The 114,193-nt window shown below is 71.0% G+C and carries 103 protein-coding genes and 2 riboswitches (2 of these 105 only partly in view); of the genes, 43 read left to right on the top strand and 60 right to left on the bottom strand.

All coding sequences use genetic code 11. The annotated features are described in order from the left end of the window. Together REH65_RS06435 and REH65_RS06430 are read left to right on the top strand one after the other, a co-directional pair. A protein-coding gene (locus tag REH65_RS06435; RefSeq protein WP_406691702.1) for a GtrA family protein crosses the window boundary here: on the top strand, positions 1-1,028 show its end. Its footprint begins 1,402 nt before the window's first position; 1,028 of the gene's 2,430 nt are visible here — the last part of the coding sequence; the start codon falls outside the window, past its left edge; it ends in the stop codon at positions 1,026-1,028. Continuing rightward, positions 1,025-2,683: a PIG-L family deacetylase gene (locus tag REH65_RS06430; protein WP_406691701.1), complete on the top strand. Its 1,659-nt coding sequence runs from the start codon at positions 1,025-1,027 to the stop codon at positions 2,681-2,683. Before REH65_RS06435 ends, REH65_RS06430 begins: the two co-directional genes overlap by 4 nt. Here REH65_RS06430 and REH65_RS06425 read toward each other — a convergent pair. Further along, positions 2,680-4,023, bottom strand: coding sequence for an RbtT/DalT/CsbX family MFS transporter (locus REH65_RS06425; RefSeq protein ID WP_281455718.1), 1,344 nt, complete (start codon positions 4,021-4,023; stop codon positions 2,680-2,682). The two genes, REH65_RS06430 and REH65_RS06425, sit on opposite strands and share 4 nt — an antisense overlap. A 202-nt stretch (positions 4,024-4,225) precedes the next feature. After that, complete coding sequence (locus tag REH65_RS06420) at positions 4,226-5,014, bottom strand: DeoR/GlpR family DNA-binding transcription regulator (RefSeq protein ID WP_406691700.1); 789 nt, start codon at positions 5,012-5,014, stop codon at positions 4,226-4,228. Positions 5,015-5,136: 122 nt separating this feature from the next. On the opposite strand from REH65_RS06420, the gene REH65_RS06415 reads away from it, so the two are divergent. From REH65_RS06415 to REH65_RS06385, 7 genes are all read left to right on the top strand, one after another. Then, the gene (locus REH65_RS06415; RefSeq protein ID WP_406691699.1) at positions 5,137-5,832 is read left to right on the top strand and encodes an HAD family hydrolase; all 696 of its coding nucleotides are present in this window, start codon (positions 5,137-5,139) and stop codon (positions 5,830-5,832) included. Between the two features lie 71 nt (positions 5,833-5,903). Beyond that, a complete protein-coding gene (locus REH65_RS06410; protein WP_406691698.1) occupies positions 5,904-6,959 on the top strand; it encodes a 2-hydroxyacid dehydrogenase in 1,056 nt (351 codons plus the stop codon). After that, positions 6,956-8,416, top strand: coding sequence for an FGGY family carbohydrate kinase (locus REH65_RS06405; RefSeq protein ID WP_406691697.1), 1,461 nt, complete (start codon positions 6,956-6,958; stop codon positions 8,414-8,416). The genes REH65_RS06410 and REH65_RS06405 overlap by 4 nt, the downstream gene beginning before the upstream one ends. A gap of 1 nt (position 8,417) precedes the next feature. Then, the gene (locus tag REH65_RS06400; RefSeq protein ID WP_406691696.1) at positions 8,418-10,163 is read left to right on the top strand and encodes a dihydroxyacetone kinase family protein; all 1,746 of its coding nucleotides are present in this window, start codon (positions 8,418-8,420) and stop codon (positions 10,161-10,163) included. Beyond that, entirely contained in the window at positions 10,160-10,645 is a 486-nt protein-coding gene (locus REH65_RS06395) for a ribose-5-phosphate isomerase (protein ID WP_406691695.1), read from the top strand. The genes REH65_RS06400 and REH65_RS06395 overlap by 4 nt, the downstream gene beginning before the upstream one ends. A 28-nt stretch (positions 10,646-10,673) precedes the next feature. Further along, positions 10,674-11,321 (top strand): class II aldolase/adducin family protein, encoded by a 648-nt coding sequence (locus REH65_RS06390; protein WP_406691694.1) that lies wholly within the window; start codon positions 10,674-10,676, stop codon positions 11,319-11,321. Between the two features lie 119 nt (positions 11,322-11,440). Further along, positions 11,441-12,793: a GNAT family N-acetyltransferase gene (locus REH65_RS06385; RefSeq protein WP_406691693.1), complete on the top strand. Its 1,353-nt coding sequence runs from the start codon at positions 11,441-11,443 to the stop codon at positions 12,791-12,793. 69 nt (positions 12,794-12,862) lie between these two features. Here REH65_RS06385 and idi read toward each other — a convergent pair whose 3' ends face one another. Then, complete coding sequence (idi, locus tag REH65_RS06380) at positions 12,863-13,441, bottom strand: isopentenyl-diphosphate Delta-isomerase (RefSeq protein WP_406691692.1); 579 nt, start codon at positions 13,439-13,441, stop codon at positions 12,863-12,865. Between the two features lie 404 nt (positions 13,442-13,845). Here idi and REH65_RS06375 point away from each other — a divergent pair, with 404 nt between their 5' ends. The 3 genes from REH65_RS06375 (at position 13,846) to REH65_RS06365 (ending at position 16,637) form a co-directional block, all read left to right on the top strand. Beyond that, on the top strand, positions 13,846-14,835 hold the full coding sequence (locus REH65_RS06375) for a M28 family metallopeptidase (protein WP_281455708.1): 990 nt from the start codon (positions 13,846-13,848) through the stop codon (positions 14,833-14,835). 216 nt (positions 14,836-15,051) lie between these two features. Next, a complete protein-coding gene (locus REH65_RS06370; protein WP_406691691.1) occupies positions 15,052-15,375 on the top strand; it encodes a (2Fe-2S)-binding protein in 324 nt (107 codons plus the stop codon). Further along, entirely contained in the window at positions 15,372-16,637 is a 1,266-nt protein-coding gene (locus tag REH65_RS06365) for an FAD-dependent oxidoreductase (protein ID WP_406691690.1), read from the top strand. Before REH65_RS06370 ends, REH65_RS06365 begins: the two co-directional genes overlap by 4 nt. A 94-nt stretch (positions 16,638-16,731) precedes the next feature. On the opposite strand, the gene REH65_RS06360 is transcribed toward REH65_RS06365, so the two are convergent. Then, complete coding sequence (locus tag REH65_RS06360; protein ID WP_406691689.1) at positions 16,732-18,291, bottom strand: aldehyde dehydrogenase family protein; 1,560 nt, start codon at positions 18,289-18,291, stop codon at positions 16,732-16,734. A gap of 330 nt (positions 18,292-18,621) precedes the next feature. On the opposite strand from REH65_RS06360, the gene REH65_RS06355 reads away from it, so the two are divergent. Next, on the top strand, positions 18,622-19,452 hold the full coding sequence (locus REH65_RS06355) for an SGNH/GDSL hydrolase family protein (protein WP_281455704.1): 831 nt from the start codon (positions 18,622-18,624) through the stop codon (positions 19,450-19,452). 93 nt (positions 19,453-19,545) lie between these two features. Here the strand turns inward: REH65_RS06355 and REH65_RS06350 are convergent, their stop codons facing one another. After that, positions 19,546-20,319 carry an SDR family oxidoreductase gene (locus REH65_RS06350; protein WP_406691688.1) on the bottom strand — a complete coding sequence of 258 codons (774 nt, stop codon included), beginning with the start codon at positions 20,317-20,319 and terminating at the stop codon, positions 19,546-19,548. After that, the gene (locus REH65_RS06345; RefSeq protein WP_406691687.1) at positions 20,320-21,225 is read right to left on the bottom strand and encodes a dihydrodipicolinate synthase family protein; all 906 of its coding nucleotides are present in this window, start codon (positions 21,223-21,225) and stop codon (positions 20,320-20,322) included. 537 nt (positions 21,226-21,762) lie between these two features. On the opposite strand from REH65_RS06345, the gene REH65_RS06340 reads away from it, so the two are divergent. The 4 genes from REH65_RS06340 (at position 21,763) to REH65_RS06325 (ending at position 24,591) form a co-directional block, all read left to right on the top strand. Continuing rightward, entirely contained in the window at positions 21,763-22,863 is a 1,101-nt protein-coding gene (locus REH65_RS06340) for a J domain-containing protein (protein ID WP_406691686.1), read from the top strand. A gap of 110 nt (positions 22,864-22,973) precedes the next feature. Beyond that, positions 22,974-23,378, top strand: coding sequence for a DoxX family protein (locus REH65_RS06335; protein ID WP_406691685.1), 405 nt, complete (start codon positions 22,974-22,976; stop codon positions 23,376-23,378). A gap of 49 nt (positions 23,379-23,427) precedes the next feature. Beyond that, a complete protein-coding gene (locus REH65_RS06330; RefSeq protein ID WP_406691684.1) occupies positions 23,428-23,820 on the top strand; it encodes a VOC family protein in 393 nt (130 codons plus the stop codon). Between the two features lie 87 nt (positions 23,821-23,907). Continuing rightward, the gene (locus tag REH65_RS06325; protein WP_406691683.1) at positions 23,908-24,591 is read left to right on the top strand and encodes a dienelactone hydrolase family protein; all 684 of its coding nucleotides are present in this window, start codon (positions 23,908-23,910) and stop codon (positions 24,589-24,591) included. Between the two features lie 370 nt (positions 24,592-24,961). On the opposite strand, the gene REH65_RS06320 is transcribed toward REH65_RS06325, so the two are convergent. The 4 genes from REH65_RS06320 to REH65_RS06305 form a co-directional block, all read right to left on the bottom strand. Beyond that, positions 24,962-26,131: an NAD(P)/FAD-dependent oxidoreductase gene (locus REH65_RS06320; protein WP_406691682.1), complete on the bottom strand. Its 1,170-nt coding sequence runs from the start codon at positions 26,129-26,131 to the stop codon at positions 24,962-24,964. Next, positions 26,128-27,558: a sodium:solute symporter family protein gene (locus REH65_RS06315; RefSeq protein ID WP_406691681.1), complete on the bottom strand. Its 1,431-nt coding sequence runs from the start codon at positions 27,556-27,558 to the stop codon at positions 26,128-26,130. The genes REH65_RS06320 and REH65_RS06315 overlap by 4 nt, the downstream gene beginning before the upstream one ends. Positions 27,559-27,604: 46 nt before the next feature. Next, complete coding sequence (solA, locus tag REH65_RS06310; protein WP_406691680.1) at positions 27,605-28,732, bottom strand: N-methyl-L-tryptophan oxidase; 1,128 nt, start codon at positions 28,730-28,732, stop codon at positions 27,605-27,607. Between the two features lie 76 nt (positions 28,733-28,808). Continuing rightward, on the bottom strand, positions 28,809-29,531 hold the full coding sequence (locus REH65_RS06305; RefSeq protein ID WP_406691679.1) for a GntR family transcriptional regulator: 723 nt from the start codon (positions 29,529-29,531) through the stop codon (positions 28,809-28,811). 132 nt (positions 29,532-29,663) lie between these two features. Between REH65_RS06305 and REH65_RS06300 the strand changes: the two genes are divergently transcribed. Further along, positions 29,664-30,806, top strand: a complete 1,143-nt coding sequence (locus REH65_RS06300; protein ID WP_406691678.1) for a CaiB/BaiF CoA transferase family protein — start codon at positions 29,664-29,666, stop codon at positions 30,804-30,806. Between the two features lie 77 nt (positions 30,807-30,883). On the opposite strand, the gene REH65_RS06295 is transcribed toward REH65_RS06300, so the two are convergent. Beyond that, positions 30,884-31,624 (bottom strand): SDR family oxidoreductase, encoded by a 741-nt coding sequence (locus REH65_RS06295; RefSeq protein ID WP_406691677.1) that lies wholly within the window; start codon positions 31,622-31,624, stop codon positions 30,884-30,886. Between the two features lie 88 nt (positions 31,625-31,712). Here REH65_RS06295 and REH65_RS06290 point away from each other — a divergent pair, with 88 nt between their 5' ends. Further along, positions 31,713-32,273 (top strand): TetR/AcrR family transcriptional regulator, encoded by a 561-nt coding sequence (locus REH65_RS06290; RefSeq protein WP_406691676.1) that lies wholly within the window; start codon positions 31,713-31,715, stop codon positions 32,271-32,273. 83 nt (positions 32,274-32,356) lie between these two features. On the opposite strand, the gene REH65_RS06285 is transcribed toward REH65_RS06290, so the two are convergent. Together REH65_RS06285 and REH65_RS06280 are read right to left on the bottom strand one after the other, a co-directional pair. Beyond that, on the bottom strand, positions 32,357-32,575 hold the full coding sequence (locus tag REH65_RS06285; protein ID WP_406691675.1) for a hypothetical protein: 219 nt from the start codon (positions 32,573-32,575) through the stop codon (positions 32,357-32,359). 136 nt (positions 32,576-32,711) lie between these two features. Then, a complete protein-coding gene (locus REH65_RS06280; RefSeq protein ID WP_406691674.1) occupies positions 32,712-34,814 on the bottom strand; it encodes an acetate--CoA ligase family protein in 2,103 nt (700 codons plus the stop codon). 254 nt (positions 34,815-35,068) lie between these two features. Here REH65_RS06280 and REH65_RS06275 point away from each other — a divergent pair, with 254 nt between their 5' ends. Next, complete coding sequence (locus REH65_RS06275) at positions 35,069-36,388, top strand: MFS transporter (protein WP_406691673.1); 1,320 nt, start codon at positions 35,069-35,071, stop codon at positions 36,386-36,388. 62 nt (positions 36,389-36,450) lie between these two features. Here the strand turns inward: REH65_RS06275 and REH65_RS06270 are convergent, their stop codons facing one another. After that, positions 36,451-37,983, bottom strand: coding sequence for a UxaA family hydrolase (locus REH65_RS06270; protein ID WP_406691672.1), 1,533 nt, complete (start codon positions 37,981-37,983; stop codon positions 36,451-36,453). Between the two features lie 273 nt (positions 37,984-38,256). Between REH65_RS06270 and REH65_RS06265 the strand changes: the two genes are divergently transcribed. Further along, positions 38,257-39,549 (top strand): MFS transporter, encoded by a 1,293-nt coding sequence (locus REH65_RS06265; RefSeq protein WP_406691671.1) that lies wholly within the window; start codon positions 38,257-38,259, stop codon positions 39,547-39,549. A gap of 86 nt (positions 39,550-39,635) precedes the next feature. Here REH65_RS06265 and REH65_RS06260 read toward each other — a convergent pair whose 3' ends face one another. The 13 genes from REH65_RS06260 to rhaI form a co-directional block, all read right to left on the bottom strand. Continuing rightward, on the bottom strand, positions 39,636-41,243 hold the full coding sequence (locus tag REH65_RS06260; protein ID WP_406691670.1) for a GMC family oxidoreductase: 1,608 nt from the start codon (positions 41,241-41,243) through the stop codon (positions 39,636-39,638). A gap of 49 nt (positions 41,244-41,292) precedes the next feature. Further along, the gene (locus REH65_RS06255) at positions 41,293-42,015 is read right to left on the bottom strand and encodes an acetoacetate decarboxylase family protein (protein WP_406691669.1); all 723 of its coding nucleotides are present in this window, start codon (positions 42,013-42,015) and stop codon (positions 41,293-41,295) included. 106 nt (positions 42,016-42,121) lie between these two features. Next, positions 42,122-43,030 carry a GlxA family transcriptional regulator gene (locus tag REH65_RS06250; protein WP_406691668.1) on the bottom strand — a complete coding sequence of 303 codons (909 nt, stop codon included), beginning with the start codon at positions 43,028-43,030 and terminating at the stop codon, positions 42,122-42,124. Between the two features lie 7 nt (positions 43,031-43,037). Beyond that, positions 43,038-43,625 carry a cysteine hydrolase family protein gene (locus REH65_RS06245; RefSeq protein ID WP_406691667.1) on the bottom strand — a complete coding sequence of 196 codons (588 nt, stop codon included), beginning with the start codon at positions 43,623-43,625 and terminating at the stop codon, positions 43,038-43,040. A 69-nt stretch (positions 43,626-43,694) separates the two neighbouring features. Then, on the bottom strand, positions 43,695-43,790 hold the full coding sequence (locus tag REH65_RS06240) for an Imm1 family immunity protein (RefSeq protein WP_406691666.1): 96 nt from the start codon (positions 43,788-43,790) through the stop codon (positions 43,695-43,697). Positions 43,791-43,812: 22 nt separating this feature from the next. Next, positions 43,813-44,616, bottom strand: a complete 804-nt coding sequence (locus REH65_RS06235; protein WP_406691665.1) for an acyl-CoA thioesterase domain-containing protein — start codon at positions 44,614-44,616, stop codon at positions 43,813-43,815. 125 nt (positions 44,617-44,741) lie between these two features. After that, positions 44,742-45,230 (bottom strand): SixA phosphatase family protein, encoded by a 489-nt coding sequence (locus REH65_RS06230; protein WP_406691664.1) that lies wholly within the window; start codon positions 45,228-45,230, stop codon positions 44,742-44,744. A 197-nt stretch (positions 45,231-45,427) separates the two neighbouring features. Continuing rightward, positions 45,428-46,981, bottom strand: coding sequence for an alkaline phosphatase D family protein (locus REH65_RS06225; RefSeq protein WP_406691663.1), 1,554 nt, complete (start codon positions 46,979-46,981; stop codon positions 45,428-45,430). A 205-nt stretch (positions 46,982-47,186) separates the two neighbouring features. Next, positions 47,187-47,687: a cyanase gene (gene cynS / locus REH65_RS06220; RefSeq protein WP_406691662.1), complete on the bottom strand. Its 501-nt coding sequence runs from the start codon at positions 47,685-47,687 to the stop codon at positions 47,187-47,189. An 85-nt stretch (positions 47,688-47,772) separates the two neighbouring features. Continuing rightward, positions 47,773-48,063 carry a hypothetical protein gene (locus REH65_RS06215; protein ID WP_406691661.1) on the bottom strand — a complete coding sequence of 97 codons (291 nt, stop codon included), beginning with the start codon at positions 48,061-48,063 and terminating at the stop codon, positions 47,773-47,775. 371 nt (positions 48,064-48,434) lie between these two features. Beyond that, positions 48,435-49,877: a rhamnulokinase family protein gene (locus tag REH65_RS06210; protein ID WP_406691660.1), complete on the bottom strand. Its 1,443-nt coding sequence runs from the start codon at positions 49,875-49,877 to the stop codon at positions 48,435-48,437. A gap of 10 nt (positions 49,878-49,887) precedes the next feature. Then, complete coding sequence (locus tag REH65_RS06205; RefSeq protein ID WP_406691659.1) at positions 49,888-51,930, bottom strand: bifunctional aldolase/short-chain dehydrogenase; 2,043 nt, start codon at positions 51,928-51,930, stop codon at positions 49,888-49,890. Between the two features lie 216 nt (positions 51,931-52,146). Next, positions 52,147-53,313, bottom strand: a complete 1,167-nt coding sequence (gene rhaI, locus REH65_RS06200; protein WP_406691658.1) for an L-rhamnose isomerase — start codon at positions 53,311-53,313, stop codon at positions 52,147-52,149. Positions 53,314-53,443: 130 nt separating this feature from the next. Here rhaI and REH65_RS06195 point away from each other — a divergent pair, with 130 nt between their 5' ends. The 3 genes from REH65_RS06195 to REH65_RS06185 all read left to right on the top strand — a co-directional run bounded on the left by REH65_RS06195 (position 53,444) and on the right by REH65_RS06185 (position 56,164). Continuing rightward, entirely contained in the window at positions 53,444-54,436 is a 993-nt protein-coding gene (locus REH65_RS06195; protein ID WP_406691657.1) for a LacI family DNA-binding transcriptional regulator, read from the top strand. Positions 54,437-54,644: 208 nt separating this feature from the next. Then, positions 54,645-55,850, top strand: coding sequence for an MFS transporter (locus tag REH65_RS06190; RefSeq protein ID WP_406691656.1), 1,206 nt, complete (start codon positions 54,645-54,647; stop codon positions 55,848-55,850). Further along, entirely contained in the window at positions 55,847-56,164 is a 318-nt protein-coding gene (locus tag REH65_RS06185; RefSeq protein ID WP_281455758.1) for an L-rhamnose mutarotase, read from the top strand. Before REH65_RS06190 ends, REH65_RS06185 begins: the two co-directional genes overlap by 4 nt. A gap of 6 nt (positions 56,165-56,170) precedes the next feature. Here the strand turns inward: REH65_RS06185 and REH65_RS06180 are convergent, their stop codons facing one another. Further along, positions 56,171-56,974, bottom strand: coding sequence for a maleylpyruvate isomerase family mycothiol-dependent enzyme (locus REH65_RS06180; protein ID WP_406691655.1), 804 nt, complete (start codon positions 56,972-56,974; stop codon positions 56,171-56,173). 63 nt (positions 56,975-57,037) lie between these two features. Here REH65_RS06180 and REH65_RS06175 point away from each other — a divergent pair, with 63 nt between their 5' ends. Together REH65_RS06175 and REH65_RS06170 are read left to right on the top strand one after the other, a co-directional pair. Further along, the gene (locus tag REH65_RS06175) at positions 57,038-58,270 is read left to right on the top strand and encodes an MFS transporter (protein ID WP_406691654.1); all 1,233 of its coding nucleotides are present in this window, start codon (positions 57,038-57,040) and stop codon (positions 58,268-58,270) included. Then, complete coding sequence (locus REH65_RS06170; protein WP_281455669.1) at positions 58,270-58,707, top strand: MaoC family dehydratase; 438 nt, start codon at positions 58,270-58,272, stop codon at positions 58,705-58,707. Before REH65_RS06175 ends, REH65_RS06170 begins: the two co-directional genes overlap by 1 nt. Before the next feature lie 217 nt (positions 58,708-58,924). Here the strand turns inward: REH65_RS06170 and REH65_RS06165 are convergent, their stop codons facing one another. Continuing rightward, positions 58,925-59,119, bottom strand: coding sequence for a ferredoxin (locus tag REH65_RS06165; RefSeq protein ID WP_406691653.1), 195 nt, complete (start codon positions 59,117-59,119; stop codon positions 58,925-58,927). Between the two features lie 33 nt (positions 59,120-59,152). Further along, complete coding sequence (locus REH65_RS06160) at positions 59,153-60,376, bottom strand: cytochrome P450 (protein WP_406691652.1); 1,224 nt, start codon at positions 60,374-60,376, stop codon at positions 59,153-59,155. A gap of 181 nt (positions 60,377-60,557) precedes the next feature. On the opposite strand from REH65_RS06160, the gene REH65_RS06155 reads away from it, so the two are divergent. Then, positions 60,558-61,955 (top strand): MFS transporter, encoded by a 1,398-nt coding sequence (locus tag REH65_RS06155; protein ID WP_406693100.1) that lies wholly within the window; start codon positions 60,558-60,560, stop codon positions 61,953-61,955. 94 nt (positions 61,956-62,049) lie between these two features. Further along, complete coding sequence (locus tag REH65_RS06150; RefSeq protein ID WP_406691651.1) at positions 62,050-63,006, top strand: alpha/beta hydrolase; 957 nt, start codon at positions 62,050-62,052, stop codon at positions 63,004-63,006. A 323-nt stretch (positions 63,007-63,329) separates the two neighbouring features. On the opposite strand, the gene REH65_RS06145 is transcribed toward REH65_RS06150, so the two are convergent. The 9 genes from REH65_RS06145 to REH65_RS06105 form a co-directional block, all read right to left on the bottom strand. Further along, positions 63,330-64,298, bottom strand: coding sequence for a M14 family zinc carboxypeptidase (locus REH65_RS06145; protein ID WP_406691650.1), 969 nt, complete (start codon positions 64,296-64,298; stop codon positions 63,330-63,332). A 55-nt stretch (positions 64,299-64,353) separates the two neighbouring features. Continuing rightward, on the bottom strand, positions 64,354-64,854 hold the full coding sequence (locus REH65_RS06140) for a GNAT family N-acetyltransferase (protein ID WP_406693099.1): 501 nt from the start codon (positions 64,852-64,854) through the stop codon (positions 64,354-64,356). A gap of 62 nt (positions 64,855-64,916) precedes the next feature. Further along, positions 64,917-65,882, bottom strand: a complete 966-nt coding sequence (locus tag REH65_RS06135; protein ID WP_406691649.1) for a PfkB family carbohydrate kinase — start codon at positions 65,880-65,882, stop codon at positions 64,917-64,919. Further along, positions 65,879-67,306 carry a purine-cytosine permease family protein gene (locus tag REH65_RS06130; RefSeq protein ID WP_406691648.1) on the bottom strand — a complete coding sequence of 476 codons (1,428 nt, stop codon included), beginning with the start codon at positions 67,304-67,306 and terminating at the stop codon, positions 65,879-65,881. The genes REH65_RS06135 and REH65_RS06130 overlap by 4 nt, the downstream gene beginning before the upstream one ends. 11 nt (positions 67,307-67,317) lie before the next feature. Then, a complete protein-coding gene (locus REH65_RS06125; protein ID WP_406691647.1) occupies positions 67,318-68,316 on the bottom strand; it encodes an ADP-ribosylglycohydrolase family protein in 999 nt (332 codons plus the stop codon). Next, the gene (locus tag REH65_RS06120; RefSeq protein ID WP_406691646.1) at positions 68,313-69,029 is read right to left on the bottom strand and encodes a GntR family transcriptional regulator; all 717 of its coding nucleotides are present in this window, start codon (positions 69,027-69,029) and stop codon (positions 68,313-68,315) included. The genes REH65_RS06125 and REH65_RS06120 overlap by 4 nt, the downstream gene beginning before the upstream one ends. A 91-nt stretch (positions 69,030-69,120) precedes the next feature. Continuing rightward, a complete protein-coding gene (locus REH65_RS06115; protein WP_281455659.1) occupies positions 69,121-69,345 on the bottom strand; it encodes a hypothetical protein in 225 nt (74 codons plus the stop codon). Positions 69,346-69,436: 91 nt separating this feature from the next. After that, on the bottom strand, positions 69,437-71,260 hold the full coding sequence (locus REH65_RS06110) for an AMP-dependent synthetase/ligase (protein ID WP_406691645.1): 1,824 nt from the start codon (positions 71,258-71,260) through the stop codon (positions 69,437-69,439). Between the two features lie 188 nt (positions 71,261-71,448). Beyond that, complete coding sequence (locus REH65_RS06105) at positions 71,449-71,706, bottom strand: hypothetical protein (RefSeq protein WP_281455657.1); 258 nt, start codon at positions 71,704-71,706, stop codon at positions 71,449-71,451. Between the two features lie 368 nt (positions 71,707-72,074). Here REH65_RS06105 and REH65_RS06100 point away from each other — a divergent pair, with 368 nt between their 5' ends. From REH65_RS06100 to metE, 4 genes are all read left to right on the top strand, one after another. Continuing rightward, positions 72,075-73,079: a helix-turn-helix domain-containing protein gene (locus REH65_RS06100; RefSeq protein WP_406691644.1), complete on the top strand. Its 1,005-nt coding sequence runs from the start codon at positions 72,075-72,077 to the stop codon at positions 73,077-73,079. Between the two features lie 11 nt (positions 73,080-73,090). After that, entirely contained in the window at positions 73,091-74,086 is a 996-nt protein-coding gene (locus tag REH65_RS06095; protein WP_406691643.1) for a helix-turn-helix domain-containing protein, read from the top strand. Between the two features lie 68 nt (positions 74,087-74,154). Continuing rightward, entirely contained in the window at positions 74,155-74,925 is a 771-nt protein-coding gene (locus REH65_RS06090) for a VOC family protein (RefSeq protein ID WP_406691642.1), read from the top strand. A 155-nt stretch (positions 74,926-75,080) separates the two neighbouring features. Next, a riboswitch (cobalamin riboswitch) is annotated at positions 75,081-75,279 on the top strand. 145 nt (positions 75,280-75,424) lie between these two features. Next, the gene (metE, locus tag REH65_RS06085; protein ID WP_406691641.1) at positions 75,425-77,695 is read left to right on the top strand and encodes a 5-methyltetrahydropteroyltriglutamate--homocysteine S-methyltransferase; all 2,271 of its coding nucleotides are present in this window, start codon (positions 75,425-75,427) and stop codon (positions 77,693-77,695) included. 185 nt (positions 77,696-77,880) lie between these two features. Here metE and REH65_RS06080 read toward each other — a convergent pair whose 3' ends face one another. From REH65_RS06080 to REH65_RS06065, 4 genes are all read right to left on the bottom strand, one after another. Continuing rightward, positions 77,881-78,939 (bottom strand): ribonucleotide-diphosphate reductase subunit beta, encoded by a 1,059-nt coding sequence (locus tag REH65_RS06080; RefSeq protein ID WP_406691640.1) that lies wholly within the window; start codon positions 78,937-78,939, stop codon positions 77,881-77,883. A gap of 8 nt (positions 78,940-78,947) precedes the next feature. Then, positions 78,948-81,473: a ribonucleoside-diphosphate reductase subunit alpha gene (locus REH65_RS06075; RefSeq protein WP_406693098.1), complete on the bottom strand. Its 2,526-nt coding sequence runs from the start codon at positions 81,471-81,473 to the stop codon at positions 78,948-78,950. Beyond that, positions 81,451-81,708, bottom strand: a riboswitch (cobalamin riboswitch). Its footprint overlaps the gene before it by 23 nt. A gap of 60 nt (positions 81,709-81,768) precedes the next feature. Further along, positions 81,769-83,178 carry a rifampin monooxygenase gene (rox, locus tag REH65_RS06070; RefSeq protein WP_406691639.1) on the bottom strand — a complete coding sequence of 470 codons (1,410 nt, stop codon included), beginning with the start codon at positions 83,176-83,178 and terminating at the stop codon, positions 81,769-81,771. Between the two features lie 158 nt (positions 83,179-83,336). Next, on the bottom strand, positions 83,337-83,723 hold the full coding sequence (locus tag REH65_RS06065) for a VOC family protein (protein WP_406691638.1): 387 nt from the start codon (positions 83,721-83,723) through the stop codon (positions 83,337-83,339). Positions 83,724-83,803: 80 nt separating this feature from the next. On the opposite strand from REH65_RS06065, the gene REH65_RS06060 reads away from it, so the two are divergent. Beyond that, entirely contained in the window at positions 83,804-84,682 is an 879-nt protein-coding gene (locus REH65_RS06060) for a sigma-70 family RNA polymerase sigma factor (protein ID WP_406691637.1), read from the top strand. A gap of 65 nt (positions 84,683-84,747) precedes the next feature. Here REH65_RS06060 and REH65_RS06055 read toward each other — a convergent pair whose 3' ends face one another. Beyond that, positions 84,748-85,590, bottom strand: a complete 843-nt coding sequence (locus REH65_RS06055) for a helix-turn-helix transcriptional regulator (protein WP_406691636.1) — start codon at positions 85,588-85,590, stop codon at positions 84,748-84,750. Positions 85,591-85,783: 193 nt separating this feature from the next. Here REH65_RS06055 and REH65_RS06050 point away from each other — a divergent pair, with 193 nt between their 5' ends. Beyond that, positions 85,784-86,728, top strand: coding sequence for an SDR family oxidoreductase (locus REH65_RS06050; protein WP_406691635.1), 945 nt, complete (start codon positions 85,784-85,786; stop codon positions 86,726-86,728). 39 nt (positions 86,729-86,767) lie between these two features. Here REH65_RS06050 and REH65_RS06045 read toward each other — a convergent pair whose 3' ends face one another. From REH65_RS06045 to REH65_RS06015, 7 genes are all read right to left on the bottom strand, one after another. After that, on the bottom strand, positions 86,768-87,145 hold the full coding sequence (locus tag REH65_RS06045) for a hypothetical protein (RefSeq protein WP_406691634.1): 378 nt from the start codon (positions 87,143-87,145) through the stop codon (positions 86,768-86,770). 54 nt (positions 87,146-87,199) lie between these two features. Continuing rightward, positions 87,200-87,952: an SDR family NAD(P)-dependent oxidoreductase gene (locus REH65_RS06040; protein ID WP_406691633.1), complete on the bottom strand. Its 753-nt coding sequence runs from the start codon at positions 87,950-87,952 to the stop codon at positions 87,200-87,202. Positions 87,953-87,970: 18 nt separating this feature from the next. Continuing rightward, positions 87,971-88,960 (bottom strand): transketolase family protein, encoded by a 990-nt coding sequence (locus REH65_RS06035; protein WP_406691632.1) that lies wholly within the window; start codon positions 88,958-88,960, stop codon positions 87,971-87,973. Next, the gene (locus tag REH65_RS06030; RefSeq protein WP_281455640.1) at positions 88,957-89,784 is read right to left on the bottom strand and encodes a transketolase; all 828 of its coding nucleotides are present in this window, start codon (positions 89,782-89,784) and stop codon (positions 88,957-88,959) included. The genes REH65_RS06035 and REH65_RS06030 overlap by 4 nt, the downstream gene beginning before the upstream one ends. Then, positions 89,777-91,114: an MFS transporter gene (locus tag REH65_RS06025; protein WP_406691631.1), complete on the bottom strand. Its 1,338-nt coding sequence runs from the start codon at positions 91,112-91,114 to the stop codon at positions 89,777-89,779. The genes REH65_RS06030 and REH65_RS06025 overlap by 8 nt, the downstream gene beginning before the upstream one ends. Before the next feature lie 115 nt (positions 91,115-91,229). Further along, the gene (locus REH65_RS06020; protein ID WP_406691630.1) at positions 91,230-91,886 is read right to left on the bottom strand and encodes a GntR family transcriptional regulator; all 657 of its coding nucleotides are present in this window, start codon (positions 91,884-91,886) and stop codon (positions 91,230-91,232) included. Between the two features lie 44 nt (positions 91,887-91,930). After that, complete coding sequence (locus REH65_RS06015; protein WP_406691629.1) at positions 91,931-92,887, bottom strand: AraC family transcriptional regulator; 957 nt, start codon at positions 92,885-92,887, stop codon at positions 91,931-91,933. A gap of 244 nt (positions 92,888-93,131) precedes the next feature. On the opposite strand from REH65_RS06015, the gene REH65_RS06010 reads away from it, so the two are divergent. Both REH65_RS06010 and REH65_RS06005 read left to right on the top strand, forming a co-directional pair. Further along, positions 93,132-94,352: a cytochrome P450 gene (locus REH65_RS06010; protein ID WP_406691628.1), complete on the top strand. Its 1,221-nt coding sequence runs from the start codon at positions 93,132-93,134 to the stop codon at positions 94,350-94,352. Then, positions 94,352-95,383 carry an NADH:ubiquinone reductase (Na(+)-transporting) subunit F gene (locus tag REH65_RS06005; protein ID WP_406691627.1) on the top strand — a complete coding sequence of 344 codons (1,032 nt, stop codon included), beginning with the start codon at positions 94,352-94,354 and terminating at the stop codon, positions 95,381-95,383. Before REH65_RS06010 ends, REH65_RS06005 begins: the two co-directional genes overlap by 1 nt. Positions 95,384-95,425: 42 nt before the next feature. Here the strand turns inward: REH65_RS06005 and REH65_RS06000 are convergent, their stop codons facing one another. Next, positions 95,426-96,997: a GMC oxidoreductase gene (locus REH65_RS06000; protein WP_406691626.1), complete on the bottom strand. Its 1,572-nt coding sequence runs from the start codon at positions 96,995-96,997 to the stop codon at positions 95,426-95,428. A gap of 132 nt (positions 96,998-97,129) precedes the next feature. Between REH65_RS06000 and REH65_RS05995 the strand changes: the two genes are divergently transcribed. Further along, the gene (locus tag REH65_RS05995) at positions 97,130-97,669 is read left to right on the top strand and encodes a TetR/AcrR family transcriptional regulator (protein WP_281455633.1); all 540 of its coding nucleotides are present in this window, start codon (positions 97,130-97,132) and stop codon (positions 97,667-97,669) included. Here REH65_RS05995 and REH65_RS05990 read toward each other — a convergent pair whose 3' ends face one another. Continuing rightward, positions 97,670-99,136, bottom strand: coding sequence for a GAF domain-containing protein (locus REH65_RS05990; RefSeq protein WP_406693097.1), 1,467 nt, complete (start codon positions 99,134-99,136; stop codon positions 97,670-97,672). A 240-nt stretch (positions 99,137-99,376) separates the two neighbouring features. Here REH65_RS05990 and adh point away from each other — a divergent pair, with 240 nt between their 5' ends. From adh to REH65_RS05965, 5 genes are all read left to right on the top strand, one after another. Beyond that, positions 99,377-100,900, top strand: a complete 1,524-nt coding sequence (gene adh / locus REH65_RS05985) for an aldehyde dehydrogenase (RefSeq protein WP_281455632.1) — start codon at positions 99,377-99,379, stop codon at positions 100,898-100,900. Next, a complete protein-coding gene (locus tag REH65_RS05980; RefSeq protein ID WP_281455631.1) occupies positions 100,900-101,274 on the top strand; it encodes a DUF779 domain-containing protein in 375 nt (124 codons plus the stop codon). The genes adh and REH65_RS05980 overlap by 1 nt, the downstream gene beginning before the upstream one ends. Positions 101,275-101,448: 174 nt before the next feature. Next, positions 101,449-102,687, top strand: coding sequence for an iron-containing alcohol dehydrogenase (locus REH65_RS05975; RefSeq protein ID WP_281455630.1), 1,239 nt, complete (start codon positions 101,449-101,451; stop codon positions 102,685-102,687). Then, positions 102,684-104,054, top strand: a complete 1,371-nt coding sequence (locus tag REH65_RS05970) for a MadS family sensor histidine kinase (RefSeq protein WP_406691625.1) — start codon at positions 102,684-102,686, stop codon at positions 104,052-104,054. Before REH65_RS05975 ends, REH65_RS05970 begins: the two co-directional genes overlap by 4 nt. Beyond that, a complete protein-coding gene (locus tag REH65_RS05965; protein WP_406691624.1) occupies positions 104,051-104,713 on the top strand; it encodes a MadR family response regulator transcription factor in 663 nt (220 codons plus the stop codon). Before REH65_RS05970 ends, REH65_RS05965 begins: the two co-directional genes overlap by 4 nt. A gap of 185 nt (positions 104,714-104,898) precedes the next feature. Here the strand turns inward: REH65_RS05965 and mftM are convergent, their stop codons facing one another. From mftM to mdo, 4 genes are all read right to left on the bottom strand, one after another. Further along, positions 104,899-105,819: a mycofactocin oligosaccharide methyltransferase MftM gene (gene mftM / locus REH65_RS05960; RefSeq protein WP_406691623.1), complete on the bottom strand. Its 921-nt coding sequence runs from the start codon at positions 105,817-105,819 to the stop codon at positions 104,899-104,901. Further along, positions 105,816-107,285: a VWA domain-containing protein gene (locus tag REH65_RS05955; protein ID WP_406691622.1), complete on the bottom strand. Its 1,470-nt coding sequence runs from the start codon at positions 107,283-107,285 to the stop codon at positions 105,816-105,818. The genes mftM and REH65_RS05955 overlap by 4 nt, the downstream gene beginning before the upstream one ends. 57 nt (positions 107,286-107,342) lie before the next feature. Then, a complete protein-coding gene (locus REH65_RS05950) occupies positions 107,343-108,530 on the bottom strand; it encodes an AAA family ATPase (RefSeq protein ID WP_406691621.1) in 1,188 nt (395 codons plus the stop codon). A gap of 95 nt (positions 108,531-108,625) precedes the next feature. Next, a complete protein-coding gene (gene mdo / locus REH65_RS05945) occupies positions 108,626-109,918 on the bottom strand; it encodes an NDMA-dependent methanol dehydrogenase (RefSeq protein ID WP_406691620.1) in 1,293 nt (430 codons plus the stop codon). Positions 109,919-110,202: 284 nt separating this feature from the next. On the opposite strand from mdo, the gene mftD reads away from it, so the two are divergent. After that, positions 110,203-111,363 (top strand): pre-mycofactocin synthase MftD, encoded by a 1,161-nt coding sequence (gene mftD, locus REH65_RS05940; RefSeq protein WP_406691619.1) that lies wholly within the window; start codon positions 110,203-110,205, stop codon positions 111,361-111,363. 170 nt (positions 111,364-111,533) lie between these two features. Here mftD and REH65_RS05935 read toward each other — a convergent pair whose 3' ends face one another. The 3 genes from REH65_RS05935 to REH65_RS05925 form a co-directional block, all read right to left on the bottom strand. After that, the gene (locus REH65_RS05935; RefSeq protein WP_406691618.1) at positions 111,534-112,226 is read right to left on the bottom strand and encodes a GntP family permease; all 693 of its coding nucleotides are present in this window, start codon (positions 112,224-112,226) and stop codon (positions 111,534-111,536) included. Then, entirely contained in the window at positions 112,193-112,969 is a 777-nt protein-coding gene (locus tag REH65_RS05930) for a GntP family permease (protein ID WP_406691617.1), read from the bottom strand. The genes REH65_RS05935 and REH65_RS05930 overlap by 34 nt, the downstream gene beginning before the upstream one ends. A 121-nt stretch (positions 112,970-113,090) precedes the next feature. Then, a protein-coding gene (locus REH65_RS05925; protein ID WP_406691616.1) for an enolase C-terminal domain-like protein crosses the window boundary here: on the bottom strand, positions 113,091-114,193 show its 3' portion. 220 nt of this gene lie beyond the right edge of the window; only the last 1,103 of its 1,323 coding nucleotides appear in the window; its start codon lies off the right edge, out of view; the stop codon is at positions 113,091-113,093.

Here is a 114,193-nt window from a genome sequence, read left to right as displayed (position 1 = left end):
TCGCGGTGCTGCTGGCGGTGGCGCTGTCGGGAGGGCTGCTCCGGGACCGGGCGAGGGTGCGGGCGGCGGCGTCCGGGCTGCTGGTGCTGGTGGGCGGCTACCTCGCGGTCGCGGCGTGGCCGGCGCAGGCGCCCAAGCACGTCATCGGGTTGGCCCTGGTCGCGCTCCTGCTGGTGTGCGCGCTGCGGACGCGGCTGTTCGTGGTGCTGCACCTGGGAACCGCGCTGGTGCTGGGGTTGCAGCTGCTGTGGTTCCCGACCAACCGGGACGTCGCGGACTACCGCTTCCCGACCGACGTCGCGGCCCTGCGCGCGGAGCACGCCGCGTCGGGTGGTGGAACGGTCGTGCAGATCGCCGCCCGCGAGGCGATTCCGCCGGAGACGATCGCCGACGGCAGCGCGTGGTCGGAACTGCTGCTGGGCAACATGCCCGCGGCGGCTGGGACGGCGAGCCTGGTGTCCTACACCGGGATCGGGCACGAGGCGCTGCACCGGACCTTGTGCCTCAACTACTTCGGCGCCACCTGCCCGCAGGCCTACGACCGGCTGTGGGGGCCGGACCGGCTCGCCGACCAGCTCAGAGCCACCCGGGTCGTGGTGCAGCGGCGGCTGCGGGAGGTGACCGACGCACCGCCAGGTTGGCGCGTGTCGCACCGGGGCGCCGAGGTCGTCGTGCTCACCCGCACCACGCCGCTCCCGTGGCCGGGCGGGCGGGTCGGCGCGGCGCGCGGTATCCGGGTGATCGAGGACGTGCAGCGCGGCGCGCGCCGCGAGACCGTGCGCTTCACCGGACACGGGGAGCTGGTGTTCGCGCGGCTGCACTGGCCCGGATATCGGGCCGCCGTGGACGGGCGTCCGGTTCCGGTCGCGGCGACCGACGCCGGTCTGCTGACCGTGCGGATCCCCAAGGACCTCGACGGAGGCGTGCTGGCGGTGACGTGGGCGCCACCGGGGGTGCGCGCGGGATTGCTGCTGGTGGTGGCCGGGGCGCTGGCGGCGCTGGTGCTGTCGCGGAGGTGGGCCCGATGAGAACGGCCGCTGCGCTGCTGACGATCTTGCTGTGCTCGCTCACCCCCGGTGCCGCCGCGGCCGCGCCGAGAGCGTCGCACGTGCAGATCGTGGCGCACCCCGACGACGACATGCTGTTCATGAGCCCGGACGTGGCCCTGGCGCTGCGCTCGGGAGCCAGGGTGGCGACGGTGTTCCTCACGGCGGGGGAGAGCGACGTGCGCCCGCCCGCCGACTACGCGGCGAGCAGGCAGTCGGGCACCCGCGCCGCGTTCGCCGCGATGGCCGGTACCGCCGACGACTGGACCCGCTCGGCGCTGGCGCTGCCCGGAGGCCGGCAGGCCGAGCTGCAGCGGCTCCGGCAGCGGCCCGAGGTCGCGCTGGTGTTCCTCGGCCTGCCCGACGACAACGACCCCGATTCCCGGCACGCGCTGAGCGAGCTCTGGCGCGATCCCGCGCATCGCGTGCCCACGATCCCCGCGAGCGGCTCGGTCGTGTCCGCGACCGGCCACGACCGGGCGTCGGTGATCGGATCGCTGCGCCGGATCGTCGACGAGTTCGCGCCGACGCTGGTGCGCACCCAGGACCCGCGTCCGGATCCGCGCTACCAGGGGCAGTGGGGTGCCGCCCACGACCACCCCGATCACGTCGCCACCGCCCGGTTCACCGAAACCGCGCTGCGCGGAACGGATCTGCCGCTGCTGCACTACCGCGACTACAACGTCGCCGACGCTCCGGCGAACCTCCCGGACCGGGTCGTGGCCGCCAAGCGCGCCGTGTTCGCCCGCTACGCCGAGCACGACCCGCAGGTGAGCCTCGGCGCACCCTACGACGCCTGGCTGGCCTCGATGCGGCTCCGCCGTCCGTGGGGAACCCGGTGGGCCACCGCCGACCGGCACGCGCACGTGCGCGGAAACCGGCTCGTGCTCACCGAATCCGGCGTTGAGTCCGCTGTGGACGCTCCGTTCGTGCCGCGCGAGGGATCGGTGAGCTTCGCCGACCCGAGCAGGCTCGTGGTGCAGGAGCGCGACAGCGGCGCGGTGTGGCTCCAGGACGGCGATCGGCCGTGGCTCCCGCTCGGAACACCACCGCCGCGTCGACCGGGAGCGGACCTCGGACCACCGTCGGCGGTGTCGGTCGGCGACCGGGTGGTCGTCGCGGTCCGCGATCAGGGCGGGGGAGTGAGCGTCCGCGACAGCGGCGGGTGGTGCCGCCTCGGCGGTACCGACGTCCTCGACGAGGTGTCCGCGGTGCTCGCCGGCGACGGCGAGGTCCACGTGATGGCGGCGTCGCGGACCGGGATGCGGCACTGGCGGCTCACCCCGTCCGGGTGCGGCGAACCGGTCGCCTCGACCGAGCACCCGGTCGGCGGCATCGCGACGACCAGCGGGTACGCCGCTTTCCGGGACTCCCGAGGAGATCTGGTCGTGCTGGCCGAGCACGCGGGGTGGCAGCGCACGCGGACCATCGACGCCGAGGCGATCTCCGACCCGGCGATCGCCCCCGGCCCCGTGCTCGCGGTCCGCAACGCCGACGGACTCCTGGAGATCGTCCGACCCGACGGCAGCAGAATCGCGCTCGGCCCCGTCGAAGGCCGGCCCGCGCTGACCCCGGACGGCGATCAGGCCGCCGCCCTCGCGGGCGACGGCCTGATCACGACCTTCGACGTGCCCTAGGCCGAAGCGCGGGCGGCCTCGGGAGCACCGGCGCGGGACGCGCGGTGCTCGCCCGGGTCGCTGTCGTCCTTCATCCGCAACGACAGCACGCCCACCGCCAGGTACATCAGGCAGAACACGATCGTCGCGCCACCGCCGCCGACCAGCGGGTACAGCGCCGTCACCACGACCGGGCCGACGAACGCCGCTCCACCGGCGCCGAAGTTCAGCACCGCCAGCGCCGAGCCCTTGTCCTTGGTCGCCACCATCGACGGCATCAGCGCCGACAGCGGCACGAAACCGGCCAGCACCAGGCCGTAGACCACGCCGAACGTCGCTGCCACGGCGAAGCTCTGCGACGCCATCGAGCTGAAGTACCAGAGCGGCGTCGCGATCGCGCAGCCCACGCAACCGAACCAGGTCACGGTGCGACGCCAGCCGAAGCGGTCGCCGAACACGCCGAAGAACAGGTTCGCCGCGATGTTCGCGCCGTAGGCGATCGACGCCAGCGACGCGACCTGCGCCGCGGTCAGGAAACCGCCGTCCGGGGCGGCCGGACCGAAGGTGAACGGGAACATCGCGAAGAACCCGTACTGCGGCGCCGTGTTCACGATGCGGATCAGGCCACCGGCCAGCACCCGGCGATCCCGCCACAGGATGTCCACGCCCTCCGCCAGGCGCTTGAGGCTGCGCGGGTTCTCCACCGTCTCGTCCGCGATCGGCTGCAGCCCGTGCTCCTCGCGCACCGCGAACGAACCCAGCAGCACACCGACCGTCACCACGACCAGCGACAGCACCAACGTCTGGTAGTCGGACAAGCCGAACACGCCGATCGACAGCGCCGCCAGCGCGGCCCCCAGCGTCGGCAGACCACCGGTGAAGGCGAACCAGAACCAGCCGGCCACCGAACCGCGCATCTTCGTCGGGCTCGCCACCTGCGCCCACGCCAGGAACGAGAACGCGAACAGCGGGTAGGCCAGGCCGCGGATGCCGTAGGTGGCGACGATGAACACCGCGTTGTGCGAGGGCAGCGCCGCGAACAGGAACAGGCACTCGAACCCGACCCACCACGCGCCGCCCAGCCACATCACCCGGCGCGGGCCCCAGATCGCCGAGAGCGTCCCGGAGAACCACGCCGCGATCATGGCCGCGACGCCGTAGAGGGTGACCGTGGCGAAGGAAGCCACCGCGCCCGGCAGGGCCCCGCCCTCGGGTTTCTGCAGGTAGTCGGACAGGAACGTGGTCTCCACCCCGTCCCCGATCATGAAGATCAGGACGGCTACGAAGCCCCATGCGAGTTGTCTGGGGATGCCGATGCGGTCCAGGATGCCGGATGTTCCGGCTGCGGACGTCTGGGACATCACTGTCTCCAACAGGTCGGATGTTTCAGCGCCTACGAATGTCGGCCATCATGCACCCTGTTGAAGTTAACGCACAAGGTGTGAATTTGGTTCCGCCCGCTGACATCACTCAGCGCTCCCCGTGCTCGGCGGCGCCGACGTCTCAGGTGCGGTGCTGGGAAAGCGCCCGCGGCGCTCTGCCTGTGGTCGGGTGGCGCGGTCGTCAGCTCAGCTTGGCCACGTGGACTTCTGCTTCTTCTCGCATCTCCTCGATGAGGGCTTCGTCGAGGTCCCCTGCCAGCAGGACGTGGTCGAAGGCGTTGACCGGGGCGAGCTGGTGCAGGGCCGAGCGGGCCACCTTGCTGGCGTCCATCATGAGGACCTTCGTGGTGGCGCTGCCCATCATCGCGCGCTTGACCAGGACGATCTCCTGCTCCTGGTGGTAGGTCAGGCGGGCGTTCATGGCCGAGGTGGAGATGAAGACGATGTCCACCGAGAACGTCGAGATCATCTCCTGGCACGGCAGGCCCAGGTAGGAGTCGTGGGTGCGGGAGTACTCGCCGCCCAGCCCGATCAGCCGGATGTCCGGGACGTCGCGCAGCGTCTCCTGGACCTGGCGGTAGTTGCTGACCACCGTCAGCGGGCCGACGTCGGGCAGCAGCCTGGCCAGCGCCAACGCCGTGGTGGAGTCGTCGAGCATCACCGACATGCCCGGCGTGATGAACCGCAGGGCGTCCGCGGCCAGCGCCTCCTTCTCGGCGGTGTGGGTGTGCAGCCGGAAGTCCGAACTGGACTCGAACACCGTCGACGGCTGGGCCGACACCCCGCCGTGGTACTTGCGCAGCAGGCCCCGCGTGGCCAGGTCGTCGAGGTCGCGGTGCACCGTCATGAGGCTGACCCCGGTCAGCGAGGACAGCTCCGCGGCGCTGGCGAAGCCCTGCGCGAGGACGTGATCGACGATCCTCTGCTGCCGCTGGAGACGGGGGGACTGCTTCTTCGGTGCGGACGCCATGCGCTCATCTTGCCTCGTAGAGCCTCGGATGTGATGCAGACCCGCCGTACTATCACTGGAGTAGTGACAGTTAACGATTCGAGTGTTAATTTGGGTCCATCAGTGATTGGCGGGAGGTACGGATGACCCAGCCGGATCGGCCGAACGGCGCTCATCGCGCGGTCGTGTTCGACATGGACGGCGTCCTGGTCGAGAGCGAGCACCTGTGGGAGCGGATGTGGACCCGCTTCGCCGCGGCCCGGGGCCACACCTGGACCGGGCAGGAGACCCGGCAGGTCCAGGGCATGAGCGCACCCGAGTGGGCCGCGTTCCTCGCCGAGTTCAGCCGGGCGGCGGAATCCGCCGCCGACACCGAGCGGATCGTCGTCGACGACATGATCGCCGCGCTCGACGACGGCGAGATCGAGCTGCTCCCCGGCGCCGAGAAGATGGTCACCGACGTCGCCGCCCGCGCGCCCATCGCGCTGGCCTCGTCGGCTCCGCGGCGGCTCATCGACGCCGTCCTCGACCGGCACGGGCTCACCCCGCACTTCTCGGCGACCGTGTCCAGCGCCGAGGTGCCGCGCGGCAAGCCCAGCCCCGACGTCTACCTCGCCGCCGCCCGCGAGCTCGGCCACGACCCGGCGCACTGCCTGGCCGTCGAGGACTCCAGCAACGGGTTGCGCGCGGCCGCACGGGCGGGCATGACGGTCGTGGCGATCCCCAACGGCGACTACCCGCCCGCTGAGGACGCGCTCGCCGGAGCCGCCCACATCGCCACCGACCTCGACGACGTGCGGCTGCGGCTGGTCGGCTCGTTGCCCCAGCACCCGAGTTGACCCAACAGCCCCGGAGCTGACAACCCCCGGCTCGTGGAGCCGAGGCACCTCGCGACAAAGGAGTCCAGGAGATGACGAGCGTTCTGGCCGCCGGTGACCACTTCGTGCATCCCGAGGTGTTCGTCGACGCCCTGCGCCGCGCGAGCGCGCGCGAACTGCGCTTCGACACGCTGAAGCTGCCGTGGCCGGTCGAGCCGTTCGGCCCCGTCGGCAACGTCCAGGAGGCCAGCGGCACCGAGCAGCAGCTGCTCGACGCGCTGGGCGACCACGAGATCGTCGCCACCCAGATGGCGCCGTTCACCGGCGACGTCCTCGCCGCCGCGGGCAACCTCAAGTTCGTCGGCGTGTGCCGGGGTGGCCCGGTCAACGTCGACCTGCAGGCGGCCACCGACAACGGCGTCATCGTCAGCTACGCGCCCGGCCGCAACGCCGCCGCGGCGGCGGAGTTCGCCGTCGGGCTGATGCTCGCCGCGCTGCGCCGGATCCCCGGCTCCGACGCCGAGCTCAAGGACGGCAACTGGCGCGGCGACTACTACGCCTACGACAACGCCGGCATCGAGCTCGAAGGTTCGACCGTCGGGCTCGTCGGCTACGGCGCGATCGGCCGCATCGTCGCCCGCGTCCTGCGGGCCTTCGGTTCGACCGTGCTGGTCGCCGACCCGTTCGCCGACCCGGCCCAGGTCGCCGGCGAGGGCATCGAGCTCGTCGAGCTGGAGGAGCTGCTGCGGCGCAGCTCGGTGGTGAGCCTGCACGCCCGGCTCACCCCGGAGACCCGCAACCTGCTCAACGCCGAGAACCTCAAGCTGCTGCCCGAAGGCGCGGTGCTGGTCAACTCCGCGCGCGGTGGTCTGCTCGACTACGCGCCGCTGCCCGACCTGCTGCGCAGCGGTCGCCTCGGCGCGCTGGCCGTCGACGTCTACGACATCGAACCGCCGCCGCGCGACTGGCCGCTGTTCGACGCGCCGAACGTGATCACCACCCCGCACCTGGCCGGGGCCACCCGCCAGACCGCGCACCGGGCCGCCGAGATCGTCGCGGGTGAGGTCGGCCGGTTCCTCGAAGGGCGGCGGCCGCGGTTCGTGGCCAACCCCGACGTGCTCGCGAAGTTCGAGGACCTGCAGCCATGATCATCGGAGTTGACGTCGGCACTTCGGTGACCAAGGCATCACTGCTCGGCCGCGACGGGTCGGCGAAGCTGACCCGCAGCGTGCGCTCCACCCTGCACCGACCCGCGCCCGGACTGGTGGAGCAGGACCTCGACGAGGTCGTGGACTCGGTCGTGCAGGTCGTGCGCCAGGTCGCGGCCGCGGCCACCGAACCCGTGCAGGCCCTGGCCATCACCGGTCAGGGCGACGGGCTGTGGCTGCGCGACGAGCGCGGGCGCGGCGTCGGCCGGGCCATCTCCTGGCTCGACGCCCGCGCGGCCGAGACCCTGCGCGCCTGGGAAGCCGCCGGGGTGCAGCGAAAGGTGTACGCGCTCACCGGATCCGGGATGTTCCCCGGTTCGGCCGGGCCACTGCTGGCGCACCTCGCCGAGCACGAACCCGAACGCCTGGAACGCGCGGCCGTCGCCGGGTACTGCGTGGACGCGATCGTGCAGCGCTTCACCGGCGAGATCACCGTGGACGCCTCCGACGCCTCGCTGCCGTTCCTGGACGTGCCCGCGCGCGAGTACTCCGACGCCGCGCTCGACATCTGCGGCATCTCCCAGCACCGCCGGCTGCTGGCCGAGACCACGCCGGTCGGCAAGCTGTTCGCGCTCTCCGGTGAGGCCGCCGCCGAACTCGGGCTGCCGTCCGGGCTCCCGGTGTCGGCCGGGCCGTTCGACCTGCCCGCCTGCGCCTTCGGATCCGGGGTGAGCGAGGTCGGCGACGGCAGCCTGGTGATCGGCACGACCCTGGGCTGCCAGGTGCTGCGCGACGAGGTCGTCATCGATCCGCACGGCGAGCCCGCGGGGATGTGGCTGGCCACGCCGCTGCCGCAGCACTACCTCCGGGTGATGCCCGCGATGGTCGGCACCGCCAACCTCGACTGGGTGCTGGCCATGACCGGATCCGGCGTCGAACAGCTGGAAACGCTGCTCGCGCAGAGCGATCCGGGTGCGGGCGGGGTGTCCGCGCTGTCGTTCCTGTCGGCGTCGGGGGAGCGGGCGCCGTTCGTCGACTCGCGGGCGCGCGGTCAGTTCACCGGGCTGTCGCTGGAGACCACGCCCGCCGACCTGGTGCGCGCGATGTGCGAGGCCGTCGCCTACGCCGCGCGGCACAACCTGGAGAGCGCGGGGCTCGCGGGCGAGGTCGCGGCCTGCGGCGGCGGTGCCCGATCGCAGGCGTGGAGCCAGATCTTCGCCGACGTCCTCGGCCGCGCGCTGCACGTCCCGCACGAGGAGGGGGTCGGCGCGCGCGGCGCGGCGATGACCGCCTGGGACGCGCTCGGCGACCCCGTCGACCGCGAGCAGTGGGCCGCCGACCGCCGCGTCGTGCGCCCCGACCCGCGAGCCGTGGAGTTCTACGACCGCGGCTACCGCGACTACCTGACCGCCATCGAACGCGCCCGGCCGCACTGGGCGCCCGTCGAGGAGGCCTGACGTGACGCGCTTGTACGACGATCCGGCCACGTTCACCGAGGACATGGTCACCGGCTTCGTGGCCGCGCACCCCGACCACGTGCGACGCGTGCCCGGCGGCGTGGTGCGCTCCCGCCCGGCCCGCGCGGGCAAGGTCGCCGTGGTCACCGGCGGCGGCTCCGGTCACTACCCGGCGTTCTGCGGCGTGGTCGGGCCCGGTTTCGCCGACGGGGCGGTGATCGGCAACATCTTCACCTCGCCGTCGGCCGCCGACGCCTGCTCGGTGGCGCGCTCGGCGGACCGCGGTGCCGGGGTGATCTTCTCCTTCGGCAACTACGCCGGGGACAACATGAACTTCGGCCTGGCGGTGGAACGCCTGCAGCGCGAGGGGATCCGCGCGCACAACGTCGTCGTCACCGACGACGTGGCCAGCGCACCCGCCGGGGAGGCCACCAAGCGGCGCGGCGTGGTGGGCGACTTCGTGGTGTTCAAGGTCGCCTCGGCGGCGGCCGAGGAGGGCTACGACTTCGACGAGGTGGTGCGCGTGGCCGAGCACGCCAACGCGCGCACCCGCAGCCTGGGCGTGGCCTTCGACGGCTGCACCCTGCCCGGCCAGGACCACCCGCTGTTCGAGGTCCCCGAGGGCCGGATGGGCCTCGGGCTGGGCATCCACGGCGAGCCCGGCGTGTCGGAGACGGCCATGCCCTCGGCATCGGAGCTGGCGACGACGCTGGTGGACGGCCTGCTGGCGGAGGCCCCGGCCGAGGGCGGCCGGGTGACGGCGATCCTCAACGGGCTCGGCGCCACCAAGTACGAGGAGCTGTTCGTGGTGTGGGGCACCGTCTCCCGGCTGCTGGCCGAGGCCGGTGTCGAGGTCGTCGCCCCCGAGGTCGGTGAACTGGTGACCAGCCTGGACATGGCCGGGTGCTCGCTGACGCTGACCTGGCTGGACGAGGAGCTCGAACGGCTCTGGCTCGCCCCCGCCGACACGCCTGCCTACCGCAGGGGAACCGTCGCACCGTCCACATCGGACGTCGAGGTCGCCGAAGCAGTGGCACCCGAGCCGGAGGTCGTGGTCGCGCCGGAGGCCGGGCAGGCCACCTCCGCCGAGGTCGTCGGCGCGCTGCACGCGATCGCGAACCTGTTGCGGGACAACGAGGACGAGCTCGGCAGGCTCGACGCCATCGCGGGCGACGGCGACCACGGACGCGGTATGACGCGCGGGAGCGCGGCCGCCGTCGAAGCGGCCGAGCACGCCGCCGCCGACGGTGTCGGACCCGCTGCGGTGCTGGTCGCGGCCGGTGACGCGTGGGCGTCGAAGGCCGGCGGGACCTCCGGGGTGCTGTGGGGAGCGGCGCTGCGCTCCTTCGGCGACCTGCTGCCCGACGACCGCGCCGTCACCGCGGCCGACCTGGCCGCCGGTGCCGAGGCGGCACTGGCCGCGGTGCAGCGGCTCGGCCGGGCCGAGCTCGGTGACAAGACCCTGGTCGACGCCTTGGTGCCGTTCGCGGACGACCTCCGCGGCGCGGTCGACGAGGGGTGCGGGGGAGCCGTGGCATGGCGGCGCGCGGCGGCGGTGGCGACCAAGGCCGCCGCCGCCACCGCGGACCTGCGGCCCCGCACCGGGCGGGCCAGGCCGCTGGCCGACCGCAGCGTCGGCACACCGGACCCGGGCGCGACGTCGTTGGCGCTCGTGCTGACCCGGGTGGGAGAGCTACTCGACGGCGCGGCATGCGCGGCAGATTCCGAAGGGGGAGAGCAGCAGTGAGCAGCACGGGTGACCAGCCGCTGCGGATCGTCGTCGGATCCGACGACGCCGGGCTGGACTACAAGAACGCGCTCAAGCACGACCTGGAGAACGACTCCCGGGTCGGCTCCGTGGTCGACGTCGGGGTCGGCTCCGACGAGCACACCGCCTACCCGCACGTGGCCGTCCAGGCCGCCCGATTGGTCGCCGAGGGGTCGGCCGACCGGGCGCTGCTGGTGTGCGGAACCGGGCTCGGCGTGGCCATCAGCGCCAACAAGGTGCCCGGCATCCGCGCGGTCACCGCGCACGACAGCTACTCGGTGGAGCGGTCCGTGCTCAGCAACAACGCCCAGGTGCTGTGCTTCGGGCAGCGGGTGATCGGCCTCGAACTGGCCCGCAAGCTCGCCGGTGAGTGGCTCGACTACCGTTTCGACACGAGTTCGTCCTCGGCCGACAAGGTCGCGGCGATCGACGGGTACGAGGGCACCGGAGTGGCCTGCTGAGCAGGGCCGCGGACAGCGGGGGAAGGGAATGAGCGCAGTGCGCCTGGCCGAGGAGCGCGACGAGGTCATCGACATCGCCCGGCGGATGACCTCCGACCGGCTGGTGGTGGGGACCTCCGGCAACGTGTCCGTGCGCAGCGGTGATCTGGTCGCGGTCACGCCCTCGGGGGTGGACTACGACCGGCTGCGCCCGGCCGACATCCCGCTGGTGGACCTCAGCGGCGAGGTCGTCGACGGCGAGCTCAAGCCGACCTCCGAGCTGCCGATGCACCTGACCGCCTACACCGAGCACGACGCGGGCGCGGTCGTGCACACCCACTCGCTGCACGCCACCGCCCTGTCGCTGCTGCGCGACGAGGTCCCGGCCGTGCACTACCAGCTGGCGGACTACGGCGGCGCGGTCCGCGTCGCCGACTACGCCACCTTCGGCACCCCGGAGCTGGCGCGGTCGATGTCCGACGCGCTGCGCGGTCGCACCGGCTGCATCCTGCGCAACCACGGCACGGTCACCCTCGGCGACACCCTCACCAAGGCCTACAACCGCGCCCGCCAGCTGGAGTGGCTCTGCGAGCTCTGGCTCACTGCCGCCAAGCTCGGTGACCCGGCGCTGCTCCCGGACGCCGAACTCGCACACTGCGCCACCCTCTTCGCCGGCTACGGCCAAACCCCCCGCTGACTCCCCGGTCCCTCCCGGGTTTCGGCCTCGTGGGCTCGGGAGGAGTGTGATGCCGGGCTGTTAACCCGGGTGTGATGTGGGTTCGTCCGGGGGAAACGTCGTGGCGGAAGCATGGGGGCATGACTTCCAGCGAGGGCCGCCGGGCGCACGGGGACTGGACGCGCGAGATCGTCGAGCTGGCCGTGCTGTTCCTGGTGGCGGGTGCGGCGAACCTCGTCGTCACCGGTGTGCGCAGCCACTCCGGGGCGACGTTGCTGCTGTTGGCCATCGGCGCTGCGCTGATGCTGATGGGCGCGGTGCGGTGGTGGTCGCGGCGAGCGCCCGCGACCCCTCCCGCCGGTGTCGACGAGACCGAGGGCGGCGAGCCCGCGTCTCCGGAAGCGGTGTTCGTTCCGCAACACCTGTGGCGGCTGCGGGCGCGGGTCACCGACACGCCCGGCCGGCTCGCGAAGCTCGCCGGGGCGCTGGCCGCGCTGGGCGGCGACATCCGCACCATGCAGGTGCACCCGGTCCCGGACGGCGCCGTGGACGAGGTGCTGCTGCACGTGCCCGCGCACGTCCGCCACGCCGACCTGGTCGCGGCTGTCGAGGAGGCCGGGGGCTACGACGTGACGGCCGCGCGAGCCGACGTCCGCGAGCTCGACGACGTGCCGACCCGCACCGCCCACCTCGCCAACGACCTGGTCAACGGCCGGACCGATCTGGTGCGCGGACTCCGCTCTCTGCTGGGCGGCATCGACGTGCGCTGGTACGAGGACGACTCCGCCCACTCCGATGACGGCGCCCATTCCGACAACGGCGCCCGCTCCGACAACGGCGCCGAGGCCTTCAGCGAGACCGCGATGCGGCTGGCCGAGCCCGGTGGCGGCGTGCTCGTGCTGACCCGCCCGGGCGGTGAGTTCACCCCGGCCGAGTTCGCCCGCGCTCGCGCCCTGGTCGACCTGGCGGCCAGCTGCCGCGCTCGCGTCCGGCCGGTGGAGCGGGTCGCGACCACACGCGGCGGCGTCGAGCTGAGCGTGCGCCCGGCCGATCGCGACGACATCGAGCTGGTCGCCGAGTTCCACGAGCGCTGCTCCAGCGCCGCGCGGTTCCGCCGCTACTTCAGCCCCGGCCCGGCGCCGGGCGAGCGCGGGCTGCGCAGGTTGCTGACCCCGGCCCTGGGCCGGTCGCTGCTGGCGCTGAGCCCGGACGGCGAGGTCGTCGGCATGGGCAACCTGATGTACGACGGCGACACCGGCGAGCTGGCGCTGCTGGTGCGCGACGACTGGCAGCGCCGGGGCGTGGGCACGGCGCTCGCCGAGCAGATCGTCGAGCACGCGGCGGAGCTGGGGATCACGACGCTCACCGCGAGCACCCACGTCGACAACACCGCGATCGCGCGGACCCTGCGCGGTGCCGGGCTCAAGCTCGTCGGTGCGCCCGAACCCGGCGAGTGGAGCTGGGCGCGCGAGCTCACCCCGGCGGCGAAGTAGCGTTCCCAGGCGGACGACAGCCCCGGATTCGCGCGAATCCGGGGCCGTTCCGAGATCTTCGAACGCCGCTCAGGCGACGTGCGCGGCGGGCGGGAGCTTCGCCGGGTCGCCGACGGGCCACTGCGCGGGTTCCGGTCCGAGCTCGGTGAGCTCGCGGACCTGCAGCGCGCACCACGGCGAGACCTCGGTGTCGCCGGAGAGCACGCCCGTGCTGAACTCCTTCCACTGCACCCACCGGGTCTCGGAGACCTCGTCGGCGTTGGGCTGCGCGGCGCTGTCGGTGAAAGCGACGAACACCGGGCACATCTCGTTCTCCGCGACACCGTTGTCCATCGTGGCGCGGTAGCGGAACGCGGGCAGCGCCAGTTCGAGACCGCGCACGGCCAGGCCGAGCTCCTCGCCGAGACGGCGGGTGATGGCGGCCTTCATCTCCTCATCGGGAGCCGGGTGGCCGCAGCAGCTGTTGGTCCACACGCTGGGGAAGGTCTTCTTGTGGTGAGCCCGCTGGGTCAGCAGGAATTCGCCGCGATCGTTGAACACGTAGCAGGAGAACGCCAGGTGCAGCGGCGTCTCCTGGTGGTGCACGGTCGCCTTGTCCTCGACGCCAATAGCCTGACCTGCTTCGTCGAGCAGGACCACCTGTTCCACGTGCGGTACCTCCCTGGGGACGCGGGAAAATGATCTTCAACCGAAGTCGGGACCTTATCCAGTCCTGGCAGCGCCTGCCACAGCCGGACCGCGCGCTCCGGTCGGCCGGTCCGATCACCAGGACCTCGGCCACGACGCCGTGACCAGGTGCGCGTCCAGCTTGCCTCAGCGAGGCCGCGAGAACAACGCGAGCTGCGCGGACCCGATTCCCCCGAACGGCTCAGCACGTCACCCGACGATCGCGGGGAGATCGCTCGCGTTGTGAGATTCCTGCGGAATACGGGAAAAACGCGTTCGTTCGGCGACTTCTGGTCAAAACCGACTTCACCCGGATGCCCGCCGATACCTTCGCCGTGCGACTACGAGATCGATTGAGAACCGACCTCGACGAAGGGGATCGCGGGATGTCTGATCGACCGATGCTCGCCACCGCTGCGGCCCTGGCCGCGGCCGCGGCGCTGGTGCTGCCCACCGCCGCTGTGGCCGAGAGCTCGACCCACCGAGCCACCCCGCGCGCCGGCGTGCTTGCGGTGCAGGACCACCTCCAGGAGCTGCAGAACATCGCCGGCGCCAACAACGGCAACCGGGCCTCCGGCACGCCCGGCTACCAGGCCTCGCTGGACTACATCAGGGGACAGCTCGACCAGGCCGGGTTCACCACCTCGGTCCAGGAGTTCCCGTCCATGGGCGGCACCACCTACAACCTGATCGCCGACACCCCCGGCGGCGACGCCAACAACGTCGTCATGTTCGGCGCTCACCTCGACAGCGTCGGCGACGGGCCCGGCATCAACGACAACGGCACCGGCTCGGCCGCGATCCTGCAGGCCGCGCTGGACTACGCGGCCGGCGGCGAGACTCCGACCAACAAGCTCCGCTTCGCCTTCTGGGGCGCGGAGGAGGAAGGCCTGGTCGGCTCCACCCACTACGTGGAGACGCTGCCGGAGGCCGAGCGCGGGAAGATCGCCGCCTACCTGAACTTCGACATGGTCGGCTCGCCCAACGCCGGATACTTCACCTACGACGGCGACGACTCGGACGGAGTCGGCGCGGGCCCGGGCCCCGAGGGATCGGCGCAGATCGAGAAGCTGCTCAACGATTCCCTGGCCCAGGCGGGTGCACCGGCGGAGGGGACCGACTTCGACGGTCGTTCCGACTACGGCCCGTTCATCGAGGTCGGCATCCCGGCTGGCGGCACCTTCACCGGCGCCGAGGAGACCAAGAGCCCCGAGCAGGCCGAGAAGTGGGGCGGCCGGGCAGGTGAGGCGTTCGACGCCTGCTACCACCAGTCCTGCGACACCGTCGACAACGTCGACACCCAGGCCCTGGAACGCAACTTCGCAGCCATCACCAACGCGGTGAAGACCTACGCCGCCCAGTTCCCCCAGCCGTAGACGGGGAACGCCGGACCATCGGGAGAGGGAAAAGGCCGTCCCCGGCAGCCGCTGCAGCGCAGGCGGTGGCTGCCGGGGACGGCTGCTTCTTCGCCTCAGTCCCATGTCTGACGGGCCTACACCGATGGATTGATGCGCGATCACGGCTGGGGCAGTTGAATTTCCGGCGTCGGACTCGGATCTGTCGGAGTTGCTCTAGCCGGGAGGTGGCGGCCGTTGACCGGACCGTACCTGCTGCCCGCCCACCTGGACCCCTCACGACCCCGGCACCAGGCCCGGTTCGCCGTCGAGATCGACGGGCGCCGGGTCACCGCGCGGGCCGGGCAGACCGTCGCCGCCGTGCTGATGTCGCTCGGCGTGACCAGCTGGCGGGAGACCGGCCGGACTCGCGGACCGGACCGCAGGCGCGGGCTGTTCTGCGGCGTCGGCGTGTGCTCGGAGTGCGTGCTGGTGGTAAACGGGACACCGGACGTGCGGGCCTGCCTGCGCGCGGTCGAACCCGGCGACGTGATCAGCACCCGAGGTCCGGGAACGCGATGAGCGTCGTGGTCGTCGGCGCCGGTCCTGCGGGCATGACCGCTGCCGTGCGCGCCGCCCGAGCCGGTGCCGACGTGCTGCTCGTCGACCCCGCGCGTTCCCCGCGCGGCCAGCACCACCAGGCGCCGGAGTTCGGCGCCGCCCGGAAGCGGCGCGACCAGCGCGGTTTCGCGTTCCTGGACCAGCAGATCCGCAGCCATCCGCGCATCCGGCTTCTGACGGGCAGCGTCCGCTCGCTGGACGGTCGCACCGTCCACGTGCACGACGGCGAGACCTGCGAGACCGCGCGCGCCGACGCGCTCGTGCTCGCCACCGGCGCGCACGACCGGGTGCTGCCCTTCCCCGGCTGGGAGCTCCCCGGCGTGTTCACCGCCGGTGCCGCGCAGGCGCTGGCCCGGGAGCAGCGGATCGCCGTGGGCGGCAGGGTGCTGGTCGCCGGGGCGGGTCCGGTGCTGCTGCCGGTGACCGAATCGCTGCTGGAGGTCGGCGCCGACGTGGTGGCGGTGCTCGACGCCGGCAGCGCGGGCGCGTGGTTGCGGCGCGCGCCGACCCTGGCCGGTCAGTGGGACAAGCTCGCCGGGCTCGCCGGATACCTGCGCAGGCTCCTCGGCAACACCCAGTTCCGGACGCGCGCGGGCGTGGTGGAGGCGCTCGGCGACGACCGGGTGCGGGAGGCCGTCGTCGCCAAGCTCGACGCCCGCTGGCGTCCGGTCCCCGGCACGCACCGCCGGATCGCCGTCGACGCGATCTGCGTCGCCCACGGGCTGGTGCCCAGGCTCGAACTCGCCCAGGCCGTCGGCTGCGACCTGCGGGACGGGTTCGTGCGGGTCGACGTCACCCAGCGCACGTCCGTGCCGTGGGTGTTCGCGGCCGGCGAGACCACCGGGATCGCCGGTTCCCGGGCCGCGGCCGCGGAAGGCGCCGTCGCCGGACTCGCGGCGGCCGTCCACGTCGGTGCCACCACCTGGAACGAGGTCGGGAAGCACGTGCGCCGAGCGTCACTCGTGGTCCGATGTGGACGGAGGTTCGGTCGTGCGATGGCCTCGGCGACCCGCATCGGCGAGGACTGGAATACCTGGCTCACCCCGCAGACCCTGGTGTGCCGCTGCGAGGAGGTGCCGTACCAGGCGCTCCGGGACAGCGCCCGGACCCGGCGGGACGCGCGTTCGCTGAAGATGTCCTGCCGGGTCGGACTGGGCCGCTGCCAGGGCCGCATGTGCGGCCGCAACGCCGACGAGCTCGCCGAGGACCTGCTCAGGGGCTGACCGAGCCCGTCGCGGTGGCGCGCAGGTGGGAGATCCCGGGAACACGAACGGGGAACCCCGCCGCAGCGGGATTCCCCGTTCGCTCGCGCCGCAATCAGGTCTGCGGATAGCGGTGGTGGCCCGGGAAGTTGCCGTAGAGCTGTTCGCCCGGAGGTCCCTGGGTCACCGCGTGCACCAGGTGCTGGCCGCCGACGAAAGCGCCCTTCCACGACGCGCCCCTGCCGCCGAACGGCTCGTCCCGGTCACCGCGCGAACGCGGCTTGTTGATGCCCACCTTGAACGCCTGGACGTGCTCGGCGAGCTCGGCGGCGAACGCCTCGTCGTCGCAGGCGATGGTGGCCACCAGAGCACCGTTGGAGGCGTTCATCTGCGCTAGCAGTTCGGCCTCGGTGTCGACGACGACGATCGTGTCCACCGGCCCGAACGGTTCCTCGTGCATGAGCCGGCTCGCCCCGGGAGGGGCCAGCAGCGTCACCGGGGCCGCGTACGCCGAGACGTCCTGACCCTCCAGGAAGTGGCCGTGGGAGCGGTCGCCGTGGTGCAGCGGGACCGCGCCGTGCCGCAGGGCCTCGGCGACCCTGCCCTCCAGCTCGGCGGCCTTCGCCGCGGAGATCAGCGGGCCGAAGTCCAGCGCGGGTGGCTCGTCGTTCTCGCTCGCCAGCGGGTGGCCGAAGCGCACCGACTGGACCACGGGCAGGTAGGTGGCCAGGAACTTGTCCACCAGCTTGCGCTGCACGACGAAGCGCGGATAGGCGGTGCAGCGCTGCTTGGCGTACTCGAAACCCTTGCGCAGGTGCGCGCTCAGGCCGTCCCAATCGGAGAACTCCCACAGCCCCCAGGTGTTGAGGCCCTCCTGCTCCAGCATGTGCCGCTTGCCCGTGTCGACCAGCTGCGCGGCGATCTTGCCACCGTTGGAGCGGCCGCCGACGAAGGCGAGCGCGCCCACCTCGGGCGAGCGCACCAGCGGATCCGACAGCGCCGAGCCGTCGCCGGAGAGCAGCGTGGCCGGGAGCCCCGCGCGCGCCATCAGCGCGTGCGCGACGGTCAGCGTCACCGCTCCGCCCTGGGTGGGGGTCTTGGCGATGACGGCGTTGCCCGCGAGCAGCTGCACCAGCTCGGCGTGCACCAGAACGCTCATCGGGTAGTTCCAGCTGGCGATGTTGCTGACCGGGCCCGGCAGCGGCTGGCGCTTGTAGGGGGCGCCCTCCACGTCCTGGTTGAGCATCTGCTCGGTGTTGTCGGCGTACCAGCGCACGCCGTCGAGGCAGCGGTCGACGTCGGCGCAGGCGAGCTTCCACGGCTTGCCGATCTCCCAGGCGAGCAGCAGCGCCAGGTCGTCGCGGACCTGCGCCATCGCCTCCACGGCGCTGAGCACCGCTTCGCGCCGCTTGTCGTAGGTGGTCTGGGCCCACGACAGGTGCGCGCGGGACGCGGCGTGCACCGCGTCCTGCGCGGTGTCGGCGTCGATCTTGGGCAGCTGGGAGAAGACGGTGCCGTCCACCGGGGTCAGCTGCGGTGCGGGCTCGCCGACGGCTTGCCAGTCGCCGTCGATGAGGTTGCGGGGGACACCGCCGTCGAAGGCCTCCGGAACCGCGGCGGCGACTCGCGACAGCACCGCCGCAGCGGTGCGGTGATCGGGAACCCGGAGTGTCATACGCCCTCCTCAGAACATGGGGATGGGGTGCCGGGAGGCATAGAACTATGCCACGTCGAGACGCGCTGTGCCTGCTGCAATCGTACGAATTCGAACAAAACGTACGTGCGTCTTGCGAACCCGTTCGGAGCCTACCCGGAACTCCCCGATGCGCCGGTTCGTGGGAAATCCGGGGAAATCGATTCCCGGAATTGTTCCGATGGCGGATACCACGGCGCTGTTCGGCGTGCCGGGAATTGAGGCTACTGGCGGGTATTCGCCAATTCCTCCGTAATTCGGTGCGGAGTTCCTTGAATGAAGGGGCTTTTCGCGCTCCGAACGGAGGAAAACATGCGCCACGCAAGGTACCTCATCGGTGCGGTGACCGCGTGCACGGTCGCCTCGAGCATGGCCGCCCCGGCCTTCGCCGCAGATTCGCTCTCCGCCAAGAATTCCGGCTCCACGAACTCCGCCGCCGAGAACTACGTCGCCCTGGGCGATTCCTACGCCTCGGGAACCGGAACCCGGGACTACTTCGAGGACAGCGGGGACTGCCTGCGAAGCCCCAAGGCATACCCGCAGTTATGGGCGGACGAGCACGGTGCCGCCGCCTTCGAGTTCGCCGCCTGCTCAGGTGCGGTGACCGACGACGTCAACGCCGACCAGCTCGGCTCGCTCAGCGCGGACACCACCCTGGTCACCATCTCGATCGGTGGCAACGACATCGGTTTCGTCGACGTCGTCACCCGGTGCGTGGCCGGCACCGACGAGGCCTGCGACAGCGCCGTCAGCGACGCCACCGCCAAGGCCCACGACGAGCTGCCCGCCAAGCTCGACACCACCTACGCCAACATCCGCGAGGCCGCGCCCAACGCGAAGGTCGTGGTGGTCGGGTACCCGCGCCTGAACGAGATGGGCGACTGCGGGGTCCCGTTCTACACCGAGAACAAGCGGCAGCGGATCAACGAGGGCGCCGACGAGCTCGCCTCGGTGATCTCCGACCGAGCCTCGGCCGCCGGGTTCTCCTTCGCCGACCCGCGCGAAGCCTTCGCCGGCCACGGAGTGTGCTCCTCCGACGAGTGGATCAACGGGCCCAGCACCCCGATCCAGGAGTCGTTCCACCCCGACGTCGACGGGCACGCCAACGCGTACCTGCCGACCCTGGACTCCGTCACCGGCTGACGCTCCCGGTGACGGACGAGGCGTGTCGCGCGGAGAAATCCCGTCGTTCCGCGCGGCACGCCTCACCTGCGTTCCCGGGCCCGGCCGGTGCGGTCAGAGGGTCGGGACGAGCCCGCCGTCGCAGCGGATCGCGGTGCCGGTGATGTAGGAGGCGTGCGCGCTGCACAGGAAGGCGGCGGTGGCGCCGAACTCGGCCGGTTGCCCGTACCGCTTGGCGGGGATCGCCGCCTCACCCCGGGCCCGGACCTCCTCGACCGGCAGCCGCTCGCGCTCGGCCGTGGCGCTGTCCAGCGACGACAGCCTGTCGGTGGCGATCCTGCCGGGCAACAGCAGGTTCGCGGTGACGCCCTCGTCGGCCACGTCGATCGACAGGCTCTTGAGGTACGCCGCCAGGGCGCTGCGCCCGATGTTCGACAGGGCGAGGTTGGGGATCGGCGCTTCGACGCCGCTGGAGGCGATCGCCAGGATTCGGCCCCACCGACGCTCCCGCATCCCCGGCAGCACCCCGCCGACCAGCTTCTGGTGCACCAGCAGCAGGTTCTGCACCGCCTCCGCGGTCGCCTCCGGGTCGATCTCGGAGGCGCTGGCCGGGCGCGGACCCGGGCCGTTGAGCACCAGCACGTCGATCGGCCCCAGCGCGTCCTGCGCCTCCTCCAGCAGCCGCTCGGCGCCGCCCGGCGCGGTCAGGTCCACCTCCACGCCGACCGCGCCCGGCAGTTCGTCCGCGATCGCGCGCGCCCGCTCACCGCGGCGCCCGGAGACCACCACGCGGGCGCCCTCGGCGGCCAGCGCTCGCGCCGTCGCCTCGCCCAGGCCACCCGTCGAGGCGCACACCAGCGCGGTGCGCCCGGCGATTCCCAGATCCATTCAGCTCTCCCCGTTCTTCATGTTCTCCACGGCCGCCACGTGCCGGTCGAGTTGCTTGTCCAGGGTTTCCGGCATGCCCGGTGCGGGTGCCCGGACCCCGGAGTCGCTGATCAGGCCTCGGCGCCGCAGGGCCTCCTTGCGGATGGCCAGGCCGATGCGGGCCTGCGCTTCGAAGTTCACCAGCGGCAGGTACCGCAGGTAGGCCTCCAGGGCGGCCTGGTAGCCGCCGCGCCACCACGCGTCCACGCACAGCTGCAGCCCCTCCGGGAACGAGAAGCCGGTCATGGCCCCGGCGGACCCGGCGGCCAGCTCGTCCAGCAGCCCGACGCCGCCGAGCCCGCCGAACACCGGGACGCCGGTGCGCGCGGTCAACGTCGCGATCGCCGGGGGCGTGGGAGGCGCCTCGGCCTTGATCGCCACCACGGACTCGACCTGCTCGACGGCCTCGGCCAGGTTCAGAGCGCTGATCGTCGTGCCGGTGACCAGCGGGTAGTCCTGGACCACCAGCCCGGCGCCCGTCGCGGCGTGCACCGCGTCGAGCTGACTCGCCAGCAGATCGGGGTCGGCGGTGTTGACCTGCACCATCGCGCCCGCCAGTCGGTCGCCGACGACGTCGGTGGCGAGCTCGACCTCTTCGATCACCGGTGCCGGCGAGGTGCTGGAGGCGCCCACCACGATCGGCAGGTCCACGGAGTCCACGACGACCTCGAGCACCGCGCGCTTCTCGGCGGTGGACAACCGGGCGGCTTCGCCGAACACGCCCAGCACGGTCAGCCCGGTGACGCCGATCCGGCGGTAGTGCCCGACCAGCTTGGCCAGCGAGGCCAGGTCGACGTCCTGTGTGGACTCGGTGAACGGGGTGGCGACCACACCCCACACGCCCGGGGCGAGCGGATCCGCGACCATCTGAAGCCCTTCCACCCAGCGGTTCGACCGGCGATCTTATGCACGCCGGATCAGATCGCGTCAAGAAGGCGCCGACCCGGTCCGGCAACCGACCGCGGGGTGGCGAACAGCGGAAACACCGGTGCCGCGGGACCGCTCGCCGAACCGCGGCCGAAATGTGCCCCACAACGCCGCCACGATCGGCTAAGGTGGACGGCGATGCCGGGAGGACCCCGTTCCACCGGGCATCTCACCAGGACTTACGCGGTCGTGCACCGCACAGCAGGCCGAGCCGGTCCCAGGCGCCATCCAGGACCGCGCCCGGCTCCCGGATGGCCAAAAGGGAGGGACGGTCGCACCGTCTCGGTCATCCGCGTGGAAGAGCCCGCTGGCCAGGCAGGTCAGCGGGTTTTTTCGTTCCGGCTGCGCGCTCGGACGGGTGGCTCGGGTGAGATTCCGGCCAGTCGGTTGATCTTGATCTCGGCTCGCGTCCTATCATGACCGGGCGTTCTCATTGCAGCTCGTTGTTGCCGCGCGGTCCGGGAGGCGGGGAGGGTAGTGCGCGGGGTCGACTACTACGAACTCCTCGGCGTGGGGAGCGACGCGACACCGGTCGAGATCAAGTCGGCGTACCGGACGCTCGCCCGCACCATGCATCCCGACGTGGGCGGGAGCGACAGGGCGTTCCTCCTCCTGCAGGAGGCCTACGAGACCCTCACCGACCCGGCGCGCCGAGCCTCCTACGACAGTTCCCGGCGCCGGAAGGCCGAGGCCAGGGCGGCCGCCCAGCGCCCGCGGCGTCCCGGAGGAACCCGGCGCCCCGGCCGCGGCTTCGGCGAAGACCCCGACTACGTGCCCCGGATGCCCCGGGTCCGGCTCGACGACCTGACCTGGTGGGACGTCGTCGACCCGCAGGCGCGGGTGCAGTACCTGCCGGTTCTCGGACCGGACGCCCGGCCGACCATGGCGCTGGTCGGGGCCTGGTCGTTGCTGCTGCTCGCCGGGATGGCCGTGGACCTCAACGCGGCCCTCATGGCGACCTGGCTGGGACTGCTGATCGCCTCGGGGATCGCGATCGTCGTGCTGCTGCGCAGGCACATCGGAGCCCACCGCGAGCACCGGATGTTCACCGCCGAGTTCGGCGACCAGCGGATCTTCGGTCTGCCCGACATCCAGCACGAACGGGCTCAGCTGCTCACCGCAGAGCTGTGCGCCAAGTACCTCATCCGGCTGCCCGGTGTGCGGGTGTTCCACGGCCTGACCTCGCCGGACTCGGAGTTCGAGGACGTACACCACGCGGTGCTGTGCGGTCGACGGCTGGTGCTGGTGGAGTCCAAGAGCTGGCTGCCCGGGCACTACACGACCGACGAGAAGGGCGAGCTGTGGCGCAACGGGCATCCGTTCCGCGGTGGCGTGACTCGGTTGAACGAGGGCGTGGCCACCTTCGAGGAGCTGCTGCCCGAGGTCGAGGTGCGCGGTGCCGTGCTGATCTACCCCAGCCGGGCCGGTGACGTCACGACCGTCGAACAGCACGACGACCGGGTGGTGCCGATGACCCCGGCGCAGTTCGTCAAGGACATCGGGCACTGGCTCGCACAGGACCCGGTCACCGTCGACCGCGACGTCTTCACCGCGGTCCTCGACCAGCTGGTGGACTAACTCCCGAGCACCTGCTCACCGCACCGGCTCCGGTTGCACCGATGAATTCCGGCCGCCCGATGAGTCCACACCTGCGCACGGACCAGGACCACGCAGGGAAGGTGTTTCGGATGACCACCAGTACGAGCGGAACCGCCGCCGCGCCCGGCCGGGCGTTGAACATCGGGATCTGGGTGCTGCAGGTGCTGCTGGCGGCGTTCTTCGTGTTCGCCTCGGTGCCCAAGCTGCTCGGCGACCCGACGGCGGTCCAGATGTTCGACCTGATCGGGTTCGGGCAGTGGTTCCGCTACTTCACCGGAGCGGTAGAGCTGCTCGGCGCGATCGGCCTGCTGATCCCGCGGTTGTGCGGGCTCGCCGCCGCCGGCCTGGCCCTGGTCATGGTCGGAGCGGTGTTCGCGCAGATCTTCCCGCTCGGCGCCCCTGCGGTGGCGTTGTCGCCGCTGGTGCTCTGCGTGATCCTCCTGCTCATCGCCTGGGCTCGGCGGGACACCGTTCGAGTCCGCGCCCAGTCCTGAACTCGCCCGCTCGCGAGATTCCCGCACCTGTGAAGTGGAGTGACCAGTCATGACCATGAAGACCTTCGTGAACCTGCCCGTGAAGGACCTCGACCGGTCGGTGGAGTTCTTCACCGCGCTCGGGTTCACCTTCGACCAGAACTTCACCGACGAGAACGCCACCAGCGTGGTGATCAGCGAGGACGCCTACGCCATGCTGCTGGTCGAACCGTTCTTCAAGTCCTTCACCGGTAAGGACGTGGCCGACGCGACCAGGACCACGGAGGTCATCACCGCCCTGTCCGCCGACTCGCGCGAGCAGGTCGACGAGATGGTCGCCAAGGCCCGCGCCGCCGGATCGCCTCGCATCGGCGAGGTGATGGAGGAGGGCCCGATGTACGGCCGCAGCTTCGACGACCCCGACGGGCACCACTGGGAAATCTTCCACATGGCCCTCGACTGAGGGCTGCGATCAGCGGTTCGCGGCGGGATCATGGTGCGGGCTCGAACGGCCCCGTCGGACGGTCACCCGGGACGAAGGAGCACGAGCGTGACGAACCCGCACCAGAACGTCAGCTTCGCCAGCAACGGCCGGACCGCCCACGGGTACCTGGCGACCCCGGAGCGGCCCGGACCGGGTGTGCTGGTGATCCAGGAGTGGTGGGGCCTGACCGACCACGTCGCCGACGTCGCGAACCGCTTCGCCGCCGAGGGTTTCGTGACGCTGGCCCCGGACCTCTACGGCGGCCGCACCACGCACGATCCCCAGGAGGCGGCCCGGATGATGCAGGAGCTGCCCGTCGAGCAGGCCGCCCGCGACCTGGCCGGCGCGGTCGATCACCTGCTCGGCCACGACATGGTGACCGGCTCGTCGGTCGGTGCCGTCGGCTTCTGCATGGGCGGGAAGTTCGCCCTCGTCCTGGCCGCACAGCAAGGTGACCGCATCGGCGCCGTCGTCCCCTTCTACGGGATCCCGCCAGTGGAGACGGACTTCTCGGCGATGGTGGCGCCGATGCTCGGTCACTTCGGCGAGTACGACCGCGGCGTCACCGTGGACGCCGTCGGCGAGGTGGCGGACCAGATCAAGAAGCAGACCGACGTCCACCCCCAGATCCACGTGTACGCGGCCGGGCACGCGTTCTTCAACGACCAGAACCCCGCCTCGTACCACGAGGACTCGGCCCGGATAGCCTGGCCGCGCACGCTGGACTTCCTGCGCCGCCACCTCGGCTGAGCTGTTTCCCACTCTGGAGTTGTCAAGCAGCAGTCGTGCTCCGAAGGGGCGTGCCGGGACGACCGGTCTCCGTGGAGACCGGTGTCCGGCGGGTCATCGGGTTGTGGTGAAACCGGGTTCGCCTTCCCGGGGTCTGGGGAGCAGAGCCCGGATCTCCTGCCGGTGGTCGGAATGGTGTGTCGTCCCGTCGCGTCGCGGGGGATCGGCTGCGGTGGCCTGAATCGGCGGCATCGAACTCATGTGCCCATTGTGCGGCCGCCCGTTCGAAAATGCGAGCGAATGGCGATCGCTGGATGGGGTGATCCAATCAATCACGCTCCGAAATCGATTGGGAGTGAATAAGTTTCATCATGACGGCGGCGGGTGCTGCTCACTGCTGCCCGGCGAACCGGGCTTTCTCCAAGGGAGGCAACGACTCCCGCCCCACGAGCCGGCCGGGGCGGAAAGAGACGAGTTCCGAAGCGGTTTCACCTCGGAGCAGCTCTCCGGCGGCCAGACGTCCCAGCAGCGGACCGAGCGTGACCCCGCTGTGCGTGGCCAGCACGTAGATCCGCCCGCTGTCGCCCAGAAAACCGGCGACGGTCAGCCCGTCCCCGGGCATCGACCGCTGCCCGACCCGGATCGACTCCAGCGCGGCCCCGGAAGTGCCGGCCAGCAGCCCGTCGAGCCGGCGGCACAGCTCCTGAGCGTGGAACCCGTCCACCGCAGGCGGATTCGCCGGATCCGCGTCCGCGTCGAGGTCGAGTCCCTGCACCACCAACCGGCCGCCCCCGTCGGGGCGCACGTTCAGCGAGGGCGTGGTCAGCACCGCGTCCAACCGGGTCGGCACCGGAGTCGTGTAGCCCAGCAGTCCGACCGTCGCCGAGCCCGCGACGTCCGGATCGGCCATCGCCACCCGATGTCCGGTGGTCTCCGTGAGCCCCTCGGTCCACCGCCCGGCGGCGAACACCACCGCGTCGGCGGAGGCGGTCTCGCCGTCGGCCAGGACGATCCGCACGCCGTCAGCGGTCTCGGACACCGACACGACCTCGGCCGGGCACCGCAGTGAGGCGCCGTGCTCGCGGGCCTCGCCCCACAGCCGCGCGACCAGCAGCGCCGGGATCAGGTGGCCCTCGGTGGGGTAGTGGGCGATGTCCAGCACGCCGTCGGGAACGCGCAGGTCGGGAACCAGCTCCCGGGCGCGGGACGGCCCGATCCACTCCACCGGGTAGTCGCGGGCCTCCAGCTCGCGCACCGACGCGGCCAGCCGCTCCGTGCCGTCGGGGTCCCCGGCCCACTCCAGGTTCCCGCCCAGCGTCAGCCACGGGGCGCACCGCCCCGGATCGGCCGCGAGGGCGGAGTGCTCGGCCATGCCCGCCACGTTCAGGTCGTGGTAGGGGCGCGGGTTCTTGTTGTGCGAGTTCACCCAGGCGAACGAGGTGCTCGAGGTCCCGGCCAGCGGACCGGTGCGCTCGAACGCAGTCACCTCGGCACCGGCCAGCGCCAGGGAGCGGGCGGTGGCCGCACCCAGGACGCCGAGTCCGATCACTGCGATCTTCATGCGTCAACCTTTTCGTTCTCGACGGCGGGACGAGCGGGGATCAGCAAGGCGGTGGCCAGCAACGCCGCGGCGGAGACCGCGATGCCGTAGACGGCGTAGGGGACGGTGGTGTCGACCAGCTGCGCGATCGCGCAGCCGAGGATGCCCGCGACCATGCCCGCGATGGCGGCGGCCGGGGTCAGCCGGCGTCGCCGGTGCAGCAGGTAGCCGAGGAAGATCGGCGCCGCCAGGGCCGCCGCCGAGTAGGCGTAGGTCGCGACCAGCCAGGTCAGGGCCTTGGGAAACAGGATCGCCAGCACGGCGGCCAGCACCGACACCCCGACGGTGATCATCCGCGACAGCGTCACGGTCTGCCGCTCACCGGCCTGCTTGCCCGCGATGTTCTGGTAGACGTCGCGGGTCAGGTTGGCCACCACCGACTGCAGCGCGGCCCCGGTGGTGGAGATGATCGTGGACACCAGGAAGGCGCCGAAGATGATCACCAGCCAGGTCGGGAGCTGGGTGAGCAGCCACCCGGCCGCGTCCTCCTCGTTCTCCAGGCCCGGGTTCATCGAGTGCACGGCCAGTCCGATGCACCCGGCGTAGAGGCCGCCGATGAGCATCGTCAGGCCCGACAGTCCCAGTCCGCGACGGGCGTCGCCGACCTTCTTGGTGGCGAAGACGCGCTGGTAGTAGAGCTGGTTCGTCAGCGTGCCCGGCAGGATCGCCGCGACCCACAGCCAGATCTGGTCCCAGCCCGCTGCGGTGAGGCCCTCCCAGCCCCACAGCCGTTGCGGGACGGTGGCGGTGATGTGGCCCCAGCCGCCGGCGAGGTGGATGGCGTAGGCGGCCACGCCCAGCGACATGACGATCATGAAGATGCCGAACACGAAATCGGTCCAGGCCACCGAGGTCAATCCGCCGGGCAGCACGAACAGCAGCGACGCCACCATGATCACCAGGATCAGCGCGGTCGGCGACACGCCGGTGAGCTGCCCGAAGAGCTGCGCGAAGGCGACGAACTGGGTGGCCAGCCACCCGAAGGGCACCACCAGCGCGGCCAGCGCGGCGATCGCGATGGCGAGCCGGTTGCGGCCGAAGAGCTTGGTGATGATGTCGGGAACGGTGGTGAAGCGCTGCTCGCGCAGCCACTTCGCGATCCACATCAGCACCAGGAACCCGACCAGCACGCATCCCTCGTAGAGGAACACCGACCAGCCGGAGCGGTAGCCGATGCCGACGTGCGCGATGAGCACACCGCCGCCGGTGGCGGTGGCGAACTGGGTGATGACGACGACGATCAGCGGCAGCGATTCCCCGGCGGACAGCCAGTCCGCGGAGTTCTTCGCCTTGCGTCCGAAGTAGACGGACATGCCGATGCCGAAGCCGATGACCAGCAGGCTTGCGATGATGATTCCGGCGATCTGGCCGGTGGAACCGGTGAGCATGGGGCCTCCAGTGGGCTCACGAGTCGAGGGCTCACGAACTGGTGGTTCACAGCGGGAAGCGGGTGGGGTCGAGCGCGGCGATGTCGTGCGAGGTCGCGCCGTCGAGGGCGAGTTCGGCGCCGATCTCGCCGAAGGCGGGGGCGAGCTTGAAGCCGTGGCCGGAGAAGCCCGTCATGACGGTGGCCCGGCGGTGTCCCGGCAGCGATCCGAGCAGCGCGTGCTCGTCGGGGGTGAAGCCCTCGGCGAAGGTGCCGACCCGGATCGGGTGCGGCGTCACCCCGGGCAACAGCCGCGCGGCGGCGGCCGAGGCCGCTCGGGCGTGCTCGGGCGCGGAGCTGCGCGGGAGGTCGTCCGGGCCGTCCAGATCGGGCCAGCCGAGGTGGTGCGGCACGATCTTGATCGCCGCGCCGTCGAGGGCGGGGAAGCAGGAGAACCCGGCCTCGGGGTGCCTGCGGATGGCGATCGGCAGCGAATCCGGCGTGTGCGCGGCGACGTCGCGCGCGGCGAACCAGTAGGCCGTGATCAGCCGAGCCTCCACCGGCAGCGAGCGCAGCGGTGCGAGCCTCCGCGCCCACGGGCCGGGCGCGAAGATCGCGTGATCGACCTCGAACGTGGTGTCGTTGCAGGTGATCCGCCATCCGTCGCCGGTTTCGACGGCCTCGGTGACCGGGTGGTAGGGCAGGACCCGGGCGCCCGCGGCCTCGGCCGAGCGGAGCGCTGCCTGCACCGAGGGTTCCGGCCGGAGCACGCCCGCTGCCGGGTCGAGCACCATGATCTCGCCGTCGTCGATCCGGTGCTGCGGGAACCGCTTCCGGGCCTGCTCGGTGTCGAGTACCTCGTGGTCGAGCCCGGCGTCCTCGGCGCAGCGGCGCACCGCGGCGACGTCCGGGTGGTCCGGTGCTCCGATCGTCAGACCGCCGCACAGCGTGAGCAGGTCCGCTCCGGCGTCGCGCTCCAGGTCGCGCCACAGCGCTTCGGCGCGCTGCAGCAGCGGCACGTAGGCGGCGCCTTCCTTGTAGGCGGTGCGGAAGATCCGGGATTCACCGGCCGAGGCGCCCCGGTCGTGCCCGGGACCGTAGGCGTCGAAGGCCAGCACCTCGGCTCCGCGCAGCGCAAGCCGCCACGTCGTCATGGCACCGATGACGCCGGTGCCGATCACCGCGACGCGAGTCATGAAACACTCCTCCAGGGGTTTTCCGGGCAGGATGAGATCGCGGTTCCGCCGTGGAACCGGTTGTGGGGGAAGGGGTTCAGTCGTCCTGAGCGGGCGGGACGGTGTGCTCGATGAAGAACTCGACGAGGTCGGGGCGGATGATGTGCCACATGGCCTCGGCGAGGTTGCCGTCGGTGAGCCAGGTCAGGCGGCGCAGCCGGATCACGGCCTGCCCCGCGGTGAGCCGCAGCCGGGCCGCGGTGTCGTCGTCGAGCACCACCGGATCGATGTAAACGCGCGACTTGGCCGCGGGAACGCCGTTGCGGGAGAAGTAGTCGTGCACGGTCAGGTGGTCCAAGTCCTCGTCGAGCAGGCGTGGTGCCAGCGAGAACGGGACCGCGGAGAGTTCGACGGCGATGGGGTTGTCGTCGACGTCGAACTTGAGCCGGCGCAGTTGCGTCACCGGCGCGTCGTCGTCCACCCCGGGCATCTCGACGTCGGCGTCGCGCGCCGGGATGACCGCAGCGGAGTCCACCGCGTGCCGCCCGGGGATCTCCGGGCCCCGCAGCACGGGGTTGACCATGCGCAGCAGGTTCTCCTGCCGCGCGCCCTCGGCGACGAACGTGCCGCGCCGCCGGTGCCGTTCCACCAGCCCGGCCTGGGCCAGCTCGGTCAGCACCCGCTGCGCGGTGGCACGGCTGACCGAGTACTGCTCGCGCAGCTCCGCCTCGGTGGGCAGTTTGCTGCCGGGCAGCAGCGCACCCGAGCGGATCCGCTGCTCCAGTTCGGTGCGGATGCGCAGGTACGCCGGGGTCGTCATGGACGGAATCTAGCTCCGCGCAATTGACCGGTCAATAGAGAATTCGAACGGTCAAAAGAAGTAACGCCGCGTTGACACGCGCTGGCCGAGCGGCGACGCTGCGGCGGTGGCCGGGCGAGATGAGGTGGGCGGATGCTGCCGTTGGAAGGCGTGACCGTGGTGTCGCTGGAGCAGGCCGTCGCGGCCCCGTTCGCGACCAGGCAGCTCGCCGATCTCGGCGCCCGGGTGATCAAGGTGGAGCGGCCATCGGGTGACTTCGCGCGCGGCTACGACACCGCTGTCAACGGGTTGTCCAGCCACTTCGTGTGGATCAACCGCAGCAAGGAGAGCATCGCGCTGGACCTCAAGGACCCAGGCGATCAGCGCGTGATGGACAAGCTCGTGGCCAAGGCCGACGTGTTCGTGCAGAACCTCGCCCCGGGCGCGGCGGCCCGGCTGGGTCTGGGCGCCGACCGGTTGCGGGAGCGCGATCCGCGATTGATCGTCTGCGACCTGTCGGGCTACGGCAGCTCCGGGCCCTACGAGAAGAAGAAGGCCTACGACCTGCTGGTCCAGTGCGAGGCCGGGCTGGTGTCGATCACCGGCGGCGAGGAACCCGCCAAGACCGGCATCTCCACCGCCGACATCGCGGGTGGCATGTACGCGTTCAGCGGCATCCTCACCGCGCTCTACGAACGCGAACGCACGGGGCGGGGGAGCGCTTTCGAGGTGTCGCTGTTCGACGCGCTCGGCGAGTGGATGGGTTTTCCGTACTACTACGCCACTTACGGCGGCCAGGCCCCGCGCCGTTCCGGAGCTCGCCACGCCGCGATCGCCCCGTACGGCCCGTTCGCCGCGGGTGACGGCACCAAGGTCTTCCTGGGCGTGCAGAACGAGCGGGAGTGGGTGCGCTTCTGCGAGCAGGTCCTGCGGCTCCCGGAGCTGGCGGCGGATCCGCGCTTCGACGCCAACCCCAAGCGCGTCGACAACGTCGTCGAGCTCCAGGGGGCCATCGAGTCGGTGTTCGCCTCCATGACCGGTGAGGAGATCGAGCAGCGCCTGGAGGAGGTCGGCATCGCCAACGCCCGGATGCGCAGCATGGCCGAGTTCGCCGACCACCCGCAGCTCGCCGCGCGCGACCGCTGGCGCGAGGTCGACTCCCCGGCGGGCCCGCTGCGCGCCCTGCTCCCGCCGATCACGGTCGCGGGCCGCGAACCCCGCATGGACCCGATCCCCGACATCGGCAGCCACACCAACAAGATCCTCGAAGAGCTCGACGAACCCCCGCGCGACTGAGAGCTGCGCGGTTGCTTGCGTGGCGCGTGCGGGTGGCGGAATTTGAGTTCTTAGTGAGCTCCGTGCGTCAACAGCACCTAGTTCTGCGTCGTGGGGCGGATCGTCAGCTCGCCGATCTCGACGTCGTCGGGCTGCTCGACTGCGAAGGCGATGGCGCGCGCCACGGCTTCCGGCGCGATGCCGAGCTCTGCCATGGTCTTCTGGGCCTGCGCGCGCTGCTCGGGATCGGCGACGTGGTCGACGAGTTCGGTGCGCACGAAACCGGGTGAGATGGAGGTCGTGCGCAGCACGCCGTCGGTGGACTCCTGGCGCAGCGCCTCCAGCAGCGTCCGCACGGCGTTCTTGGTGCCGGCGTAGACCGCTTGGGTCGGGACGATCTTCAGTCCCGAGGTCGAGACGGTGGTGACGAGGTGGCCGCGGCCTTGCTCGCGGAACACCGGTAGCGCGGCGGCGATGCCGTGCAGTACGCCGCGCAGGTTGACGTCGATCATCGCGTCCCAGTCGTCGACGTCGAGATCGCACACGGGGGCGACGCGCGCTATCCCGGCGTTGGCGACGAGGACGTCGAGGTGGTCGAACGCCTCGACCGCCCGGCTCACGAGACGGTCGAGGTCGGCGCGCCGCGTGACGTCGACGTCGAGGGTCTCGGCTCGTCCGCCTTCGGCGCGGATGCGCTCGGCGAGCGCATCCAGCCGGTCGGTGCGCCGGGCGCCGAGCACGACGGCCGCGCCGCGGGTGGCGAGTTCGAGAGCCGTGGCCTCGCCGATGCCGCTGCTGGCGCCAGTGATGGCGACGACCTTGCCGGCCACTCCGCTCATGGAGTCTCCTCTAACCTGACAGTTGTCCGTTTGCAGGGTTCAGCTTACCGGACAGTTGTCCGCTTGTGTGGGAGAAGAGGTGAATCACGTGGCGGAGCGTGAACTCCGATCGGATGCGGTCGCCAACCGGGACCGGATCGTCGAGGCGGCCCGCGCCGAGCTGAGCAGGTCCAACGGTGCACCGGAGGAGCTGAAGCTGCATCGCGTCGCCAAGGCGGCTGGAGTCGGGCAGGGCACCCTGTACCGGCACTTCCCGACCCGCGAGGACCTGCTGGCCGAGGTCTACCGCCACGAGCTCACCCAGCTCGTCGACGCCGCGGCACCGCTGCTGGCCGAGCACTCGCCGCTGAATGCGCTGACCCTGTGGTTGGAGCGCCTGGTGGAGTACGCCCGCGTGAAGCGGGGTGTCATGACGGCGATCGAAGCCGCCGCGTGGCGCGAGCTGCACTCCGGTCGGCACCAGCGGCTCGACGAAGCTCTCCAGTCGCTGCTGGATCGCGGCGCGCGAGCAGGCGAGCTCCGCGACGACGTCGACGCGGCCGACGTCCTCCTCCTGCTCGGCGGACTCGCCCGAATCCCCGAAGCCGAGTGGATCCCCCGAGCTCAACGACTGATCACGGTCATCACTGAAGGCCTCCGCCCTGCTTGAGCGCCGCGAGGCAGTCGACTCGTGTCGCTCGTGGGGTTCATGCTCTTGTGGGCGCGTCTTGCTGCGGTTCCTTGACCGCGTGTTTACCGGCGGCCCAGGGCGAAGAGGCCTCCGAGCGCGGAAGATCCTGCCCATCCGGCGGCGTAGGTAGTGGTCGTGGAGATCGCGCCGAGTGCTGATCCGAGGGAGTGGAAGAGCACGTAGGCGCCGATCACGCTGCTCGTCCGGTCCGGGTTGGCGTTCGCGAGCAGGTGTTGGTTGCTGACATGCGCTGTCTGGACGGCGAAGTCGAGGGCGATCACGCAGACGAGGGTGAGCAGGAGCGACCGAGCTCGTCGACGAGCGCGGTCTTCCGCTCGCGGAGCTGCGCCCCGTGGGTTCGAAAGGTGTTCCGGTGGCGGTGGAATCGACGTCGGTCCAGGGGCAGGGGGCGCGCGACTAGCTCAGCACCGCGAGGCAGTCGACCGCTGTGGCTCCGTTCTCGTCGAGGAGGAGGGGGTTGACGTCGAGTTCCGCGAGGTCTTCTGCGAGGTCGTGGGCCAGCCAGGAGAGGCGGGCGATGGCGTCGGCCGCGGCGTCGAGGTCGCGGGGTGGTCGGCCTCGGACTCCTTCGAGGAGGGCTTTGCCGCGCAGCGAGAGCAGGAGTCGTTTCGCCGCGGCGGGGTCCAGGGGTGCGGTGCCGACCTGGCTGTCGGCGAGGACCTCGACCAGGACGCCGCCTAGGCCGACCACGACGACCGGGCCGAACGCGGGGTCCTGCTTGAGGCCGACGATGAGCTCGGTACCGGTGGACATGCGCTGCACGAGCAGTCTCGCGTCCGGGGCGAGGCGAAGGAGATCCTCGGCCGCGGCGCGGATCTCGGCGTCGGTGGTGAGGTTCAGGCGGACTCCGCCGACGTCGGACTTGTGGCCGACGCTGCGCGAGAGCAGCTTCACCGCCACCGGCGTGCCCAGCTCGCGGGCGGCCGTGACCGCTCCCTCCGGGTCCTTGGCGGGGAACGCGCCCGCGCACGGCACCCCGTAGGCGGCGATGAGCCGGCTGGACTCGTGCTCGTCGAGCTGCGTGCGCCCGTGATCGCGGGCCTCGCACAGGATCGCGCGCACCGCGCGCTCGTCGACGTCGTGCGGGCGCCGCGGGTTCGGCGGGCCGGGGCGCAGGCTGTAGTCGGCCAGCGCGCCCAGCGCGGCGGCCGCGCGCCCGGGGTCGGTGAAGCACGGAATCCCCAGCTCCCGCAACCACTCCCGAGGCCGGCCGCTGCCGCCCGTCCACACCACGACCAGCGGCCGGTCGGTGGAGCGGTGGGCTTGCTCGATGGCGCCGATGAGCTCGTCGGCGGCGTGGTCGGCGTTGCCCAGCAGCACCGCGATCATGTCCGAACCCGGGTGGTCGACCGCGATGTCCAAGGCGCGGCGCAGCATCGCCGGGTCGCTGATCAGGTTCGCCGTCAGGTCCACGGGGTTGCGCGGTGACCCGAACGCGGGCAGCACCTCGGCCATGCGCTGCTGCCACTCCGGTTCCCACGGGGCCACGTCCAGCCCGTGACCGGCGGCCGAGTCGGCCATCAGGACCCCGGCACCGCCGGACAGCGACAGCGTCGTCAAGCGCCTGCCCCGGGTGCGCCGACCGTCGGAGAAGATCATTCCGGCGTCGAGCAGCTGATCCATCCCGTCGACCCGCACGACGCCGAACTGCCGGACCACGCCGTCGAAGACCGCGTCCTCGCCCGCGAGCGACGCGGTGTGCGAGGCCGCCGCGCGGGCGCCCGCCTCCGAACGGCCCACCTTGACCGCCAGGACCGGTTTGTCCAGCTCGTGGGCCCTGCGGGCGACGGCCAGCAGCTCGCGGCCGTCGTGCACGCCCTCCAGGTAGGCCATGAGGACCGCGACCTCGTCGAGCTCGACCAGCCCGCCCAGCACCTCGCCCACCGACAGGTCGGCCTCGTTGCCGGTGTTGAGGAAGTGCGAGATGCCGATCCCGGCGTGCTGCGCGGCGGAGAAGATGAAGGTGCCGAACGCGCCGCTCTGGCTGACGAACGCCAGCGATCCCTCGCGCAGCCGGAAGTCGCCGTCCATCGCCGAGGTGAAGGTGGGCATCGCCCGGTCCTTGAGGCTGAACATGCCCAGGCAGTTCGGCCCGAGCAACCGGATGCCGGTCTCGGCGACGACATCGGTGAGCTGCCGTTGCAGCTCCGCGCCCCGCTCGTCGAGCTCGGCGAAACCGGCCGCGCCCACGATCGCCGCCGGGACGCCGCGCGCGGCGCACTCGCGGACGGCGTCGACGACCTGATCGGCGGGCAGCATGATCATCGCCAGGTCGATCTCGCCGTCGATGTCGGCCAGCCCCGGGAAGGCGGGCAGCCCCTGCACCTGCGCGCGCACCGGGTTGACCGGCAGCAGCCTGCCCGCGTACCCGAAGCGCTTCATCAGCGCGATCGGGCGACCGGAGAGCTTGACGGGGTTGTTCGACGCACCCAGCACCGCGATCGACCTCGGGTGCAGCATGCGGTGGATCGCCGGGACCGGTGCCGTGTTGCCGTCCATCGCACTCCATCCCACCTGGTGCCCTGGCACGCGGGTGTTTTCGATGCGTCGACGCCCGTGGCGGTGCGGGCGCCGGAGTCGAGGCTAAGCGAGCGTCGCGCAGCGGCCAAGACTCGATTCCTCGAACGTCCACAGTGGAGCATGTGGTGCAGTCCACTCGCGGAATCGCTAACCCCGACGCTCCGCGAAGCGACGTAACGGATGAGTAAGCGTTCGCAGAGCGTTGTTGACATGGAGAACACGGGAGGGCATTCGTGGCTGCCGACCGACCGGAGAGTCGGGCATGGTGGATCTGGAGCGCGGCGGTGGTCGCCTACCTCGCCGCGGTATTTCACAGGGGCAGCCTGGGGGTTGCCGGAACGCAGGCGCTCGATCGGTTCGACGTCGGACCGGCCGCGCTCAGCGCGTTCACGGTGCTGCAGGTCGGCATCTACGCCGGCATGCAGATTCCCACCGGCCTGCTGGTGGATCGCTTCGGCGCACGCCGGGTGATCACCACGGCGGTGTTGTTGCTGGGGACGGGCCAGGCGATGTTCGCGCTGGCCGACACGTACGCGATGGGGCTGGCCGCGCGCGGCGTGCTGGGCCTGGGCGATGCGTTGATGTGGGTGAGCATCCTGCGGCTGGTGGCGGCCTATTTCTCGGCCCGCCGCTACGCGCTGGTGGCCACCATTTCCAGCGCGCTGGGGGCGCTGGGCGGTGTCGCGGCCACGTTCCCGCTGGCCGCGGCGTTGCGCGCGCTCGGCTGGACGCCGACGTTCCTGCTGGTCGGCGCGCTGACGATGGCCTACGCGGCGGTGACGGTCCCGGTCGTGCGGGACACCACCCCGAAGGCATCGGCACCCAAGAGCGGGGGAGCGGTGCTGGCTCAGGTGCGCACCGCGTGGTCGGTGCCCGGGACGCGGCTGGCGTTCTGGACGCACTTCTGCACGATGTTCGTCTCCGGCGCGCTGACCCTGCTGTGGGGCTTCCCGTACCTGGTGGAGGGGCTGGGCGTCGCGGCGTCGTCGGCGAGCGTGCTGCTGAGCCTGCTGATCATCGGCCAGGTCGTGGGCGGCCCGGTGATCGGTGCGCTGATCGGCAAGCGCCCGGAGTGCCGGATGTGGCTGGTCATGGGCTACCTGAGCTTCAACGTGCTGTCGTGGGTGGCGCTGCTGACCTGGCCGCAGGGGCACCCGCCGCTGGCGGTGATCGCGGTGGCGTTCCTGATCTTCGCGCTCGGCGGTCCGGTGTCGTCGGTGGCCTTCGCCCTGGTGCGCGACTACAACGCGCTGAGCCAGGTCGGCACCGCCACCGGCGTGGCCAACGCGGGCGGTCACTCCGCCACCGCGCTCGGCGTGCTGGCGGTGGGCCTGGTGCTCGACGTCTTCGAGGCCATGCCGGGTGGTTCGGAGTACCGGGTGGCGATGCTGGCCCTGGTGGCGATGGTGCTCTTCGGCGCCTCGCGCACCTGGGTCTGGTGGCGCCGGGCCCGCGCGGCGGTCTTCGCCGCCGAGCAGCGCGGCGAGCAGGTGCCGGTGCTGCTGCACCGCCACCGCTGGGACCTGGAGGTCCGCCAGCCGGTCGCGGCCTGATTGAGGGGGAATGGGAGAGCGGGTCCGCCGAACCTGGGGTCGGCGGGCCCGCTCTTCGCTCGTCACAGCACGGTGGACAGGTGCCACGGGACGAATTCCTCTTCGCCGTAGCCGAGTTCCTCGCTCTTGGTCTCCTCACCGGAGGCCACGCGCAGGATGTGCTGGAAGATCTGCTCGCCCATCTGCGCCACCGTCATCTCGCCGTCGGCGATGACCCCGCAGTTGATGTCCATGTCGTCGGTCATCCGCTCGTAGAGCGGCGTGTTCGTGGCGAGCTTGATGCTCGGCGCCGGCTTGCAGCCGAACGCCGACCCGCGCCCGGTGGTGAAGCACAGCAGCTGCGCGCCACCGGCGATCAGACCAGTGGCGTTGACCGGGTCGTAGCCCGGGGTGTCCATGAACATCAGCCCGCGATCGGTGATCGGCTCGGCGTACTGCAGCACGTCGACCAGGTTGGTGGTGCCGCCCTTGGCCGCCGCGCCCAGCGACTTCTCCAGGATCGTGGTAAGCCCGCCCGCCTTGTTGCCGGGCGAGGGGTTGTTGTTGATCGAGCTGCCGTCGGCCTGGACGTGCTTCTCCCACCAGCTGATCCGGTCCACCAGCTTCTCGCCGACCTCGCGGCTGACCGCGCGCCGGGTCAGCAGGTGCTCGGCGCCGTAGATCTCGGTGGTCTCCCCGAACACCGCCGTGCCGCCGTGGCGGATGAGCAGGTCCGCCGCCGCTCCCAGCGCCGGGTTGGCCGTGATCCCCGAGTAGGCGTCCGACCCGCCGCACTCCATCGCCAGGATCAGGTTGTCGGCGCCGACGGTCTGCCGCTCGTGGGCGTTGGCCAGCGGCAGCATCTCCTCGATGCGGCGGACGCCCTCGGCGACGGTCTTCTTGGTGCCGCCGAACTCCTGGATCGTCATCGCGTGCACCGGCGTGCCGTCGGGCAGCTTGAGGTCCTCGGTGAGCGCGCGGACCTGGTTGACCTCGCAGCCCAGCCCCAGCACCAGCAGTCCGGCGATGTTGGGGTGCCCGGCGTAGCCCTGCAGCGCGCGACGCAGCACCTCGAAGCCCTCGTTGCCGCGTCCGCTGTGCCCGCAGCCGAGGGTGTGGGTGAGCGGGCAGATGCCGTCGACGTTGGGGTAGTCGTCGAGGATGCCGGAGGCCTCGACCCGGCGGGCGATCATCTTCGCCGCCGTCGCCGAGCAGTTCACCGAGGTCAGCACGGCGAGGTAGTTGCGGGTGCCGACCCGGCCGTCGGGTCGCACGAAGCCCTGGAACGTCGCCCGCTGGTCCTCGGGCACGAACTCGGTGGGGGTGACGTCGGCGCCGAAGGCGTGCTCGCGCTGGAACTCGTGGTAGTCGACGTTGTGCGTGTGCACGTGCTCGCCAGCGGCGATGTCGCGGGCGGCGAAGCCGATGATCTGACCGTACTTGCGCACCGGAGCGCCCTCGGCGATGGCGTCGGTGGCGACCTTGTGCCCGCGCGGCACGGTGTTCGTGATCTCGAGTCCGGAGTAGGTTCCGGGCTCGATGTCCTGCCGCGCGATGAGGACGGAGTCCTCGGCGTGCAGGCGGAAACCCAGCTGGTCCAAGGTCGGCGACGACAACCCGATCACCCTCGCTTCAGAAATGTGAATTCACTTCGTCGTGGCGAATCGGATGCTAGACGTGCGAACACCCGATGTCACCGCCCCGGCGAGCGGCCCGGACGCCCCCAGTGTCGGGGCTCGAACGCGGCCCGGCACCCCTGCCGATCGGGCGGAATGGACGATGCGGACCTTGACTTTCCGGGTCCGGGTTCTGAGGCTGCACGGAATCAACCGAACAAGTCGCGCAAAACCGGTCTCAACCCGGAAGGCGGAGCAATGGGGCTCTCGTGGGTGCGTGAACTGACGGAATACCCGACCGGCTCGCGTCGCAGACGCATCCTGGTCATGGCGGTGCTGGCGAGCCTCATCGCCTCCTACGAGGCGCAGATCGCCCCGGTGCTGCCGCTGCTGCTGGAAGACCTCGGCATCAGCCTGGTCACCTACGGCACCGTCTCGGCCGTCGCGCTGTGCGCGGGTGCGGTCGCCTCGATGATCGGCGGCCGGCTCACCGACCGCTTCGGGCGGGTGCGGGTGCTCGTCCCGCTGATGATGCTGACCGCGCTGTGCTGCTTCGCGATGGCCGCCGTCCGCACCACGGGGCAGTTCCTGCTGGTCCGCGCGGTGCTCTCGGCGCTGGACGGCGTGGTGGTGGCCGCGACCGCGCCGCTGGTGCGCGACTTCTCGCCGCGCATGGGCCGCGCGCAGGCGTTCGGGTTCTGGACCTGGGGGCCGGTCGGCGCGAACTTCATGGCCGCCGCGATCGCTGGGCTCACCCTGCCGCTGTTCGACAACGCCTGGCAGTCGCAGTTCCTCATCATGGGCGCGACGTCGCTGCTGATCTCGCTGGTCATCGCGTTCAACATCGCCGACCTCTCGCCGCAGCTGCGGGCCCGCGTGCAGCAGACCGAGCACCGCGCGCTGGGCGAGGCCGCAGCCGCCGAACCCGTCGGGATGCGAACCCTGTTCGCGCACAAGGAGATGTGGGCGCACGTCGTCGGCATCTCGGTGTGGCTCGTGCTGTACCTGACGCTGTCGCTGTTCGGGCAGAAGATGCTCGTCGACAGCTTCGCGCTGAGCCCGTCGCAGGCCTCGGCGGTGATGGCGGTGTTCTGGGTCCTCAACATCGGCACCGTCGTGCTCGCCGGGCGCTGGTCCGACCGATTGCAGCTGCGCAAGCCCTTCACCGCAGGCGGAACCGCGATCGCCGCCATGATGACCGGTTACCTGGTGGTGCTGGTCGGCCGCGGCTCGATCTCGCTGGCCGAGCTGCTGATCACCGGAGCGCTCATCGGGGCCGGGATGGGCGCGGCCTACGCGCCCTGGATGGCCAACTACTCGGAGAACACCGAGGACGTCGACCCGAGGTTGCAGGGCGGCGCGTGGGGCGTGTTCTCGTTCCTCACCCGCGCGGTGGCCGTCCTGGTCGTGCTGCTGATGCCGCAGGTCGTCGCGGTGGCGGGCTGGGGCACCTGGCTGGTGGTCTCGCTGGGCTGCCTGCTGGCGTTCCTGCCGATGCTGCTGCTCTTCCGCGGGCCGTGGCGGCGCTCGCCGACCCGGGACACGGCTTCGTCCCCGACCCGTTGACCCACGTCGCGGCTTCCGTGGGGTTGGGGGAAGTTTTCATGAAAACTTCCCCCAACCCCACGGAAATCAGGTGAGAGCGCGAAGCGTCAGATCAGCGACGCGCACATCTCGCCGATCATGTACGAGGGGGCGTTGGTGTTGCCGCCGGTGATGCTGGGCATGATCGAGGCGTCGGCGACCCAGAGGCCGTCGACGCCGCGCACCCGCAGCTGCGGGTCGACCACGGCGCGCTCGTCCACGCCCATCCGGCAGGTGCCGACCGGGTGGTAGACGGAGTGGATGCGGGTCGGCAGCTCGCGGCGCAGCGCGGTCTCGTCGAAGTACTTCGGGCCGGGGCTGAGCTCCTCGGTGACGTCGGCGGCGATGGTCTTGTTCGCCATGATCTCCCGGATCATGCCCATCGCCTCGATGAGGAACTCGGTGTCGGCCGGGTCGCTGAGGTAGCCCGGGTCGATGACCGGCGAGGCCGTGGGATCGGTCGAGGCCAGCCGGACCTCGCCGCGGCTCTGCGGGTAGATCAGCGTCGGGAAGATGGTCATCGCCGGGCGCGTGTCGGTCCGGTAGAGCTTGTCCTCGTCCTGGTTCGGCGTCGGGTAGCTCCAGGGGATCGTGTGGATCTGCATGTCCGGCACGTCGCCCTGGGCCCGCGAGGTCTTGACGAACCCGACGGTCTCGAACAGCGTTCTGCCCAGCCACGATTCGCCGCGCTTGCCGAGCGCCTCCTTGAGCATTCCCGAAGCCATGTAGGTCGCGGTGGAGCGGTGCACGGCCTTCTTGGTCACGAACGTCATCGGCACGAACAGGTGGTCGTGGAGGTTCTGGCCCACCGGAAGGTCGGCCTCGACCTCCACCCCCATCTCCTTGAGGTGACCGGCCGGGCCGACGCCGGAGAGCATGAGGATCTGCGGCGAGCCGACCACGCCCGCCGAGACCACCACGCCGTTGCCCGCGCGCAACGTCTCCCGTCGACCGCTCTTGGTGTCGATGACCTCCACGCCGGTGGCCTTGCCGTTCTCGATGATCACTCGCGCGACGTGCACGTGGGTGCGCACCCGCAGCGACGGCAGCTCGCGGTTGGTCAGGTAGCCGCGCGAGGAGCTGAAGCGGCGCCCCTTGCTCGCGCTCTGCTGGAAGATGCTGACGCCTTCCTGCGACTCGCCGTTGTAGTCGTCGATGCGCGGCACGCCGAGGGTTTCCTGCGCGGCGGCCATGAACTGCTCCCCGGCGGGGGTGATGTTCTTCTGCCGCGTGACCTCGATCGGCCCGCCCTCGCCGCGGACGTCGCTGGCGCCCTCCTCCCAGTTCTCCAGGCGCTTGAAGGCGGGTAAGACGTCCTGGTAGCTCCAGCCCTCGCAGCCCTCGGCGGCCCACGAGTCGTAGTTGGCCTTGTTGCCGCGCACGAACAGCATGCCGTTGACCGAGCTCGACCCGCCGAGGACCTTGCCCCTGGTCATCGGGATCTCGCGCTCGTGGGCGTGCTTCTGCGGCGTGGAGTACTGCTTCCAGGTCACCTGCTTCTTCAGCTGCGGCACGACGTGCAGCACCGAGATCATCCCGGGCACGGTGACGGTGGGGAGGTCGTCCTTGCGCCCGGCCTCCAGCAGGAGGACGCTCGCTCCCCGCTCGGCCAGCCTGCTGGCCACGACGGATCCGGCGCTGCCCGCGCCCACGACGATGTAATCGGCATCGCTCATTGTGCTCAACTTCTCCAGTGGTCGCCGTTGACTGCTCCGGTGCGCGTGATCACGACCGGCTGGAAATGGGTGTTGCGTCGTCGAACCGCATCGTCAGCTCGCCGATGTGGTTGGTGAACAGGGCTTTTCGGGGTAGTTCGAGTCGCCGCAGATCGTCGCTGATCGGGTGGTCGCCGAGTTCGATCCGCGCCCCGCCGGGGCGCATCCGGGTGCCGCCGGCGCGCATCGTCCACGGGGTTCGCCGCAGCACGCCGTCGCGGTGGGTGTAGGCGTCGAGGGTCATCGCGCCCATCGCCGAGGGTGCCGGGACGCCGCGCGCGAACTCCATCGCGACGACCGCGCGATCGTTCAGCCGCACCTCGCAGCGGGTGCGCCGGCCGTGGGTGGTGACGTCGATGGCGGCGATCTCCTTGGGGAAGCCCCAGATGGTCTGACCGGCCTCGCAGGTGAACAGCTCGTCGACCGGCAGCCAGTGGATGAACACCCCGGTCGAACCGCGCACGCCCGGCTGCCTGCACATCAGCGCCACCAGGAACTCGTGGTAGACGCCCAGGTCGCCGTCGAGGTAGTGCATGAAGCCCAGCGTCGCGGGAATCCGCCCCGGCAGCGGCGTCACCGGTTCCAGCCCGGCGGCGGCCAGGGTCTCGCGCGCGGGTCCGGCGGGCAGCAGGAACTGAGCGGTGATGCCGGTCGCCGCGCGCACCTCGACCGGCATCCGCACCTGCTCACCACGCACCACGTGCACGGACTCCGGGAGGGGCTTCTCGTGCACGCTGACCAGCCCTCTCCCTACGCGCGGGTACGTCTCCGGACCACCATCACCGAGGCGACAGTCATACAGATAATGGTTTTGTGTATGTCCAGAGTCAAGAGCCCGATCACGCCTCGCGCTCGCGGATCCGCCGCAGCATGCGCGCGTCGGCGAATCCGACGGCGCGCGCGGCGGATTCGGCGGTGGTGCCCCGACCCAGCAGGTGATCGGCCCGCTCCAGGCGGAGGATCTGCTGGTAGCGCAGGGGAGTCAGGCCCGTGGCGTGCGTGAACGAGCGGGTGAGGGTGCGCTCGCTGACCCCGATGACGGCGGCGAGCTCGCTCAGCGGCAGGGGCTCGGTGAAGCGGGCGTCGATGATGTCCTGCGCCCGGTGCACGGCGTCGTCGAGGTGCGACCGGTGCCGCAGCATCGCGCTGGCCTGCTGGTCGTCGCCGTTGCGGCGGGCGTAGACGACCATCGCCCGGGCCACCCGCGCGGCCTCGCCGGGGCCGTGCGCATCGGCCAGCAGGTGCAGGGCCAGGTCGATGCCGCTCGCGATGCCGGCCGAGGTCACGACCCGGTCGTCGGACACGAACAGCACGTCGCGCACGACCGTCGAGGCCGGGTAGCGGCGCGCGAGCTCGTCCTGCAGATCGTGGTGGGTGGTGCAGCGCCGGCCGTCGAGGAGTCGCGCCTGCCCGAGGACGTCGGCACCCGAGCACACGCTCGCGACCGCGCCACCGGCGGCGTGATGCTCCCGCAGCTTGTGCGCGGTGGCGGCGTGCAGGCGCGGCCACCGGGGAGGCTCGGGGACGCGAGAACCCGGGACCAGCACCAGGTCGTCGGCCGTCAGCTCGGGCCAGGTGGTGTCAGCGCGCAGCGGAAGTCCCTGCGCGCTGACCACCTCGTCGTGCTGGCAGACGTAGTGGAGCTCGTATTCGTGCCCGAATTCGGCAGCGGTCGAGAACACCTGCGCCGGACCGGCCAGGTCCAGCAGGTGCAGCCCGGGCAGCAGCAGGAAGACGACACGACTCACGATCCGGTCAGCCTACGCCGGTCATCTCGGTGATCGTGCGGATCGAAGCGAACCGCCCGGCCAGCGCGTACTCCGTGCGCGCGATGATCTCCGCGGGGTGCAGCGTGCGCGGATCGGCCAGCAGCTCCTCGACGCTCCGGTCGGCGGGAGCGTTCCGGTGGCCCACCGGGTTCGTCGCCGTCGCGTCGGTGACGAACGAGACGTCGTAGCCGAGGTCGGAGGCGACGCGGGTCGTCGTCTCGCAGCACTGCTCGGTCCGGATGCCGCACACGGTGAGTTCGCGGATTCCCCGGCGGGTGAGGGTCTGATCCAGGTTCGTGCTGGTGAAGGCGTTGTGCGAGGTCTTGACGACGGTCGGTTCGGCGTCGTCGGGAACGAGCCCGCCCATCAACCGCACGTGCCCGTTCACCGGGTCGAAGACCCCGGCCGTGCCCGGTTCGCTGTGCAGCAACCACACGACGAGATCGCCCTCGGCCCGAGCGTGCTCGACGAGCCGCGAAACCGACTCGGCGATACCGGGGTTCGAGATGGCCCGCCACAGCGGGTGCTGACGGAAGGACTCCTGGACATCAACAACGAGAAGCGCTCTGTTCACGCCGCCCATCCTGGGCCGGTCTCCACCGAACCGGAAGGCACGATCACGTCAGGACGACTCACGATCCGGTCAGTACCAGCGGGCGGGCTGCCAAGCTACGCAATCAGGACGCGCCCCGGTACGGCAGAACTCGCTCACAGCCTCGCGGACCTTCGAAGTCTTCATGAAAACTTCCCCCACCCACGGATCAGGACATCGGTGGGGTGGCGACTGCGGTGACGTTGCAGTAGCCGAACGGGCCTTCGGCGTCGTGGAACGTGGTGGAGGCCGTGGCGATGCCCGTGTCGCTGAGGTGGCCGGTGGCCTCCATGCCGATCTCCGGGGCGACGGGCATGCGGCTCAGCGTCAGGGTGTAGTCGGCGTTGATGAAGCCGAGGTCGCCGCCCTCGGGCATGTTGGCCAGCGGGCTGGCGAAGTCCGCGGCGGTGGCCGTGCGGACGAACGGGCTCATCGACTCGCCCTTGACCAGGTCGTGGGTGTCGCGCAGCCACGCGCGGCGAGCGCCCGCCTGCGACCAGTCGGTCAGGGCGCCGGAATCGTCGACCATCCAGATGTCGAACGGCGCCTCCCACTTGCCGGGCGGGGATTGGGGCGTGCCGAGCTCGGTGACCTCGGGCATCGACCACGGCTGCGTGGTGGGGACCTCGCCCTCCGGCTGCTCGCCCGCGCGGAGCTGGACCGAACTGGCCCGGGCGACGGCCTTCTCGCCCTGGTAGACGGTGGCGTCGGCGACGCGGATGCGGCGGCCGTCGCGGACGCGCTGCGTTTCGACCCGGACCGGATCGAGCGTGGCGCTGCGGAACAGGTCGATGGTCAGGCGCGCGAACCGGAACTCCTCCGCGCCGTGCTCGACCTCCAGGGCTCGCGCCAGCAGGCCGCCGAACAACCGGCCGTGCATCATCTGGTCCGACCACGGGCTGCTCGCGTGCGGGGCCGGGACCAGCAGGTCCCCGTCGGGGCGGAAGAACGGTTCACCAGGCATGTCGACCATGCGCGGAGTCTAGAACGCCGATTCCCGGAGGTCCGGGCGCCTGCCTCGCGCGCTGGTCCGGGCCGAGGTCGAACGGGTGGTCACCCGGGGTTCTGGATCGGTGCGGTGGTGGTGCTCACACGGGTTCAGCCGCGGGGCTTGGCGAACGTGGACGCGCAGGTCCAGGACTCGTCGGCGTCGGCCCAGCCGCGCTCGCTGCTGAGCAGCGCCACCGCCGAGGTCTTGAGCTCGACCGACTCGCCGGTCAGCAGGTGGACCAGGTCCTCCAGACCGGGGTTGTGGCCGACGATCACGGTCGTCATCGCGGTCACCGGCATCTCGCGGACGATGCTCAGCAGCTGGTGCGCGGTGCCGCCGTAGAGGCGATCGTCGTAGCTGACCTGCGGTTCGGCCGGGATGTGGGCGCCGGCCAGCTCCCAGGTCTGCCGGGTGCGCAGGGCGGGGGAGCAGCGCACCGCCTCGATGGCGTAGGCGTTCTCCCGCAGCCAGCGACCCACCGCGGGGGCGTCGCGTCGGCCCCGCTCGCCCAGCGGGCGATCGAAGTCCTCCACGCCCTCCGGGTGCGCCGACTTCGCGTGCCGGATGAGGATCAGCTTCCGCCGCGCGTTCGTCATCTCACGTCCTACGAGCTCGTCGTTGAATCCGCACCACAGTACCCAACGGCCCGCCGCCCCCGCGCCGCGGAAGCGCGACGATGTCCGCAGGTAGCGGGTCTTCACCGCCCGTTGGCCGACCGTTCGGACCGGCCACCTCCCCGATCCACTGTGGAGGGACGGAAGGCGCCCCGGGTGCCGGGGCGCCTTCGCCGGGCTCAGCCCTCGATCAGACCGGGCTCGCCGTTGCGGATGGTGAAGGTGGCGCGGTCGGAGATGTCAGGGCCGGGGGTGGTGACCTGGTCGACGACGCGGAAGTCGGCGGTCCAGGCGTCGCGGGTGAGGGTGTTGCGGACGTAGCCGCGCTGCCGGTTGATGAACTTGATGTGCGGGTTCTCCTTCAGCTGCACCGCGTCACCGGCGTTCTGGTCGGAACCGTTGCCACCGGAGGAGATCGAGGTGCCCACCAGCTCCACGCCGACCGTCGCCGAGTCCGGGTCCTCGAAGTCGGCCTTGATGTCGGCTGCGTAGTTGGCGTGCACGTCGCCGGTGATGACCACGGGGTTCGAGACGTTCGCCAGCTGGTCCCGGATCCGGTTGCGCTCGGCCGGGTAGTTGTCCCAGGCGTCGTCGCTGAAGGAGTCCTCGTCGCCCTCGGTGAAGTCGCGCCGGCTGAAGAACACCTGCTGCGCCAGCACGTTCCAGCGAGCGGTCGAGCCGGAGAGGTTGTCCAGCAACCACTTCCGCTGCTCGGCGCCGAGGATGGTGCGCTCCGGGTCGTCGACCTGCTCCGGCGGGACCTCCTGGTCGTCGCGGTACTGGCGGGTGTCGAGCAGGTGCACGTCCACCAGGTCGCCGAAGGTCAGGCGGCGGTGGATGCGGATGTCCGGGCCGTCCGGGCGCTGGGCCCGGCGCAGCGGCATGTGCTCGTAGTAGGCCTGGAACGCCTGGGCGCGGCGCTGCCGGAACACCGCCGGGTCCTGGTCGGGTTCGGTGTCGGGCTGCGAGATGTCACCTGCCCAGTTGTTCTCCACCTCGTGGTCGTCGAAGACCACGGCCCACGGGAACGCGGCGTGCGCGGCCTGCAGGTGCTCGTCGGTCTTGTACTGGCCGAGCCGGGTGCGGTAATCGGCCAGGTTCATGATCTCGTGCGCGGGCACGTGAGCGCGCCCGATCGCACTGGTGCCGCCGCTCTCGTAGATGTAGTCGCCGAGGAACGCCACCAGGTCCAGGTCCTCCTCGGCCATGTGCTGGTAGGCGGTGTAGAGCCCGGCGGGGTAGTTCTGACAGCTGGCGAAGGCGAACGAGAACTTCTCCGGGCTCGCGCCCGGCGCCGGGGCGGTCTTGGTGCGGCCCACCGGGCTGAGCTCGTCACCGGCGCGGAACCGGTAGAAGTACTCGGCGCCCGGCTGCAGGCCCGAGACCTCGGCGTGCACCGAGTGCGCGGAGGCGCGCTCGGCCTGCTCGGTGCCCTCGGCGACGATCTTGCTGAACCGCTCGTCGGCGGCCACCTGCCACTGCACCGGGACGATCTGGTCGGGCATGCCGCCGAACCCGTCCTCGGACAGCGGCTCGGGGGCTAATCGGGTCCACAGCACCACGCCGTCCGGCAGCGGATCGCCGGAGGCGATGCCCAGCTGGAACGGCTCGCGGATCCGGCTCGCGCCGGCACCGGCGGCGCTCGCCAGGCCGGAGGTGCCCAGGGCGGCGGCGCCGAGAGCGGCGGATCCGGCCAGCAGGACCTGGCGTCGGTTGGGGCGGTGGGAGTGCACGGTCCACCTCTTTCGCGTCGGTTTCGGGAAGATCCGACGCTATGGAGCGCAGGTGACGTCCTGGCGAACGCCGGGCGGACTCAGAACGGACTCTTCCGCCAACCGAAGTGGACCCGCGCGAACTTCGCCGCGCGCCAGCGGTGTTGGGCCGGGACGTCTCGGGCACCGGAGCGGACCGCGCGCTCCCGCGACCTCGAAGACGGGCTCACCACTGGTAGGGCAGGAACTTCCCGTCGAGGGTGACCACCACCCGGTCGCCTGCGGGGTCGGGGACCCGCTGGACGTCGAAGCGGAAGTTGATGGCGCTCATGATGCCGTCGCCGAACTCCTCGTGGATGAGTTCCTTGAGCGTCGGGCCGTAGACCTGCACGATCTCGTAGAACCGGTAGATCGTCGGATCGGTGGGCACGACGTCGTCGAGCGCGCCCCGGGTGGGTTGGAGGCGCAGCGCCGCGGTCACCTCCGCATCCAGGTCCAGCAGGTTCGCCGCCGCGTCGGCCTCGGCCTCGCTCATGGGCTGCTGGCCGAGCAGCGCGCTCGTGGTCCACGCGACGGGCCGCCCGACGGCCTCGGCCAGCTGCGCCCAGCTGATGCCGAGCGCCCCCTTGGCCGCCCGCACCGCCGCAGCCGCCTCCTGCTTGCTCACCATCTCCGCGCCCTCCAGGTCGACTCCGAAACCCCGACCCTGCCACACCGGGACGCCCATCACCGGCCGGTTTACCTGGGTTTTTCCGGACCGCTACGCACGTCGCCGCGCCCCGTCGGTGCGGCGGGGCGCGGGACGGTCGCGGTCACCGCCCGTCGAGCTGGGCGAACCCCGCGCGGAGGTCGTCGAAGGTCATCACCGGGTAGACGTCCACCTGCGCCTCGAGGTGGGAGAAGAACTGGTCGAGCATCCCCACGAGCTGCGACTCGTCCTGCAGATCGCAGATGAACAGCGCAGTCCGCTTGCCGTCCTGCGGCAGGAAGTAGGAGGCCTCGGGCTTGAGCTGCTCGTGAGCCCGTTGCAACGCCTTCTGCATCGAACCGTCCGCGATCGCGCTGTTGGCGGTCCGCAGGTCGGGCCTGATCCTGATGAGCATGCGCATGGTCCCCGCCTCCTGGCGTTCGCGCGGCACTCGGACAAGACGAGTCTCGCGCCCACCCGGACCGCCGGGACCGGCCGAAAGTCCCCCACCACCCGACCCGCCCACCGGAGGAAGCGCCGGAACGGCCGGACCCCCGGTGGCACGGGATTACGGCCGTATTCCGGTGCTCGAAAACGGCCGTAATCCGGGTTCCGGTACTGCCAACTGCACCACGGGGCGTCCTACCCGGAGGTGTCACGTCGTCGTCGGCGTGCCCGCCGCACCCCGGCCCGGTCGCAAGATCCTCCTCGCCGGATCGCGTTGCGCGCCACCCCGCCCGGAACCGCCGCGGGGGAGCTCGACGATCGCCCTCGCCGGGGAGCTCGTCACCTGAGCCGGCGTTCGGCCTCGTCCCAGGCGACCGACGGGTTCCGGGGGTCGTAGCGGGTCAGGGCGTCGGAGCGGGCGGTGATCTCGCGGAGCTCGGCGAGATCGGCCACCTGGCCCGCGGTTCTGGCTTGGACGAGGAGGTTTCCGGTGGCGGTGGCTTCGACCGGGCCCGCGACGACCGGGGTGCCCAGGGCGTCGGCGGTGAGCTGGCACAGCAGCTCGTTGCGGGCTCCGCCTCCGACGAGGTGGACGACGTCGACGTCGCGGCCCGAGAGCTCGGCCGCCTCGCGGATGGCTCGGCGGTGGGCCAGGGCGAGGCTCTCCAGGACGCAGCGGACCACCGCGCCGCGCGTGTCGGGCACCGGTTGATCGGTGTCGCGACACGCCTGGGCGATGCGGGCCGGCATGTCGCCGGGGGCCAGGAACCGGGTGTCCTCGGCGTCGACGACCGCCCGCAGCGGTTCCGCGGCGGCCGCCTCGGCGAGCAGGCCCGGGAGATCGTCCGAGGTCAAGCCCCACGTGCGGAGGCTCTCCTGGAGCAGCCACAGGCCCATGATGTTGCGCAGGAAGCGGACCGTGCCGTCGACGCCGAGCTCGTTGGTGAAGTTCGCCCGACGCGCCTGTTCGGTGAGCACCGGAGCGGGCAGCTCCAGACCCGTCAGCGACCACGTCCCGGTGCACACGTAGGCGAAGTTCGGGGTCCGCGCGGGCACCCCGACCACCGCCGAGGCCGTGTCGTGCGACCCCACCGCCACCACCGACGTGCCGGGCAGGCCGGTCTCCGCGGCCACCCGCGGCAGCAGCTCGCCCACGACGTCACCCGGCCTGCGCAGCGCGGGCAGCAGCGACGGGTCGATGCCCGCCGCCCGCGCCAGCTCCGGCGACCACTCGTGGCTGCGGGCGTCGAGCAGGCCGGTGGTGGAGGCGTTGGTCAGCTCCGCACCCACCTGCCCGGTAAGCCAGTACCCGATCAGGTCCGGGATCAGCAGCAGCGTCTCCGCCGCTTCCAGCGCCGCGCCCTCCGACGCGGCCAGCTGGAAGATCGTGTTGAACGGCAGGAACTGCAAACCGTTGCGGGAGAACAACTCCGGAGCGCCGAACGAGTCCGCGAAGGACTCCGCGACGGTGTCGGTGCGCGAATCCCGGTAGTGGAACGGCTCGCCCAGCAGCGACCCCGCGGCGTCGATCAGCCCGTAGTCCACCGCCCAGGAATCCACCCCGACCGACACCGGCTCACCGGCCCGGCGCAGCCCGGCCAGCACCTCCCGGAACAGCCCGACCGCGTCCCAGTGCAGCCCGTCGGGCAGCGGGACCGGGCCGTTGGCGAACCGGTGCACCTCGCGGGTCTCCAGCCGCCCGGCGGCGAGCCGTCCGAGGACGACCCGCCCGCTGGAGGCACCCAGGTCCACCGCCGCGAACGTCGGCGACTCCGTCGTCATCCGCCCTCCCTCAGCGCAGGAACGCCGCGGCCACACCCGCGTCGACCGGCACGTGCAGACCCGTGGTGTGCGTGAGATCGCCGCCCACCAGCGCGAACACCGCCGCCGCCACGTGCTCGGGCAGCACCTCGCGCTTCAGGAGCGTGCGCTGGGCGTAGAACTCGCCGAGCTCGTCCTCCGCCACGCCGTAGACCTTCGCGCGCTGCGCGCCCCAGCCGCCGGCGAAGATGCCGGAACCGCGCACCACCCCGTCGGGGTTGACGCCGTTGACGCGGATGCCGTGCTCGCCCAGCTCGGCCGCGAGCAACCGCACCTGGTGCGCCTGGTCGGCCTTCGTCGCCCCGTAGGCGACGTTGTTCGGGCCCGCGAACACCGAGTTCTTGCTGGCGATGTAGACGACGTCACCGCCCATGCCCTGGGCGATCATCACCCGCGCGGCCTCCCGCGACGCCAGGAACGAGCCGCGCGCCATCACGTCGTGCTGCAGGTCCCAGTCGGCGACCGTGGTCTCCAGCAGCGGCTTCGAGATCGACAGCCCGGCGTTGTTGACCACCAGGTCCACGCCGCCGAACGCCAGCGACGCGGCGCGGAACGCCTCGGCGATCTGCTCCTCGTCGGTGACGTCGACGCGCACCGCCACGGCCTTGTCCGGGCCGCCGAGCTCGTCGGCCACCGCCTGGGCGTTGTCGAGGTCGAGATCGGCCAGCACCACGCACGCGCCCTCGGCCGAAAGCCGTTGCGCGGTGGCCTTCCCGATGCCCGAACCGGCTCCGGTGACCAGCGCGACGCGGGTCGCCAGCGGCTTGGGCTTCGGCATCCGCGCGAGCTTGGCCTCCTCCAGCGCCCAGTACTCGATGCGGAACTTCTCCGACTCGTCGATCGGCTCGTAGGTGGAGACGGCCTCGGCACCGCGCATCACGTTGATCGCGTTGCGGTAGAACTCCGCGGCCACCCGCGCGGTCTGCTTGTCCTTGCCGAAGGAGAACATGCCGATGCCAGGGACCAGCACGATCGCCGGGTCCGCTCCGCGCAGAGCGGGGGAATCGGCGTCGGCGAAGCGGTCGTAGTAGGCGCGGTAGTCCTCGCGGTAGCGCTCGTGCAGCTCCTTCAGGCGGGCGACGACCTCGTCGAGCCCGGCGTCGGGCTTGAGGTCGAGCACCAGCGGGCGGACCTTGGTGCGCAGGAAGTGGTCCGGGCACGAGGTGCCCAGGGCGGCCAGCTGCGGGTGCTTCTCGCGCGCCAGGAACTCCAGGACCTCCGGCGCGTCGTCGAAGTGCCCGATCTGCGGCCGGTCGGTGGAGGCCAGGCCGCGGATGACCGGGGCGAGCTCGGCGGCCCGGCGCCTGCGCCGGTCCTCCGGCAGCGGCTCGAACCCGGCGACGACCGGCCCGAACGGCTCGGGCTTGCCGCGCTCGGCGAGGAACTTCTCCGCGGTGCGGATGATGTGCAGCGAGTTGCGCCGGCACTCCTCGCTGCTCGCGCCCCACGCGGTGATGCCGTGCCCGCCCAGGATCACGCCGATGGCCTGCGGGTTCGCCTCCTTGATGGCGGCGATGTCCAGGCCCAGCTGGAAACCGGGCCGACGCCACGGCACCCACGCGACCTGGTCGCCGAAGCACTCGGCGGTCAGCGCTTCGCCGTCGGCGGCGGTGGCCAGCGCGATCCCGGCGTCGGGGTGCAGGTGGTCGATGTGGGCGGCGTCGACCAGCCCGTGCATGGCGGTGTCGATGGACGGCGCCGCGCCGCCCTTGCCGTGCGAGCAGTAGTCGAACGCGCCGACCATCTCGTCCTCGCGGTCCACGCCGGGGTAGACGTCGACCAGCGCGCGCAGCCGGTCCAGCCGCAGCACCGCCAGCCCGGCCTCGGTCAGCGTCCCCAGGTCACCGCCGGAACCCTTGACCCACATCAGCGGAACGTCCCCGCCGGTCACGGGATCGGTGTCGGTGCCCTTGGCGGACGCGTTGCCGCCGGCGTAGTTGGTGTTGCGGGGATCGGCGCCCAGCTCGTGCGAACGGGCAAGCAGCGCAGCCACTTCGGGATGCGTCGAGCTCATCGTGAACCTCTCGGTGCGTCGGGAAGTTTTCATGAAAACCGTCCTCACCCCAGAAACAGGGAAAATCTCACGAAGACCACCGTCTTTCGAGGTGAGGGAGGTGTACGCGAACACTCTCGTTCTCAGAGAGGGGGACGTTTTCATGAAAACTGTCATTTCCCCGGGGGCGGGAGGTTTTCATGAAAACTGTCGTTCCCCTCCGAGGGAGGGTGTCGGTCAGGCGCCCCAGCCCGCGGGGGTGCCGTCCTTGCGGGAGGCGATGATCTTCTCGGCGTAGCCGGAGCGGTGGTAGGCCGCGATCGGGTCGGGGTCGATGCCCATGTCCTCGCGGACCTCGGCCAGCAGCGGGCGGACGTCGGTGTTGTAGGCGTCCATCAGGACCGCGTTGGCCCCCAGGACGTCGCCGTCGCGCTGCGCCTCGGCCAGGGCGTCGCCGTCGACCAGCAGGGCCTTGGCGGTGGCCTCCTGGACGTTGAGCACCGAGCGGATCAGGGCCGGGATCTTCGGCTCCAGGTTGTGGCACTGGTCGAGCATGAACGCCACGTTCGCCGAGTCCTCCAGCGCTCCGGCGCGCACGATCTCGTGCATGATCCGGAACAGCTGGAACGGGTCGGCGGCGCCGACCATCAGGTCGTCGTCGGCGTAGAAGCGGCTGTTGAAGTGGAACCCGCCGAGCCGTCCGCGCCCGAGCAGGAACGCCACGATGAACTCGATGTTGGTGCCCGGCGCGTGATGCCCGGTGTCGACCAGCACCTGCGCGCGCTCGCCCAGGTCCAGGCAGTGCGCGTAGGAGGTGCCCCAGTCCGGGACGTCGGTGGCGTAGAAGGCGGGCTCGAAGAACTTGTACTCCAGCAGCATCCGCTGGTCCGGGCCGAGCCGGTCGTAGGCGACGCGCAGCGCTTCGGAGAGCCGCTGCTGGCGCTCGGCGAGGGAGTCCTGGCCGGGGTAGTTGAGGCCGTCGGCGAACCACAGGCTCAGCGCGTCGGACCCGGTGACGTCCATGATGTCGACGCACTCCAGCAGGTGTCGCTGCGCCTTCTCGCGCACCGCCGGGTCGGGGTTGCAGATGCTGCCGAGCCGGTACTCGTCCTCCTGGAACGTGTTCGGGTTGATCGCGCCCAGCTTCAGCCCGAGCGAGGCCGCGTGCTCGCCCAGGGCGGAGTAGTCGTCGACGCGGTCCCAGGGGATGTGCAGCGCGACGCTGGGCGCCACGCCGGTGAAGGCGTGCACCTGGGCGGCGTCGTCGAGCTTCTCGAACGGGTCGCGCGGAATCCCCTCCTGCAGGAAGGTCTTGAACCGCGTCCCGGAGTTCCCGTAGGCCCAGGAGGGGGTTTCGATCCGCTGGTTCTTCAGCGCCGCAGTGATGGTCTTCCGGTCGGGCATCGTCGGCTCCAGTGCGCATCGCGGGGCGGTGAGGTCGCCGCAACGCCGGCGGCGAGTGATTGAAACGTTTTAAACGCCGCTGTAGCGTAAGCTGCGGACGGAGCACGAGTCAACAAGTCGGGGACAACGGGTGACCACCAACGAGCACGGCCGCGTCAGCATCAAGGAGGTCGCCGAGCGCGCCGGGGTCTCCATCGGCACCGTCTCCAACGTCGTCAACCGCCCCGACCGCGTCGCCGCGAGCACCCGCGACCGCGTGCTGGCCGCCATCGACGCGCTCGGCTACGTCCGCAGCGAATCCGCCCGGCACCTGCGGGCCGGCAGCAGCCGGATGATCGCGATGCTCGCGCTGGACATGACCAACCCGTTCTTCGCCGAGGTCGCCCACGGCGCCGAGGAGATCGCCACCGCGCGCGGGCTCGGCGTGATGCAGTGCAGCAGCGGCCAGGACGCCGAGGTCGAGTCGCTGTACCTGTCGCTGTTCGCCGAGCAGCGGGTGCGCGGCGTGCTCATCGCCCCCGCCGCCGCGGGGAGCGTGGAAGTCCTGGCGCGGCAGGGGATTCCGCACGTCGTCGTCGACGGCAGCGCCGACGGCGGTGCCTGCTCGGTGTCGGTGGACGACGTCGTCGGCGGCGAGCTCGCGGTCGGTCACCTCGTCGGAGCCGGGCACGACCGCATCGCCTGCGTGACCGGGCCGCTCCACCTGCCGCAGTGCCGGGATCGCCGCCTCGGCGGCGCCCGGGCGGCCGAGCTCGCCGTGCTGGAGGTGCCGACGATGGACGTCGCGGGCGGCCGCGACGCCGGATCGCGGCTGCTCGGGATGCCGGACCGGCCCAGCGCGGTGTTCTGCGCCAACGACCTGCTGGCGCTGGGCGTGCTGCAGGCCCTGTTCGCCGCCGGGCTGCGGGTGCCCGACGACATCGCGCTGGTCGGCTACGACGACATCGAGTTCGCCTCGGCCGCGGCCGTCCCGCTGACCTCGGTGCGCCGCCCTGCCCGCCGCCTCGGCCGCACCGCCGCCGAGCTGCTGCTGCGCGAATCCGGCGAGACCGACCACTCCCACGAGCACGTCGTCTACCAGCCGGAACTCGTCGTCCGGCGCTCCTCGCTGCCCCTCCGCTGAGCCAACCGGCCCCTTGACGGGGGTGGAGGGCCTCTCTAGTGTGCTCGCCACATAAAACGTTTCAACGGCGTCAGCGGCTCGGGAGCGGCCGACGCCGACGACTCGACGAGCTGCATGAAGGACAACGATGACTTCATCCGCTGCAGGGGTTCAGCAGAGCGAGAACGCCTCCCCCTCACAGCACTGGAAATGGTCGTTCGTAGCCGCGATGGCCAGCTACATCGACGCCGGATCGATCGTCGCCGGCTCCGTGGCGCTGAGCGTGTGGGTCACCGCCTTCGGGCTCGGTGACAGCACCGTCGGCCTGCTCGGCGCCCTGAGCTCCAACGCCATCTCCGCCGGTGTCGGCGCCCTGGTCGGCGGCTACATCTGCGACCGCTACGGGCGCAAGAAGATCTACGCCTACGACCTGCTGCTGTACATGTTCGGCACGCTGTGGCTGATCTTCGCCGTCGACACCTGGATGCTGTTCGTCGGCTACATCCTGGTCGGCCTGGCCGTCGGCGCCGACATCCCGGCGTCCTGGAGCCTGATCACCGAGTTCTCCCCGGCCCGCAAGCGCGGCAAGCTCGGCGGGCTCTCGCAGGTCCTGTGGTCGCTCGGACCGATCGTCACCCTGGCGCTGGGACTGCTGCTGCAACCGCTGGGCATGCTCGGCATGCGGCTGCTGTTCGCGAGCCTGTTCCTCGCCGCGCTGATCACCTGGTGGATGCGGCACGGCATCGGCGAATCCGCCCGCTGGGAGCAGGAGAACACCGACTCGCAGCCGGTGAGGTGGAGCGCCGCGCTGCGGCCGCTGCTGACCGGCAAGGGGCTCAAGCTCTCGCTGATGCTCATCGGCATGTACGGCATCTGGAACCTCTTCGCCGGCACCAACGGCTTCTACACGCCCTACCTGCTCACCGCGCTGGGCAACCAGAGCGACGCGGCCAGCGTCGGCCTGCAGTGCCTGTACTTCCTGCTGGTCGCGGTGTTCACCGTGCTGGTGTTCATGCCGCTCAACGACCGGGTCAACCGGCGGCTGATGCTGGCGCTGTCGACCGTGATTCAGGCGGGCGGCATGCTGCTGCTCGCGGTGCTGCCGCTGAACTTCGGCACCGCGCTCGGCTACATCGTGGCCATCGGCATCGGCGGTGGTTTCGGCGCCCAGCACTTCTTCCAGATCTGGTCCGGCGAGCTGTTCCCGACCAAGCTCCGCAGCACCGCGCAGGGCCTGATGTTCGCGGTGGTGCGCATCGGGCTCGGCTTCTGGAGCTTCTTCGTCCCGATCATCACCGCCACCGGGTTCCAGACCCTGGCCTACATCCTGACCGCGTTCATCGTGATCAGCGGTGTCATCGGCGTCATCTGGGGCCCGAAGACCGAGGGCCTGACGCTGGAGGAGATCGAGCAGGAGCAGAGGTGGGCGAAGTGACGCAGCGGATCTGCTTCGTGCTGCACGTCAAACCCGACCGCGTCGCCGAGTACCGGGAACGGCACCGCGCGGTGTGGCCGGAGATGCAGCAGGCCCTGCGGGACACGGGATGGCGCAACTACTCGTTGTTCCTGCGCCCGGACGGCACCCTCATCGGCTACCTGGAGTGCGAGGACTTCGACGCCTGCCGCGCCGCGATGGCCGAGCACGACGTCAACGCCCGCTGGCAGGAGTGGATGGGCGACCTCTTCGACTCGACCGTCGCCCCGGACGAGGCGATGCGGCCGATCGAAGAGGTCTTCCACCTCGACTGAGAACTCCTAGATGGTGAAGGCGAGGTGCCGGGCGATCCGTTCGCCCAGCACCTCGTCACCGTCGAAAGACGCTGATTCCAAGACGTTCTCGGGGTCGACCCGGCCGCCGCAGAGGCGGGTGAACACCCCGAGGGGCATGGTGATGCGCACCGTCGGCGCGCCCGGAAGCGAGTCGACGACCTTCGCCCGCCCGTCCACCGCGACGTGCAGGACGCGGGAACCGAGGTCGAAGGTGACGCTGGACCCGTCCGGCGCGGCACCTCGCTTGCCGACCACGAAACCCAGTGCCGTGGTGATCTCGTCGATCGACAGCTCGACGGGCGCGCCGGTCTCCCCGCCGGGCAGGCCGACGGCGTCGCGGAGGTCCTGCTCGTGCATCCAGCAGTCGAACACCCGGATCCGCATGAACCGCGCGTAGGTGTCCTGCCCGGCCGGGGTCAGCGCCGGGGCGTGGAACTCCTCGTCGGACATCGCCCGCAGCGACGCCAGCCGGGAAGCGGTGACCTCGCGGAACTTCCCCAGCACCGCTTCGTGCGACTGCTGCCGAAAGTGCTCCACGTACTGCTCGTTGCGGGCGCCGATGTCGTTGCGCACGTGCGCGTAGGACGCCACGTCGTTGCCGGAATCCGGCGTCGGCTCCCCGCTGAGCAGCAGCTCGGTGCCGATGAGGTGCGCGGCGATGTCGCGCACCCGCCAGCCCGGCAGGGCCGTGTCCTTCTCCCACTGCGCGTCGCCGAGCCCGGTGAGCAGCGCGTCCAGCGCGTTCCACTCGGCGCCGAGCGCTCCGACGATCCGTTCCCTGTCCAGCACGCTCCGACACAAGCACCCCGCACCCGGCGGGTCAACCGGTCGCGGTGAGGCAGACTGCGGGTCATGCGTTCGGGTGTGCAGCGCGGCGCCATCGCCGCGGTCCAGGTCTTCGGGTTGGCGGTGTGGTTCTCGGTCTCGGCCGTGGTGCCCACGCTCCGCGAGGAGTGGGGGATCAGCTCCGCGGCGGCGGTGTGGCTGACCGGGGCGGTGCAGCTCGGCTTCGTCGCCGGAGCCCTCGCGTCGTCGCTGCTCAACCTCGCCGACCGGATCCGCCCGAACCTGCTGCTGGCCGCCAGCGCGGCCCTGGCCGCCGGGTGGACGCTGCTGCTCGCGGGCTTCGTCGACGGCATGGCGGCGGCGATCCCGCTGCGGTTCCTCACCGGCACGTGCCTGGCCGGGGTGTACCCGGTCGGCATGAAGCTCATGGCGTCCTGGGCGCCCAGCCGGGGGAGGGGATTGGCGATGGGGCTGCTCATCGCGGCGCTCACCCTCGGTTCCGCGCTGCCGCACCTCATCGGCGGGCTCGGGCAGCTGCCGTGGCGGGCGGTGCTCGTCGCCGCCGCCGGCACCGGGCTGCTCGGGGCGGTGGTGGCGGTGACGGTGGTGCGGCCGGGACCGCATCTGGCGGCCTCGGCGGCGGTGCACAACCCGCGCTACGCGCTGCGGATGTTCGCCGAGCGCGGGCCGCGGCTGGCCAACCTCGGCTACTTCGGCCACATGTGGGAGCTCTACGCGCTGTGGACGTGGATCCCGACTTTCCTGCTGGCCAGCGGGGCGGGCCGGAGCCTGCCGGCCTCGACCGGGATCACCGTGTTCGTCACGATCGGCGTCGCGGGCGCGATCGGCTGCCTGCTCGGCGGGTGGGGCGCCGACCGCTACGGGCGGTCCCCGGCGGCGGTGACCGCGCTGGTGATCAGCGGTGCCTGCTGCGCCTTCTCGCCGCTGGCCTTCGACGCCGGTCCGGTGGTGCTCGTGGTGTTCTGCGTGGTGTGGGGCGCGGCGGTGATCGCCGATTCCGGGGTGTTCTCCACGTCGTTGAGCGAGGCCGCCGACCCGAGGTTCGTGGGCACGGCGCTGACGGCGCAGACCGCGATCGGTTTCGGGCTCACGGTGGTGAGCATCCAGCTGGTGCCGTTGCTGGCCGCGGCCGCGGGCTGGCGGTTCGCGTTCCTGCTGCTGGCGCCGGGGCCGTTCATCGGGGCGATCGCGATGCGCAGCCTCGGGCGCGGTGAGTGGAATCGCGCCGCCCGTGCTGGTAACACCGACGGGGAGCCCGGAAGCACGAGGGAGACGTGATGAGCGACGCGTGGCCGAACGGCCAACCCCAGGTCGGCGACACCGCCGAGATGTCCCGCACCATCGGCCCGACCGACATCCGGTTGTTCACCCAGATCAGCGGCGACCGCAACCCGCTGCACTACGACGCCGAGGCGGCCGAGTCCTCGCAGTTCGGCGAGATCGTCGTGCAGGGCGGGATCACCAGCGCGGTGCTCAACGCCGTGGTCGCTGAGAAGCTGCCCGGTCCGGGCACCGTGTTCCTCAACGTCAACTGGAACTTCACCGCCCCTGCGAGGCCCGGCGACACGCTGACCGGGTGGGTGCGGGTCGACGCGGTCCGCGACGACAAGCCCATCACCGAGCTCACCACGACCGTCACCCGCGACGACGGCACGACGGTGCTGGAGGGGACGGCGGTCTGCTACACGATGGCCATGCCCGGCTCGACGAGCTAGCGCCGCGCACGACCCACCGAAAACCCCGCAGAACAGGCAGCGGAGCAGACCGCCCCTCCGAGAACCACCGCGTCGAGGCAGCATTCATCGGGACGAAAACCGCGGTTTTCGACCCCGCGAAAATCGCAGTTCTTGACACCTGTGTCGAAAACCCCGGTTTTCGTCGCGCGAAAACCGCAGCATTCGTCGCGTGAAAACCGGGGTTTTCGACACGGGGTCAGTCTTCGACGGTGATGGCGAGGGCGGGGCAGACCGCGGCGGCGTGGTGGACGTCGTCGGCGACGGCGGGGTCGGGGGAGTCAGTGAGGAGGACCGCGACGCCGTCCTCGTCGCGCTGGTCGAAGACGTTCTCGGCGGCCATGACGCACTGGCCGGAGGCGACGCACTTGTCCTGGTCGATGGTGACCTTCATGGGAATTCGTCCGTTTCGTGGTGGTGTTCGGGATTACCAGGTGACGGGCAGTTCGGAGACGCCGTAGACGGAACCGTTGTGCTTGAACGGGATCTCGTCGAGCTCGGCGGCCGCGCGCAGCGTCGGGATCCGCTTGTACAGCGTGCTGTAGACGACCTGCAACTCCATCCGGGCCAGTGGCTGCCCGAGGCACTGGTGCACGCCGAAGCCGAAGGCGACGTGCTTGCGGGCGTCGCGGGTGAGGTCCAGCGCGTCGGGGTCGTCGAAGACCTCCGGGTCGCGGTTGCCGATGTCGTTGGGCAGGATCACGCCCTCACCGGCGCGGATCACCTGCCCGCCGACCTCGATGTCCTCCAACGCGACCCGGCGCCGCCCGTTGTGGGTGATGTGCAGGTAGCGCAGCATCTCCTCGACCGCGCCCGCAACGACCTTCGGGTCGTCGGTCTCGCGCAGCAGCGCGAGCTGGTCGGGGTTCTCCAGCAGTGCCAGCGTGCCCAGGGCGATCATGTTCGCCGTGGTCTCGTGCCCGGCGATGAGCAGCAGCACGCCCATCTGCGCGACGTCGGCGCGCTCCAGCTCACCGGCCTCGACCCGTTCGCAGAGACCGGAGAGCAGGTCGTCGGCGGGGGTTTCGAGCTTGCGGCCGACGAGGTCGTCGAGGTACCGGGTGAGGTTGGCCAGCGCCCCGGCGCGCTGCTCCGGGGTGGAGTCCCGGTTGATGATGGTCTTGCTGTTGTCCTGGAAGAAGTCGTGGTCGGCGTAGGGCACTCCGAGCAGCTCGCAGATCACCAGCGACGGCACCGGCAGCGCGAAGGCCTGGACGAGGTCGACCGGCTTCGGGCCGGCCAGCATCTCGTCGATCCGGTCGTCGACGATCTTCTGCACGGCCGGGCGCATCGCCTCGATGCGCTTGACGGTGAACGGCGCGGTCACCATCCGGCGCTGGCGCGCGTGCTCGGGGTCGTCCATCAGGATGAAGCTGATCTTCGAGCCGCCGGGCTGCGCGGGAACGCCGCGCGGGTAGCCGGGGTTGTCCGAGTCCGAGCTGATGCGCGGGTCGGCGAGCACGGCGCGCTGGTCGGCGTAGCGGGTCACCAGCCAGGGCGTCGTGCCGTCGGCCAGCCGGACCCGGTGGATCGGCGTCTCCTCCTGGAGGGCTTTCAGGCGCGGTGGCGGGTCGAACGGACAGCCCGAGGCGCGCGTCATCGGGTAGTCGGGGATCTCCGCCGCGTCGGCCGAGGACAGCGTGTTGGTCATGCCGACCTTCCTTGTGACTTTGGTCGTACCACTGCGAAAGTAGCTCCGCCGACTGGATTAAGTCAACTGACTGAATTAGGGTGTCCGGGACATCTCCGGACATGGATGAGAGGTTCCCCGAGTGCGAGCGACTCCCGGCGGTGCGCCAGAACCCGCCACACACGGGGGAACACGGCCCCAACTGGTCGTCCTCGTCCTGGCCTTCGCCGGGATCTCGGTCGCCATGACCCAGACGACCGTGATCCCGCTGGTGCCGATGCTGCCCGGCCTGCTGCACGCCTCCGCCGCCGACACCGCCTGGGCGGTCACCGCCACGCTGCTGGCCGGTGCGGTGGCCACACCGGTCGTCGGGCGTCTCGGCGACATGTACGGCAAGCGGCGGATGCTGCTGCTCAGCCTCGTGATGCTCGTCCTCGGCTCGGTCGTGTGCGGGCTCAGCGCCTCGCTGCCGATGATCGTCGTCGGCCGGATCATGCAGGGCCTGTCGTCCGGCGTGATCGCGCTCGGCATCAGCATCATGCGCGACGAGCTGCCCGCCGACCGGCTCGGCTCGGCGACCTCGCTGATGAGCGCCTCCCTCGGCGTCGGCGGTGCGCTCGGGCTCCCCGCCGCCGCCTTCCTCGCCGAGCGCACCGACTGGCACGTGCTGTTCTGGACCTCGGCGGTGCTCGGCGCGCTGGCCGGCGTCCTCGTGCTGCGCCTCGTGCCCGAGTCGCCGGTGCGCGCCGGTGGGCGCTTCGACCCGATCGGCGCGCTGGGCCTGTCCGCCGGGCTGATCTGCCTGCTTCTGGTGGTCTCCAAGGGCGCGAACTGGGGTTGGAGCAGCGCGATCACCCTCGGGCTCGCCGCCGCGGCGGCCGTGGTGTTCGGCGCGTGGGGCTGGTGGGAGCTGCGCATCGCCGAGCCGCTGGTGGACCTGCGCACCCTCGCCCGTCGCCAGGTGCTGCTGACCAACATCGCCTCGGCGGTGTTCGGGTTCGCCATGTTCGCCCAGTCGCTGGTGTTCCCGCAGGTCCTGCAGCTGCCCACCGGGACCGGGTACGGGCTGGGGCAGACCATGCTCGCCGTCGGCATCGTGATGGCGCCGTCCGGCCTGGTCATGATGGCGATGTCGCCGGTGTCGGCGCGGATCTCCCGGCTGCGCGGCCCGAAGGTGACGCTGATGGTCGGTGCTGTGGTCGTGGCCGCCGGGTACGGGCTCGGCGTGGTGCTCATGGCGGAGGTGTGGCAGCTGATCCTGGTCTCCAGCGTGATCGGCGCGGGCATCGGCCTGGCCTACGGCGCGATGCCCGCGCTGATCATGGCGGCGGTCCCGGTGTCGGAAACCGCCGCCGCCAACAGCCTCAACACGCTGATGCGCTCCATCGGGACCTCGGTGTCCAGCGCCGTGGCCGGAGCGGTGCTGGCGCAGCTGACCATCGACTTCGGCCCGGCCACCGTGCCGTCGCAGACCGGCTTCCAGGTGATCATGGGCATCGGCAGCCTGGCCGCCGTGGCGGCGCTGAGCATCGCCGCGTTCCTGCCCCGCGAGGAGCAGCCCGTCGAGGCGGTTCTGGTCACCGCGCGGGCGGCTCGCTGAGGACGGGAGCGCTGAATTCGGTTGCGGGCGGTGGTTGGATCGTCCGGGGGAGCGCGGTGGCAGTGACCGCGCCGAGAGCTGCGAGGAAGGTGCGATGAGCGAGGTTCTGCCGCCGGTTCCCTTCGACCCGGAGCTGGAGGTCTTCCTGAACGCCATGCCCAACACCGGGCAGGGCTTCACGCTCGAAGACGTCCCGGCGATGCGCGAGCTGACGAGCCACATCACCCCGGACGAGGCCCTGGAGGCCGACGGGTTCACCGTCGAGCACCGCACCGCGCCCGGACCGCAGGGCGCGCCCGAGGTGCCGCTGGTGATCGTGCGGCCCGCCGAGCTCACCGGCCCGCTGCCGGTCATCTACTCCATCCACGGCGGCGGCATGATCAGCGGTAGCCACCGGCAGGCGCTCGACGTGATGGCCACCGAGTGGGGCCGGGAGCTGGGCTGCGCCATCGTCTCGGTGGACTACCGGCTGGCGCCGGAGAACCCGCACCCGGCTCCGGTGGAGGACTGCTACGCGGGGCTGCGCTGGGTCGCCGAGCAGGACGGGTTCGACCCCGAGCGCATCGTGATCACCGGCGGCAGCGCCGGTGGCGGGTTGGCTGCGGCGGTCGCGCTGATGTGCCGCGACTTCGGCGGACCGGCGCTGCTCGGGCAGCTGCTGCAGTGCCCGATGCTCGACGACCGCAACGACACGCCCTCGGCGCGTCAGATGCGCGGGCGCGGCATCTGGGACCAGCAGAACAACGAGGTCGGCTGGACCGCGCTGCTCGGCGAGTCCCGGGGCGGGGACGACGTCTCGCCCTACGCCGCGCCCGCGCGCGCCGAGGACCTGTCCGGGCTGCCGCCGACGTTCATCGACGTCGGCTCGGCGGAGACCTTCCGCGACGAGGACGTCGCCTACGCCACCCGCATCTGGCAGGCGGGCGGCATCGCCGAGCTGCACGTGTGGCCCGGCGGCTTCCACGGCTTCCGGATGTTCCCGGGTGCCCGTCTCAGCCAGGAGTCCGCCGAGGCCCGAACCAACTGGCTCCGCCGCCTCCTCTCCCGGTGACGTCGGGTGCGTCCGTAACCGGGGGGGCAGTTTTTCCTCGAATCACCCATGATCAAAGTCCGTTTTGTCCGGTCAATTCGAGGAAAAACTGCCCCCTGGCGAGTTCACCACCCCACGCCACCCGCATCCCGGGGATTTGGTGTTCGGGAAGTTTTCATGAAAACTTCCCGTTCCCTGAGAGGTGACGGTTTTCATGAAAACTTCCCCCTCTCTGGGGGTGGGAGATTTCGTGGGTGTCTCCCTCACCTCGAACGATGGCGGGTTTCGTGAGAACTTCACCGTTTTTGGGGTGAGGACGGTTTTCATGAGAACTTCGCGACCACTCAGGAGGTGAGGGGTTCTCCTCGGGGTGGGATCGTGTCGGCTTCGGCGGGGTCGGTGTTGCGGAGGGAGCCGTCCGCGGTGGCGTTGCTGATGGCGTGCATCGAGGCCAGGGCCGAGGCGATCTGGAACTGCTCGTGGTTGGGGCCCATGTCGCTGAGCTCGATGAGGACGCTGCCGCTGCCCAGCAGGCCGTAGGCGTTGCGGGCGATGCCCTGGTAGTCGCCGCCCGGGTACTGGGAGACGTTGGCGCCGCCCGCGTCCATCGCCGTCCGCGCGACGACCGAGACCTGCTTGGCCAGGTTCAGGGGTTCGGCGGCCACGCCCGGGGTCGTCGGCCACATCAGCGACGCGGTGATCTCGCGGCCGTCGCCGCCGACGTAGCGGCCCTGCATGTGGTAGTCGACCGCGATGTGCGGCCGGAACTCGGCGTAGTGGCGCTGGATCAGGCCCGCCTCGGTCGCCGGGTTGTCCTGCGGTGCCACCGCCGGGTCGTGGTAGCGGTTGATGTCGTAGCCCTTGCCCGCCTCGCCGAACTCCGGATCGGCGTCCGGGTCGTAGTTGTAGCGCCAGTCGTGCTCGTGGCCGTCGGGGTTGGCGCGCACCACCACGTCGACGGTCACCTGATCGCGCCACCAGCGCTGGTGCGGGTCGTTGCCGACACCGACCTCGCGCAGGAACTCCACGGCCGCAGGCGTTCCCAGCGGCTCGTCGCCGTGCTGCTGGGTGACGAACAGCAGGCGCTGCGGGCCGTGCCCGACCCGGGCGCTCCACACCGGCCGTCCCTGGTTGCTGGCGCCGATCGGCGCCACCCGCACCTCACCGCCGCTGCGCAGCTGCAGGTCGAAGAGCCGGCGGGCGAGCTCCTCGGTGCTCGGACGCGGGTCGATCTCGCGCGCCGCACCGGCGGGCGCGACCAGGCCCAGTGCCGTCACCACGGCGACCAGCACCGAGAACAGGGCAAAACGCATGGATTTCGACATAGCGCCGGAGTCTTCAGGCCCGGACGCGCGGCCACAAGCCGATTCAGAGATCCCGCCGCATGCACGCCCTCGGCCACGCGTCCAGTCCCGCTACCGCCTCGGCGGCGCGGATGTCGCGCAGCCCCGGGGTGAGCTCGTCGTCGGCGAGGTACCGGAAACCGCACCGAAGGTAGTAGGGCCCGTTCCAGGGGACGTCGGTGAACGTCGTCAGCGTCAGGGCGGGCAGTCCCCGGTCGTGCGCCCACGCGGCGAGGTTGTCGATGAGCCCGGACCCGATCCGCCGCCCGCCGTGGTCGGGACGCACGCTGACCTGCTCTACGTGCGCGCAGCCGTCCACGACCTCGGCGATCAGGTACGCCACCGGAACGTCCTCGACGACGTGCACCCACGCCCGCCCCGCCTCCTGGAACTCCCGCAGCACCGCCACCGACGGCGGCTCGTCGGTGGCCACGAGATCCATGCCGAGCTCGGCGAACGGCTCACCCGCCGCCCGCTCGACCTCCCGCAGCACCGGCAGATCCGCCTCCCGCGCCAACCGGATCACGGCCTCACCTCCCTCCAGCACCTTCTCACCCGCGGCCGGGTTGGACCGGATTTCAACGGAAGTCAGGAACCCGATCTCCCTTGAAATCGGGTCTGCGGGGTGGGCGTCGGACTCGTCCGGCGGGCCAGGAACGCCGCCAGCTCCGCGCGCAGCGGAGCGGTCGCCGGGCCGCGCCGCTGGACCGACAGGGCGGCGGCGGCGTTGGCGCGCAGCGCTGCCTCGGGCAGGTCGGCGCCCTCCAGCAGGGCGGCGGCCAGGACGCCGCAGTGGGTGTCGCCGGCGCCGTTGGTGTCGACGGGGTCAGCGGGAAAGCCCGGAACACGGCGGGTTTCGCCCTGGACGGCGAGCACGCAGCCGTTCGCCCCGTCGCGCACCACGACCGCCGACGACCCGAGCCGAGACCCCAGGTCGTGCGCGGCGGTCTCCGCGTCCGGGGAACCGGTGAGCGCGCGGGCCTCGGCGGCGTTGCAGCTGAGGACGTCGACGCGCGGCAGCACCGCGTCGAGCACCTCGGCCGGGATGTCGGCGACCAGCGGGCACGGGTCCAGCATCACGCGGGACCGCACGCCGGGCAGCCAGTCGAGCAGCGCCTCCCGGTTGGAGGCGTGCAGCAGGCTGTAGCCGCTGACGTAGACCACGTCGTCGGGCTCGGTGCGGACCCGCGCCAGCTGCTCCGGCAGCAGCCTGCCCTCGGCGCCGACGCCGGTGACGAACGTGCGCTCGCCCCCGGGTTCCACCAGGGCCACGCAGATGCCGTTGTCGGAGTCGGTCTGCTGCGGCTGCGCGGCCTCGATCCCCTCGGCGCGCAACGCTTCTCGCGCCTGGTCGGCGAAGCGGCCGGTGCCGTGCGCGCCCGCGTAGACCACGCGGGCGCCCGAGCGCGCGGCCGCCGACATCACGTTGAACCCGCCGCCCGGCAGCAGCTCCGTGCTCTCGGCGAGCACGTCACCGCCGGTCGGCGGCAGCGACGGCACCCGCATCACCAGGTCGAGCACGACCTGCCCGGTGTGCACCAGACGACCGGTCACGCGGCGGCCTTCCGGCTGCCGCCGAGCAGCGCGTACACCCCGGCCGAGACGGCGAAGGTGAGCACCCAGCCGAGCCCGTTCTCGCCCAGCCAGGTCTCGGCGAACACGCCGGTGAAGAAGTCGTTGCTGCTGAACAGGTAGCCGACCACGATCGCCAGCGCCCACGCGCCGAACGCGCGCGGCTCGACACCGCCCCGGTACCAGTAGGAACTGGTGCTGCGCATGTCCATCAACCCGGCCGGGTCGTAGCTGCGGCGGTGCAGCATGTCGGTGAGGAACACGCCCAGCCACGCGGTGATCGGGATCGCGAGCAGGCTGATGAAGGTGACGAACGGGTCGTAGAAGCTGTCCGCGACCAGCATGAAGTAGATGGAGCCGAGGAACGTCACCACCACGTCCACGCCGACCGCGTAGACCCGCTTGATGTTGATCCCCATCGTCAGCGTCGTCAGACCCGCCGAGTACACCGAAAGGTGGTTGGACAGCAGCAGCCCGCCGACCGCGGCGATCAGGTACGGCACCGCCATCCAGGCCGGCAGCATCGCGCGGATCGCCGCGACCGGGTCCCCGGCCTCGGCCAGCGCCGGATCACCCGCCGACAGCAGGCTTCCCAGCGAGATCAGCAGGATCAGCGGGATCCCCGCGCCCACGGCGGCCGAGGCGACCAGCGACCCGGCCTTGACGGCGGGGGACTGGTAGCGCGACATGTCGGCGGAGGCGTTGGCCCAGCCGATGCCGGTCCCGGCGGCGATCGTGCCGATGCCCGCGATCATCGCGCCGACCGGGGCGGGGGAGGCCGATCCGACCGCGTGCCAGTCGATCGTGGCCACCAGGCTGATCGCCACGACGATGTTGAGCGCGCCGAAGATCCAGGTCGCCCAGCGCTGCACGGCCACCAGCACCTTGTGGCCCAGCCCGGAGACGACCATCGTCAGCACCTCGAAGACCGCGATGCACAGGATCGTCAGCACCGGAACGGTTTTGGCGTCCCCGGCCGTGCCGAACAGGATCGTGCACAGCGACAGCAGGGCGAAGGCGGCCGTGGTGGTGTTGACGGTTTCCCAGCCCAGCCGCGAGATCAGCGACACCACGGTGGGACCCGCGTTGCCGTGCACCCCGAACACGGCGCGGGAGAGCGTCAAACCCGGTGCGCCGCCCCGACGTCCGGCGATGGAGACCACGCCGACGATCGCGAACGAGCCCACCGAGCCGATCACCGCGACGATCGCGGCCTGCCAGAACGCCAGGCCCTCGGCCACCAGCGTGGCGCCCAGGGGCAAGCCCAGGATCGAGATGTTGGCGGCGAACCACACCCAGAACAGCTGCATCGGGTGCCCGGTCCGCTCGTGCTCCGGAACCGGTTCGATGCCACGCGTTTCCAGTGCGCCTTCAGCCTGGGTGGCCTCCGTGGCCTCGCGGACCATGCGCTCTCCTTCTAGCTGCCGGACTTCCTCAGTTCGAGCAGGCCGTCCACGACGGGTTCCAGGTCGAGTCCGTTGACCTCGCGCACCGCGGCCGGCAGATCCGCCGGGAAACCGGAAATCCCGTGCTGCGCACCGAGGATCGCGCCGAGGACCGCGGCGATCGTGTCGGTGTCGCCGCCGAGGCCGGCGGCCGTGGTCAGAGCCTCCACCGGCGAGTCGCCCAGCGCCTCGGCGAGGGCGAACGCCGCGACCATCGACTCCTGGACGGCGACGGACGTTCCGATGACCTTGGAGACAGCGTAGGACAGCGTGGTGCGGTCCATGCCCCGAACCCAGCGACGGGCCCAGCGGATCCGGCAGGCGATGTCGCCGCCCGCGCACCACCACCCCTTGCGCGCGCCGAGCGCGGCGGCGTGCTCGGCCTGGTCGAGCGCGTCGGACAGGGGCGCGCCGTCGATGCCGGCCGAGATCGCGGCGGCCACCGCGGAGGCCCCCGCGATGCCGATGTTGGTGTTGTGCGTGAGCTTGCTGGCCGCCACGACCGCTTCGACCAGGCCGTCGAGCTCGGGAGCGGTGGCGATGGCGACCGGGGTGATGCGCATGGCCGCGCCGTTGGTGGTGCCGCCGCGCCCGGCCTCCTCGGGGTCGGCGCCGGATTCCAGCAGCTTCAGGGCGCGCTTGGTCGAGGGCCCGAGCAGGTCGGCCAGGCCGCGCGCGACCATCCCGGCCTCCCAGTCCAGCAGCGCCTTGGCGAAGACCATCGGGTCGATCGTCCCGGCCCCGCCGACGAGCAGGTCGGCGACCAGCACCGCCTGCTCGGTGTCGTCGGTGACGGTGCCCGCGGGCAGGTTCGGCGAGATCGGCTGCTCGGCGACCGCGTCGCGCAGCGACCGGATGAAGCCGTAGTGGGTGACGATGTCCTCGCGGGACATCGATTGCGTCGGCATGCCCAGGGCGTCGCCGATCGCCAATCCGTAGAACGCGCCTAGCGCGCGGTCGCGTGTGCTCATGGGCGGCCAAACGTCAGGTGGAACTGGAACCGGTTCGGGTCGAGCAGGCTGGTGACCTGTTCGACGAGCTCGCCGTCGGCGGTGACGCTGGTGCGCACCGCTTGCAGGAACAGCTCGCCGGTGGTCCGGTCGAGCAGCGCCGCCATCTCGGCCGTGAGCGCCTTGGTGCCGATGAGCTGATCGCCCGCGCCCGCCCGCAGTCCGGCCGAGAGCAGCGTGGCGGTGATCGAGCCGTCGAGCAGGCCCTTGTCGGGCAGGTCGCGGAGCTCGCCGGTGGCGGGGATCAGCGAGGTCTCCACCGACACCGGCCCGGCGGTGCGGTCGCGGCGCAGCCGGCGGATCGCGACGAACTCCGCGATCCCGAAGCGCTCGGTGAGCTCGGCGTCGGTGGTGCGCTCGATGGACAGCAGTTCGGTCTCGATGTCGAAGCCGGAGTCGGCCAGGGCGGTGGCCCAGCCGACGGTCTGGTCCAGGGTGACGCCGTCGAAGGTGACGAACGAGCCGACACCGCTGCGGGTCGCGATGAGCTCCTGCCGCTGCAGCTCGGACAGAGCGCTGCGCACGGTGCCGCGGCTGACCTGGTAGGTCTCCGCGATCTGGTTCTCGCCCGGCAACTGCTCGCCGCGCGCGAGCCTGCCCGAGCGGATCTGCTCGGTGAGCTCGGCGATCAACCGGTCACGTTTCCCGAAGGGAACCTGTCCAGTCCTGTTCATTCCTGTACATTATGACTACTCGCGGGTAGGCACAACCGACGACACTCACACGGAGTAGTGAAACTCCGCGCAGCGCGTCGGTTCGTCCGAATCATCCGTCGCGGCGGGGGCACCAGCCCCACTTCGTCGAGCCGTAGCGCCAGCGGGTGTCGGGCGGCGGGTACTTCCCGTGCAGGACCCAGCCGTCCTCCTGCCGCGACCAGTGGAGGATCTCCTCCTCCCACGGGCGGAACTGCAGCTGCCTGCGCTCCTCGGCCTCCCGGCACACCTGCCAGGTGCGCACGGCTCCCTTCCACAGGCGTTCGAGCCTCGACACACCTGTAGATGGTGCGAGCTTTTTCCGACGTGCGAAAGGGCCACATCGGGAGTTCTGGCCCCACCGGTGCGGCCCCTCGCGGCGATGCGGACTACAGCGCCTCGACGGTGTTCGGGTAGAGCTCGGCGATCGAGTCGACGTGGTTGTCCGCCACGGCCTTCCGCTTGATCTTCAGGCTCGGCGTGACCTCGTTGTGCTCGATGGTCAGCTCGCGCGGGAGGATCTTGAACTTCTTGATCGTCTCGTGCCGGTTGAGCGTCGCGTTGAGGTCCTCGACGGCCGCGGCGACCATCTCGTGCGCCTTGGGGTGCTCGGCCAGCTCCGCGTAGGACAGGCCCGCCAGGTCGTTGGCCTGCGCCCACTCGACGATCGACTCCTCGTCGAGGGTCACCAGCGCCGTGCAGTACGGCCGCTTGTCGCCGAAGACCACCACGTTGCTCAGGTACGGGCACAGCGCCTTGAGCTTGCCCTCCACCGACTGGGGCGCCACGTACTTGCCGCCCGAGGTCTTGATCAGGTCCTTCTTGCGGTCGGTGATCCGCAACCGGCCCGCCTCGTCGAGCTCGCCGATGTCACCGGTGTGGAACCAGCCCTCGGCGGTGATCACCTCGGCGGTGGCCTCCGGCATGTTGTGGTACCCGCGCATCACGCCGCCGCCGCGCAGCATCACCTCGCCGTCCTCGGCGATGCGGACCTCGGTGCCGGGCAGCGGCTGGCCGACCGTGCCGATGCGGAAGTCGTTGGTGCGGTTGACGAAGCTGGCCGCGGTGGTCTCGGTGAGGCCGTAGCCCTCGGCGATCAGCACGCCCGCGGCGTGGAAGAAGCGGGCGATGTCGGGTGCCAGCGCGGCGCTGCCGGAGATGAAGAACCGCAGCCTGCCGCCGAACTTCTCCCGCAGCGTGGAGAACACCAGCTTGTCGGCGATCGCGTACTGGATCTTCAGGCCGAGCCCGGGCTGCCGGCCCTCCTGCTGCAGGCGGGAGATCTCCAGACCCACGGCGCACGCCCAGCGGAAGATCTTGTACTTGAGCTCGCCGCCCTCCTTGGCCTGCGTGACGACCTTGTTGTAGATCTTCTCGAAGATCCGGGGAGCCCCGGCGACGAACGTCGGCCGCACCACCGCGAGGTTGTCCACGATCCGGTCGATCCGGCCGTCGACGGCGGTGAGGTAGCCGGTGCGGATCTGCCCGACCTGCAGGACCTTGCCGAACACGTGCGACAGCGGCAGCCACAGGTACTGCACGTCCTCGGAGGTCATCTCGCCGGTCTCGTGCATGGCCTCGGCGACGTAGACCCAGTTCGACTGCGCCAGCCGCACGCCCTTGGGGTTGCCGGTCGTGCCGGAGGTGTAGATCAGCGTCGCCAGGTCGTCGGTGCCGACCCCGTCGACGAGCTGGTCGAACAGCTCCGGCCGGGACTCGCCCAGCTCGCGGCCCCGAGCCTCCAGGTCGTCCAGGCCCAGCACCCAGTCGCCGTCGGGCGTGCCGTCGAAGGTGATGACGCGGGTCAGCTCGGGCATGTTCGCGCGCTGCTCGCGCAGCTTGGCGATCTGGGCGTCGTCCTCGGCGAAGACGACCACCGAACCGGAGTCGGCGACGATGTAGGCGCAGCCCTCGGCGGTGGTGGTCGGGTAGATCGTGGTCGTGGCGCCGCCTGCGCACATCACGCCCATGTCGGCCAGGATCCAGTCCATCCGCGTCCCGGCCAGGATGCCGCACCGCTGCTGCGACGCGACCCCGATGGCGTGCAGGCCCAGCGCGATCGCCCGGGCCCGCTCCCACACCTGCTCCCAGGTCAGCGAGCGCCACTGCTCGCCGTCGGGGTAGCGGAAGGCCTCGCTGCCCCCGGAACGTCGCACGCGATCGCGCAGCATGTCGGGGACAGAGCGGAAATCGGAGGAAGTCGCGGCAGGCATGGGCGGGAACGTAATCGAGCGTCCTGCCCTGCGCAATGAGGAACGGACAAATCGGGACGGACGAGTTCCGATCCGTTATCAGGTGCTGCGGCTCGGGTGAATGCGCAGGTCGGGGGATTGACGAGCCCGGCCGCACCGGGGGCGGACCCGGAGCTGCCGAGGTCCGCCTGGTGTCGACCGGACGGTGATCAGGGACTGGCCCCGGCGTTCCCGGCGAGGAGCACGAGAGCGAGGACCGACAGGACGGTGACCACGGCCGCGGGCGGGCCGAGCACCGAGCGCGCGATGCCTGCCACGCCGGACAGCGCCCGGCCCAGCACGACCGCGGCCGCGAACAACGCGACCAGCACGCCGAGGAACATTCCTTGCAGCGCGGTGGAAATCGAGTCGGGAGTGACGACGGGTGGGTCGTTTGCCGACAGCACCGCTGGGAGTATGGTGAACATACGCGAGCTCCCTTCACGGGTCGTGCCCGTAGTGAGGGTGATCGTGGATCCGCGCAGCGCCCCCGGTCGTGGCCAAACGATTTCCGGGGGCGTTCGCATGTCCGGCCGGCGATCCGCCGGCCGCGCGCTCCGGCCCGTGGCCGAGTGCTTCTGGCACCTCCCGGCGGTGAAATTTCACTTCTCCGTTGAAGTTTCCCGCCGCCGGGTGAAACGCGCCACGATCAGTATGCGATTACCTCCACAGAGCGTCAACGCCTCCGCTTTCGCAGGCCTTGCCGCTCGTCGTGCGCAGTGCCAGTATCTGCAGGTCTTCGCAGCTTCAGTGAAATTGGGTGAATTTCTCCGACCAGGGTGAAGGAGACGTCCTGATGGCTCGTCCCGGGAGCCAGAGCGGAACCGGAGAGCTCGGCGTGCGGCTCCGCGAGCTCCGCGAATCCCGCGGCATGACGCAACTCCGGCTCGGGAGAGCCCTCGGCGTCGCGGTCTCCAGCATCTCCTCCTGGGAGAGCGGGGCGAAAACGCCGCCGCTGACCCGATTGGCCGACTACGCCACGTACTTCGCCGCCGGGGCGGTGACCGACGGCGTGCCGCCGGAGAACGCGCTGACCGGCGAGCAGCGCGAGGAGCGCCTGCGGCTCAAGCAGGAGCTCGACCGGATGCGGGCGGCGGACGAGGAACCCGGGGAAGCCGAAGCGCGCCAGGACTTCTGGCACTTCCCCGACGGCGGCCCCGTCCGCATCGTCACCGGCGGTCTCACCGAGAAGCACTGGTCCCCGCTGGGCACCCCGAGCGAGCCGAACTTCCTGTCGCTGGCCCGCTGCGCCGACCTCGACGCCGCCGTCGAGCTGTTCGGGCACGTGCGCGCGGCCAATCCGCGCTCGCAGGCCGAGATCCGGCTCGAACACCTCGGTGACGACGACCTGCGCGCGCACCTGGTGTTCCTCGGCAGCGGGGCGACCAACCCGTGGGTGGAGTGGCTGACCGCCGACTGGCCGGTCCGGCAGGTCCCCGACGACGACGTCGTCGACGGCTCGGTGTTCGAGATCGACGGCGAGCGGAGGCTCCGGCCGAGCTTCCGGGGCGACCAGCTCGTCGAGGACGTCGGGCTGCTCGCCCGGATCCCGAACCCGAACAACCTCCGCCGCACCCTGACGTTCTGCAGCGGGGTGTTCACCCGGGGCGGGTTCGGCGCGGTGCGCTGCCTGACCGATCCGGAGCTGCGCGACCGGAACCTGGCCCACCTCACCGACGAGGTCGCCGACCTCAACCGGTTCGGACTGCTGATGCGGGTTCCGGTGATGCGCCACGTCACCGGGACCCCGGACCTGCAGAACCCGGCGAACCGGCTCTACGAGTGGCGACCGAACACCTGAAGGGGGAGCGGATGGCGGAGCGGTCCGGGCTCGGCGCGCGGCTGCGGGCGCTGCGCCGCGAGCGCGGTCTCAAGCAGGGCGAGCTCGCGCGCGCCCTGGGCGTCGCGGTCTCCAGCGTCTCGCAGTGGGAGAGCGGGGTGAAGGTGCCGCCCCCGGCCCGGCTGGGCGACTACGCGACCTTCTTCGCGGTCGGAACCCCTTCCCGCAGCGGGAAGGTCCCACCCGCGGCGTCCCTCGGCGACGAGGAGCGCCGGGTCCGCGCGGAGATCAAGGAGGAGCTCGACCGGCTGCGCGCGGACCCGGTCGCGCCCGCGCCCGAGGTCCCGGACTTCTGGCGGTTCCCCGGCGGCGGACCGGTGCGCATCCTCACCGGCCGGGTGCCCTCCCGGAACCTCTCACCGCTGGCCGATCCGGAGCGGCGCAACTACATCGGCATGTCCTCCTACGCCGACGGCGACGCGCTCATCGAGCTCTACGGCCACCTGCGCGCGCTCAACCCCGAGGCCGACGTGCGGTTCGACATCGCCCGCCGGATCGACCCGAAGGACCTGCGGGCGCACCTGGTGCTGCTGGGCAGTCCTGCGATGAACCCGATGCGGCGCCAGGTGCGGTTCGGGTTGCCGGTCAAGCAGGTCGAGGTCGACGACGTCGGGCACGGCGAGGTCTTCGAGGTCGCCGACGAGGGGCGGCGGTACCGGCCGACGCTGCACGACGGCCGGCTGATCGAGGACGTCGGCCTGCTCGCCCGCTTCCCCAACCCCTACGACGTGCGCCGCACCCTGACCCTGTGCAGCGGCGTGTTCACCCGGGGCGGGTTCGGCGCGGTGCGCTGCCTGACCGATCCGCAGCTGCGCGCCCGCAACCACGAGATCCTGCGTTCGCGGTTCGGCGACAGCGGCAACTTCGGGATGCTCATGCGCGTTCCGGTGGTCCGCAACGCCACGGCGACCCCGGACCTGAGCAATCCCGACACCTGGATCCGGTCCTGGTCGCCGATCAAGACCTGAGCTTCGCTGGGCGATTCGTCGGAGGTCGTGGTTACCGTCGTGGCGTCCGCACCCCTCTTGGAGGAGCCATGACGAAGCTGGATTCGACGCAGCCCAACGGCACCCCGGCGTGGATCGACCTGGGGATCCCGGACCTCGATCGCGCGATGGAGTTCTACGGGGCGGTGTTCGGATGGGAGTTCGACGTCGGCCCGGAGGCGATGGGCCGCTACACGATGTGCCTGGTCGAGGGCCGCGAGGTCGCCGCGATCATGCCGAACCACGACGAGTCGGCGACGGAGTTCTGGTGGAACGTCTACTTCGCCACCGATGACGTCGCCACGACCGTGTCCAAGGCCGAGGCGGCCGGCGGGCAGGTGGTCGTGCCACCGATGGACGTGATGGACAAGGGCCGGATGGCGCTCGTCAAGGACCCGGTCGGCGCCCAGTTCGGGCTCTGGCACGGCCAGAACCACGTCGGAACGCGCCTGGTCAACGAGCCGAACGCGTTGCTGCGCAACGATCTCGTCACCCCCGACCCCGGTGCCGCACGGGCGTTCTACGCCTCCGTGTTCGACTTCGGGCTGGACTCCGACGGCTACCTGGGTGATGACGATTTCACGTTCCTGCGCCGCCCGGACGGCCACGAGATCGGCGGCATCGTCGGCGACCCCGCGGCCACGTCCTCGGCCTGGGGCACGCTGTTCATGGTCGACGACGCCGACGCGACCGCCCAGCGGGCCGCGGCCGCGGGAGGTACCGCGGCCGCGCCCTACGACATGGTCTACGGCCGCATGGCCGAGATCCGGGACCCGTTCGGCACCCCGTTCTCGGTGGGAGCGCCCAAGTTCGGGGGCTGATCCGCCACCGGGGCGTGATCGGGATCTCCTCGCGCGGCGAACCGGTGCTCAGCTCGCGTGTCGGGGGCCCGGGGCGCGGGAACGGGGTTGTCAGCGGGTCGCGTCCGGATAGGCTGGGGGCGCTGGTGGTTCGTCCGGGCGGTTGCGCTGAGCGCGGTTCGGGCGAGGCAAGAGGGAACCCGGTGCGAATCCGGGACTGCCCCGCAGCGGTGAGCGGGAACGACCGCCGTCATGAGCACTGGGCCTCGCGGCCTGGGAAGCGACGGCCAGTAGGTCCGTTCGGTGGACGGGGAAGTTTTCATGAGAACTTCCCCCCGACACACCGACGGTTGCCCGCGAGTCCGAATACCTGCCATCGGTGCGCGCGCCGCCGGCGCGCGCTGGTCCGAGGTCTCGCGGGAGGACCTGGCGGACGACCGGTGGGCGAGGTGCGCCCGCGGGTCGGCGCGCCTGTCGCGAGGACCTCGACCGTCGAAGTCGAGCTCGCGAGGAGAGAGCGTTGACCAGCAAGATCGGATCCACCGTCCTCGGATATCCCCGGATCGGCCCGAACCGGGAGCTCAAGCGCGCCCTGGAGTCCTACTGGGCCGGGCGCAGCGACGAGGCGGAACTGCGCGAGGTCGCGCGCACGCTGCGGGAGAACACCTGGCGGGGGCTGGCCCAGGCCGGCCTCGACTCGGTGCCGGGCACCACGTTCTCCTACTACGACCAGGTCCTGGACACCGCCGTCACCTTCGGCGCCGTCCCACCCCGCTACGCCGAGCTGGGACTCGGCGCGCTGGACACCTACTTCGCGATGGCGCGCGGTACCGAGGCGGTGCCGCCGCTGGAGATGACGAAGTGGTTCGACACCAACTACCACTACCTGGTGCCCGAGATCGGCCCGGACACGCGCTTCGCGCTCACCGACACCACAGTCGTCGAGCAGTTCCGGGAGGCCCGGAAGCTGGGCGTCGAGACCCGGCCGGTCCTGGTGGGGCCGTTGACCTTCCTGCTGCTCAGCAAGCCCGCGGTGGAGGGTTTCGACCCGCTCGACAAGCTCGCCGAGCTCACCGATGCCTACGAGGGCCTGCTCGGTGAGCTGCACCGCGCGGGGGCGGAGTGGGTGCAGCTCGACGAGCCCGCCCTGGCCGCCGACCGGACGCCGGGGGAGCTCGACGCGCTGCGCAACACCTACCGGCGGCTCGGCGACCTGACCGAACGGCCCGCGATCCTGTCCGCCTGCTACTTCGGCGATCCCGGAGACGCGCTCGGGGTGCTCGCCTCGACGCCCGTCGAGGGCATCGCGGTCGACCTCGTCACCGATCCGTCCACTCAGGACAACGTCGTGGCCACCACCGGGCTGCGGGACAAGGTCCTGGTCGCGGGCGTGGTCGACGGCCGCAACGTCTGGCGCGCCGATCTCGACCGGTGCCTGATCACCGCGGCCACGCTGCTCGGTTCGGCCGACGAGCTCGCCCTGGGCACCTCCTGCCCGCTGCTGCACGTGCCCTACGACGTCGACGCCGAACCGAGCCTGGATCCGCAGGTCAAGCCGTGGTTGTCGTTCGCAGCGCAGAAGGTCCGCGAGGTCGTCACCCTCGGCCTCGCCCTGCGGGAGGGACGGGACGTCGTCGACGCCGAGCTCGCCGACGCGCGCGCCGCCATCGCCGACCGGGCCGCGGCCGAGCGGGTCCGCAACAACCGCGTCCGCGCCAGGCTCGACTCGCTCCGGCCGGGTGACTCGCGGCGCGCGGACTACCCGGAACGGCAAGCCGCGCAGGAGAAGTCGTTGCGGCTGCCGCCGCTGCCGACCACCACGATCGGCTCCTTCCCGCAGACCACCGACGTCCGCAAGGCCCGCGCGGCGCTGCGGGCCGGGCGCATCGACCAGGCCACCTACCGGCAGCGGATGCGCGACGAGGTCGAGCGCGTCATCGCGCTGCAGGAGGACCTCGGGCTCGACGTGCTCGTGCACGGCGAACCCGAGCGCAACGACATGGTCCAGTACTTCGCGGAGCAGCTCGAAGGCTTCGCCACCACCGATCACGGCTGGGTGCAGTCCTACGGTTCCCGCTGCGTCCGGCCGCCGATCCTGTTCGGCGACGTGTGGCGGCCGGAACCGATGACCGTGGAGTGGGCCGAGCACGCGCAGCGGCTCACCGACAAGCCCGTCAAGGGCATGCTCACCGGCCCGGTGACGATCCTGGCGTGGTCGTTCGTGCGCGACGACCAGCCGCAGGCCGACACCGCGCGCCAGGTCGCGCTGGCCGTCCGCGACGAGGTCCGCGACCTGGAGGCCGCCGGGATCCGCGTGGTGCAGGTCGACGAACCCGCGCTGCGCGAACTCCTCCCGCTGCGCGCCGACCAGCGCCCGGCCTACCTGGACTGGGCGGTGGAGTCGTTCCGGCTCGCGACGTCCGGGGTGGCGGAGGCGACGCAGATCCACACCCACCTGTGCTACTCGGAGTTCGGCGACGTCATCGACGCGATCGTGGCCCTCGACGCCGACGTCACCAGCATCGAGGCGGCCCGCTCGCGCATGGAGGTCCTCGCCGACCTCAACGAGGTCGGCTTCGACCGGGGCGTGGGCCCGGGCGTCTACGACATCCACTCGCCCCGCGTTCCCGGTGTCGAGGAGATGGCCGAGCTGCTCAAGACCGCTGTGCAGGCCGTTCCGGCCGAACGCCTGTGGGTCAACCCCGACTGCGGTCTCAAGACGCGCGACTACGCCGAGGTCGAACGTGCCCTCCGCAACATGGCGGAGGCGGCCCACCGCCTCCGAGCCTGACCGCCCCGGAAACCGGGGGCGAGCCTGACCAAAGGCTCGCCCCCGGGCCCCGGCGGCGGCTCACTGTGACAACGGTCGTTGCAAGTGGACGGTTTTAGCCATAATCACCCATGATCAATGTCCGTTATGCCCGGTCAATTATGGCTAAAACCGTCACCTGGTGACCAACGGTCCCGCGGCGGCGGTCAGTCCCAGCTCAGCGCCGCGCCCGACTGGTACTCGGTGACCCGGGTTTCGAAGAAGTTCTTCTCCTTCTTGAGGTCCATCGTTTCCGACATCCAGGGGAAGGGGTTGTCCGTCTCGGGGAAGACCGGTTCCAGGCCGAGCTGGGCGCAGCGGCGGTTGGTGATGAAGTGCATGTACTGCTCGCACAGCTCGGCGTTGAGCCCGAGCATCCCGCGCGGCATGGTGTCCCGGCCGTAGGCGTTCTCCAGCTCGCACGCCTCGCGCAGCATCGTGCGGGCCTCCTGCTGGAACTCGGGGGTCCACAGGTGCGGGTTCTCCAGCTTGATCTGGTTGATGCAGTCGATCCCGAAGTTCAGGTGGATCGACTCGTCGCGCAGGATGTACTGGTACTGCTCGGCGATCCCGACCATCTTGTTCCGCCTGCCCAGCGACAGGATCTGCGCGAACCCGGTGTAGAACCACATGCCCTCGAAGATCACGTAGAACGCGATGAGGTCCCGCAGGAACGCCTGATCGGCCTCCGGCGTCCCGGTCGCGAAGTCCGGGTTCTCCAGGTTCTGGGTGTAGCGCAGCGCCCACGCGTCCTTGTCGGCGATCGACGGGACCTCCCGGTAGGCGTTGAACAGCTCGCCCTCGTCCAGCCCCAGGCTCTCGCAGATGTACTGGAACGTGTGGGTGTGCACGGCCTCCTCGAAGGCCTGCCGCAGCAGGTACTGCCGGCACTCCGGGTTGGTCAGGTGGCGGTACACGGCGAGCACGATGTTGTTGGCCACCAGCGATTCCGCCGTCGCGAAGAACCCGAGGTTGCGCTTGAGCATGGTGCGCTCGTCGTTGGTGAGCCCGTCGCGGGACTTCCACAGCGCGATGTCGGCCTGCATCGACACCTCGGTGGGCATCCAGTGGTTGTTGCACCCCGACAGGTACTTGTCCCACGCCCAGCCGTACTTCAGCGGCAGCAGCTGGTTGACGTCCGCCCGGGAGTTGATCATCGCCTTGTCGGTGACGTCGACGCGTCCGCCGTCGCGGTCGATGGCGCCCAATCCGGTCGCGGTGCTCATCTGGGAAGTCACTGGCATGCCTCGCATTCCGGGTCCTCCACCGAGCAGGCGGCCGGGACGGCGTTGAGCTTGCCGTCGGTGCCGCGCAGCGTGGACTTCTCCACGTGGGTGGCGCTGGAGGAGCGCAGGTAGTAGGTGGTCTTGAGGCCCTTGCGCCAGGCCAGCCGGTAGAGCTCGTCGAGCTTGCGGCCGCTGGGCGTGGCCAGGTACAGGTTCAGCGACTGGGCCTGGTCGATCCACTTCTGCCGCCGCGCCGCGGCCTCGACCAGCCACCGCGGCTCGATCTCGAAAGCCGTGGCGTAGAGGGACTTCAGCTCGTCGGGGATCCGGTCGATCGGTCCCAGCGAGCCGTCGAAGAACTTCAGGTCCGCCACCATCGCCTCGTCCCACAGCCCGGCGCGCTTGAGGTCGGCCACCAGGTGCGGGTTGACCACGGTGAAGTCACCGGACATGTTCGACTTGACGTAGAGGTTGCGGTACAGCGGCTCGATCGACTGCCCGACACCGCAGATGTTGGCGATGGTCGCGGTCGGCGCGATCGCCATCACGTTGGAGTTCCGCATCCCGTTGGAGCGCACGCGTTCCCGGAGTGAAGACCAGTCCAGAGTGGACGAGGAGTCCAGGTCGCGGGAATCCCGCAGGAACTCCTGCGAGTCGATCGGCAGCACGCCCCGGCTCCACAACGATCCCTCGAACGTCTCGTAGCGCCCGCGCTCCTCGGCCAGGCGGCTCGACGCCGCGATCGCGTGGTAGCTGATCTCCTCCATGCTGCGGTCGGCGAAGGCCACCGCCTCCGGCGAGGACATCGGGATCCGCTGGGCGAGCAGCGCGTCGGAGAACCCCATCAACCCGAGCCCGACCGGCCGGTGCCGGGAGTTGGACCGCTCGGCCTCGGGGATCGTGTAGAAGTTGATGTCGATGACGTTGTCCAGCATCCGCACCGCCGTGCGCACGGTCGCGGCCAGCCGTTCGCGGTCGAGCCCGTCGGCGGTGACGTGCCGGGCGAGGTTCACCGACCCCAGGTTGCAGACCGCGACCTCATCGGCGGCGGTGTTCAGCGTGATCTCGGTGCACAGGTTCGACGAGTGCACCACGCCGGCGTGCCGCTGCGGCGAGCGCAGGTTGCACGGGTCCTTGAAGGTGATCCACGGGTGCCCGGTCTCGAACAGCATGGTCAGCATCCGCCGCCACAGCTCCACCGCGCGCACCCGCCGGAACACCCGGATCTCGCCGCGATCGGCCGCGGCTTCGTAGGCGCGGTAGCGCTCGGCGAACTCCTCGCCGTAGAGGTCGTGCAGGTCGGGGGTCTCGTCCGGGGAGAACAGGGTCCAGGACTCGTCGGCCTCGACGCGGTGCAGGAACTCGTCGGGCACCCAGTTCGCGGTGTTCATGTCGTGGGTGCGCCGCCGGTCGTCGCCGGTGTTCTTGCGCAGGTCGAGGAACTCCTCGACGTCGATGTGCCAGGTCTCCAGGTAGGCGCACACCGCGCCCTTGCGCTTGCCGCCCTGGTTGACCGCCACCGCCGTGTCGTTGGCGATCTTGAGGAACGGCACCACGCCCTGCGACTCGCCGTTGGTGCCGTGGATGTGCGCGCCGATGCCGCGCACCGGGGTCCAGTCGTTGCCCAGGCCACCGGAGTACTTGGCCAGCAGCGCGTTGTTCCGGTACGAGCTGAAGATCGACTGCAGGTCGTCGTCCACAGTGGTCAGGAAGCACGAGGACAGCTGCGGCCGGGTGGTCCCGGAGTTGAACAGCGTGGGCGTGGAGGCCATGAAGTCGAACGACGACAGCAGCCGGTAGAACTCGACGGCCCGCGCGTCGCGGTCGTCCTCGCGCAGCGCCAGGCCCATCGCGACCCGCATGAAGAACGCCTGCGGCAGCTCGAAGCGGGTGCCGCCGTCGTGCAGGAAGTACCGGTCGTAGAGGGTCTGCAGCCCCAGGAAGTCGAAGGCCAGGTCGCGCTCGGCCTCCAGCGCCGCGCCCAGGCGCGGCAGGTCGAAGCGCGCCAGCTCCGGGTCCAGCCGGCCCAGGTCGATGCCGTGCCGCACGTAGTCGGCGAAGTAGGCGGCGTAGTCGTCGCGCATCTGGTCCTGGTCGGCCTGCCGCGGCGTTCCGGCGAGGTGGCTGAGCGCTTCGCCGCGCAGCTTGTCCAGCAGCAGCCGCGCGGTGACCCGGGAGTAGTTCGGCTCGGACTCCACGAGCGTGCGCGCGGACATGATGAGCGCTTCGCTCAGCTCGGCCTCGCCGATCCCGGGGTAGATGTTGCGCTCGACCTCGGTGAGCACCGCCGACGGGTCCACGTCGACGAGCCCCGCGCAGGCCTGCTCGACCACGGTGGACGCCCGGGTGAGCGGAATGGGTTCGGACAGTGCGGTGTCGGTCACCGGGACTCTCTCCTCGCGAGCTCGGAAGTCGTGCCCGGAACCGGCGGCGACAGCACGCGAGGACGCGACGGCAGCGCTCGTCGCATGTCCGCGTGGACCCTCCCGCGAGGTCCCGGACGGCGCGCACGGTCGTGCGCGCGCCGATGGCAGGTCTTCGGACTCACGGGCGTCCGGTCTCGTTCGGGGGCGGGGAAGTTTTCATGAAAACTTCCCCACCACGAGACCGGTCCTACTAACCGTCGCTTCCCGAACCCGAGGGGTTCAGTGCGTGATGACGGCGGTCGTTCCCGTTCACCGCTGCGGGGCAGTCCCGGATTCGCACCGGGTTCCCTGTTGCCACACCGGACCCGCGCGGGCCCGGTGAACCACCAGCGAGCGACACTCTACATGTGGGGTCTGAGGCGACGTCCAACACCAACATGGGCGTGTCGGAGCGAGAAATGAGTCACTTCCCGAACCACCGCTCCAACCGCTCGGCGAGCTCGCCGCGATCGTCCCCGGCCCACGCCACGTGCCCGTCCGGACGCAGCAGGACGGCGGGCGAGTCCAGCTCCTCCGCGACGTCGACGACGTGATCGACCCGGTCCTCCCAGCCCTCCACCGACAATCCGCCGGTCTGGTCGAGCAGCAGCCCGCGCCCGGCGTGCATCCGCTCGTAGAGGCGGCCGCCGCGCAGCGTCAGGTCTCGCATCCGCTTGCCCACCAAGGGGTTCTCGTCGCCGAGGTCGTAGCGCACCTCGGTCGCGATGATCTTCTCCGTCAGGTGCCGGGCGACCACGTCGAACTCCATCAGCTCCGCCACCAGCCGCCGCACCGCCCGCGATCCGGGGTCGGTGGCCATCAGCTGCATCTGCGCCCGCGTGTTGTCCAGGACGTCGGCGGCCACCGGGTGCCGCTCGTCCTGGTAGGTGTCGAGCAGGTCGTCCGGAGCCCACCCGGCGAGCTCGGCGGCGAGCTTCCAACCCAGGTTGAAGGCGTCCTGCAGCCCCAGGTTGAGGCCCTGGCCGCCGACCGGGGGGTGGACGTGCGCGGCGTCGCCGGCCAGCAGCACCCGCCCCGACCGGTACCGCTCGGCCTGGCGGGTGGCATCGCCGAACCGCGCGAGGCGGCGCGGGGAGTGGACGCCGAAGTCGCTGCCCGCGACGGCGACCAGCCGACTCCGCAGCTCGTCGAGCCCCGGTGGCGCGGTGGCCACACCCGCGGCGGGCACGACCACTCGGCACCACCCGTCGTCGAGCGGACCGATCCCGAACCGCTTCTGCGTCTCCCGCACCTCGGCCGTCACCGCCGCCATCTCCTCCGGGGAGGCGGTCGCCTTCACCTCGGCCAGCAGCGTGTCCGCCCGCGACGGTTCGCCGGGGAAACCGATCCCGCACAGCTTGCGCACGGTGCTGCGCCCGCCGTCGCACCCGACCAGGAAGCGTCCCCGCAGCTCGGAGCCGTCGGCGAGCTCGGCCGTGACCCCGTCGGAGTCCTGGGCGAGCCCCACCAGCCCGCACCCGCGCCGCAGATCCACGTCGAGCTCCCGGGCCCGCTCGGTCAGCAGCCGCTCGGTGGTGGTCTGCGGGATGCCCAGCACGTACCCGTGCGCGGTGTCCAACTCGGTGGGCGCGGGCGCGGAGATCGCCGCGAAGAAGCCCCCGAGCGGGTACTTCGTCCCCTCGTCCAGGAACCGCTCCAGCAACCCGCGCTGGTCCAGGATCTCGATGCTGCGCACGTGCAACCCCAGCGCCCGCACGAAACCGGTGGGTTCGGCGGCCTCCTCGACCACGACCACGCCCACTCCGCGCAGCCGCAGCTCGGCGGCCAGCATCAACCCGGTGGGCCCAGCCCCCACCACGATCGCATCAGTCACGAAAACCCCCAGGCCAACCGCGCCGCGAACACCCATATCCGCAGGTCACGGGTCATGCTCAAAGGAGTTTGCACCACCCCCGGGGCCTTGCCGCAAGCCCCGGGGTGCGCTATATGTTGAGCACGGCGGGGAGAACACCGCCGACTTCGCCCTGCGCCTCAGCGGGCCTGGAACAGCTCCAGCACGTTGCCCGACGGATCTCGCAGCAGGACCTGCCGGCCGCCTGGACCGCGGACGACGTCGTTGCGGAAATCAACGCCTTCCGCGCGCAGCCGATCCACCTCGGCAGCGAGATCATCGACGATGAGGTGGATCCGGTTCCACCCGCCTGGCCCGGGGACCGCGCCGTCCGGCATCGGCCGCCCGGCTGAACTTGCCGGACCGCTCAGCAGCAGCCGGAGGTTTCCCCGGGTGACGTCGGCGAACGCCGGCGCGAAGTCGTTCCGAACGGTGAAGCCGAGATGGCCGGTGTAGAAGTCGATGGCCTCGTCGACGTCATCGACCATGTACCTGACGCTGACGAAATCACTGGCGTTGTCGGACATGGCCGTTCCTCCCTCGTCGTCACATCCTGTGGACCGGTGGGCTCACCCTGATGAGCCCGGCCGGAGGGACGGTGTGACAGGTGGCGGGAGACGACCAGCTCGCTCAGCGGTTCGAGCAGCACCGGCCGCGACTTCGCGCGGTGGCCTACCGGATGCTCGGGTCGGTGAGCGACGCGGAGGACGCGGTGCAGAACGCCTGGCTGCCGCTGAGCCGCGCGGAGCCCGGCGACATCGGCAACCTCGGTGGCTGGTTGACCACGGTCGTCGCTCGCGAAGCGCTGCACCTGCTGCGCTCACGTCGGCGTCGCCGTGAAGAGCTCGGCGACACCCCGCTGCCTGACCCCGTGGTCTCGGCCGACGGCGATGATCCGGAGCAGAAGGCGCTGCTCGCCGACTCGGTCAGCCTCGCGCTGCTGGTGGTGCTGGAGTCGCTCAGCCCGGCCGAGCGGTTGGCCTTCGTGCTGCACGACATGTTCGAGGTGCCCTTCGACGAGGTCGCGCCGCTGGTGGACCGCACCCCTGCGGCGGCCAGGCAGCTCGCGAGTCGTGCGCGGCGACGCGTCCGAGGTGCGGCCCCACCCGCCCCCGACGAGGACGACGCCAGGCAGCGCGCGGTGGTGGACGCGTTCTTCGCCGCGGCTGCAGGCGGCGACTTCGCCGAGCTGGTGCGGCTGCTCGACCCCGACGTCGTCTTCCGCGCCGATTACGGCGGCCGGAGGCGGCCTGAGGTGTATCGAGGAGCTGAGCACATCGCCCGGCAGTCCCGGGCGAGTCGCGGCGCCGAAATCCACCCGGTGCTCGTCAACGGCCTGCCCGGCGTGGTCACCGCCCGGTCCGGCCGCCCGGTGTCGATCATGGCCTTCACCGTGGTGGGCGGTCGCATCGTGGAGATCGACGGCATCCGCGACGCCGAACGGGTGCGGCGACTGACCGCGGGGGTCGTGCGGTTCCGCTGGTGACGGCCGTGCCGTGACGGGCACGGGCATCCCGCGGTTCCGTCCGGAGCGGACTTCCCGGTAGCTGATCAGCGCAGCGCCTGCGAGCCCAGGACGGACAACAACCGCAACTTCTCGTGGCTCTCGCTGCCGGGAACGGCGGTGTAGACGAGCAGGGAGTGCGACTGGTCCGGGTCGAGCAGCGTCTGGCAGGTCAGCTCCAACGCGCCGACCTCGGGGTGGAGGAAGTGCTTGACCTCCCTGGGGCGGATGCCGATCTCGTGCTCCTCCCACACCTGCCGGAACTCCTCGCTCTCGGCCAGCAGCAGTTCGGCGTAGTCCGCGGCGCGGGAACCCGGCCCCCGCAGCGTGGCCACCGCGCGCAGCCCGGAGACGAACACGCGCGTGAGGAACTCGTGCTCCTCCGGGGCGTAGCGACACCGCGTCCCGGGGTCGGTGAACCACCGGTACCCGATGCTGCGCGCCGGGCCGCTGAAGCCGGTGAGGTCACCGGTGAGCGCGACACCCAACCGCGTCTGCCGGAGCGTCTCGCCGAGCTCGGTGACGATCTCCGCGGGCGTGTCGTCCAGCCGGTCGAGGACGCGCAGCAGACCGGGGCTGATGTGCTCGCTGTCCGCGCCCCGAGCGGGCGGGACGTGCCCGGCGAGCCGGAACAGGTGGTCGCGCTCGTCGAGGGAGAGGTGGAGTCCTTGCGCGATGGAGGCGATCATCTGCTCGGACGTCCGAGGCCCGCGTTCCCGTTCGAGTCGCGCGTAGTAGTCGGTCGACATGTGGCACAGCGCGGCCACCTCCTCCCGCCGCAGCCCGCGAGTCCGGCGGCGTTGTCCGCGAGGCAGGCCGACGTCCTCGGGTTGCAGGGACTCGCGGCGGCGCCGGAGGAACTCCGCCAGCCCTGCCCGATCGATCGTCATGCGCACGTTTCTACCGCTCGCGCACCCCGGCAGCCACGGATCGTCGATCCGCCCTTGCCGAGTTGTCCGGGCCGCGGCGGTGGTCGAGGCTCCGATCAGCGGACTTGCTGATCAGCGGATCGAGAATCCCTGCACGGCGCCGGTGCCTTCCACGACGGTGGAGGCGACAACACGGACTTCCAGGAGTGGGAACATGCCGCGCACACCCATCGACATCACCGTCCCCGACCTGTCCGGCAAGCGCGCCGTCGTCACCGGCGCGAGCGACGGGATCGGCCTCGGCATCGCCACGAGGCTCGCCGCGGCCGGGGCCGAGGTGCTCCTGCCCGTTCGCAACCCGGGCAAGGGCGCGGCGGCGATCACCACGATCCGTCGGTCGGCACCTCGCGCTGAGGTCTCGCTCCGCGAGCTCGACCTGTCCTCGCTCTCCTCCGTCGCAGCGCTCGGTGAGACGCTGCGAGCCGAGGGACGGCCGATCCACCTGCTCATCAACAACGCCGGGGTCATGACCCCGCCCGATCGGCAGACGACGTCCGACGGGTTCGAGCTGCAGTTCGGCACCAACCACCTCGGCCACTTCGCCCTGGTGGCCCACCTGCTGCCGCTGCTGCGCGCCGGCCGGGCGCACGTGACCTCGCAGGTCAGCGTCGCGGCCAGGCGGGGAGCGATCAACTGGGACGACCTGAACTGGGAGCGCGGGTACGACGGCATGAAGGCCTACCGCCAGTCCAAGATCGCGTTCGGGCTCTTCGGCCTCGAACTGGACCGGCGCAGTCGGGCCCACGGCTGGGGCATCACGAGCAACCTCTCCCATCCCGGGGTGGCTCCGACGAGTCTGCTCGCCGCACGTCCCGAGGTCGGACGCTCCCGGGACACACTGGGCGTTCGCCTGATTCGCGCCCTGTCCGCGCGCGGCATCCTGGTCGGGACGGTCCGCACCGCCCAACTGCCCGCGCTCCACGCCGCCACCTCGCCCGACGCCGAGCGCGGCGGGTTCTACGGCCCGCGCGGCCCGGGCCGCATGGGTGGCCCGCCCGGCGCGCAGAAGCTCTACGCGCCGCTTCGCAAGTCCGAGGACGCCCGCCGCCTCTGGCAGATCTCCGAGGAACTCACGAAAACCCCCATCCCCCACAGCTGAGAGGCGGCCGGGGAGATGTCGGCGCCCGACGGTCCGGCGTCACCGGACGCTGCGGAAGTTGCTCGCCGGGACGTGGAGCGCTTCTCCGCTGGTGAAGGTGAGCGCGACGGAGTCGGGGAGCCAGGTCACGTCGCGGATGGCGGGAGGTTCGGCGCCGAAGGAGAGCTCGACCGGGTAGTAGTGCTCGGCGGCGTTCGGGCCGAGCCGGAGCTCGTAGCTCGTGCCCGTGATGGTGCGGAGCTCCACCAGGTAGAGGTCGCTGGACCACCGGGCGCCCGAGTGCTCGTAGGTGACGCCCGCTTCCCCGGAGGACTCGTGGTGCAGGACTTCGGTGCGCACCGTGATCGAGGGGCCCAGGATCAGGATCGCGGCCGGCAGAGCCACCGCCGAGGCGATGATCGGGAGTGTCTTGCGCACCGGGGGAGTGTCCCAGCGGTGGGTCCGCGCCCTCGCGCGGACCCACCGCACGGGTCAGTGGATGTGCGAGCCGCCGTTGATGTCGTAGGTGACACCGGTGAGGTAGCTCGACTCCGGGCGGCACAGGAAGGCGATGACGTCGGCGACGTCGGAGACCTGACCTGCGCGGCGGGTCGGGATGTCGGCGATCATGGCGGCCTTGCGCTCCGGGTCGAGCTTGCCCGCCGTGATGTCGGTGTCGATCAGGCCCGGGGCCACCGAGTTCACGGTGACGCCGGACGGGCCCAGCTCGCGGGCCAGGGCGCGGGAGAACCCGAGCAGACCGGCCTTGGCCGCCGAGTAGGCGACACCGCCGAACACGCCGCCGCCGCGCTCCGCCGAGACCGACGAGAGGTTCACGATGCGGCCGAAACCGCGCGAGACCATGCCGTCGACGACCCGCTTGGTCATCAGGTAGCTGCCCCGGACGTTGACCTCAAAGACCCGGTCCCACTCCTCGTCGGAGACCTCCACGAACGGCACCGGCGAGGTGATGCCCGCGTTGTTGACCAGCGCCCCGATCTCCGGCAGCGACGACTCCACGGTGGACACCGCCGCGTCCACGGCGGCCTTGTCGGTGACGTCGCAGACCGCGCCGACCGCCGACACGCCGTGCGCCTCGGCGACGGCGTCGGCGACGTTCTTGGCGCTGGCCTCGTCGATGTCGAGGACGGCGATGTTCCAGCCCTGCGCGGCCAGGGCGTGCGCGATGCCCTGGCCGATGCCGCGCGGCGAGCCCGCGCCCGTGACGATGGCTGTGCGATTCATGTTGTCTCCCAAGTGGAATCAGCCGAGTTCGGCGAGGACGCGCTTCTTGATCTGCGGCACCGACAGCCCGTAGCGGTCGTGCAGCGTCGGCAGCGCTCCGGCGGCGAGGAACTCGTCCGGCAGGCCGATCGGCACGATCCGCTCACCGACCCCGTTGAAGGCCAGGCAGGACGCCACCGACTCGGCCAGACCACCGACGACCGTGTGGTTCTCCAGCGTCACCACCAGCCGCCCCTTGCCGACGGCGGCCAGGATCGCCTGCGTGTCCAGGGGTTTGATGGTCGGCGCGTGCAGCACCGCCACGTCCACGTTGTCGTCGGCCAGCTCGGCGGCCGCTGACAGGGCGCGCATCGTCATCAAACCGCTGGAGATCATCAGCACGTCCCGCCCGGTGCGCAGCTCGGCCGCCTTGCCCAGCTGGAACCGGTAGTCGTACTCGTCGAGGACGGTGGGCACCGCGCCGCGCAGCAGCCGCAGGTAGGTCGGCCCGGGGGAGTCGGCGAGCTGCGGCACCGCCTGCTCGATGTCCACCGAGTCGCACGGGTCCACGATCGTCAGGCCCGGGATGCCGCGCAGGATCGCGATGTCCTCGGTGGCCTGGTGGCTCGGGCCGTAGCCGGTGGTCAGGCCCGGCAGCCCGCCGATGACGTTGACGTTCAGGCCCGGTTCGGCGATGTCCAGGCACAGGAAGTCGTAGGCCCGTCGCGTCGCGAACACCGAGTAGGTCGAGGCGAACGGCGTCAGCCCCACCTCGGCCATCCCCGCCGCAGCGGCCAGCAGCGCCTGCTCGGCCATGCCCATCTGGAAGAACCGGTCCGGGAAGGCTTCCCGGAAGACGTGCATGTCGGTGTACTTGGCCAGGTCGGCCGAGAGCCCGACGACGTCCTGGCGCTCCTCGCCGAGCTCGGCGAGCGCGTGGCCGAACGGGGCCTTGGTGGTCTTCTGGCCCTCGTCGGCGAACGAGGCGATCATCGCCGACGTGGTGGCCTTCTTGGTCGCGGTCGTCATGCCCCGGCCTCCTGCAGGTGGTCGCGTGCCAGTTGCCACTCGTGCGGTTCGACCCGCATGAAGTGCGCCTTCTCCCGGGCTTCCAGGAACGGGACGCCGCGTCCGACCTGCGTGTCGCAGATCAGCACCGACGGCGAACCCCGGTGCTCCCGCAGCCCGTCGAGCGCGGTCACCAGCGCGTCGACGTCGTTCCCGTTGACGCGCACCGCGTTCCAGCCGAACGCCTCCCACTTGGCCTGGATCGGCTCGGTGCGCAGCACGTCGACCGTCGGCCCGTCGGCCTGCAGCGCGTTGACGTCCACCAGCGCGATGAGGTTGTCGAGGCCGTGGTGCGAGGCGGCCAGCGCGGCCTCCCAGGTGGAGCCCTCGTCCAGCTCGCCGTCCGAGAGCAGGTTGTAGACCCGCGCCGGATTCCCCTTGTGCCGCAACCCGATCGACATGCCCACGGCCACGCCCAGGCCGTGCCCGAGCGAGCCGCCGGAGATCTCCATGCCCGGCGTGTAGCTGGCCATGCCCGACATCGGCAGCCGCGAGTCGTCGGTGGCGTAGGTCTGCAGCTCGTCGACGTCGATCACGCCGGCCTCGGCCAGCGCCGCGTACAGCGCGATCGCGTAGTGGCCGATGGACAGCAGGAACCGGTCGCGCTCCTCCCATTCCGGGTCCTGCGGGCGGAGCCGCAGCTGGTCGGCGTACATCACGGCCAGCAGGTCGGCGACGCCGAGCGCCTGGGCGATGTAGCCCTGCCCCTGCAGCTCGCCCATGTCCAGGGCGTTCTTGCGGATGCGGCGCGCGGACTCCGCGATCCGCCGCGTTCGATCAGACAACTGCTTCCTCCTTCGTGGCGGCGCGCTCCAGGGCGTCGACCTCCGCCTTCTGCTTCGGACCCCACGTCTCGCGGGTGAGCACCGCGGCGACCAGGCCCAGCACGCCGTACCCGCTGAACAGCAGCGCCGGTCCGGTCCAGCCGAACTGGCCGTAGAGGGCGGTGGCGATCATCGGCGTGAACCCCGAGACGACGGCGGAGATCTGGTAGGCCAGCGACGCACCGGCCGTGCGGGTCTTGGTCTCGAACAGCTCCGAGAACCAGGCGCCCTGCACCCCGGCCAGCGAGTTCTGGCAGATCGCGTAGCTGATCACGAAGGCCACCACGATCAGCACCGCGGAACCGGTGTTGGTCAGCAGGAACATCGGCACGCCCCACGCCACCGCGATGACGCAGCCCAGCAGGTAGACCGGGCGCCTGCCGAAGACGTCCGAGAAGTGGCCCCACAGCGTGGTGGCGGCGATGCCGATCCCGGCGGCCGTGGTCAGCGCGAGCAGGCTCAGCGATCCCTCGGTGGGCGCGCTGCCGAGCTTGAGGTAGGTGAGCATGAACGTCACCGACACCGCGTAGCCGGCGGTCTCGACCACGCGCAGGCAGAACGTGCGCAGCACGTTGCGCCAGTCGTCCCGCAGCACCTGCATGATCGGGTTGCGGGCGACCTCGCCGGAGTCCTTGAGCTCCTCGAACTCCGGCGACTCGTCGATCTTGAGCCGGATCAGGATGCCGACCACGATCAGCACCGCCGAGAGCAGGAACGGGATCCGCCAGGTCAGGGTCCCGTCGAGTCCGGCGCTCGTCAGGAACGCCAGGTTCGCCAGCAGCAGTCCGACGGGGAATCCGGCCTGGGTGATCCCGGTGTAGAGACCTCGTCGGCGCCAGGGCGCGTGCTCGAAGGTCATCAGGATCGCGCCGCCCCACTCGGCCCCGAAGGCCAGGCCCTGCACGATGCGCACGGCCACCAGCAGCACCGGCGCCCACACGCCGACCTGCTGGTAGGTGGGCAGGCAGCCGATGAGCACCGTGGCGATGCCCATCAGCAGGAGCGAGGACACCAGCACCGGCTTGCGGCCGATCCGGTCGCCCAGGTGACCGGCGATGATGCCGCCGAGCGGGCGCGCGGCGAAGCCGACGCCGAGGGTCGCGAACGACATCAGCGACGCCGACAGCGGGTCGGAGTCGGGGAAGAACGCGTCGCCGAAGTAGAGGGCTGCGGCGGTGCCGAAGCCGATGAAGTCGTAGGTCTCGATGGTCGCGCCGACCCCGCAGCCGACGGCGACCCTGAACTTGTCCGGGCTGCCGTCGATCGACGCCCGAGCGGTGGAGCTTGCCATCGCGATCCTCCTTGACCGGGTGGCTGAGTGTTGAGTGTCAACAGTCAATGTTGACAGTCATCATAAGTCCGGTCGGGGAGGTGTCAAGGACGGGTTCTCAAGCCCCCGGCAGGGGTCAGCTCTTGCTGTTGAGCCGTTCGACCGCGCTCGCCATGTGCTCGCGCAGCACCCGCACGGCCGTCTCCGCGTCGCCGCGCTCGATTGCCTCGACTATCGGCCGGTGGTGGCCCGCCGACATGGGGAAGCGGCGGTTCTCGGTGGACGCGCTCATCACCACGACCCGGATCGGTCCCTCCAGGTGGCGCCAGGTGTCGAGCAGGATCGAGTTGCCCGACAGCGCGCACAGCTGCGCGTGGAAGGCCAGGTCGGCCTCCAGCTGCTCGGCGAGGTCGCCGGTCGCGGCTTCGAGCTTGTCCAGCGAGGCGTTTAGCTCGGTGACGATCTGCGGCAGCCCGTCGGACTCGACGATCTCGGCGACCGCCTGGCCCTCCAGAGCGCAGCGCACCCGGAACAGCTCGTCGATCTCGGCGGCGGACAGGCTGCGCACCCGCAGCATCCCGCGCACACCGGGGGTGACCAGGCCTTCCTGCTGGAGGTGGCGCAGCGCTTCGCGGACCGTGCCGCGGCTGATCGACAGCTGCGAGGCGATCTCCACCTCGCCCAGGTGATCGCCCGGTCCGTACCGCCCGGTCAGGATCGCCTCGCGCAGCGCCACCAGCGCCCGCTCCCGCAAGGTCATCCGATCCAGACTGCGCAAAGCTTCCTCGGTCACGGATGCGATGATAGTGGTCTGTCGACAGTCAACGCGTGTGACGCCTACTTCTGCAGCGTTGCGGAGGGCGAGCAGCCGTACTTGGCGCGGTAGGCGGCGGCGAAGCGGCCGGTGTTGGTGAAGTTCCAGCGGGCGGCGACCTCGGCGACCGTGGACGCGTTCGACGCGAGGAGGTCCTCGTGGGCGCGGGTGAGGCGGATGTCGCGGAGGCACGTCGACGGAGTCGCGCCGACGTACTCCTGGAAGCCCTCCTGCAACCGGCGGACGCTGACCCCGGCGATCTCGGCCATCTCGGCGGCGGTCCAGGCGTGCGCCGGGTCGTCGCGAAGCCGGTCCAGGACGCGGTTGACGATGCGCGGGCGCGCGGGCGCAACGCTGCGCCGATCCGGGTGCATGGCCAGCAGGAATCCCGTCATGATCGTGCTCGACAGCTGCCGCTTGAGGACGTCGTCGCACAACATCGCCTGGGTCTCGGCCAGGTCCGCGGTGAGCGTGCGGACGAAGTGCAGCCAGCCCCGGGTGGCGGCGCTGCTCCGGTCGATCTGGGCGGGCAGCTCCAGGCCGCCGGGCAGCGGAGCCGCCAGCACCCGGTCGGCCTCCCGCTCCAGTCCGGCGCGGTCGAACTTCACCCCGACCACCGTGCACTCCGCCGACCAGCGGGTGATCGGCGTGAGGCGGTTCGGCGGGAAGATCGTGCCGCAGCCCTCGCCGGAGACGACCTGGTCGCGGCCGTGCCGCGACTCCAGGCACCCGCCCAGCGGCATGTTGACCTCGTAGGCGTCGGGATAGGCGCAGTCGATGGCCACGTCCACGCCCCAGCCGATCCGCCCGACCGTCACCGGCCCCAGGTCCACGGTGTGCATGGCCAGGTCGAGCCGGTCGGTGGGCGTGAGCGGGCGCAGCTCGTGCGGGAAGTACGCGCCGGTGACGGCGCGGATCGCCTCGCCCCAGTCGCGCGTCGCCGCCCGGCGGACGGACTCCTCCGACGTGCTGGTCGCCATCTCGCCTCCTCGTCGTTGAGCCGGCTCTGGGGGGATTAAACCGGGCGGAGGCGCGCGGGTTAAGCGCTCCGGCGGGTGAACGGCGATTTCGCCGCGCAATCCGTCCCGGCATCGCGCCCAGCGGCTCGACCGCTCCCCGTGATCCGTGATGTTTTTCCTGCACACCGCCCGGACGGCGATCCCGGATCGGCTGCGTGAGTTCCCGGAAGACGACGGCTCAGCGACGAGCGATGGAGGACCTGCGATGACGATGACGACCCCGAACTGGATCGCGGACGTGACGATGGAGGAGCTGGAGCGCGATCCGTACCCGTTCTACGAGCGGCTGCGCGCCGAGGCCCCGCTGGCCTACGTCCCGGCGCTGGGCTGCTGGGTGGCCTCCACGAAGGAGATGTGCAAGCGGATCGCGGGCACCGACGACAGCGACTTCGAGGGCGTCATCGCCCCCGCGGGTCGCCGCACCTTCGGCGACCCCGCGGTGCTGGACGCCAACGGTGCCGAGCACGACGACCTGCGCGCGATGGTCGACCCGGGCCTGCAGCCCAGCGAGGTCGACCGCTACGTCGACGCCCTGGCGCGCCCGATCGCGCGGCGCTACCTGGAGGCCATCGAGGACGACGGCCAGGCCGACCTGGTGTCGCAGTTCTGCGAGCCGGTCAGCGTGCGCAGCCTCGGTGACCTGATGGGGCTGCAGTCGGTGAGCTCGGACAAGCTGCGCGAGTGGTTCCGCAAGCTCAGCGTCTCGTTCACCAACGCCGGTGTCGACGAGAACGGCGACTGGGCCAACCCCGAGGGCTTCACGCCCGGTGACGAGGCCAAGGCCGAGATCCGCGCGGTGATCGACCCGCTGCTGGACAAGTGGACCGTCGAACCCGACGACAGCGCCCTGTCGCACTGGCTGCACGACGGGATGCCGCCCGGCCAGGTCCGCGACCGCGAGGTCATCTACCCCAACGTGTTCGTGTTCCTGCTCGGCGCGATGCAGGAGCCCGGGCACGCGATGGCCTCCACCATCGCCGGCCTGTTCACGCGGCCGGACCAGCTGGAACGAGTCGTCGACGACCCGTCGCTGGTGCGCCGGGCCATCACCGAGGGCGTGCGGTGGACCTCGCCGATCTGGTCGGCGGTGGCGCGGCGCAACCACCGGGACATGGTCATCGACGGCATCGAGCTGCCCGCCGGGTCGGTGGTGATGATGTCCTACGGCTCCGCCAACCACGACGAGAACGACTACTCGTCCCCGGCGTCGTTCGACCTGGACCGCACCCCGGTGCCGAACCTGGCCTTCGGCGCGGGCAAGCACGCCTGCGCGGGAACGTACTTCGCGACCGAGGTCGTGCGGATCGCGCTGGAGGAGCTGTTCGAGGCCATCCCGAACCTGGAGCCCGACACCGACCACGAGGTCGACTTCTGGGGCTGGGGCTTCCGCGGCCCGATCGAGCTGCGCGCAGTCTGGGAGGTGTGATGACCGCGACGGAGACGACCCACGAGGTCCGCATCGACCCGCTGGACCGCTCGACGAGATGCGCTGCGGGGCAATCGATCCTGGAGTCCTGCCTGCGCGACGACATCTGGTTGCCGCACTCCTGCACGCAGGGGACCTGCGGCAGCTGCAAGATGAAGGTGCTCTCCGGCGAGGTCGACCACCGCGACTCCTCCGAGTACACCCTCACGCCCGAGGAGCGCGAGGCCGGGATCGCCCTGGGCTGCCAGGCCACGCCGCGCTCGGCGCTGGTGCTGGAACCGGTCGAGCAGGTCGATCCCGACGACGGCATCCCGCGGCACCCGCTGCGCGATCACTCCGGGACCGTGGTGGTGCTCGACGACATCGCCCGCGACATCCGGCGGCTGGTCGTGGAGCTCGACGAGCCGATGTCGTTCAACCCCGGCCAGTACGCCGAGATCGTCGTGCCGGGAACCGGTGTGGCGCGGCAGTACTCGATGGCGAACCCGCCGTCGGAGACCTCGTGGCTGGAGTTCCACGTCCGGCGCACGCCGGGCGGGATCGCCACCGACGGCTGGATGTTCGCCGGACTGGCGGTGGGGGAGCGCATCGAGCTCAAGGGCCCGCTCGGGGACTTCGGGATGCCGGTGGCGCAGGACGAACCGGCGATCCTCATCGCCGGGGGAACGGGTCTGGCGCCGCTGAAGTCCATCGTGCGGCACGCCCTGGACCACGACCTCGCGCCGGAACTGCACCTCTACCACGGAGGTCGCAGCAGGCAGGACCTCTACGACGTGGAGTTCTTCGAGGACCTGGCCCGCGAGCACCCGCACTTCGGGTACCGGCCGTGCCTGTCCGAAGAGGACTGGGACGGTGCCACGGGTCTGGTGACCGACGTGGTGCTGGCCGACTTCCAGTCCTGCCGCGGTCTCAGCGCCTACCTGTGCGGGCCGCCGGGGATGATCGAGGCGGGGGTCAAGGCGCTCAAGCGCCGGAGGATGGCTCCGCGCAAGATCTTCCGCGAGGAGTTCCTCGACGCCTCGCACCGGTGAGAACCGCCCCGCGCCACCGGGAGTGGCGCGGGGCGGGCATCATCAGAACACGGTGTCCGCGTCCTGGGCGAGCAGCTCGTCGGTGGCGCGCTCGGCCACCGCCGCGATGGTCATCGACGGGTTGCATGCCGCGGTGTTGCCGGGCATGAGCGCACCGTCGAGCACGTAGAGGCCGCGCTGGCCCTTCACCCGCCCGGCCAGGTCGCACACCACGTTCATCGACGCGCCGCCCAGCGGGTGCCAGGTGTTGGGCACCAGCGACGTCGTGTCCAGCCGCACCGAACCGTTGCCCGCGACCTCGGCGACGCGCTGGTCGACGCGCTCGGCCAGCGTCGAATCCGCCTGCGACGGCCAGTCCAGCACCGCGTCGTCCTCCGCGGAGTCGTAGACGAACCGGCCGCGCCCGGAACTCACGCCGTAGCCGACGAGCATCGTGGTGCGCAGGTTCGGCAGCGGCGGGATCGACGCCTGGATGACGGTGTTGGCCAGTGTCGGGTCGTCCCACTCCTTGCTGCCGTAGACGACCGGGCCGCCCTGCGGCGTGCCGAAGTCGTCCTCGAAGTTGGTCCAGGTGTAGATCCGGTCGCCGTTGGAACCCCAGTTGGAGCCCAGGCCGTCGGGCATGTCGCGGATCTGGTCCTTGGCGGCGGCGCGCATCAGCAGCCGGGTGGTGCCCGCGGTTCCCGCCGCCATCACCAGCGCCGGAGTGGTGATGATCTTCTGCTCCAGCACGGTGCCGTCGTTGGCGATGCGGTCGACGTGCACCTCCCAGCGCCCGTCGCGGGTCCGGGCGACCTCGGTGACGTTGTGCTGGGTCGCGACGGTGACCTTGCCGGTGGCCTCGGCCTGCGCGAGGTAGGTGACGTCCACCGAGTGCTTGCCGCCGTTGTTCACGCCGAACGCGCAATCACCGTTGGTGTAGGAGGGTTTCATCTCGCCGCGCAGCTCCCGCAGCGCGTAGTCCCAGTCGATCGGCATCGGGATCTTCTCCACCGAGTACCCGGCGGCGCGGGCGTTGCGGGCGAAGATCCGCGGCGCCTTGTAGGGCTCGCTGTTGATCAGCTCGTCCGGGGCGGTCGCGATCCGCAGCATCTCGGCCACGCGCCGGTAGTAGACCGAGTCCATCCGCGCGTAGTCGAGCTTCTCGGGCATGTTGGCGTTGAAGACCTCTTCGGTCGGCTGGAGCGTCATGCCCTGGTAGAGCAGCGAGCCCCCGCCGACACCGGCCGCGCACATGATGTCCATGCCGTTGCCGGCCACGCGCTCCAGCAGGCCGGTGTAGCGCTCGAAGGGCGGCGGCTCGATGCCGAACAGCGACGGGCCCGATCCCATCCAGAAGAACCGCTTGTCCGGGGCCGACAGGGTGGGGAAGGTGTCGGCGTTCGGGCCGGTCGGCCAGCGCTTGCCGCGTTCGAGCACGAGCACCGGGATCCCGGCCTGGGCGAACCGCAGCGCCGTCACGCCGCCGCCGAACCCGGAACCGATGACCACCACGCGGTGCTCCTCGCGGGTCAGCGGCACGCGGCTCGCGGCGTTGGCGTACGGGCCGGTCAGCGAGAGGCCGGCGGCGGCCGCGGTTCCGGCGAGCAGGGTGCGGCGGCTGAGTTCGGGCATGCGGGTACCTCCACGGCAGGTCAGCGGTGACTGGCGCGGAGCTTAGGCAGCCAAAACGAGACATTGAACTTCTCGACGATCTCACTACCGGCGGGTAGGTTGGAGCTCCGTGTGGCCTTGTGGAGGGGAGCGGTGCTGAGTTCTCGGCGAACCGATGCGCGCCGCAACCGCGAGGTCATCCTGCAGGCGGCCGATGAGGCGTTCACCGAGGACGTCGAGCTGGTGCAGCTCAGCGAGATCGCCCGTCGCTCCGGTCTCGGCCGCGCCACCGTCTACCGGCACTTCTCCGACCGCTACGCCCTCGGGCTCGCGGTGGCCGAGAGCAAGCTCCACATGCTGCGCGAACTCGTCGCCGACACCGCCGACGCCGACTTCGTCGAGGTGCTGGCGGAGCTGTTCGAGGAGCAGATCTCCCGCCGCCCCCTGGTGCGCCTGTTCCGCGAGCTCCCGGCCGCCGACCAGCGCCGCTACGTCCGCCAGCTGCTCGCCGTCCTGACCCCGGGCCTGCGCCGCGCCCAGGCGGCCGGTGCGGTCCGCGCCGACGTCCAGCCGACCGACCTGGCGCTGATCTGCGAGATGGTCGAGGGCGCGGTGTCCTCGCACCTGCCCGTCGGCGGCATCGAGTCCGTCGAGCGCGTCGTCGAGGTCATGCTCGCCGGTCTGCGCGCCTGATCAGACCTCGCCCGCGAGGACCTGCTGCATCCGGGCGGTCACCAGCGGGCGCCGCGCGTCGTGGCGGGGGAGGCGGTGGGCGAGCTGGCCCAGCACCTCCAGGTCGTCGGTGGGGTGGTCGCGGAACAGCGCCCACAGGGCCGCGACGTCGCCGCGGTCGAGCACGGCGTTGCGCAGCGAGGCGAACAGCTCCTCCCGCTCGTCGCGGATCGCCGGGGCCTCGCTGGCCTCCAGCAGCGGTCCCCGGTAGGCCTCCGAGGCGGTGCGCAGATCACCGTCGTGCAGCGCGCGGCGCACCGTCAGGAAGTCCGCGTCGACCGCGGCCTGCAGCCGGTAGGGCTTGGTGGCGATGACGTGCTCGCCCAGGTGCGCGCGCAGCCGGTGGATCTCGGCGCGGGCGGTGACCGGGTTGCCGCGCTCGCCGTAGAGCTGGAACGCCAGCTTGTCGGCGGTGAGCCCGGCCGGGCGCATCGCCAGCAGAGTCAGGATCTCCGCGTGCCGCAACGACAGCGGGACCTCGCGCCCGTCGAGGACCGCGCGCGGGCCGCCCGAGTCCAGGAACGACAGCGACAGCACCGGGCGCGGGCGGGCGCGGGTCGTCGACGTACCCGGCACCCGCAGCAGGTAGCCCTCGGCGAGCCGCTCCAGCACGGCCTCGCGCCCGTCGGCCAGGGTGATCCGGCCGTCGTTGACGTCGACGCGCTCGGGCAGCAGCGCCGCCCCCGGCTCCACCGCCAGCACCCGCCCGGTGCGGGTCAGCAGCGCACCGGCCTCGCCGCGCAGCGCCCGCAGGTGCGGCATGTTTCGAGCCCGCAGCTGCTCGTCGCGAGCGGCCATCCGCGCCCGCAGGTGGCTCTCGGCGAGCTGCGCCGCCGCGCTGACCAGCGACACCATCGCCGGGTGCACGGTGCGCAGCGGGCCGCTGATGTCCACCGATCCCAGCACGTCACCCGTGTCGGGGTCGTGGATGGGGCTCGCCGCGCAGGTCCAGTCGTGGTACGTGCGCACCAGGTGCTCGGCGGAGTAGATCTGCACCGGTTTGCCCACCGCGAGCGTCGTTCCCATCGCGTTGGTGCCGATGGCCTCCTCGGCCCACCGGGTGCCCTCGCTCAACCGCACCTTGTCGGCGCGGCGCTGCACCTCGGAATGCCCCTCGCGCCACAGGATCAGCCCGTCGCGATCGGTCACGATCATCACATGCATCGCCTCGTCGGCGACGTCGAGGACGGTCTGGCGCAGCACCGGGATCGCGGCCCGGAGGGGGTGCTCGTCGCGCAGGTCGCGGACCTCGTCGCGCTCGCAGACCACGGGTGCCTCGCAGGCGTCGGGATCGACCTCGGCGGCCAGCGAGCGCTGCCAGGACTCCGAGACCAGCGTCCGCGGCGAGCGGGGAGCGCGGTCCCCGCGCAGCACGGCGTCCCACACCCGGCCCAGCAGCGACGCGTACTCCAGCGGGTCGGCGAGCATCGTCGCGGTCGGGGTCTCCTCCTCGGCCTGCACCGTGCCTCCAGTCCTGCGTCCTCGTCGACGCGTGAGCACATCATGACCACGCGTGATCCCGGGGACAAGGGCGTCACCCGCCACCAGGCGCAACACCGTCCGTTCGGTCAGTCAGCCGATCGGCGCAACGGCCGGTGCAACCTCGTTGCAACGTGAGGCGCGCCACGATCGGCGGAGACAACGGAGTTCTCGTCCAGGAGGCAACGCATGACCAAGTACGCAGCGCCGGGTACGCAGGGCAGCGTCGTGGCCTACGAATCCCGCTACGACCACTACATCGGCGGTGAGTACGTGGCCCCGGCCAAGGGCGCCTACTTCGCGAACCCGACGCCGGTGACCGGAGCGGACTTCACCGAGATCGCCCGGGGCACCGCCGATGACGTCGAGCGCGCGCTCGACGCCGCGCACGGCGCCGCGCCGGCGTGGGGGCGGACCTCGGTCGCCGAGCGGGCCAACGTCCTCAACAAGATCGCCGACCGGATGGAGGCGAACCTCGAGAAGCTGGCCGTCGCGGAGAGCTGGGAGAACGGCAAGCCGGTCCGCGAGACCCTGGCCGCCGACATCCCGCTGGCCATCGACCACTTCCGCTACTTCGCCGGTGCCATCCGCGCCCAGGAGGGCGGGATCAGCGAGGTCGACGACAGCACCGTCGCCTACCACTTCCACGAGCCGCTGGGCGTGGTCGGCCAGATCATCCCGTGGAACTTCCCGATCCTGATGGCCGTGTGGAAGCTTGCGCCCGCGCTCGCCGCCGGCAACGCGGTGGTGCTCAAGCCCGCCGAGCAGACCCCGGCGTCGATCCACGTGCTGATCAGCGTCATCGGCGACCTGCTGCCGCCCGGCGTGCTCAACGTCGTCAACGGCTTCGGCGTCGAGGCGGGCAAGCCGCTGGCCTCCAACAAGCGGATCAGCAAGATCGCCTTCACCGGGGAGACCACCACCGGGCGGCTGATCATGCAGTACGCCAGCGAGAACATCATCCCGGTGACGCTGGAGCTGGGCGGCAAGAGCCCGAACATCTTCTTCGACGACGTCGCCTCCGCCCACGACGCCTTCTACGACAAGGCGCTCGAAGGCTTCACGATGTTCGCGCTCAACCAGGGCGAGGTCTGCACATGCCCGTCGCGGGCGCTGATCCAGACCGGGATCTACGACCGGTTCCTGGGCGAGGCCGTGGACCGCACCAAGGCCGTCAAGCAGGGCAATCCGCTCGACACCGACACCATGATCGGTGCGCAGGCCAGCAACGACCAGCTCGAGAAGATCCTGTCCTACATCGACATCGGAAAGCAGGAGGGCGCCAAGGTCCTCACCGGTGGCGAGCGGGCCGACCTCGGCGGTGAGCTCTCCGGCGGCTACTACGTGCAGCCGACGGTGTTCGAGGGCCACAACAAGATGCGGGTCTTCCAGGAGGAGATCTTCGGCCCGGTCGTCTCGGTCGCCCGCTTCGACGACTACGCCGACGCCATGAAGATCGCCAACGACACCCTCTACGGCCTCGGCGCCGGGGTGTGGTCGCGCGACGCCAACACCGCCTACCGCGCGGGTCGCGAGATCCAGGCGGGCCGGGTGTGGGTGAACAACTACCACGCCTACCCGGCGCACGCGGCCTTCGGCGGCTACAAGCAGTCCGGCATCGGCCGGGAGAACCACCGGATGATGCTCGACCACTACCAGCAGACCAAGAACATGCTGGTCAGCTACTCGCCGAACAAGTTGGGCTTCTTCTGATGGAGCCCGCCCGGGTGGCCGTGACCCCGGAGGCGGTGGACCTGCTCCGCCGCCTCCGGGCCGACCACGGTCCGCTGATGTTCCACCAGTCCGGCGGCTGCTGCGACGGCAGCGCCCCGATGTGCTACCCGGCCGGGGAGTTCCGCACCGGCGGTTCCGACGTCCACCTCGGCGACCTCGACGTGGACGGCGAGGCGGTTCCGGTGTGGATGTCGGAGTCGCAGCACGAGTACTGGAAGCACACCCACCTGACCATCGACGTCGTGCGCGGCCGCGGCAGCGGGTTCTCGCTGGAGGCCCCCGAGGGCGTCCGGTTCCTGATCCGCTCGCGACTGCTCACCGACGACGAGCTCGAGGCGTTCGGCCTCGCCTGACCCGGCGAGGGCCGTGCGGTGGGGGCGGCTGCGGGGTCCGCCCGGACCGGGCGGACCCCGCCGGTCTCGCTGCTGTGGTCGGGGTCACGTTCCGGGATAGGATGGGTCCCGTTCCAGCGCGTCGACCCGACCGGCGTTCGCAGATCCGACGCACCGGTGCCTGGAGGATGCCTGATGACAGTGCGAAGCCGGGTGCCCAGCCCGCCCGAGCTCGGCGTGGCCGAGCTGCCCGGACCGCGGATCACGCGGCCCGGCGGTGAACCGCCGAGGCTGGCGAAGTTCCACGTGCCGGAGGTCGTGTTCGGCCCCGGCGCGCTGGCCGAGCTCGGGCACTGCGCGCGGCGCCTCGGCGCCCGCCGCCCGTTCCTGGTCACCGACGGCGGGCTCACCGAGGCCCGCTGGGCGGCGGAGGCCGTCGGCCACCTCGAAGCCGTCGGGCTCTCGGCGGTCGTGTGGGACGCGGTCACGCCCAACCCGAAGGACCACGAGATCGAGGCCGCGCACCGCCGCTACGCCGAGTCCGGCGCCGACGTGATCATCGGGGTCGGCGGCGGTTCGGTGATCGACGCGGCCAAGGGCGTGGCGATCCTGTCCGGCAACGGCGGCCGCATCCTCGACTACGAAGGCGTCGACCAGGTCGTGCACCCGATCCCGCCGCTGGTCATGGCGCCCTCGACGTCGGGAACCGGAGCCGACGTCTCCCAGTTCGCCATCGTCACCGACACCGCCAACGCCACCAAGATCACCATCCTGAGCCGGGCGCTGGTGCCCGAGATCTCGGTGGTCGACCCCCGGCTGCTGACCAGCATGCCGGACTGGCTCAACGCCGCGACCGGCCTCGACGCGCTCACCCACGCCATCGAGTCCTACGTCTCCCGCGCGCACAACACCCTCACCGAGCAGCACTCGCTGCACGCCGCGACGCTCATCACCGGCAACCTCGCGCGCACCCTGTTCCGGCCCGCCGAGGCCGAACCGCGCATCGCGATGGCCCAGGGCGCGCTGGAGGCCGGGATGGCCTTCACCAACGCGATCCTCGGCGCCACCCACGCCATGAGCCACCAGGTCGGCGGGTTGCTCGACGCCCCGCACGGGGTGATCAACGGGGTGCTGCTGCCGCACGTCATCCGGTTCAACGCCGAGACCGACCCGGCCCGCTACGTCCCGCTGGCGGCCGCGATCGGCATCGACACGGACGGGGTGCCCGACGTCGAGGTGGCGCTGACCCTGGCCGAGCGGGTGCGGGAGCTCGCCGACGTAGTCGGCGTGCCCAAGACGCTGCGCTCGCTCGGGGTGTCCGACGCGGACATCCCGGTGCTGACGCGCAACACGCTCAAAGACGCCTGCTTGACGACGAATCCGCGCGAGGCGCGCGCCACCGACATCGCCCGGCTGTTCCGGGCCGCGCTGTGAGCGATGAGGCCGCGATGTCCGGCGGCGACTTCGGCGACGACCTCGGCGTGCTGACCGGGCTGCGCTCCGGCAAGCGCTCCTTCTACCCGGAGTACGTCCGCTCCGCCGAGCGCCTGGAGCACGCCGTGCAGGCCCTCGACCGGATCTCCGGCGCCCTGGTGCGCACCGTCGAAGGGCCGCGCACGCTCGTCGAAGCCGTCGTCCGGGCCGCGGCCGAGCACCTGCAGGCCGACCGGATGCTCGTCGGCATCGCCGATGGCGCGCTGCGCGCCGCCCGGCCCCGCTTCCTGCTGCTGCACCGCGGCGAACTCGTCGACGACGAGGCCGCGCTGCCACCCGAGGTGCGCGAGCAGCTCGACGTCATCCGCAACCGGCCGTGGGAGATCGAGCTCGAACCCGGCGGGCCCGGCTGGGTGCGGGCGCCGATGACCCTCGACGGCGAACCCGTCGGCGGCATCGTCGGCTGGCCCGGCGACGTGCAGGTCGCCGACACCGACCTGGCGATCCTGCGGGTCCTGGCCAACCAGGCCGCCGTCGCCGTGCACAACTCGTTCCTGTTCCACGCCGCCGCCCAGCTGCGCGGACGCACCGAGCAGCTCTCCGAGGCCGCCGCCCAGCAGGCCCGGGACCTGGCCGCCCGCAACGCCGAGCTGCAGGAGACCCAGCGACGCCTCGTCGAGGCCATGCAGCGCCAGGCCCTCGACGACGAGCGGCACCGCATCGCCCGCGAACTGCACGACACCGTCACCCAGTACGTCCTCAGCGCAGGCATGACCGTCGAGGTGTGCCGCGCCGAACTCGCCGAGATGGGGCCGGAAGCCGCGCAGGTCGCCGAGAAGCTCGCCCCGGCCAAGGGGCTCACCCAGCAGGCCGTGGAGCGACTGCGCGCCGCGATCTACGCGCTGCACCACGGAGCCGAGGAACCGCCGGGATCGCTGCCGGTGCTGCTAAAACAACTGTCCACAGTGCACCTCTCCAGCGAGCTGGAGGTGGAGGTGCGGGTCGCGGGAAGTCCGGCGCCGCTGCCGCCGGAGGACGAGAGCTCCATCCTGCGGCTCACCGGGGAAGCGCTGTTCAACATCGTCTCGCACGCCGAAGCCACCCGTGCCGTCGTGCAGCTGGTCTACCAGGCCGACCAGCTGCGGCTCACGGTCTCCGACGACGGCACCGGCGATCCCGCGCAGCTGCGGCGGTCCCTGAAGCTCTCCGAGGCCGCTGATCTGGCCGGCCGGCATCGGGGTTTGGCGAACATGGCGGCGCGGGCGGAGGAGCTCGGCGGCGCGCTGAGCATCCGGCGCTCGCGGATGGGCGGGGTGGCGCTGCAGCTGCGGGTGCCGCTGCCGCCGGAGCGGGAGGTGACGCCGTGAGGCTGCCCGACCAGCGCACCGGAAGCCCACCGGTGCGGATCGTGCTCGTCGACGACCACGCCATCGTCCGGCACGGGCTGCGTTCGGTGCTCGAACGCGAGGACGACCTGCAGGTCGTCGGGGAAGCGGCCACCGCGGCCGAGGCGCTGACCGTCGTCGCCGACGCCGCACCGCACATCGTGCTGCTCGACCTCAAGCTGTCCACCGGGGACAACACCGAGGGGCTGCAGCTGTGCGGGCAGCTCACCGAGCGCTACCCGGACCTCGGCGTCCTGGTGCTCACCACGTTCCTAGATGGCGGGCTGGTCGTCGACGCCATCCACCGCGGCGCCCGCGGTTACGTCGTCAAGGACGTCGACACCACCGAGCTGGTCCGCTCCATTCGCGCCGTGGCCCGCCGCGAGAGCTCCTTCGACTCCCGCTCGGCCGCCGCGATGGTCGAGTCGATGAACGCCCCCACCGCGGAACCCCGCTTGACGGAACGAGAGCTCAACGTCCTCCGCCAGCTCGCCCGCGGCCTCAGCAACCGGGACATCGGCACCAAGCTCTTCATCTCCGAGACCACGGTCAAGTTCCACGTCCGCAACATCATGCGCAAGCTCACCGCCACCAGCCGAGCGGAAGCGGTCTACGAAGCCAGCAAGCTCCACCTCATCTGAGGCGAAGTTTTCATGAAAACTTCCCTCACCACCAACGAAACACGAGGTCCGGTCAAGAACCCAGTCTGTCGGGTGGGAACCGACGTTTTCATGAAAACTTCCCCGCACCCACCCCACCCCCGTGAGGGGACACGGGAGTTCCGTCCGTCGTGGGGTGGGACGGTTTTCATGAGAACTGCGCGGGGTCAGGGCGTCTTTCGGATGTCGAGCCAGCCCCCGTGGTGGTGGGTGACCTCGTAGGGGTGGCCCGTGGTGGCGCCGAGGTGGTGGAGGTCGGCTTCGGTGAAGGTGCGGACGTGGCCGAAGGCGGCGTTGGGCTCGTCCTCGTAGGGGACGGCGATGATGACCCGGCGGCGGGCCAAGCGGAGGGCTTCGGCGAGGACCGCGTCCCCCCGGGCCGGTTCGAGGTGCTCCAGGAGGTGCATCGCCGTGACCGTGTCGACCGCGCCGTCGGGGAGCGGGACCTGGGTCGCGTCGCAGACCAGCGTGTGCATGTGGTGACCCCGGGTCGAGGCGACGGTCTTGAGCAGGCGCATGCTGCCGGGGGCCAGGTCCGAGGCGATCACCGTGTGCTCGCCCCGCTCGGCGAACAGCAGCGGCAGGAACCCGAAGCACGAGCCCAGGTCCAGCACCCGGCCGGGCGGGGCCATCCCCAGCACCCGCCGGTACAGCGGGGCGAAGTCGGCGATCGAGGAGTGCGGCGCGCGCTCGGCCGGCGACGCCCAGCACTCCCGGATGCGGGCCAGGGTGTTGTCGTAGAACGTCGTCCACGCGCGCAGCGGGTCGTCGATCACCGACTGCACGACCTCGGTGAACACCCGCTCGAAGACCTCCACGCCGCTGAGCCAGCCGGGTGCGAACAGCTCGTCGGCCAGCACGCCCGCCAGGTTGTTGTCCAGCTGCTCCGGCCGGAACCAGTGGGCCACCTCCATCCGGTGATCCCGTCGGTGCAGGCAGAAGTGCGGAGTGCGGGTCACCGCGACCCGCGCGTCGCACGTCGACTCGTGGCGGCCGACGGTGACCAGCGGGTCGCGGCCGTGCGGGGCCAGCGGGTCGATGTGGTCCAGCGGGTCGATGTGCAGCGCCGCGCGTTCCCCGGCCGTCACCGCCCGGTCACCTCCGTCGCGATGGACTCGGCCGCCTTCGCCAGCCCGGACAGGTCGCGCACCACCTGCACCCGGTCGCAGTGGTCGGCGTAGTCCGGCAGGTCGCAGCGCCCCAGCCGCCACGAGTACCGGGGCTCCGGGGTGAGCCAGATGGTCTCCCGCGCGCGGCGGGCGATCTCGGCGAGCGCGTCGACGTGCGGGTCGTTGCCGTTGCCGCGCCCGTCACCGAGGATCAGCACCGTCGTCCGGCGGTTGAGCGTCGTGCCGAAGTCCTCCAGGAACCGGCTGAAGGTGGCGCCGTAGTCGGAGTTGCCGTCCACGTCGAGCACTCCGCCCTGCGGCAACCCGTCGAACACCAGCCCCAGCGCCCGCTCCAGCGGGTGATCGGTGAACAGCTCGGTGATCTCCACCGGATCGTCGACGAACGCGAAGGTGCGGACCTGCGTGAACAGCGACTGGAGCCCGTGCACCAGGTGGAGCGTGAACCGGGCGGTCGAGCGCACCGACAGCGACACGTCGGCCAGCACCACCAGCCTCGGCTTGTCCTCGGCGCGGGTGACCGTGACCGGCCGGAACGGGACGCCGTCGTAGCGCATGTTGCGGCGCATCGTCCGCGCCGGGTGCACCCGCCCGCGCGGGGTGTTGCGGCGCTTGCTGGTCGGCGCCCCGCGCAGGCTGTGCACGATCCGCCGCAGCGACTCCTCCAGCTGCTGGCGCTCGCCCTCGTCGACCCGGTCCAGGCGCCCGGCGGTGACCTCGCGGGACTCCTTGGCGGTGCGCTCCAGCTCGGCGAGCTTGGCCAGGTGCTGCTTGAGCAGTTCCGGCAGGTTCTCCAGGACGCCGGTGAGCTGCCCGCGCGGCGCCGCGTCGGGCTCCTCGTCCTCGCCGAGCCAGTCCAGCAGCGTCTGCTCCTCGGCGATGCTCAGCCGGGTGTCGATGCGCTGCCCGGTGTGCTCGGCCAGCGACCCGGGAGTGCCCGCGTTGTGCAGCCGCTCGGTCTCCAGCTGCACCGACGGCACCGAACCGCCTCCGGTGCTGCTGTTGTCGCTGGAGAACACGACCTCGTCGGTCATCGAGGCGAGGTCGATCTTGTTGCTCTCCTGGTGCAGGTTGTACTGCTGGGCCAGGTCCTCGGGGTCGAAGTAGTCGCGGATGTCGGCCGGCTTGGCGTGCGTGTGCCCCTCCTGCGGGGTCTCCGCGGGCTCCTCGGAGACGGTGAACGACTGCAGCTCACCGGTGTCGGAGAGGTCGTCGTGCTCGTGGGTGTGCTCGTGCTCGGCGTCGTCGGGCACGACCGGGCGCAGCGCGAAGAACGCGTCGAAGACCTCGTCGAAGATCTCCTCGTCGCGCCGGTCCTTGATCATCGCGACCTTCAGGGCGTTGCGCAGCGCGTCCCGGTCGTCGAGCATGCCGGGCTGCGCGGCGCAGCGCATCGCGTCGGTGGCCTCGGACACGGAGATGCGCACGCCGAACAGGCGCAACAACCGGACGAACCGGTGCAGGCTGATTCCACGGCGCGCTCCTCACGACTTGCGGCGGGTCACCGAGGAGAACGACCGCGCCCCCTGGGTGCCCGTGGCCCGCTGCCCGGACGAGGCGGAACCCGGTGCGCCGTAGTAGGAATCGTCGTGGCGGCCCGGCCGGTCCTTGGCGGCCCGCACCTCGGGCCCGTCGTCGTGGTCGTCACCGCGGTCGTGGTCATGCCCGTGGCCGTGCCCATGTCCGTGCCCGTGACCGCGGGCCGGGAGCTGCTGCGGGATGTCGCGGTTCGGATCGCCCATGTGCCCGATCACGTCCAGCGCCTGCTGCAGGTCGCGCTCGTACTTCACGACCACGTTGACGGTCTCGGCCAGCACCTCCGAGCCCAGGTCCTCGGCGCCGAGCACGGCGAGAGTCCGCGCCCAGTCGATGGTCTCGGAGATCGACGGGGCCTTGCGCAGCTTGAGCTCGCGCAGCCGCCGCACCACCGTCACCAGCTGCTCGGCCAGGTTCTCCGGCAGCCCGGTGCGCTTCGAGCGGACGATCTCCAGCTCCCGGTCGTGGTCCGGGTAGTCCAGGAACAGGTGCAGGCAGCGGCGTTTCAGCGCCGCCGACAGGTCGCGGGTGTTGTTGGAGGTCAGCACCACGTACGGCGGGGTGGTCGCGGTGTAGGTGCCGACCTCGGGCACCGACACCTGGAACTCCGCCAGGCACTCCAGCAGCACGGCTTCCAGCGCCTCGTCGGCGCGGTCGACCTCGTCGACCAGCAGCACGGCAGGTTGCTCGCCGCGGATCGCCTCCAGCAGCGGCCGGGCGGCCAGGAACCGGTCGGAGAAGAACACGCTGTCCTGCGCGCCGATCCGGTCGATCGCGGTCGTCAGGTCCGGGGCGTCGGCGATGATCTCGCCGATCTTGTCGCGCAGCATCTGGGTGTAGAGCAGCTGCTTGCCGTAGTCCCACTCGTAGAGCGCCTTGCTCTCGTCCTGGCCCTCGTAGCACTGCAACCGCAGCAGCTTGCGCCCGGTGACCTCGGCGAGGGTCTTGGCCAGCTCCGTCTTGCCCACGCCCGCAGGGCCTTCCAGCAGCAGTGGTTTGTCCAATCTGGACTGGAGGAAGACGGTGGTGGCCAGCCGCCGGTCGGAGATGTAGCCGTGCTCGCCGAAGCGGTTGATCACCTCCTCGACGGACTCGAAGGGCTTGTCGCCGGGCTGATCCGCGATGTCGTCGAGCACTGCGATACCTCCGGGATGCGAGCGGTGCTGGGTGGTGGAGGACCGTGGTGCCGCACAGGTCGGAGGGCGCGACACCACGGCCGGTCCGAGGGGGATCAGGTCAGCAGGTCGTCCAGATCCCCGGTCATGCAGTGCTCGACGACCGGGCGCACCGTGTCGAACGTGCACTCCTTGGCGTTGCCCGGCGTGCAGGCGTCGCCGAGGACGTGGTTGGTGATGCGGTCGACGTCGGCGGCGTCGCCCTTGATCTCCTTGGAGCGCTCGTAGAACTTCGTCGGGCCCTGGCCGAGCCGGTTCTTCGAGTAGGTGTCGGCGTTGACGTCGACGAACCGCTCCGTGATGCCCACGTCGCGCAGCAGCCGGATGGCGGCGTTGAGGGCGGCGTCAGCGGCCTGCGGGGCGGTCATGCCGTGGGTGTCGACGCCCATGGCGTCGGCCATGTCGGCGAAGCGCTTGTAGGCCACCGGCATGTTGAACGCCCACACCCGCGGCAGCGCGATGGCGTTGTTGAGCCCGTGATGGGTGTCGTAGAACGCGCTCACGGCGTGCGAGATCGAGTGGATGATGCCCAGACCGCCGGAGTTGAACGCCTGCGCGGCGATGTACTGCGCGTACATCATGCCCTCGCGGCCGGGCAGGTCCTGGCCGTTCCACACCGCCTGGCGCAGGTTCTCGGCGGTCATCTTCACCGCGTGCAGCGCGTTCCCCAGCGACGGCGGGAAGTTCAGCCGCGAGACGTAGGGCTCGGAGGCGTGCGCGAGCACGTCGAAGCCGCACTGCGCGGTGTAGTCGATCGGGCAGTCGTAGTAGAGCACCGGGTCGTCGATGGCCAGCGTGGTCACCGAGTTGTCGTCGAAGGCGACGTACTTGTGCGGGTTGTCGGGGTCGGTGGTGGTGTCGGTGATGACGTAGGCCCAGGACGTCTCCGAACCCGTGCCCGCGGTGGTCGACACCGCGATGTGCGGCGGGTTCTTGGGGTTCTCGGACTTGTTGAAGCCCTCGAACTCGTTGACGTTGCGGCCGTCGTGGGCCACCGAGATGCGCGCGCCCTTGCACGCGTCGTGGGAGGAGCCACCGCCGATCGACACGAACGAGTCGCAGGCGTTCTCCTGGTACATCGCGACGGAGTCCATCACGTTGTAGTCCTTGGGATTGGACTCGACCTGGTCGTAGACCACGACCTCCAGACCGTGGTAGCGCATCGACTCGACGATCTTGTGCACGATGTCGGTGCCGCGCAGGCCGGAGGTCATCACCAGGGTCTTCTTGAAGCCCAGCTTCAACGCCTCCGGTCCGATCATCTCGTGCGAACCGGGGCCCAGCAGGGCGCGGGGGAACGGGTGGAACTCCTTGATCGGGAACGGCTTGAGCAGCTCATCGACCTGCATGTCGCTGTCCTTTCCACGCGCGTCATTGCACGTTGATCTCCGGCCAGGCGGGGGAGCGGGACGTCGAGCCCGCCACTGGCCCGGAAGTTAGTGCCCCGGCTCACCCCAGGAGAACGCCGACGGGCCAAGACCCCTCGTCCGAGGCCCCAGATCGGGACGATCGGGGAGGGGCGCCCCCGTCCGATCGGTCAGGTAGCGGCGCTGCCGCCCGTTCGATCGGACGGGCGGCAGCGGACCCGGTCGCACGGTGCTGACGGGGCTCGCGCCGCCTAGCGTGGTGCGGCATGGCGGAGTGGTTCGAAACGGTGGCGGAGGCGCATCGGCGTGCCCGCAGGAGATTGCCCCGGTCGGTCTACCTGGCGCTGGTGGCCGGCAGCGAACGCGGGTCCACGCTGGAGGACAACATCCGGGCGTTCGGCGAGCTCGGCTTCGCCCCGCGCGTGGCCGACCTGCCCGCCGAGCGGGACATGGCGACGACGGTGATGGGTCAGGAACTGTCACTGCCGGTGATGGTCTCCCCGACCGGGGTGCAGGCCGTGCACCCGGAGGGTGAGGTCGCGGTGGCCCGCGCCGCGGCGGAGGTGGGCACGGCGATCGGGCTGTCGTCGTTCGCCAGCCGCGCGGTCGAGGACGTCGCCGAGGCCAACCCGAAGACGTTCTTCCAGGTCTACTGGGTGGGTGACCGGGAGAAGGTGCTGGCCCGCGCCGAGCGCGCCCGCGAGGCCGGGGCGAAGGGGCTCATCGTCACCCTCGACTGGTGCTTCGCCACCGGGCGGGACTGGGGGAGCCCGCCGATCCCGGAGAAGCTGGACCTGCGCACGAAGCTGAGCTTCGCCCCGCAGGGCCTGCTGCGGCCGCGCTGGCTGAGCGGGTTCCTCCGCCACGGGCTGCCGGACCTGACCACGCCGAACATGGTGCCGCGCGGTGAGGCCGCGCCGACGTTCTTCGGCGCCTACGGCGAGTGGATGTTCACCCCGCCTCCCACCTGGGAGGACATCGCCTGGCTGCGCGAGCGCTGGGGCGGCCCGTTCATGATCAAGGGCATCACGCATCCCGACGACGCCCGCCGCGCCCGCGACATCGGCGCCACGGCGATCTCGGTGTCCAACCACGGCGGCAACAACCTCGATTCCACCCCGGCGACGATCCGGTTGCTCCCGGCGATCGCGGAGGCGGTCGGCGGGGACGTCGAGGTGCTCCTCGACGGCGGGGTCCGCCGGGGCAGCGACGTCGTCAAGGCCCTCGCCCTCGGCGCCCGCGCGGTCCTCATCGGCCGCGCGTACCTCTGGGGGCTGGCCGCCGAAGGCCAGGCCGGAGTCCGCAACGTCTTCGACATCCTCCGGAGCGGCATCGACTCCTCCCTCCTGGCCCTGGCGCGCCCCTCTATCCACTACCTCAGCCCGGAAGACCTCCTCATCCCCGCGGGTTTCACCCGGAAACCCTGATCGGGAGGTCCGGTGACGGTGTCATCGGTGGTTGGCAGTGGACAGTTTTAGCCATAATCACCCATGATCAATGTCCAAATTGTCCGGACAGTTATGGCTAAAACCGTCACCGGGTGACCCACGACGGCGGCGCCCCTCCCCATGGGAAGGGCGCCGCGCTCCGAGCGGGGTCAGGTGAGGGCGAGGACCGCGCTGAGGGCGGCGGCGATGAGGAACGCCGCTCCGCCCATGAAGGTCTCCATCAGGGTCCAGCTCTTGAGCGTTCCCCTGATGTCGAGGTCCATGTAGCGGTTGAACAGCCAGAAACCCGAGTCGTTGACGTGCGACAGGACCGTGCCGCCCGCGGCGACCGCGACCACCACCAGGGCGATCTCCGGCTGCGACAGGCCCAGCTCGTGGATCAGCGGAGCCACGATCGGGGCCGTCGTCACGATCGCGACCGTCTTCGACCCCAGCGCCACGCGAAGCGCGGTGGCGATCAGGAACGCCAGCACCACCACCGGCAGCGACGTCTGACCCAGCAGGTCGGCCAGCGCCTCACCGGCGCCGGTGGCCTCCAGGACCGCGCCGAACACGCCGCCCGCACCGGTCACCAGCAGCACCAGGGCCACCGGACCCAGCGAGGCCGACGCCGCCTTCTCGATGCGCTCCATCGAGAACCCGCCGCGCAGGCCCAGCACCCAGAACGACAGCAGCGTCGCGACCGTCAGCGCGATGACCGGCGCGCCGATGAACGTCAGCACGTCGCGGACCGCGCCCTCCGGGAGGACGACCTCGGCGAAGGTGTTGAGCATGATCAGCACGACCGGCAGCAGGATCACGCCCACCGTCACGCCCAGCGACGGCGGGGCCTTGGTCGCCACACCACCACCGCCACCGCTGCCCGCCTGCTCCTCGGCCTCGCCGAGCAGCTGCGCGGGAACCGGGGTGCCCATCCGGTCGCCGATGCGGGTGCCAACAGGTACGCCCCGACGAACCAGGCGGGAAGCCCGCACACCAGGCCCATGATCGTCACCCAGCCGAGGTTCGCGCCGAGCAGGCCCGCCGCGGCCACCGGTCCGGGGTGCGGCGGCAGCACCGCGTGCATGATCGCCAGGCCGCCGACGGCGGGCAGCGCGATGCTGATCACCGAGCGGCCGGAGCGCTGCGCCACCGAGTAGATCAGCGGCAGCAGGATGATGAACCCGACGTCGAAGAACACCGGGATCCCGAAGATCAGCGCGGTCAAGCCGACCGCAAGGGGAGCGCGCCGCTCGCCGAAAGCGGCCAGCATCCGCCCGGACAGCACCTCGGCCGCCCCGGACTCCTGGATCAACCGGCCGAGCATGGCGCCCAGCGCCACGATGATCGCGATCTCGCCGAGGGTCTCGCCCATCCCGTCTTCCAGCAGGCCCGGGATCTCGGTCGGGCTGATGCCGGCGACGGCCGCCACCACGACGCTGACCACCAGCAGAGCGACGAACGCGTGCAACTTCGCCTTCATCACCAGCAGCAGGAGCAGCGCGATCCCACCCACCACCAGCAACAACAGGGCCCAAGGCGGCAGGGTCCACGCGGTCTCCGGCGCCTCATCGGCGGCTAACGAGATCGCACTCGCAAGTTCCAAAGATCTGGTAGGCATCATTGCCTTCCTCCTCGGCCACCCATCCCCACCCGATCGGACCCCTCAAGTCGAAAACAGCGGTTTTCGTCTTAAGGGGCTTGATCGGGTGGATTTTGGGCGGGGGTTAGGGGCGGTCCAGGGCGGGGCGTTTGGGGTCGAAGGCCCAGCCCGGGATGAGGTACTGCATGGCGGCGGCGTCGTCGCGGGAGCCGAGGCCGTGCTGGAGGTAGAGGTCGTGGGCCTCGGCGACCCGGTCCTCGTCGAGTTCGACGCCCAGGCCCGGGGTCGTGGGGACCGGGAGTCGACCTTCGGAGATCTGCAGGGGGTTTCGGGTCAGGCGTTGGCCGTCCTGCCAGATCCAGTGGGTGTCGATCGCGGTGATCTCGCCCGGGGCCGCGGCGGCGACGTGGGTGAACATCGCCAGCGAGACGTCGAAGTGGTTGTTGGAGTGCGAACCCCACGTCAGGCCCCAGTCGTGGCAGAACTGCGCCACCCGCACCGAGCCGCTCATCGTCCAGAAGTGCGGGTCGGCCAGCGGGATGTCGACCGCGCCCGCGCGGACCGCGTGACCCAGCTGCCGCCAATCGGTGGCGATCATGTTGGTCGCGGTGGGGAGCCCGGTGGCGCGGCGGAACTCCGCCATCGTCTCCCGGCCCGAGTACCCGCCCTCGCCACCGCACGGGTCCTCGGCGTAGGCGAGCACGTCACGCAGCGAACGGCCGACCTCGATCGCCTCGGACAGCAGCCAGCCGCCGTTGGGGTCCAACGTGATCCGCGCGTCGGAGAACCGCTCCGCCAGCGCGGTGACGGCCTCGGCCTCCTCGCGGGCGGGCAGCACACCGCCCTTGAGCTTGAAGTCGCGGAACCCGTAGCGCTCGCGGGCCGCCTCGGCCAGGCGCACCACCGCCTCCGGCGTCAGCGCCTCCTCGTGCCGCAGCCGCGACCAGTCGTCGCCGTCACCGGGGGCCAGGTAGGGCAGGTCGGTCTTGGTGCGGTCGCCGACGAAGAACAGGTAGCCCAGCACCGGGACCTCGGCCCGCTGCTGCCCGTCGCCGAGCAGCTCGGCCACCGGCACGCCCAGGTGCTTGCCGAGCAGGTCCAGCATCGCCGACTCGATCGCGGTCACCGCGTGCACGGTGACCCGCAGGTCGAAGGTCTGCGCGCCGCGGCCGCCGGAGTCCCGGTCGGCGAAGCGCGCGTGCACCTCCCGCAGCACCGAGCGCAGCC

Source organism: Saccharopolyspora sp. ID03-671, assembly GCF_045278815.1.
Lineage (GTDB): Bacteria > Actinomycetota > Actinomycetes > Mycobacteriales > Pseudonocardiaceae > Saccharopolyspora > Saccharopolyspora ipomoeae.
The sequence above is the reverse complement of the archived record's forward strand: the minus strand, read 5'-3'. Positions and strand labels throughout refer to the sequence as shown.

What these genes read in the sequence shown, in the direction of transcription:
- REH65_RS06430 (WP_406691701.1), top strand. Translation starts at nt 1,025, where the DNA reads ATGAGAACGGCCGCTGCGCTGCTGACGATCTTGCTGTGCTCGCTCACC.
- REH65_RS06425 (WP_281455718.1), bottom strand. Translation starts at nt 4,023, where the DNA reads ATGTCCCAGACGTCCGCAGCCGGAACATCCGGCATCCTGGACCGCATC.
- REH65_RS06420 (WP_406691700.1), bottom strand. Translation starts at nt 5,014, where the DNA reads ATGGCGTCCGCACCGAAGAAGCAGTCCCCCCGTCTCCAGCGGCAGCAG.
- REH65_RS06415 (WP_406691699.1), top strand. Translation starts at nt 5,137, where the DNA reads ATGACCCAGCCGGATCGGCCGAACGGCGCTCATCGCGCGGTCGTGTTC.
- REH65_RS06410 (WP_406691698.1), top strand. Translation starts at nt 5,904, where the DNA reads ATGACGAGCGTTCTGGCCGCCGGTGACCACTTCGTGCATCCCGAGGTG.
- REH65_RS06405 (WP_406691697.1), top strand. Translation starts at nt 6,956, where the DNA reads ATGATCATCGGAGTTGACGTCGGCACTTCGGTGACCAAGGCATCACTG.
- REH65_RS06390 (WP_406691694.1), top strand. Translation starts at nt 10,674, where the DNA reads ATGAGCGCAGTGCGCCTGGCCGAGGAGCGCGACGAGGTCATCGACATC.
- REH65_RS06385 (WP_406691693.1), top strand. Translation starts at nt 11,441, where the DNA reads ATGACTTCCAGCGAGGGCCGCCGGGCGCACGGGGACTGGACGCGCGAG.
- REH65_RS06375 (WP_281455708.1), top strand. Translation starts at nt 13,846, where the DNA reads ATGTCTGATCGACCGATGCTCGCCACCGCTGCGGCCCTGGCCGCGGCC.
- REH65_RS06365 (WP_406691690.1), top strand. Translation starts at nt 15,372, where the DNA reads ATGAGCGTCGTGGTCGTCGGCGCCGGTCCTGCGGGCATGACCGCTGCC.
- REH65_RS06360 (WP_406691689.1), bottom strand. Translation starts at nt 18,291, where the DNA reads ATGACACTCCGGGTTCCCGATCACCGCACCGCTGCGGCGGTGCTGTCG.
- REH65_RS06355 (WP_281455704.1), top strand. Translation starts at nt 18,622, where the DNA reads ATGCGCCACGCAAGGTACCTCATCGGTGCGGTGACCGCGTGCACGGTC.
- REH65_RS06350 (WP_406691688.1), bottom strand. Translation starts at nt 20,319, where the DNA reads ATGGATCTGGGAATCGCCGGGCGCACCGCGCTGGTGTGCGCCTCGACG.
- REH65_RS06345 (WP_406691687.1), bottom strand. Translation starts at nt 21,225, where the DNA reads ATGGTCGCGGATCCGCTCGCCCCGGGCGTGTGGGGTGTGGTCGCCACC.
- REH65_RS06335 (WP_406691685.1), top strand. Translation starts at nt 22,974, where the DNA reads ATGACCACCAGTACGAGCGGAACCGCCGCCGCGCCCGGCCGGGCGTTG.
- REH65_RS06330 (WP_406691684.1), top strand. Translation starts at nt 23,428, where the DNA reads ATGACCATGAAGACCTTCGTGAACCTGCCCGTGAAGGACCTCGACCGG.
- REH65_RS06320 (WP_406691682.1), bottom strand. Translation starts at nt 26,131, where the DNA reads ATGAAGATCGCAGTGATCGGACTCGGCGTCCTGGGTGCGGCCACCGCC.
- REH65_RS06315 (WP_406691681.1), bottom strand. Translation starts at nt 27,558, where the DNA reads ATGCTCACCGGTTCCACCGGCCAGATCGCCGGAATCATCATCGCAAGC.
- solA (WP_406691680.1), bottom strand. Translation starts at nt 28,732, where the DNA reads ATGACTCGCGTCGCGGTGATCGGCACCGGCGTCATCGGTGCCATGACG.
- REH65_RS06305 (WP_406691679.1), bottom strand. Translation starts at nt 29,531, where the DNA reads ATGACGACCCCGGCGTACCTGCGCATCCGCACCGAACTGGAGCAGCGG.
- REH65_RS06300 (WP_406691678.1), top strand. Translation starts at nt 29,664, where the DNA reads ATGCTGCCGTTGGAAGGCGTGACCGTGGTGTCGCTGGAGCAGGCCGTC.
- REH65_RS06295 (WP_406691677.1), bottom strand. Translation starts at nt 31,624, where the DNA reads ATGAGCGGAGTGGCCGGCAAGGTCGTCGCCATCACTGGCGCCAGCAGC.
- REH65_RS06280 (WP_406691674.1), bottom strand. Translation starts at nt 34,814, where the DNA reads ATGGACGGCAACACGGCACCGGTCCCGGCGATCCACCGCATGCTGCAC.
- REH65_RS06260 (WP_406691670.1), bottom strand. Translation starts at nt 41,243, where the DNA reads ATGAGCGATGCCGATTACATCGTCGTGGGCGCGGGCAGCGCCGGATCC.
- REH65_RS06240 (WP_406691666.1), bottom strand. Translation starts at nt 43,790, where the DNA reads ATGAAGACTTCGAAGGTCCGCGAGGCTGTGAGCGAGTTCTGCCGTACC.
- REH65_RS06235 (WP_406691665.1), bottom strand. Translation starts at nt 44,616, where the DNA reads ATGGTCGACATGCCTGGTGAACCGTTCTTCCGCCCCGACGGGGACCTG.
- REH65_RS06230 (WP_406691664.1), bottom strand. Translation starts at nt 45,230, where the DNA reads ATGACGAACGCGCGGCGGAAGCTGATCCTCATCCGGCACGCGAAGTCG.
- cynS (WP_406691662.1), bottom strand. Translation starts at nt 47,687, where the DNA reads ATGGGCGTCCCGGTGTGGCAGGGTCGGGGTTTCGGAGTCGACCTGGAG.
- REH65_RS06215 (WP_406691661.1), bottom strand. Translation starts at nt 48,063, where the DNA reads ATGCTCATCAGGATCAGGCCCGACCTGCGGACCGCCAACAGCGCGATC.
- REH65_RS06210 (WP_406691660.1), bottom strand. Translation starts at nt 49,877, where the DNA reads ATGACGACGGAGTCGCCGACGTTCGCGGCGGTGGACCTGGGTGCCTCC.
- REH65_RS06205 (WP_406691659.1), bottom strand. Translation starts at nt 51,930, where the DNA reads ATGAGCTCGACGCATCCCGAAGTGGCTGCGCTGCTTGCCCGTTCGCAC.
- rhaI (WP_406691658.1), bottom strand. Translation starts at nt 53,313, where the DNA reads ATGCCCGACCGGAAGACCATCACTGCGGCGCTGAAGAACCAGCGGATC.
- REH65_RS06190 (WP_406691656.1), top strand. Translation starts at nt 54,645, where the DNA reads ATGGCCAGCTACATCGACGCCGGATCGATCGTCGCCGGCTCCGTGGCG.
- REH65_RS06175 (WP_406691654.1), top strand. Translation starts at nt 57,038, where the DNA reads ATGCGTTCGGGTGTGCAGCGCGGCGCCATCGCCGCGGTCCAGGTCTTC.
- REH65_RS06170 (WP_281455669.1), top strand. Translation starts at nt 58,270, where the DNA reads ATGAGCGACGCGTGGCCGAACGGCCAACCCCAGGTCGGCGACACCGCC.
- REH65_RS06165 (WP_406691653.1), bottom strand. Translation starts at nt 59,119, where the DNA reads ATGAAGGTCACCATCGACCAGGACAAGTGCGTCGCCTCCGGCCAGTGC.
- REH65_RS06160 (WP_406691652.1), bottom strand. Translation starts at nt 60,376, where the DNA reads ATGACCAACACGCTGTCCTCGGCCGACGCGGCGGAGATCCCCGACTAC.
- REH65_RS06150 (WP_406691651.1), top strand. Translation starts at nt 62,050, where the DNA reads ATGAGCGAGGTTCTGCCGCCGGTTCCCTTCGACCCGGAGCTGGAGGTC.
- REH65_RS06145 (WP_406691650.1), bottom strand. Translation starts at nt 64,298, where the DNA reads ATGCGTTTTGCCCTGTTCTCGGTGCTGGTCGCCGTGGTGACGGCACTG.
- REH65_RS06130 (WP_406691648.1), bottom strand. Translation starts at nt 67,306, where the DNA reads ATGGTCCGCGAGGCCACGGAGGCCACCCAGGCTGAAGGCGCACTGGAA.
- REH65_RS06125 (WP_406691647.1), bottom strand. Translation starts at nt 68,316, where the DNA reads ATGAGCACACGCGACCGCGCGCTAGGCGCGTTCTACGGATTGGCGATC.
- REH65_RS06120 (WP_406691646.1), bottom strand. Translation starts at nt 69,029, where the DNA reads ATGAACAGGACTGGACAGGTTCCCTTCGGGAAACGTGACCGGTTGATC.
- REH65_RS06110 (WP_406691645.1), bottom strand. Translation starts at nt 71,260, where the DNA reads ATGCCTGCCGCGACTTCCTCCGATTTCCGCTCTGTCCCCGACATGCTG.
- REH65_RS06105 (WP_281455657.1), bottom strand. Translation starts at nt 71,706, where the DNA reads ATGTTCACCATACTCCCAGCGGTGCTGTCGGCAAACGACCCACCCGTC.
- REH65_RS06100 (WP_406691644.1), top strand. Translation starts at nt 72,075, where the DNA reads ATGGCTCGTCCCGGGAGCCAGAGCGGAACCGGAGAGCTCGGCGTGCGG.
- REH65_RS06095 (WP_406691643.1), top strand. Translation starts at nt 73,091, where the DNA reads ATGGCGGAGCGGTCCGGGCTCGGCGCGCGGCTGCGGGCGCTGCGCCGC.
- REH65_RS06090 (WP_406691642.1), top strand. Translation starts at nt 74,155, where the DNA reads ATGACGAAGCTGGATTCGACGCAGCCCAACGGCACCCCGGCGTGGATC.
- REH65_RS06080 (WP_406691640.1), bottom strand. Translation starts at nt 78,939, where the DNA reads ATGAGCACCGCGACCGGATTGGGCGCCATCGACCGCGACGGCGGACGC.
- REH65_RS06065 (WP_406691638.1), bottom strand. Translation starts at nt 83,723, where the DNA reads ATGTCCGACAACGCCAGTGATTTCGTCAGCGTCAGGTACATGGTCGAT.
- REH65_RS06055 (WP_406691636.1), bottom strand. Translation starts at nt 85,590, where the DNA reads ATGACGATCGATCGGGCAGGGCTGGCGGAGTTCCTCCGGCGCCGCCGC.
- REH65_RS06050 (WP_406691635.1), top strand. Translation starts at nt 85,784, where the DNA reads ATGCCGCGCACACCCATCGACATCACCGTCCCCGACCTGTCCGGCAAG.
- REH65_RS06040 (WP_406691633.1), bottom strand. Translation starts at nt 87,952, where the DNA reads ATGAATCGCACAGCCATCGTCACGGGCGCGGGCTCGCCGCGCGGCATC.
- REH65_RS06035 (WP_406691632.1), bottom strand. Translation starts at nt 88,960, where the DNA reads ATGACGACCGCGACCAAGAAGGCCACCACGTCGGCGATGATCGCCTCG.
- REH65_RS06025 (WP_406691631.1), bottom strand. Translation starts at nt 91,114, where the DNA reads ATGGCAAGCTCCACCGCTCGGGCGTCGATCGACGGCAGCCCGGACAAG.
- REH65_RS06015 (WP_406691629.1), bottom strand. Translation starts at nt 92,887, where the DNA reads ATGGCGACCAGCACGTCGGAGGAGTCCGTCCGCCGGGCGGCGACGCGC.
- REH65_RS06010 (WP_406691628.1), top strand. Translation starts at nt 93,132, where the DNA reads ATGACGATGACGACCCCGAACTGGATCGCGGACGTGACGATGGAGGAG.
- REH65_RS06005 (WP_406691627.1), top strand. Translation starts at nt 94,352, where the DNA reads ATGACCGCGACGGAGACGACCCACGAGGTCCGCATCGACCCGCTGGAC.
- REH65_RS06000 (WP_406691626.1), bottom strand. Translation starts at nt 96,997, where the DNA reads ATGCCCGAACTCAGCCGCCGCACCCTGCTCGCCGGAACCGCGGCCGCC.
- REH65_RS05990 (WP_406693097.1), bottom strand. Translation starts at nt 99,136, where the DNA reads ATGCTCGCCGACCCGCTGGAGTACGCGTCGCTGCTGGGCCGGGTGTGG.
- adh (WP_281455632.1), top strand. Translation starts at nt 99,377, where the DNA reads ATGACCAAGTACGCAGCGCCGGGTACGCAGGGCAGCGTCGTGGCCTAC.
- REH65_RS05980 (WP_281455631.1), top strand. Translation starts at nt 100,900, where the DNA reads ATGGAGCCCGCCCGGGTGGCCGTGACCCCGGAGGCGGTGGACCTGCTC.
- REH65_RS05975 (WP_281455630.1), top strand. Translation starts at nt 101,449, where the DNA reads ATGACAGTGCGAAGCCGGGTGCCCAGCCCGCCCGAGCTCGGCGTGGCC.
- mdo (WP_406691620.1), bottom strand. Translation starts at nt 109,918, where the DNA reads ATGCAGGTCGATGAGCTGCTCAAGCCGTTCCCGATCAAGGAGTTCCAC.
- mftD (WP_406691619.1), top strand. Translation starts at nt 110,203, where the DNA reads ATGGCGGAGTGGTTCGAAACGGTGGCGGAGGCGCATCGGCGTGCCCGC.